Below are 115,343 nucleotides of genomic sequence, written 5' to 3'. Positions count from 1 at the left end.
AAGACCTGCCCATTCACCCCAGGCAGGCGGGGCCGAGAAGCGACTTGAGATCGCCGAACAGATCGGCGGACACCTTCACCGGCATCGGCACTTCGAACACCTTCGCCGTGGTTCCCCGATGCACCCTCAACACCACCTCGGTCTCGCCGTTGTGACGACGCAGCACCTCGGCGAGATCGTTCATCACCCGCTCGGTCGCGCGCTGCTCTGCAAGCACCAGGGCGAGAGGCCCTGCGGTGTCGAACGAGCCGACATCGGGCGAGAAAGCCGACTGCGCATGCAGGTTGAGTCCGTCATCGCGCCGCGACACGCGCCCGCGCACGGCGAGGATCGCGTCCTGCTGCAGCGTGTGCTGAAACTCGGTGTAGGTCTTGCCCATGAACATCACGGTGACCTCGCCGTTGAAGTCCTCGACCGTGATCATGCCGTAGGGGTTGCCGCTGGCCTTCGCCACACGATGCTGCACGCTGGTCACGAGGCCCGCCACCGTGACCTGGTCGCCGTCCTGGAGGTCTTCCGATGCGAGCAGGTTGCTGATCGAGATCGACGCGTGCTTCGCGAGCGGCACCTCGAGCCCGGCGAGCGGATGGTCCGAGACGTACAGGCCGAGCATCTCGCGTTCGAAGGCGAGCTTGTCCTTCTTGACCCATTCCGGGCGAGTGGGCACCTTCGCGGGAACGGTCTCCTCCACCGCGTCGTACAGACTGTCGAAATCGAATCCGATGGCGCCCTGCGCCTCGTTCCGCTTCTGACCGACTGCTGCCTCCACAGCATCCTCGTGGATCTCCATGAGCGCGCGACGTGTGTCGCCCATCGAGTCGAACGCGCCCGCCTTGATCAGCGATTCGACGGTCCGCTTGTTCGAGACGTGCAGCGGCACCTTCTTGAGGAAGTCGTGGAAGGAGTCGAAGCTCTCCTTCTCGCGCGCCTGGACGATGCCGTCGACGACGTTGCTGCCGACGTTGCGGACGGCGCCGAGGCCGAACCGGATGTCATCGCCGACGGCTGCGAAGAAGTTGATCGACTCACGGACGTCAGGCGGCAGCACCTTGATGCCCATACGGCGGCACTCATTGAGGTACAGCGCCATCTTGTCCTTGGAGTCGCCGACGCTGGTGAGCAGCGCCGCCATGTACTCGGCCGGATAATGCGCCTTGAGATAGGCGGTCCAGTACGAGACCACGCCGTACGCGGCGGAGTGCGCCTTGTTGAAGGCGTAGTCGGAGAACGGCAGCAGGATCTCCCAGATCGCGTTCACCGCGCCGTCCGAGTACCCGTTGGCGTGCATTCCCGACTGGAAGCCCTCGAACTGCTTGTCCAGTTCGGACTTCTTCTTCTTTCCCATCGCACGGCGGAGGATGTCCGCCTGTCCGAGGGAGAACCCGGCGACCTTCTGCGCGATCGCCATCACCTGCTCCTGGTAGATGATGAGGCCGTACGACTCGTCGAGGATGTCCTTGAGCGACTCGGTGAACTCCGGATGGATCGGGGTGATCGGCTGGAGTCCGTTCTTTCGCAGCGCATAGTTCGTGTGCGAGTTCGCGCCCATGGGGCCCGGCCGGTACAGCGCGATGAGAGCCGAGATGTCACCGAAGTTGTCAGGCTTCATCAGGCGCATGAGCGAACGCATCGGACCGCCGTCGAGCTGGAACACTCCGAGGGAGTCTCCGCGGGCGAGCAGATCGTAGGCGCCCTGATCGTCGAGCTCCAGATGCTCGAGATCGACCTCTTCGCCACGGTTGGTGCGGATGTTGTCGAGGGCGTCAGAGATGATCGTGAGGTTGCGCAACCCCAGGAAGTCCATCTTGATCAGGCCGAGGCTCTCGCACGACGGGTAGTCGAACTGCGTGACGATCTGGCCGTCCTGCTCGCGGCGCATGATCGGCACGATGTCGAGCAGCGGCTCGCTCGACATGATCACGCCTGCGGCGTGCACACCCCACTGGCGCTTCAGACCTTCGAGCCCGACGGCGCGGTCGAAGACCGTCTTCGCCTCGGGGTCGGTCTCGATCAGCGTGCGGAACTCGCCGGCTTCCTTGAATCGCGGATGCTTCGAGTCGAACATGCCGTCCAGCGGCATGTCCTTTCCCATCACGGGCGGCGGCATCGCCTTGGTCAGGCGCTCCCCCATGCTGAACGGGAAGCCGAGCACGCGTCCGGCATCCTTCAACGCCTGCTTGGACTTGATCGTGCCGTACGTGACGATCTGCGCGACGCGCTCAGAGCCGTACTTCTCGGTGACGTAGTCGATGACCTCGCCGCGTCGACGATCATCGAAGTCGACGTCGAAGTCGGGCATCGAGACGCGGTCGGGGTTGAGGAACCGCTCGAAGATGAGGCCGTGCTCGATCGGATCGAGGTCGGTGATCTTCATCGCATAGGCGACCATGGATCCTGCGCCGGAGCCACGGCCCGGACCGACGCGGATGCCGTTGTCCTTGGCCCAGTTGATGAAGTCGGCGACCACGAGGAAGTAGCCGGGGAAACCCATCTGCAGGATGATGCCGGTCTCGTACTCGGCGCGCTTGCGCACCTTTTCGGGGATGCCCGCCGGGTAGCGGTAGTGCAGGCCGGCCTCGACCTCTTTGATGAGCCAACTGTCTTCGGACTCACCGTCCGGTACCGGGAAGCGCGGCATGTAGTTGGCCGAGGTGTTGAAGTCGACCTGGCAGCGCTCGGCGATGAGCAGCGTGTTGTCGCATGCCTCCGGGTTGTCGCGGAAGAGCTGGCGCATCTCCTGCGCGGTCTTGATGTAGTAGCCGTCGCCGTCGAACTTGAAACGGTTGGGGTCGTCCATCGTCGACCCGGACTGCACGCACAGCAGCGCCGCGTGGGCATCGGCCTCGTGCTGGTGGGTGTAGTGCGAGTCGTTGGTCCCGACCAGGGGAATGCCGAGGTCCTTGGCCAGGCGCAGCAGATCGGTCATGATCCGGCGCTCGATCGAGAGACCGTGATCCATGATCTCGGCGAAGTAGTTCTCCTTGCCGAAGATGTCCTGGAACTCGGCGGCGGCGGCGCGCGCTGCGTCGTACTGCCCGAGGCGCAGGCGGGTCTGGATCTCGCCGGACGGGCATCCGGTGGTCGCTATGAGGCCCTTGCCGTACGTCTGCAGCAGCTCGCGGTCCATGCGGGGCTTGAAGTACTGCCCCTCGAGGCTGGACAGAGAGCTCAGCCGGAAGAGGTTGTGCATGCCCTCGGTGCTCTGGCTCCACATGGTCATGTGGGTGTACGCACCGGAGCCGGAGACGTCGTCTCGCTTCTGGTCAGGAGAGCCCCAGGCCACGCGTGTCTTGTCGCTGCGGTGCGTTCCGGGGGTGACGTACGCCTCGAGGCCGATGATCGGTTTCACGCCCGCGTTGTTGGCCGCGTTGTAGAACTCGAACGCTGCGAATGTGTTGCCGTGATCTGTGACGGCGATGGCCGGCATGCCGTAATCGGCAGCCGCCTGCGTCATCGAGTTGATCTTGGCAGCACCATCCAGCATCGAGTACTCGCTGTGCACGTGCAGGTGTACGAAGGAGTCGGATGCCACGTCTTCGAGTCTACGTCGGGGCGCAGACGTCGGCATTTTGATATGGCGATCTCCGCGACCGACGGGACTACTCGGCCGCGACGATCCGCTGGTCGGTGTTCGTGTAGTGGATCGAGTCCGCCGTGCTGCCGACGAGACCCATCGTCACGTCCAGCAGGCCGGGAGAGACATCGTCCAGGGGCGGCGGCGTGTCCGTGCCGATGGTCAGCGGCGCTCCGCCCATCGACGATGCCGACACGGAGCCGAGATACACGGACACGTTGCCTGCCAGCTCCATGGTGTCGGCGTTGGTGACGAGCCCGTCTTGATCCGGTGGTCGAACGGTCAGCGAGAAACCCGTGATGGTGATGGAGTCCGCGCTGATCTTGAGCGCGCGCACCGATCCGCCATCCGCCGTGGGGACGCCGACGATGCTGATCCCCTGCAGCCCGGTGAAGGACAGCCCGCCTGCGCGCATGGCCGCCGGCGTGCCGGTGAAGATCGGAGCCGCGGCATCGACGGGCGCAGGCACCGGCTCGGTTGATGCGGGGGGCTGTGTCTCAGGATCCACCGGAATCTCGGCATCCGGATCGATCGGATCAGGTGCCGACGGCTCAGGCGCCGTCGGGTCTGCGGGCGCGGTCGGGTCGACCGGGTCGGTCGGTTCCGTCGACTGTGTCGGGGTCGGCTTCGGACACAGGAACGACATGAAGGAATCGCAGAAACCGGTATGGCGCGGCGACGGCGCAGCACCCGCGAGAAGGGGCGCAGCCACGACGAGGGCAGCGAGCACCCCGACGACTCGCAGTCGCCGAGAGATCACGCGCTCTCCCCCGCTGCGGATTCCGCACGCTGCACATCGTCATCGCTCATGAGCACCATCCGCTCCTTCGCCCGCGCACGTGCCTCCGGCGTCATCCACGCGACCACGAGCACTCCGCCGATGCACGCGAGGATCGTGCCGATCAGGAAACCACCCAGATTCACGCCGACGATCGCATAGACCCCGACCGCGAGTGCGATCACTCCGTAGAAGATGTGATGCGCCGGCATCATGATGGCCAGAACTCCGAGAAGCACGAGCATCACTGGGATCACCGTCGCCTGCAGCCCCTCGATGCCCATCTGCACGTGCAGGCGCCCGATGTCGAGCTGGCCGGAGAAGAACATCTCGACACCGGCGATCGCGATCAGGACGCCACCGACGAAAGGCCGTTCCTTCCGCCATGCCCGGAAGCGGCGTTGGCTCGGCTGCGCGGACGCATCTCTGCGTGTACGCGCAGGCTCGCCCGCCCGCGTCTCGTCCTTTCGCCTCGCGCTCAGAAGCATGCCTCGGATCCGTCCGTCAACTCGAGCGACATGCCCGTCAACGTGAACACCGAAGCCTGTGTGCTCCACGCCGTCTGCTGCAGGTTGCTGATCGACACGGTGTCGGAGTCCTGGGCGAAGTCGCCCGCCGAGCCCTTTGCCTCGGAGTTGACCGTCGACGCATCGACGCCGATGCGGATGTTGCCGAACGTGGCGTCGCCCTTGAGCCCGGTCATGCCGATTTGGAGGTCGGAGGCTGATGCGGGATTACCGCCTCCGCCCGCCTTGATGAGCACTCCGACCGTGCCGAGTGGAGTCTCGGTGATCACCGACTGGCACAGGTCCGACAGCGTCGCGCTCTTGATGTTCGCGATGGCGACTGTGTGCTCGCCGCCTTCGGAGTCTGTCGCGACGCCCGCGTACTGGGAGAACCCCGTGCCCTCGAGCTGGCTCGCGCCGATCTGGAACTGACTGCCGGAAACGGCGAATGACACGGGAACGGCGCCCTGCGCGACGCCGCCGAGAAGGACGGCTGCGACGATTCCGACGGGAACCGCTGCGAGAGTGACCCGGCCGGCGTGGGACTTGGTGAGAGATGGGAACTTCATCGATCCTCCGTTTCGGAGCCGTCACCTTCGACGACATCCGTTCGAGCATAACGCCCATTGACTACGAGTCAATACTGACGATCCCATGTCACCGCCGGATAGGCTGACGCCATGCCCGACGATCGACGCAGCCGACTCACGCCAGACGAACGTCGCGCTCAGCTGATCGCCCTGGGCGTGAACTTCCTCGCCGACCACCCGTTGGACGAACTCACGATCGATGAATTGGCTCGTCGTGCCGGCGTGTCACGGGCGCTCCTGTTCCACTATTTCGAGACGCGGCAGGGCATGCGTCGTGCCGTCGTGCTCACCGCGCGAGATGCCATGCTGCAGGCGACGGCGCCTCGCCCCGAGCTGCCTCCGCGCGAGCGCATCGACGACACTCTCCTGCGATTCGCGGTGTTCGTACGCGAGCATCGCGGCACCTTCATCTCGCTCGTGCGCGGCGTCGCCAGTGGTGACCAGACAGTGCGGGAGGTCGTCGACGAATCCCGCGAGATCAACGCCGCGCACCTCCGCGATGCGCTCTCGGAGATCGGTGTTCCAGCGACGCGCGCTCTGACGGTCGCGCTGCGTGCGTGGGTGGCGTTCACGGAAGAGGTGCTCGTCACCCTGGCCACGCAGGAGCGCGCGGACGATGCCGAACTCGTCGCGTTCCTCGGCCGCACCCTCGACGGAGTCGTCGATGCAGCGCGCGCAAGCACTCTCTGACCCGCACGAGGCCGGACGAGGTGCGGCCATCCCAGGTCAATCTCCGCGCAGGATCTCCAGCGCATGGACGAAATCAGCGGGATAGGGCGATTCGAACTGCACCCACTCCCCTGTCGCCGGATGCGTGAACCCGAGCCGGTGCGCGTGCAGCCACTGCCGGGTCAGTCCCAGCCGCGCGGAGATGGTCGGGTCCGCCCCGTAGAGCGGATCGCCGACGCATGGATGCCGGTGAGCGGCCATGTGCACGCGGATCTGGTGCGTGCGCCCCGTCTCCAGATGGATCTCGAGCAGCGAGGCTCCTGGAAAGGCCTCGAGCGTCTCGTAGTGCGTGACCGAGTCCTTACCCGTCGGCGTGACGGCGAACTTCCACGAGTGGTTCGGATGCCGTCCGATCGGTGCATCGATCGTCCCGGCGAGCGGGTCTGGGTGCCCCTGCACGACCGCGTGGTAGACCTTCTCGACGGTGCGCTCTTTGAAGGCGTGCTTCAGCGCCGTGTAGGCGGATTCGGTCTTCGCGACCACCATCAGTCCGCTCGTGCCGACATCCAGGCGATGAACTATGCCGGCGCGTTCCGCCGCCCCGCTGGTGGCGATCCGGAATCCGGCGCCCGCGAGCGCCCCGAGCACAGTCGGACCGTCCCACCCCTGTGACGGGTGAGCAGCGACGCCCGATGGCTTGTCCACCACGACGATGTCGTCATCGTCGTGGATGATCCCCAGATCGGGCACCACGACCGGAACGATCTTCGGTTCCTCCTTGGGCTGCCACTCCACGCTGAGCCACCCGCCGGCATGAAGCCGATCGGACTTCCCGAGCGTCACGCCGTCGAGGCTCACCCCACCCGCTTCGGCGACCTCCGCGGCGAACGTGCGCGAGAAGCCGAGCATCTTCGCGAGGGCAGCGTCGACGCGCGCACCCTCCAGTCCGTCCGGCACCGGCAGCGAGCGTGACTGCATCCTCAGCCGGCCTGTTCGGGCTCGGCGTCGATCGGTGCGGATGTCTTCGCGGCGTCCGCACCGCCCCCTGAATCGGTCGCGTCCGCGTCAGCATCAGCGTCCGGTGCGACGTCGTCCTTCTCCCGAGTACCGTCGAAACGCATACCGAGCACGACGAGCAGCGCGACGGCGATCATGCCGCACACGATGAAGATGTCGGCGAGGTTGAAGATCGCGGGTATCATCCACGGCATCGAGATCATGTCGACGACTTGTCCGACGGCGAAGCCCGGCTCACGCAGCAGCCGGTCGGTGAGGTTGCCGAGCACACCGCCCAGCAGCAGTCCCAGTGCCACCGCCCACAGCCGTGAACGAAGACCGAACGACTTCCAGATGATGATCCCGGCGACGACGGTGAGCGCGATCGTGAAGATCCACGTCACTTCGCTGCCGAGCGAGAACGCGGCACCCGAGTTGCGAATGTAGTACAGCTGAAGGAACTCGCCGAGAACCGGGACCACCTCGTGCAGAGGAAGGTTCTCGATCGTGAGTTGCTTCACAAGCTGATCGGCGGCCAGCACCAGGGCCGCGAGAACCGCGACGATGATGCCGGCCGCCGACCGACTGAGTGGACGACGTCCTGGCAAAGGGATGACCTAGAGCCCGATGGCGGAGACCGGGGTCGAGTCCGTCGAAGCCGACTTCTCGTCGAGATCGCGGAGCTGTCCCTCGATGTAGCCGCGCAGCTGAGTGCGGTAGTCGCGCTCGAAGTTGCGCAGCTCGGTGATGCGCGCTTCGAGAGTGTTGCGCTCGCGCTCGAGGCGGGCGGACTCTTCGCGTTCCTTCGCCTGAGCGTCGGCACGGATGCGGTCGACCTCTGTCTGCGCCTCCGAGATCAGCTGGCTCTTCTTGGCCTCGCCTTCGGCGACGTGCTCGTCGTGCAGGCGCTGGGCCAGCTCGATGATGCCCGCGGTGGCCGTGGTCGAACCCGCGGCGACTGCGGCGGGCTCCGACACCGCGACGGCGGGAGCGGGGGTCGCAGCCACGGGGGCGGGAACCTCGTCCACGACGGCTGGAGCCTCATCGGCTGCCTCGGCTGCCGGAGCCGCCGGGGTCTCACCGGACTCGTAGGCTGCGAGCTTCGTCTTCAGCTCTGCGTTCTCTTCGAGGGCCTTGCGCCACTCGACGACGATCTCGTCGAGGAAGTCGTCGACCTCGTCCGGGTCGAAGCCGTCCTTGAAACGGACGTGCTGGAACTGCTTGGTGACGACGTCATCCGGGGTCAGTGCCATTTTCTCGGCTCCTCTTTCGATGAGTTCTGTTGCCAGGGACTGAAGTGTGGCTCGGTATTGATCCGGCGCGTACCCGGGGCGCGCACCTCGAGCAAGCATAGTCCTCGCTCGCGGAGGATGCGATATGAGGGGTGGGCAGCGGTGCCAGCGACCAGCTTCGCGACTCAGATGAAGGCGCGCACGATCGCCATCAGGATCAGCACGGCGAGCATGGTGAACGTGAAGCCGAAATCCAACGAGAGCGACCCGATGCGCAGCGGAGGGATGAAGCGCCGGAACAGCCGGATCGGAGGGTCCGTGACCGTGTACACGAGTTCTGCCGCGATCAGACCGCCGCCCTTGGGACGCCACTCACGATTGAACAGCGGAATGTAGTCGAGGATCAGCCTTGCGAAGAGCACGAAGATGTAGATCAGCAGGACCAGATGAATGATCGATGCGATCACCGAGACCAGTGCGGTCACGGCTCAGGACTGGTCGAAGCCCGCAGACTCCGGATCTGCGCTCGCGATACCACCATGACCCGACACCGCGATGTTCTCCGGCGACAGCAGGAACACCTTGCTGGTGACGCGCTCGATGCGGCCGTACAGGCCGAGCGAGAGGCCACTGGCGAAGTCGATCAGACGACGCGCGTCGGCGTCACTCATCTGCGACAGGTTGATGATGACCGGCACGCCCTCGCGGAAGTTCTCGGCGATCAGCTGCGCATCGCGGTACTGCTTCGGGTGCACGGTGAGGATCTCGTTGACCGTGCCGGCTGCAGGCTGGCGCACTGCCACCGGGCGACGCAGCGGTGTCACCGGTGCAGGAGCGGCTTCTTCATGGTCGCGATCACGATCACGATCACGATCACGATGTGCGCGAGCAGACGCCGGGGCGAGCTGCTCTTCGTAGGCCTCTTCCTCATCGGCGAGTCCCAGGTACACCATGGTCTTCTTGAGCGGGTTTCCCATCGTGTCCTCCGTGTTCGACGTGGGCTGATCTGTTTCGAGGTTAACCCCGGTCGGGCCGGGGTCCTGTGATTGCGGAGCCGATCCGCAGGTGTGTCGCACCTGCGGCGATCGCCTCGGCGAAGTCGCCGGTCATGCCGGCAGAGATCCATGTGGCACTCGCATCGAGCGAGCGGATGCCGTCTGCGACGCCGCGCAGCCGAGCGAATGCGGATGCCGGCGCCTCATCGAGCGGGGCGACGCCCATGACCCCGCGCAGGCGCAGGGACGGCAGGGCGAGGATGTGCTCTGCGAGGCGCTGCGCGTCGTCGGGCGCGACGCCCCCACGACCGAGGTCATCGGTCAGGTTGATCTGCACGAGCACGTCGAGCACGTCCTGGTGCGCGTCACCGGCGGCTCTGTGCAGTGAATCGGCGAGCTTGATGCGGTCGACCGAGTGAACGGCATCCGCGTTTCGCCGGATGGAGGCGGCCTTGTTCGTCTGCGCCTGCCCGATGAAGTGCCAGCGCAGCCCTTCGAGCGCCGGCTCGTCCTGCGACGAGTCGCTCTGCAGCTCCGCCCTCTTCGCCTCGAGCTCCTGCTGACGGTTCTCACCGACGTCGCGCACGCCGAGCGCATGCAGCTCGCGCACGAGGGACGCCGGGTGGAACTTCGTCACCACGATACGTGTGATGTCCGCCGCATCCCGGCCTGCGGTGCGCGCGGCGTCCGCGATCTGGGAATCGATCGCGGACAGCCGCGCGGCAAGGTCGGACAAGAGGGCCCTACTTCAGGAACTCGGGGATGTCGATGTCGTCGTCGGCGAACGCCGGCTCCAGGCTCGTCGCCGCGATGCGCGGCGCGGGCTGCTGAGGTGCCTCGTTCTGCTTCTGCTCGACGGCGGGGGCTGCCGAGTCATCCGAGAGCGACACCTCCGGCAGCGTCTCCGCCGCGGGCCGCGAGACCACCATCGGGTCGAGACGCAGCGACGGCTCTCCGCCGTCGAAGCCGGCGGCGATGACAGTGACGCGCACCTCGTCGCCGAGGGTGTCGTCGATGACCGTACCGAAGATGATGTTCGCCTCGGGGTGTGCGGCCTCCTTGACGAGATCTGCGGCGTCGTGGATCTCGAAGATTCCGAGGTTCGACCCGCCCTGGATCGACAGCAGCACACCGTGGGCGCCTTCGATCGACGCTTCGAGCAGCGGGGATTCGACGGCGAGTTCGGCAGCCTTGATCGCACGGTCGGCGCCGCGTGCGGAGCCGATGCCCATCAGCGCAGAGCCGGCGCCCTGCATGACCGACTTCACGTCGGCGAAGTCGAGGTTGATGAGACCCGGCGTGGTGATGAGGTCGGTGATTCCCTGCACACCGGCGAGGAGCACCTGATCGGCCGTGGCGAACGCCTCGATCATCGAGATGCCGCGGTCGCTGATCTCCAGCAACCGGTCGTTCGGCACGACGATGAGGGTGTCGACCTCTTCCTTCAGCTTGGAGACACCGGCCTCTGCCTGGCTCTGACGACGGCGGCCTTCGAACGAGAACGGCTTGGTGACGACACCGATGGTCAGTGCACCGATCGACTTCGCGATGCGCGCGACGACCGGAGCACCGCCGGTGCCGGTGCCGCCGCCCTCGCCTGCGGTGACGAAGACCATGTCGGCGCCAGTGAGGGCCTGTTCGATCTCCTCTGCGTGATCCTCAGCGGCACGGCGACCGACCTCGGGATCGGCACCGGCGCCCAGACCGCGGGTGAGCTCACGGCCCACGTCGAGCTTGACGTCGGCGTCGCTCATGAGCAGCGCCTGCGCGTCGGTGTTGACAGCGATGAACTCGACCCCGCGCAGGCCGAGATCGATCATGCGGTTCACGGCGTTGACGCCGCCACCGCCGACGCCGACGACCTTGATCACGGCGAGGTAGTTCTGGTTCTGGCTCATGGCCGGCCTCCGATGTGTCGAGCCTGGAAACGAATGTGAACTTTAAACCTCAACTAGAGGTGTAAAGTATTTCCCGGTATTGCGTTCTCTTGATCGAAGGTATGCGCCCGCGCGCCGCGCACGCGCAACGACACGGGCGTGTCGCCGCTTTGGCGCGCAGAATGCGGCGCAGGCGCGATTCGCACGGCTCAGCCGGCGACGACGACGTCGGGAGAGGACACGTCGATCTCGCGCGCGGCGGGGTTGGCCACCATCGTCGACGCCAGAACCCTGGCCTTGTACGCGGAATCCTCAGCGCTCCCCCACACCACGACGAGACCGCTCGCGAGCGTCAGCGTCACATCGTCGAGCGTGGTGGCGGAGACATCGGTGACGACGGCGCGAACGTCGGCGGGCAGCGACCTCACGACGAGTCCGACCGACTCGAACGCGTCGGATTCGATGCCGCCGTCGACGGCGATCACCGGCTGCCCGTCCGGGCGGTCCTCCGTCGTCGAGAGCGCCACCCCTGCAGCATCCACGAGCGTGAACCCGGCGCCTGATTCGATCACGCCGATCGGTGTGCGCTCCACGATCCTCACCACGAGATCATGGGGCGGCCTCGCCTCCAGCGCGTACGTCTCGATCAGCGGGAAGGCGATGAGCGCCGCCTTGACGTCGCTCTCACTGACCAGAGCCAGAGGCGTGCCGAGCTGATCGCCCAGCGCCGCCTCCACGGCTGCGGCGTTCAGAGTGGACGCGCCGGCGACCGTGATCTTCTCGACGGCGAACAGCGGACTGTACGCGGCTGCGACGCTTCCGCCGATCAGCAGCACCAGGGCCCCCAGGGCGCACAACCAGATCAGTCGCCTGCGCCGCGAACGCCGGGTGAAGCGCCGGATCTCCGCCCGCAGTGCTTTGCGGCGGGCGCGCGCGGCGCGCCAGACATCGCCCGCGGTGAGTGCCTCCGATGTCTCGGGCGGCTCATCCGCGGCATCCGCTCGTGCGCCTCCTGGACCCGTGGCCGCGACGATCGGCCGCCCCTCGCCGGTCGGGTCTGCATCCTCACGTCCGCGACGGGAGGAGCGTGCGGGTGCCGGCTTCGTCTCCTGTTCCGGCGGAGTCGGAAGCGGGGGCGGGCGACGCATCGATCAGGCTCCGGTCGTCCGCCGCAGCGATTCGAGCACCTGCGGGATCATCAGATAGACGTTTCCGCACCCGAGCGTGATGACGTAGTCGCCCTCGCGTGCGACGGTCGCCGTGTAGTCGGCGGCCTCCTGCCAGGAGGCCACGTAGTGAACGCGCTCCTGGTCGATGAACGCGTCGCTGACGAGTTCGCCGGTGACCCCGGGAACCGGGTCCTCCCGCGCGCCGTAGACGTCGAGCATCACCGTGTGGTCGGCGTAGGTCTCGAGCACCTCCGCGAACTCGCGGTACATGTGCTGAGTACGCGAATACGTGTGCGGCTGCTGGATGGCGATGATCCGCCCGTCGCCGACGACGCTGCGCGCCGCCTCGAGCGCGGCCCTGACCTCGGTGGGGTGATGCGCGTAGTCGTCGAACACGCTCACACCGCGCTCGACGCCGTGCAGCTCGAATCGGCGCACCGTGCCGGCGAAGCCCTCTACCGCGCGCACCGCATCGGCGAGATCATGACCGAGAGTCAGGAGCACGGCCACTGCACCCGCGGCGTTGATCACGTTGTGCTCGCCGGGAACAACGAGCTGCAGGCGCACGCTGCGCGCATCGTGCGTGATGGTCGCGGCCACGGGTCCTGCGACGGAGATGTCCGTCAGCCGGACGTCGGCATCGGGTGCGACGCCGAAGCTGATCACGTTCGGATGAGAGAGCCCGGCCTTCACGCGCAGCGCGCCAGGGTCGTCACTGGAGATCACGACCGCCTCGCTCGCACGGTCGGCGAAGCGGACGAATGCGTCGTGGAACGCGTCATCCGACCCGTAGTGGTCGAGGTGGTCGGGGTCGACGTTCGTTATCAGGGCGATCGCGGTGTCGTACAGCAGGAAGGTGCCGTCGGATTCATCGGCCTCGACGACGAAGAGGTCATCGGCGCCCGACGCGCTGGATGTGCCCAACTGCTCGATCACGCCGCCGTTGACGAAGTTCGCATCCGTGCCCAGCGCCTGCAGCGCCGTGACGATCATCCCGGTCGAGGTCGTCTTGCCGTGCGCGCCGGCGACGGAGACCAGCCGGCGCCCGCCGATGAGCCAGTGCAGCGCCTGCGAGCGGTGGATCACGTGCAGACCGCGCTCCTTGGCGGTGACGAACTCGGGATTCTCCGGCCAGATCGCGCCGGTGTGCACGACGGTGTCGGCATCGCCGATGTGGGACGCGTCGTGGCCGACGTGCACGGTGGCGCCGGCGACTGCGAGCGAGCGCAGCGCGTCGCTGTCGGCCCGATCGGATCCGGACACGCGGATGCCGGCATCCAGGAACATCTTCGCCAGGCCGCTCATCCCGGATCCGCCGATCCCGATGAAGTGGGCGGCGGTGATGGTCTCGGGGATCGGAAGGGAGAGGTCAGGTCTGATCATGTCCTGTCCATCCTAATTCGCGGCACTGAGGGCGCGGTCGATCATCGCGACGACGTTCTCGGTGCCGGTGCGCGTGCCGACATGCTCTGCCGCGCGCGCCATCCGGTCGATGCGCTCGCGATCCGCCATCAGCGGCACGACGGTGTCGCGCACTGTGTCACCCGTGAAGCTGCCGTCCTCCAGCAGGATCGCGGCTCCCGCGGCGACGGCGGAGGCGGCGTTGAGCCGCTGCTCTCCGTTTCCGACCGCGTACGGCACGTACACGGCAGGGATGCCGAGCGCGCTGACCTCGCTCACAGTGGCTGAGCCGGCGCGGGAGACGATCAGATCGGACAGGGCGAACGCCAGATCCATCCGGTCGACGTAGCGGCGCATGACGTAGCCGGGTGCATGCGGATCGACGAGGTCGCTGCGCTCCCCCGTCACGTGCAGCAGCTGCCACCCCTCTGCGAGCACATCGCGCCAGGAGTCGGCGAACGCCTCGTTCAGACGCAGCGCGCCGAGCGAGCCTCCGAAGACCAGCAGCACCGGCTGCGCCGCATCCATCCCGAAATGCTCCGCGGCTTCGGTGCGCATCGCCGCACGGTCGAGATCGACGATCTCGTGACGCAAGGGCATGCCGACCACTTGGCTGCGCTTCAGCGGAGTGCCTTCGAATGCGACACCGATTCCGGCCGCCCACCGCGCGCCGAGCACGTTCGCCAGCCCCGGCCTGGCATTGGCCTCGTGCACGACGAACGGCACCTTCTCACGGCGTGCGGCGATGTACGCGGGCGCCGAGGCATAGCCGCCGAAGCCGACGACGACATCGGCCCGGTGTTCACGGATGTGCGCGCGCACCTGCGCGATCGCCTTCACGAACCGGGCGGGGAACGCTGCAGCCTGCCTGTTGGGTCGACGGGGGAACGGCACCTTGTCGACGATCAGCAGTTCGTAGCCGCGTTCCGGGACGAGTCGCGCCTCCAGCCCCTCCTTCGTACCGAGCACGAGCACGAGCGACTCGGGTTCGCGCTCACGCAGTGAATCGGCGACGGCGAGCAGCGGATTGACGTGGCCGGCGGTGCCGCCGCCGCCGAGGAGGTACGTGGTCACCTGGTGACTTTATCCCGCGGAGATGCGGGGATCGTGCGAGCGAAGGCCAGCAGCACACCGCAGGCCAGCAGCACAGCGAGAAGCGCGGTGCCGCCCTGCGACATGAACGGGAGAGGCACGCCCATGACGGGGAAGACACCGATCACGACGCCGATGTTGATCAGCGCCTGACCGAGCACCCACACCGTGATGCCGCCGGCTGCGACGCGGATGAACGGGTCTGTCGTCTTGCGGATGATGTGGAACGCGCCGACTGCGAAGAACGTGAACAGTCCGAGGACGACGAGGCACCCGATGAGTCCGAGTTCTTCTCCGACGATCGCGAAGATGAAGTCGTTCGCGGCAGCCGGAAGCCATCCGTACTTCTCCTGCGAGTTGCCGAGGCCGAGACCGAAGATCCCGCCGTTCGCCATGCCCCAGACGGCATGGATCGACTGGTAGCAGTCGTTCTCGTAGTTGCTCATGTCGGTGCACACGGCTGTGATTCGCCGCATGCGGTCAGGGCTCAGGACGGCCAGGGCGATCACCCCGACGACGCCGAGCAGCACGGGGATGATGAACAGCCGCAGCTTGACGCCAGCGAAGAAAAGGCAGCCGAGCAGGATGAGCACGAGCACCATCGCGGTGCCGAGGTCGCGCCCGGCCATCACCGTGCCGATCACGAGCACAGCGACCGGGATCACGGGGATGAAGACGTGCTGCCAGATGCCGAGTAGCGCACGTTTGCGCAGCAGCACGTATGCGACCCACAGCGCGAGCGCGAGCTTGAGGAATTCCGAGGGCTGCATCGAGAATCCGGCGATGCGGATCCAGTTCTGGTTGCCGTCGCTGTTCACACCGATGCCGGGGATGAACACCAGCAGCTGCACCATGGTGGAGAGGATGAGCGCAGGCCAGGCCATCCGCTTGAGAAAACGGATCGGGAGGCGGCTGACCAGGAACATCAGCGGGATCCCGATGGCAGCGAACATCGCCTGCTTGATCGCCGTGTCCATGACGCCGGTCTCCGTGGCGCTCGTGGCCGAGATCACCATGATGATCCCGAACACGGTCAGCAGGAGCGCCGTGGATGCGATGAGAAGGAATTCGTTCGACGGCGGTGTGAAGATGCGCCCCAGGGAGACACGCGCCGCCAGTCCCCTGCCGGGCTGCCCCGCGTCAGCGCGCCGCGGGCGGGCCACCTGCGTCATCGGCGCTCCCCCGGTCGATCCACTTGCGCACCGCGTCGGCGAAACGGTGGCCGCGATCCGCGTAGCTCGTGAACTGGTCGAAGGATGCCGCGGCAGGAGCCAGTAGAACCGTTCCCCCGTCATCGGCGATCCCTGCGGCGAGTTCCACCACACGGGTCATGACATCTTCAGTCTCGCCAGTAACCACCTCGATCACCGGCACCGCGGGCGCGTGTCGCCCGAATGCCGCGACGACCTCACCGCGGTCGACGCCGATCACGAGCGCCGCGCCGGCGGTCCTGCCGGCATCCGCGACGAGCTCCGACAGATCCACGCCCTTGAGATCACCGCCGACGACCCAGATCGCGCCGGGGTATGCACGCAGCGAAGAGGCCGCAGCATGCGGGTTGGTCGCCTTGGAGTCGTCGACCCAGGTGATGCCGGCATGGCGGGCGATGACCTGGATGCGATGCTCGTCGAGACGGAACGTCTGCAGAGCGCGCTTGATCGCCTCCGGAGCAGTGCCGAGCGACCGGGCGAGTGCGCTGGCTGCCAGGATGTTCTGCACGATATGGGGCGCAGCGAGCCCTGCGTCGGCGAGGTCTTCGACCGTGGTGAGCTCGAGGGCGCTGTGTGCGCGGTCCTCGTGGAATGCGCGGTCGGCCAGGATGCCGTCGACCACGCCGAGATCGCTCGGACCAGGCACCCCGAGGTCGAATCCGATCGCCCTCGCCCCTTCGATGACCTCTGCGTCCTCGACCATGATGCGCGTCGCCTCATCGGCCTTGTTGTACACGCAGGCTACTCGGGTGTTCCGGTAGACGTGGGCCTTCGCGTCGCGATAGGCCGTTGCGCTACCGTGCCACACGAGATGATCGTCTGCGAGGTTCAGGCAGACGGACGCGTACGGCACGAGGGCACCCGCGCCGCTGCTCTGACCGATGTACCAGAGCTGGTGGCTGGAGAGTTCGACCACGAGGACGTCGAAGCCCGCAGGGTCGCGGACGGCATCCAGCACCGGGATGCCGATGTTGCCGCACGGAGCGGCGCGCAGGCCGCCCTCGACGAGCATCGTCGCGGTGAGCTGAGTGGTCGTGGTCTTGCCGTTCGTGCCGGTGATCAGCACCCACTGCGCCGGGGTCCCATCGGCGCGCACGACTTTGTCGCGGACCCGCCAGGCGAGCTCGATGTCGCCCCACACAGCGATGCCGGCATCCTGTGCCCAGCGGATGATCGGATGCGACGGCGAGAAGCCGGGAGAGGCGACGATGACCTCTGGATCGAAGTCGCGCAGAGACTGCGGCACCTCGTCGAGTGCGCCGAGTTCGAGACGGGCGCCGATCACGGGGATGAGGCGTTCGTACTCCTCTGCGGCGGATTCCGAGAGCACGAGCACCTCGGCACCGAGCTCGGCGAGTGTGTCGGCTGCCGAGAATCCCGTCACCGACAGGCCGAGCACCGCGACGCGCAGCCCCTTCCAATCGGCATGCCAGCTGGTCAGCGCATCAAGACGAGCGGTGCTCATCCGTCGACTCCGGTGAGCCACTCGACGTAGAACAGACCGACCGCGGATACCGCGAGCAGGCCGGCGATGATCCACAAACGTACGACGATCGTCGTCTCCGACCAGCCGCGCATCTCGAGGTGATGGTGGAACGGGCTCATCAGGAACAGTCGCTTGCCTCGCGTGATCTTGAAGTACAGCCGCTGGAGGATGACGGATCCTGACGACAGGACGAACACGCCGGCGATCACGAACAGCAGCAGCTCGGTGCGGGTGAGGATCGCCATCGCGGTGATGACGCCGCCGATCGCCATCGAGCCGACGTCGCCCATGAAGACCTTGGCCTTGGGCGCGTTCCACCAGAGGAATCCGATGAGCCCGGCTGCGAACGACGCGGAGACGATCGCGAGGCTGAACGGATCTCGCACCTCGTAGCAGGCGTCGAGCGCGCCGGGGTCGACTCCTATGCTCGCGCAGGACTGCTTGAACTGCCAGAAGGCGATCAGGCTGTATGCGCCGACGACGAACACGCCGGCACCGGATGCGAGACCGTCGAGACCGTCGGTGAGGTTCACGCTGTTGGACGTGGCGATGCCGATCACGGCGATCCAGATCAGGTAGACGATCCAGCCGATGATGACACCGAAGCCGAACAGGTTCAGCCAGGTGATGTCGCGGAACAGCGAGACGTAGCCGCTCGCGGGCGTCTGGCCGAACTGGTTGGGGAAGTTCAGTGCGACCACCCCGAACGGGATCATCACGACGAGCTGGCCGATCACCTTGCGCCAGCCCGAGAGGCCGAGACTGCGCTGGGACTTCACCTTCATGTAGTCGTCGATGAAGCCGACGGCGCCGAAGCCGATCATGAGCCAGAGCACGAGGATCGCGGAAAGCGCGGGCTCGCTGCCACCGGCGTAGACCCCGACGAAGTAGCCGACGATCGTGCCGACGATGAAGATGAGACCGCCCATGGTCGGCGTGCCGCGTTTGGCGCTGTGGCTCGGATTCGCGATGTCTTCCGGTGTGCGGATCACCTGTCCCCAGCCCCACCGGCGGAACAGCCGGAGGAAGACGGGAGTCAGGAACAGGGTGAAGGCGAGCGAAATCGCAGCCGCCATGAGGAGTGATCTCACGAGAACAATTCTCCCAGACGATCGCCGAGATGCCGAAGGCCCACGGAATTGGATGATTTCACGAGCACACGGTCTCCGTCGCGGAGCTCTGTGCGCAGGTATTCGTAGGCGGCATCCTGGTCGGGAAGGTGCACGGCTTCGCTGTCCCAGGACCCCTCGCCGACGACGGAGAGGTAGAGGCGGCGCGCCTCAGGTCCGACCACGACGATGCGTCGGATGTTCAGGCGCACGGCGAGCAGTCCGATCCTGTCGTGCTCCTCCCCTGCGCTCTCGCCGAGTTCGCTCATCGCGCCGAGCACGGCGACGGTGCGCTCGTCGGGGCCGGTGATCTGCGCGAGAGTGCGCAGGGCTGCGGCCATGGAGTCGGGGCTGGCGTTGTAGGCGTCGTTGATGATGCGCACCCGGTCGTTGCCGAGCGGCTGCATGCGCCACCGCTCCGCGACCTGGACGGTCTCGATCCTGGCGATCGCATCGGCGAGGGGCACCCCGAGAACGCCCGCGGCCGCGATCGCCGCGAGTGCGTTGGTGATGTGGTGCGCGCCGAGCACCTTCAGGTGCAGAGGCAGAGTCGCGTCTGCCGTGGTGATCACCGCTCTGGTGCCGTCGGCGGCGACCTGCACGTCACTCGCGCGCACGTCTGCCGAGCCGTCCTGCCCGAAGCCGACGATGTGCATGTCGTGCGCCGTGGCGGCATCGCGCATGGCTGCGACTCGGGAGTCGTCGATGTTCAGCACGGCAGTGCCGCCGGGGCGCGAGGCTGCGATGAGCTCGGCCTTGGCCCTGGCCGTCTCCTCGATGCCGCCGAAACCGCCGGCATGCGCCATGCCGACCATGAGCACGATGGCGATGTCGGGCTCGACGAGACCCGCGAGGTGGGCGATGCTGCCCGGGCCGGCGGCGCCGAACTCGCTGACGAGGTAACGGGTGCTGTCCGTGACGCGGAGCATCGTGACCGGGGCACCGACCTCGTTGTTGTACGAGTTGATCGGAGAGATCGTCTCGCCTTCGTCCTCGAGGATGCGGGCGAGCAGGTTCTTGGTGGTCGTCTTGCCGTTCGACCCGGTGATGCCGACGATCTTCAGCTGTCCTTCGGCGCGCACGCGCGCGACGACGGCGCGTGCGAGGTCGGCGAGAGCGGTGACGGCATCCTTCACGACCACTTGCGACACCTGGGCGTCGACGATGTGCTCGACGACCGCCACCGACGCTCCGCCTGTCACGGCCGCGGCGACGAAGCGATGCCCGTCGGTCTCTGCTCCGGGCTTGGCGATGAAGACACCGCCCGGGGTCATGTTCCTCGAGTCGGTGTCGACGACACCGGACACAGTGGTCTCCGAGATGTCGGGGTCTACGAGACGCAAGTCGCCATCGGTGATTGCGGCGATCTCGGCAAGCGTCAGGGCGATCATGAAATCTCCATGCGCGGCTCAGTGCCGGCTATTCGAATTTGGGAAGCAGCTCGTCCATCGGGACGGTCGAGGGCGAGACACGGTAGGTCTTCAGCACCTGCGTCATCGACTGCTGGAAGGCGGATGCCGTGGCTGCGGACGATACAACCTTAGTCGGCTCATCGAGCGTGACCACCACCACGTACTGGGGATCGTCGACGGGCGCGAAGCCGACCATGCTGGTGAAGTACTTCCCGGCGATGTACCCACCAGCATCCGCCTTCTGCGCGGTACCGGTCTTGCTCGCGACACGGTAGCCGGGAACCTCGATCTGCTGGCTCAGCCCACCCTGCACCGAGACGTTCTCGAGTATGCGCGACACCTCGGCCGCGGTCTGTTCGGAGACGACCTGCTCGCGCTTGGGCGCTTCCGGATCCACCACGGTGCCGTCGTCCAGAGTGCAGGACTCGATCAGCGACAGATCGATCTTCTCGCCGCCGTTGGCGATCGCCTGATAGGCACCGGCGACCTGAGGTGCGGTGACCGTGAGCGCCTGGCCGAAGGTGGTCGTGTAGAGCGTCTGGCTGTCCCACGCGTTCGCGGGATGCACGAGACCGGGGTTCTCTCGAGGGAATCCGATGGTCTCCTGCCCGAATCCGAACTTCTGTATGTAGTCGTATCGCGTCTGTGCGTCGATCAACGTGCCGAACTTCGACAGCGCGACGTTCGACGAGTCGATCAATGCCCCGGCGAGCCGGTACTGGTAGGTGTCGTGCCGGAACGGGTCATTGATGACCGCGCCGTTCGGGAATGTTTCGCGCCCGTTCGCTGAGACGGTTGTGTTCAAGTCGGCAGCGCCGGCGTCGAGCACTGCAGCGGCCGTGACGGCTTTGAACGTCGAACCGGGCTCGAACCAAGATCCGAAGACTCGCGTGCCCCAGTCCTCGGGTGAGGAGGAGTTGAGGTCGTTCGGATCCATGGCGGGCCATTCGGCTGCCGCCCGGATCTTGCCCGTCTTCACCTCCACCACGGTGACGGTGCCTGCCTTCGCGCCCATCTTCTGCGCTTCTTCCGAGATCATCTGCGTCAGGTACCACTGCAGGTCGCTGTTGATCGTCAGCTGCACCGATCCGCCGTTCTCTGCCGCGACCGTCCGATCACTGCCGGGGATGATGTTGCCGTCCTTGCCGCGAAGATACGTGCGCTCGCCGTTCACCGGCGAGAGGCACTGCTTCTCGAGCTGCTCCACGCCCGACTGGCCGACGCCGGCGCTGTCGACGTATCCGATGATGTTTCCGGCGACCGCGCCGTTCGGATACACGCGCGTCTCGCGCGGCAGCATGTCGAGGTAGACCAGACCGAGATCGCGCAGTTCGAGGAACTTCTCGGTGCTGAGCCCCTTCTTCAGCGGCAGGTAGCGCGACGCAGGATCGCTCTCGAGTGTGGCTGCGACACCGGCACGCAGATCGTCTGCATCCTGCCCGGTGATCGCCGCGATCATGTCAGCCGCCTCGCTCCAGGACGTCTTCGGCGGGTCGTCCTCATCGTCCTCGAGCGACGCGATCAGCATCGGGTCGAGCTGCGCGTCGTACACGGTGACACTGGATGCCAGCACCGTGCCGTTCGCATCGACGATCGAACCGCGGTTGCCCGGCAGTGTCACCGTCGAGCCGAGCTTCCCGACTTGCAGGGAGTCCTCGACGTGCTCGTTCGCACTGACGACCTGGATGTCGACGAGGCGGACGACGAATGCCGAGAGCACGGCGAGTATGACCGCCAGGGCGACGACGGTGCGGCGCCGGGGGCCGCGGGTGGCTCGTGTCGTCATGTCGCTCTCTCAGTCGAAGTTCAGCGTGTCGTGGGGCTCGGAAGTCCGTCGGTGATGGGCGGGGGCAGATTCGGATCGACGGCATCAGCTGTGTCGTTCGCTGACGCCTCGGCGTCATTCGCTGCAGCGGCGGCGTCCGCCTTCTGGTTCAGCAGTGCGTTGTACACCGCGCCGCTTCCATTCGGATCGATCGTGGACTTGCCATCGGCACCGGTGTTCGGACCGAGCACGGTCGAATCGCTCAGGCGCAGGTAGGAGGCGGATCCGGCCACGACCATGCCGAGCTCGGAGGCCTTGGTCGCGAGCAGCTGGGGCGAGCTCGTCCCGGCGAGGTCATCCTGCAACGCACTCGCCTGCAGGTCGAGTTCACGCTGCTGCGAAGTGAGGTCTGCGAGGACGAAGGAGTCCTGGGTGATCGCCAGTGACAGGCCGATCTGGGCGATCCCGATCGCCGCTGCCCCGCCGAGTGCGATGAGCGCATACGCCAGCTTCGGCTTGGCCCGCCGAGCGGGCGCCGTCACCGGCTTCAACCGACGGGGGGCGCCGGGCGCGGGAGCGATCGGCTCCGGCAGCAGTGCTGCGGCTGTCGCCGCCTGACGGCTCATGCGGCCTCCCTGATCCGCTCGGCGGCGCGCAGGCGCACCGGAATGGCGCGCGGATTGCGTGCCTTCTCTTCTTCGCCCGCCATCTCCGCGCCCTTCGTGATGGTGCGGAAGCGCGGAGCGTGCTGTGGAAGTTCGACGGGAAGCCCCGCGGGCGCCGTGGAGGCGGATGCCGCGGCGAAGGCCTGCTTCACAAGGCGGTCCTCGAGCGACTGGTAGCTCATGACGACGATGCGCCCGCCGACGGTCAAAGCGTCCATCGCGGCGGGGATCGCGTCGGCGAGGACGCTGAGTTCGGAGTTCACTTCGATGCGCAGCGCCTGAAACACTCGCTTGGCCGGGTGGCCGGCACGCTGTGCGGCGGCCGGGGTCGCTGCCTGCAACAGGTCGACGAGGTCCTGCGACCGCACGAGCGGCTTCTCCTCACGGGAGCGCACGATGAATCGGGCGTAGCGTGCGGCGAGCTTCTCCTCGCCGTAGCGCTCGAAGATGCGACGGAGGTTGCCCTCGCTGTATGTCGCGAGGACATCGGCGGCGGTCGTGCCCTTCGTCTGGTCCATGCGCATGTCCAGCGGAGCATCCTTCGAATACGCGAAGCCGCGCTCGGCCTCATCGAGCTGCAGCGACGAGACGCCCAGATCCATGAGGATGCCGGAGGCACCGTGAGCGTGGAGCCCGATCTCGTCGTAGACGGTGTGCACGAGCGTGACGCGGTCGGCGAAGCGCTCGAGCCGCTGACCGGCGATGCGCAGCGCGTCGGTGTCCCGGTCGAGCCCGATCAAGCGGATGTTGCTGAAACGCTCGAGCAGCGCCTCGGAGTGCCCGCCCATGCCGAGTGTGGCGTCGACCAGCACCGCGCCGTCATGCTGCAGTGCAGGTGCGAGCAGCTCGACGCAGCGTTCGAGGAGCACCGGGGTGTGGATGTCGCGAAGATTCATGATCGTTTCGGGTGACCTTCGACTCTGATCCCCCTCCGCTTCTCGACCCGGCACCGGGGAAGTGTGTCGGGGTGGGAGCGGCGGGGCATCACAGTCGAGGTCAGAACAGTCCCGGAATCACCTCCTGTTCGAGTTCTGAGTAGTTGTCCTCGCCGGCGGCGAGGTAGTCGTTCCAGGCCGCGGCATCCCAGATCTCGGCGTGCGCGCCGACGCCGGTGACGACGAGCTCCTTCTCGAGCCCCGCGTACTGACGGAGATGGGCGGGGATGGTGATGCGGTTCTGGCTGTCCGGCATCTCCGCGCTCGCTCCGGAGAGGAACATGCGCAGGAAGTCGCGCGCCTGCTTGTTGCTGAGCGGTGCTTGCCGGATCCGCTCGTGCATCGCCTCGAACTCGGCCGTGCTGAACACGTACAGGCATCGCTCTTGACCACGGGTGACGACGATGCCGCCGCCGAGGTCCTCACGGAACTTCGCCGGCAGGATGACTCGACCTTTGTCGTCGAGCTTCGGTGAATGCGTTCCCAGCAACATCGGCCATCACCCCCTCTGTGTCCGGCCAACTTCGAGGTGTCCCCCACTTTACTCCACTTTGCTCCACTTGCATATGAGCAAACCAGCACAGCATGGCATATTCGGTGATGCCAGATCACCGCTCCCCTGTGATTCCGCGCCAGAACGCGGCACAGCGCACAGTGGAGGACCGTGGAGGGAAAGTGGAGGATCTCAACGCGCCGAGGCGTTCAGGAGCCGCGTGATCCCCCGAGACGCAGAAAAGCCCGGATGCTCAATGCATCCGGGCTCTGGTGAGTGAAGAGGTCAGCGACCGTCTTGGCGACGATCCCAACGATCGTTCATCCGGTCCATGAAGGAGGCCGAAGTCTGCGGCGGCTTGGACGCCCCGCCGTCTCGGACCCGCGGCGTGCCGCCGACACGGCGCACGGGAGTCGCCGCGAGGATGACGCCGGCGACCATCGCCGCGAATCCGATCACGCCGACGATGATGCTGGCGACAGCGCCGAGCTGGCCGCCGAGCGCGACGCCCGCGACGAGCGCGCCGATTCCGACGAGAAGAAGAACGGCACCGTAGACGAGATTGCGGTAGCTGAGCGTTCGATCGCCGGAGGGCGCGGTTACGATGTCTGCGTCGTTGTGGAGGAGATGGCGTTCCATCTCGTCGAGCAGACGCTGCTCCTGTTCAGACAGTGGCATGACGCCCCCCCTTGGTTCAGTGTCTTTCATTCTACGCTCGCAGAACCGCCGAGGCTAGTTATCGGCTGAGAACCTAAGCTGATTATCGTGCCCTCATCCATACCTGTCCAGGACGCCGTCTCCGACCGTCTGGATCGCTTCATGACCGCGCTCGGATCCGAGACGCGATCGTATGGACCGGATGCTGCGATGTTCATCGCGTCCGCCGAGGCCACACTGCGGGGCGGCAAGCGTCTGCGCGCACGGTTCTGCCACGCCGGATGGCGCGCGGTCGCGCGCTTCTCCGCCCGCGACGCCATCGAGACGGATGCACTGTGGGATCTCTGCGCCGCGCTGGAGATCTTCCAATCCGCCGCGCTCGTGCATGACGACCTGATCGACAACTCGGACACGAGACGGGGCGTTCCGGCGGCGCACCGCTCCCTCGAGCAACAGCATCGGACGCTGTCGTGGTCCGGGGACGCCGAGCCGTTCGGGCGAGCCGCCGCGATCCTTCTCGGCGATCTGCTCGTCGCCTGGAGCGATGATCTGCTCGAGCAGGCCCTGACCGGGCTCGCGCAGGCGCCCGACGTGCGCCGGGAGTACGCGCGGATGCGTCGCGATGTCACCACCGGCCAGTTCCTCGACATCGCCGAGGAATCGGCCTGGCTGGTCAATCCCATCTCCGAGCACGCTGATCGCGCGCTGCGCGTGGTCTCTCTGAAGTCGGCGAGGTACAGCATCGAGCAGCCGCTGCTGCTGGGCGCCCTGCTCGCCGGGGCAGACGAGTCACAGCAGAGCGCGCTGCGCAGCTTCGGTCATCCGATCGGCATGGCGTTCCAGCTGCGCGACGACGTGCTCGGCGTGTTCGGCGATCAGTCGGTCACCGGCAAACCGGCCGGAGACGATCTTCGCGAGGGCAAGCGCACCGTGCTCATCGCGTTCACGCGGGAGCAGCTGGATGCGTCGGCCAGGCGACTGCTCGATGAGCTGCTGGGCGATCCGACGCTCACCGCGGATCAGGTGTCGGCGATTCAGGCCACGATCGCCGAATCCGGCGCACTGGCACGGGTGGAGGAGCTCATCGTCTCGTATGCACAGGAGGCCGACCGCGCGCTCTCGGGTGCGCGACTGGACAACGCAGCCGTCGGCGAGCTGCGAGACCTCGCGCGCGCTGCGACCGTGCGTTCCGCCTGAGGCGCGTCAGGCGAGTGTGCGGGCGACGCGGCGCACGGCGCTCTTGTGACCGTCGAGAAGCGCGGCGATCGGCGTGCGGCCGAGCTCGTCGTCTTCGCTGAACAGCCAGTCGATCACCTCGTCATCGGTGAATCCGGCGTCGGTGAGGACGATGATCGTGCCGCGCAGGGACGAGAGAGGATGCCCGTCGACGATGAACTGCGACGGCACACCGAAGACACCGTTCCGGGTCGATCCGACCAGGTACTGCTCGGAGATCATCCGACGCACGCGCCCGAGTGGCTCGTCGAGCCTCTCGACGAGATCGGGCATCGTCAGCCATTCGATGGCGGTGGGTTCGGGGGAAGTCTCAGACACGTTTCGACTATCTCATCTTCAGAGCGGCATCGCATATCGACACTTCTTTCACTCACGTCACTTCCGTCACTTTGGTTGACATCCGTTTACATGCGTGTCAGCGTTTCAGGGTCAGCAAAGGGGGGAAACCTTGACAGCGAACATCCTGAGCCCTCGTGCCGGATATATCCGGCTCGGCGTTCCAGCGGCCGTCCTCGGCGTGCTGGCGAGCGCCATGAGCACCGCTCCCGCGAGCGCCGCAGCACCGATCGAGCAGCAGTCGGAGAGTCGACTCACGGCGCTCCCCCGCATTCTGCCCGCGACGACGACTCCCACGAGCTACACCGTTCAAGACGGCGATACCGTCTTCTCGATCGCGCAGCGCTTCGGGCTGCGCACCGTCGACGTTCTCACCTGGAACGGGCTCGGCTGGCGCTCCGTGATCTATCCGGGGCAGACCCTCACCGTGGCGGCGCCCGCTTCGGCCCCCGCTCCTGCTGCACCAGCACCGGCGACACCTCCCGCTCCCGCCGCCACCAGCACGCACACCGTGGTCGCAGGCGACACGGTCTTCGCCATCGCACAGAAGTACGGTACATCCGTCGACGCGATCTTCGCGGCCAACGGCCTGAGCGCCTCATCGATCATCTATCCGGGACAGGCCATCGTCGTCGCGGCGGCCGCGCGTGCTGCTCCTACTCCCGCTCCAGCGCCCGCTCCCGCTCCAGCGCCCGCTCCCGCAGCGTCCGGACCGGCACCCGCCCAGACCGCGACGCTCAACGAACCGCAGGCGGAGAACGCCACCATGATCATCCGGATCGGGAGAGAGCTCGGCGTCTCCGATCGTGGCATCGCGATCGCGCTGGCCACCTCCATGGTCGAATCCTGGCTGCGCAACCTCGATTGGGGCGACCGCGATTCACTCGGCCTGTTCCAGCAGCGGCCCAGCACCGGCTGGGGCACTGTCGATCAGATCATGGATCGCGATCGCAGCATCCGGGTCTTCTACGGCGGCGCATCGGACCCGAACGGCACCACGTCGCGAGGTCTTCTCGACATCGCCGGCTGGGAAGGCATGGCGTTCAAGGACGCCGCGCAGGCCGTGCAGATCTCGGCGTACCCGGATCGTTACGGCCAGTGGGAGGCCCAGGCCTACCAGTGGATCGCCCTGTATGGCTGAAAATCGGCCGATCCTGTCGCCCAAAGGGGTGAGCCGCTCCGCGGTCTGTCAGCCAGTTCTTCATAGACTCTGTACGTGACGACCAATCAGCAGGCCGACCCCCTCATCGGGCGGCTTGTCGACGGCCGCTACCGCGTGCGCGCCCGGATCGCGCGCGGCGGGATGGCGACGGTGTACGTCGCCACCGACCTTCGCCTGGAGCGCCGGATCGCGCTGAAGGTCATGCACGGCCATCTCAGCGACGACTCGGTGTTCCAGAGCCGGTTCATCCAGGAGGCCCGAGCCGCGGCCCGCCTCGCCGATCCGCACGTGGTCAACGTGTTCGATCAGGGCCAGGACGGCGAACTCGCCTATCTCGTGATGGAGTACCTTCCCGGAATCACGCTGCGCGAGCTGATGCGCGAACAGCGCCGTCTCACGATCCCGCAGACGATAACGATCATGGATGCGATCCTCGCCGGACTCGCGGCGGCCCACAAGGCGGGCATCGTGCATCGTGACGTGAAGCCCGAGAACGTACTGCTCGCCGAGGACGGCCGCATCAAGATCGGTGACTTCGGCCTCGCCCGCGCCACCACGGCGAACACCGCCACCGGACAGCAACTGCTCGGCACCATCGCCTACCTCGCCCCTGAGCTCGTCACCCGCGGCACGGCCGATGCTCGCAGCGACATCTATGCGCTCGGCATCATGCTCTACGAGATGCTCGTCGGCGAGCAGCCGTACAAGGGCGAGCAGCCGATGCAGATCGCCTTCCAGCATGCGACGGAGTCGGTGCCGCGACCGAGCGTGCGCAACCCAGGAGTCCCTGAACAGCTCGACGAGCTCGTGCTGTGGTCGACCGAGAAGTCGCCCGATGAGCGCCCGAACGACGCACAGGAGATGCTCGACCGCCTTCGCGAGATCGAGCGCTCACTCGGCGTCGCCCCCACGGCCGTCGCCGCGACGACGACGCCGATCCGTGCGCAGAGCGATTCGGGCGATCTGACGAAGGTCATGCCGTCGACGATGGTCATCGACGATGTCGCGGCGCCGGCGTCGCAGCCCGTCGACAACGCGACCCTGCTCAGGCGGCGCACGTCCAAGCGCCGCGCCCGTGGCGCGTTCTTGCTGTCCCTCGTGCTTCTGCTCGCCGTCGTCGCAGGAGGCGTCGGCTGGTGGTTCGGGTCAGGTCCCGGCTCACTCGTGGCCGTACCCTCCGTCGCGGGCAAGAGCTACGAGGAGGCCGCGACGATCCTCTCCGAGGAGGGGTTCGTCCCCGTGGCCGCGGAGGAGAGCTCCGTCGACATCGAGCCCGGCCTCGCGATCCGCACCGACCCCGCCGAAGGCGAACGACTCGACGGGGGCGCCGAGGTCAGCGTCTTCGTCTCCACAGGTCCCGCTCCGCGCGCGATCGAGACGTTGAACGGCAAGACCGCCGATGAGGCCCGCGCCTACCTCAAGGATCTCGGACTCACCGTCTCCGACGATGACCTCCTCCTGTACTCGAACGGAGGAGCCCCGGAGGGTGTCGTGATCAACGCCAGCGTCACTCCGCGTGCCGGTGGCGACGATGTCGAATGCGGTGAGGGATGCAGCGTCTTCGAGGCCGACACCGCGAACCTCGTCGTGTCGCTGGGCAGCGTGCCGGATGTCGTCGGGATGACGGTGTCAGAGGCGACATCTGCTCTCAGCGACAAGGACATCGGCACGACCACGACCGAGGAGTTCAGCGACGACGTCGAAGAGGGTCGCGTCATCCGCATCTCCGGTCGCGACGACGGTTCGAATTGGCGACCCGGCGACACGATGACTCTCGTCGTTTCGAAGGGGCCACAGCTGTTCGAGGTGCCTGATGTGACCGGTCAGAACCGCGACACCGCCGCCAAGACACTCCGCGATGCGGGATTCGAGCCCACGTGGAATCCGCTGTGGACCCCGTTCCCGAACGGACTGACCGAGGTCACCGGTACCGACCCTTCGGCAGGGACCCTGCGCAGAGCAGGCAGCCAAGTGACCTTGCTCATCCGCAGCGCCCTCTGACCGGCATCCGCTGCACGAAGTGGCATCCGCTGCATCGATCGACGCCGCGAATGCCACCGGATGGCGCGCAGAGTCAGCGCTTCTCGAGCTCCTCGGCGACGAGGAATGCGAGTTCGAGGCTCTGCATGTGGTTCAGCCGCGGGTCGCAGAGCGACTCGTAGCGCGTCGCCAGTGCGGCCTCGTCGATGTGCTCCGACCCGCCGAGGCACTCGGTGACGTCGTCGCCGGTGAGCTCGACGTGGATGCCGCCGGGGAACGTGCCGACCGCGCGGTGCGCCTCGAAGAAGCCACGCACCTCGTCGACCACGTCGTCGAAGCGACGCGTCTTGTATCCGGTCGGGGTGGTGATGCCGTTGCCGTGCATCGGGTCGGTCACCCACAGCGGCTGGGCGCCCGATTCACGAACGGCTTCGAGCAGCGGCGGCAGTGCGTCGCGGATCTTGCCCGCACCCATGCGCGTGATGAATGTGAGGCGTCCCGGCTCGCGGTTCGGGTCGAGCTTGTCGATCAGTGCCAGCGCCGTCTCGGGCGTGGTGGTGGGGCCGAGCTTCACGCCGATGGGGTTTCGGATCTTCGAGAAGTAGTCGACGTGCGCACCGTCGAGGTCGCGGGTGCGCTCTCCGATCCAGAGGAAATGCGCTGAGGTGTTGTACGGGGTGTCCGTGCGGGAATCGATCCGCGTCATCGGGCTCTCGTAGTCCATCAACAGGCCTTCGTGGCCGGTGAAGAACTCGACGCGCTTGAGCTCGTCGAAGTCCGCACCCGCGGCCTCCATGAACTTGATCGCACGGTCGATCTCGGATGCCATGCGCTCGTACCGCTGGTTGGCGGGGTTCGATGCGAAGCCCTTGTTCCAGGAGTGCACCTCACGGAGGTCGGCGAAGCCACCCTGCGTGAACGCACGGATCAGGTTCAACGTGGATGCGGCCGTGTGATAACCCTGAAGCAGACGCCCGGGATCGGCCCGGCGCGAGCCCTCGGTGAAGTCGTAGCCGTTGACGATGTCGCCGCGGTAGGCCGGCAGCGTGATGTCGCCGCGCGTCTCCGAGTCGCTCGAGCGCGGCTTCGCGAACTGCCCGGCCATGCGGCCCATCTTGACGATCGGCATCGACGCGCCGTATGTGAGCACGACGGCCATCTGCAGCACGGTCTTGATGCGGTTGCGGATCTGCTCCGCGGTCGCACCGGCGAACGTCTCGGCGCAGTCGCCGCCCTGCAGCAGGAATGCCTGACCGGATGCTGCGCGAGCGAGGCGATCGCGCAGATTGTCGACCTCACCGGCGAACACCAGCGGCGGAAGCCCAGCGATCTGTGCCGACACGTCGGCGACGCGATCCGCGTCGGGCCAGGTCGGCTGCTGTTTGATGGGAAGGGTGCGCCAAGCGTCCAGGGCGGCGTCGAGCTGCTGAGGCATCTCCCCAGCTTACTGGCCGTGAGCGCGCCGCCTCGCCGTCAGAACCCCGTCGTCATGACCGCGGCCGTCACGAACGCTGCGGCATCCGATCCCGCACCGACGAGGCGTAGACGTCGTCGTACTGCTGCTCACCCAGACGCTGCAGGGCGACCATGATCTCGTCTGTGACCGAGCGCAGGATGTAGCGATCGTTCTCCATGCCCTCGTAGCGGGAGAAGTCCAGCGGTTCGCCGATGACGATCCCCACGCGGACGATCCGTGGCACCGTGCGGCCGATGGGCATGGCGGTGTCTGTGTCGACCATGACCACGGGGATCACTGGAACCCTCGCCTCGAGCGCCATCCGCGCGATACCGGTGCGCCCGCGATACAGCTTGCCGTCAGGGCTGCGCGTTCCCTCGGGATAGATGCCGAGCACGTCACCTCGTCCGAGCACCTGAAGACCCGTGTTCAGCGAGGCCTCTGAGGCCTTTCCGCCTGAGCGGTCGATGGGTATCTGCCCGGTGGCCTTCATGAAGTACTTCGTCGCCCACCCCTTGAGCCCTCGCCCGGTGAAGTAGTCGCTCTTCGCGAGGAACGACATCGGCCGATCGATCAGCAACGGGAGGAACACCGAGTCGGACACCGACAGGTGGTTGCTCGCCAGGATGGCAGCACCGTTCTTGGGCACGTTGCTGCGCCCCACGATCCAGGGACGGAAGATCGCCTTGACCACGGGGCCGATCACGACGTACTTCATCAGCCAGTAGAACATCGTCACGAAGTCTATCCCCGGCCCTGCCGCCGCCCGTCATGACACCCGCGAACCGATGCCGCGAGTTGCGCGACTGAGTGTCATCGATCGCGTGACTGAATTCCAGAATTGCCCGGGTTCAAGACCGGTTGTGCCCTAGACTCATGGGAAACCCGTGCCCGACCGGTACCGAAGGAGTTGCCGTGGTTCAATTCGAAGTTCCCGCGATCGTCCCTGCTGATCCCGACGCGAATGTCTCAGATCTGCTGGCCAAACGAGTCGAAGCCACTCCCGACAAGGCCTTGTTCTCGGTTCCGAACGGCGACGGATGGAGCGACATCAGCGCCGCCGACTTCCAGACGGCCGTGATCGCTCTCGCCAAGGGCTTCGTCGCCGTCGGCGTCCAGCCCGGCGAGAAGGTCGGATTCCTCGCTCGCACCACGTACGAATGGACTCTGGTCGACTTCGCACTCTTCTACGCCGGAGCGGTGATGGTGCCGATCTACGAGACCAGTTCTCCGTCGCAGATCCAGTGGATCCTCGAGGACTCCGGCGCCACGGCGCTCATCCTGGAATCCGCCGACCACTTCGCGAAGTTCGACGAGGTGCGCGGCGACCTCCCTCTGATCCGCGATGTCTGGCAGTTGCACGTCGGCGCCATCGACACGCTCACCGCCGCCGGCGTCGACGTCGAGGACGCTGAGATCGAGCGCCGCCGCAACCTCGCCGTCGGCTCCGACATCGCCACCCTCATCTACACGTCCGGCTCGACCGGACGACCCAAGGGCTGCGTGCTGACGCACAGCAACTTCGTCGAGCTGTGCCGCAATTCGGCCAAGGCGCTCAACGCGGTCGTGGAGACCCCGGGAGCGTCCACGCTGCTGTTCATCACCACGGCGCACATCTTCGCTCGCTTCATCTCGCACCTCAACATCCACGCCGGCGTGCGCACCGGGCACCAGCCGGACACGAAGCAGCTGCTTCCGGCATTGGGCTCGTTCAAGCCGACCTTCCTTCTTGCTGTGCCGCGCGTGTTCGAGAAGGTCTACAACTCTGCGGAGCAGAAGGCAGAAGCCGGCGGCAAGGGCAAGATCTTCCGCGCGGCTGCGGCAGCGGCGATCGAGCACTCGCGCCTTCTCGAAGATGGCAAGAAGATCCCGTTCGGGCTGAAGATCAAGTTCGCGCTGTTCGACAAGCTCGTCTACAGCAAGCTGCGGGCGGCCATGGGCGGCAACATCGTCTACGCCGTCTCCGGATCCGCTCCCCTCGGCCCCCGCCTCGGTCACTTCTTCCACAGCCTCGGCGTCGTGATCCTGGAGGGCTACGGCCTCACCGAGACCACCGCCCCCGCCACCGTGAACCTCGCCGACAAGTCGAAGATCGGGACAGTCGGTCCTGCGCTTCCCGGCGTCGGCGTCCGCCTCGCTGAGGACGGCGAGATCGAGGTCAAGGGCATCAACGTCTTCAAGGAGTACTGGAACAACCCCGAAGCGACGGCGGAATCCTTCCACGACGGCTGGTTCCGCACCGGAGACATCGGCAGCTTCGACTCGGAGGGGTTCCTCACGGTCACCGGCCGCAAGAAGGAGATCATCGTCACGGCCGGCGGCAAGAACGTCGCGCCGGCTGCACTGGAGGATCCCATCCGCGCGAACCCGATCGTCGGTCAGGTCGTGGTCGTCGGCGATCAGAAGCCGTTCATCTCGGCCCTGATCACGCTCGACCCCGAGATGCTTCCCACCTGGCTCGGCAACAACGGCCTCTCCGCCGGGATGTCACTCGCCGAGGCGTCGAAGAACGAAGCGGTACGCACCGAGATCCAGCGCGCGGTCGACGTCGCCAACGGCAATGTGTCCCGCGCGGAGTCGATCCGCAAGTTCACGATCCTCGACTCGGAGTGGACAGAGGACAGCGGCCATCTCACGCCGAAGATGTCGATCAAGCGCAACGTGATCATGAAGGACTTCGCCGCTGAGGTCGCGGCGATCTACGACGAGCCGGTCAACACGACCAACGTCGCGATCGGCGGATGAGCTCAACGAGACCCCGCCTTATCACCCAGACCCCGCCTTGCGTACGCCAGCACGGCGGGGTCTCGGCGCGAAGATGGGGTCTCGGGGGTGAAGGTGTTAGAACCAGTCGCTCTCGCGGACCTCGCGCATCGCGGTCTTGCGGTCCTCCGGCGCGAGCCTCGTGAGGTAGAGCTTGCCGTCGAGGTGGTCGGTCTCGTGCTGCAGCGCCTGCGCGAGCAGGCCCTCGCCCTCGAGCACCACCGGTTCGCCGTCGAGGTCGATCCCCTCGACCCGCGCCCATGGGTGGCGGAGAGCGTCATGCCAGAGTCCTGGGACCGAGAGACAGCCTTCGCCGGTGGGCGCGGGCTCGCCTCGCACCTCAGTCAGCACCGGATTGAGCACATAGCCGATGTCACCGTCGATGTTGTAGCTGAAGGCGCGTGCCGCCACGCCGATCTGCGGCGCTGCGACGCCGGCTCTGCCTGGCAGTTCGACGGTCTCGATGAGGTCGGCGACGAGCGCTCGCACGCCGTCGTCGATCTCTCCGATCGGCTCGCACACGGTGCGCAGCACAGGGTCGCCGAAGATGCGGATCTCGCGAACAGTCATCAGGCTGCGCTCGCGCGGAGACCCTCGACGAGGGATGCCGCCAGCTCACGAGCCGCCTGACGGGTCTCGGGCTGCAGGTTGGCGAACACGATGGCTCCGCCACCGGCGATCTGCGAGTCGTACGGCATGCGCACCACGCTCTTCGCACGCGTCGCGAAGTGCGCCTCGAGCTCATTCAGGCGCACGAGCGGGCTGCCAGGGGTCGACTGGTTAAGGACGACGATCGATCGTCGGGCCAGCTCTGCGTAGCCGTTCGTCTCGAGCCACGTCAGAGTCTCAGAGGCGAGACGCGCCTCGTCGACGCTGAGGCCGGAGACGATGATGAGCTGATCCGCCAGGTCGAGAGTCGCCCCCATGACGGAGTGCACGATACCGGTGCCGGTGTCGGTCAGCACGAGCGAGTAGTAGTGGGCCGCGACGTTCGCGACGTCGCGGTAGTCATCGTCGCTGAACGCTTCGGCGATGCGCGGATCGGCATCGGATGCGAGCACGTCGAGCCTCGTGGAGTCGCGCGCGACGATCGACGAGACGTCGTGATATCCCTTGATCTCGTCATGGGCGCGCACGAGGTCGCGCACAGATTTGCTGTGCGTGCGCACGATGCGGTCGGCCAGTGTGCCACGGTCGGGATTCGCATCCACTGCGATCACCCGATCGTCTCGGGCGTCCGCCAGCGCCATGCCCAGCAGTGCGGTGATCGTCGTCTTGCCGACACCGCCCTTGCGCGAGAGCACCGGCACGAACCGCGCACCGCCCGCGAGGGGTGCGGCGATACGCGAGGTGAGAGCCTTGCGCTCGCGGGCGCGCCTGCCGTCGCCGATGTTGATGCGTCGCCCGGATGCCGCATACAGCAAGTGGCTCCACGCGCCTTCCGGCTCGGGCTTCGTCACCTGGTGAGGATCGAGCAGCCGGTCGGCTGTGAGCAGATCCGCCGACTCACGCGTCGCCTGACCCAACTGGTCGCCGAGCCGCTTCGAAGTCAGGGCGACCTCGGGTCGGGCCGCGGCCGGACGCTGTGCGATCGTCGTCTCCGCGGGCTTCCCGTCCGGCTTCGGAGTCTCTTCGGGGTTCGTCACGGTCTCGCTCTTCGCTTTCTCTGCCGGAACGGATGCCGCGGATGCAGGAGTCGCGGATGCTGGTGCCGCAGACGCGGGCGTCGCGGTTGCTGCGGCGTCCTGCTTCAGCGTGGCGGCGATCCACGCAGCTGTCGCGCTCTCGGGTCGCGGCGGCGTAGCGGCTCTGGCCGCCGGCCCGGGCTCGGGTGCGATCACGGGCTCGGGTGCGGTCACGGGCTCAGGTGCGGCCACGGGCTCAGGTGAAGATACGGGCTCAGCCGCCGGTGCGGGCTCAGCAGCCGCCACGCGCGCAGGTGGCTTCTTCTTCGTCTGGGGCTTTGCCTTCGGCGCCGTTCGTGCGGGGGCAGCAGGTGCAGCGACGACGGCGGCGCTCACCGTCTCGTCAGCGGACGCCGACGAGCGGTCGATCTGCTCGTCAGCGACCTGCACTTCAGCGTCAGCATCCCCAACCTGCTCGCCGTCGTGAGCCGACACGATCTCAGAATGCGCCTCCGGCACCGGATCCGGCTCGACGACAGCCTCCACGATCACCTCGTCCGACCCGTCTGCGGGTGCCGGCTCCGCGGCGACAGCTCCGACATCCTCCGCCGGCAGTTCGATGACGATGCCGATCCTGTCCTCATGGATGCGGCCGACCTCGCTCGCGGCCACCGCGGCGGCCTCGACGGGCGGGTCGATGATGAGTTCCGAGTGGATCTCACCATCGAGCACCGCGTCGTCGACGAGGTCGTCGTCCTCGTCCTGCGGAAGGGCGACGCTCACCTGAGCGGTCTGTCCGAGGATGCCGATCGCCGTCGTGTCCAACGATGCGGCGTCGTCGAGTACGCCGCGGGTTTCGTCCTCCGCGGAGTCGGATGGGTTCTTCGGTGTCACTGTGTCACTCCAAGCTTGTGCGAGCGTATCGCTCGCACAAGATTACTGGGCAGGACGTATGACGACCAAAAGGTCACCGGCGTCCACCTGCTGAGTGACGCCGATCGCGAGCCGATCGATGACGCCGTCCACGGGTGCGGTGATGGCCGCCTCCATCTTCATCGCCTCGATGGATGCCACCGGCTCACCGGCGCGCACGGTGTCGCCGACGTCGACTTTGAGCGAGACCACGCCGGAGAACGGCGCCGCCACCTGTCCCGGCTTCGATGTGTCGGCCTTCTCGACCTCGTGCGCGTCGACCGCGATCGACCGATCCCGCACGAACACCGGACGCAACTGCCCGTTCAGGGTCGTCATGACGGTGCGCATGCCCCGCTCGTCGGCTTCGCCGATGGCTTCGAGACCGACGTACAACTGCACGCCGCGGTCGATCTCGACGAGGTGCTCCTGCCCCTGCACCAGCCCGTACAGGTAATCGCTGGTGTCGAGCACCGACAGATCTCCGAAGAGTTCACGCCGTTGCGCGAACTCGCGGGTCGGCGCCGGGAACAGCAGCATGTTCAGCCGCTCGCGCCGCTGCTGGCTGGTACCGGCCAGTGCCTTCTCGTCCTCGGCGGAGATCTCCGTGAGACCCGTGCGAACCTCACGCCCGGCGAGCACCTTCGTGCGGAACGGCTCGGGCCATCCGCCGGGCAGTTCGCCCAGCTCTCCGGCCATGAAGCCGACCACCGAGTCCGGGATGTCGTACTTCTCCGGGTTCGCCTCGAAGTCCGCAGGATCGGCGCGCACCGCCGCGAGATGCAGCGCGAGGTCGCCGACGACCTTCGACGAGGGCGTCACCTTGGGAACGCGTCCGAGGATGCGGTCGGCCGCGGCGTACATGTCCTCGATGAGCTCGAAGTGCTCAGCGAGACCCAGTGCCTTGGCCTGCTGGCGCAGGTTCGACAGCTGACCGCCCGGGATCTCGTGGTGGTACACGCGACCGGTGGGGCCGGGCAGGCCCGACTCGAACGGCGCGTACTGGTTGCGCACCGCCTCCCAGTAGGGCTCGAGATCGGAGACGGCATCCAGATCGACGCCGCTGTCGCGGTCGGTGTGCACCAGCGCCGCGACGAGCGATGACAGCGACGGCTGGCTCGTCGTACCGGACAGCGGGGCGGATGCCGCATCCACCGCGTCGACGCCGGCGTTGCTGGCTGCGAGAAGCGTCGCGAGCTGTCCGCCGGGGGTGTCATGGGTGTGCAGGTGCACCGGCAGATCGAAGCGCTCGCGCAGCGCCGTGACGAGCTTCGCCGCGGCAGCGGGACGCAGCAGTCCTGCCATGTCCTTGATGGCGAGCACATGCGCCCCGGCAGCCACGATCTGCTCGGCGAGGCGGAGGTAGTAATCCAGCGTGTACAGATCTTCGGCCGGGTTCAGCAGATCCCCGGTGTAGCACAGCGCGACCTCGGCGATCGAGGTACCGGTGGCGCGCACGGCATCGATGGCCGGCCGCATCTGGGAGGCGTCGTTGAGTGCGTCGAAGATGCGGAAGATGTCGACACCGCTCGCGGCGGCCTCGGCGACGAACGCCTCGGTGACCGCCGTCGGGTAGGGTGTGTATCCGACGGTGTTGCGCCCGCGCAGCAGCATCTGGATGTTGATGTTCGGCAGAGCCGCCCGCAGCTTGTCGAGCCGCTCCCAGGGATCTTCGCCGAGGAAGCGGAGCGCGACGTCATACGTCGCGCCTCCCCAGGCCTCGACCGACAGCAGCTCGGGCGTGAGCCGCGCAAGGTACGGGGCTGCGGCGACGAGATCGCGTGTGCGCACGCGGGTGGCGAGCAGCGACTGATGCGCATCCCGGAACGTCGTGTCGGTGATCGCGAGTGCGCTCTGCTCGCGCAGACTCTTCGCGAAGGCGTCCGGTCCGAGCTCGAGCAGGCGCTGGCGAGATCCGGGAACCGGCTCGGCGTTGAGGTCGATGTTCGGCAGCTTCGTCACGGGGTCCGCCACGCCGGGGTGGGCGCCGTTCGGCTTGTTGACCGTGACATCGACGAGCCAGTTCAGCAGCCTCGTGCCGCGGTCCTTCGATGCGCGACCGCGCAGCAGCTCAGGACGCTCGTCGATGAACGACGTGCTGACATCGCCGGCGATGAAGTCCTCGTCCTCGAGCAGCGCCTGCAGGAAGGGGATGTTCGTGGAGACGCCTCGGATGCGGAACTCCGCCAGCGCACGGCGTGCGCGACCGACAGCGGCTTCGAAGTCACGGCCACGGCAGGTGAGCTTGGAGAGCATCGAATCGAAGTGAGGGCTGATCTGCGCGCCCTGGTGCACCGTGCCGCCGTCGAGGCGGATGCCGGCACCGCCCGGGGAGCGGTAGGTCGTGATCTTGCCCGTGTCTGGACGGAAGCCCTGCGTGGGGTCCTCCGTCGTGATGCGGCACTGCAGTGCTGCGCCGCGCAGGCGGATGTCGCCCTGCTGTAGGCCGAGCGCGGCGAGCGTCTCACCGGCGGCGATGCGCATCTGCGACTGCACGAGGTCGACATCGGTGACCTCTTCGGTCACCGTGTGCTCCACCTGGATGCGCGGGTTCATCTCGATGAAGACGACCTCGCCGGTGCGCTCCCCCGCCGTCTCGAGCAGGAACTCCACTGTGCCGGCGTTCTCGTAGCCGATCGATCGGGCGAACGCGATCGCGTAGCCGTGCAGAGCGGTGCGGATGCTGTCATCCAGGTTCGGCGCAGGGGCGATCTCGACGACCTTCTGATGACGGCGCTGCACGGAGCAGTCCCGCTCGAACAGGTGCACCGTCTCGCCGCTCTTGTCGGCGAGGATCTGCACCTCGATGTGGCGAGGCCGGACGACGGCCTGCTCGAGGAACATCCTGGCGTCGCCGAAGGCGCTCTCTGCTTCGCGCATGGCCTCTGACAGCGCAGGGGCGAGGTCTCCCTTGGTCTCGACGCGGCGCATGCCGCGGCCGCCGCCGCCCGCGACGGCTTTGGCGAACAGCGGGAATCCGATGTCGTCGGCCTGCGCGAGGAGTTCGTCGACGTCGGATGACGCCTCGGTGGACTTCAGAACCGGAACGCCGGCCTCGATCGCATGATGCTTCGCCTCGACCTTGTTACCCGCCATCTCGAGCACCTTCGAGGGCGGACCGATGAAGACGATGCCGTTCTCTGCAGCGCGCTCGGCGAGATCAGGGTTCTCGGACAAGAAGCCGTATCCGGGGTAGATCGCGTCAGCACCCGACTCGAGTGCGACACGGATGATCTCGTCGACGTCGAGGTACGCACGCACTGGATGGCCGCGCTCGCCGATCTCATAGGCCTCATCGGCCTTGAGCCGGTGCTGAGAGCCGCGGTCCTCATACGGGAACACCGCGACGGTGCGTGCCCCCACCTCGAACGCAGCTCTGAACGCGCGGATCGCGATCTCACCGCGGTTTGCCACAAGAATCTTCTGGAACATGCACACCTCTGATGGCTCGTTGTACGCCGTATTCGACGTTCACGGGGCGGGGCTGAGTGTCTTCCAAGCCTAGGGGAAGGTAACGTGGTGTCCGTGCACGTACTCAGCGTCAGCTCTCTCAAGGGAGGCGTCGGCAAGACGACCGTGACTCTCGGACTGGCCTCAGCGGCCTTCGCCCGAGGCGTCCGGACCCTCGTCGTCGACCTCGACCCGCAATCCGACGTGTCCACCGGCATGGACATCCAGGTCGCCGGCCGGCTCAACATCGCCGACGTCCTGGCGAATCCCAAGGAGAAGGTCGTCCGTCAGGCGATCACCTCCAGCGGTTGGGCGAAGGTGCACCCCGGCACGATCGATGTCCTGATCGGCAGCCCGTCCGCCATCAACTTCGACGGTCCCCACCCGAGCGTGCGCGACGTCTGGAAGCTCGAAGAGGCACTCGCCTCCGTCGAGAGCGACTACGACCTCGTCCTCGTCGACTGCGCGCCTTCGCTGAACGCGCTCACGCGCACAGCCTGGGCCGCCAGCGACCGCGTCATCGTCGTCACCGAACCCGGTCTGTTCTCGGTTGCCGCCGCCGACCGCGCCCTGCGCGCGATCGAGGAGATCCGTCGCGGCCTCTCCCCTCGTCTCCAGCCGCTCGGCATCGTCGTGAACCGCGTGCGCCCTCAGTCGATCGAGCACCAGTTCCGCATCAAGGAGCTGCGTGACATGTTCGGCCCGCTGGTGCTCTCGCCTCAGTTGCCTGAACGCACCTCGCTGCAGCAGGCCCAGGGCGCGGCCAAGCCGCTGCACATCTGGCCTGGGGACTCCGCTCAGGAGCTCGCAGCCGACTTCGACCTGCTGCTGGATCGGATCATCCGCACCGGCCGCGTGCCTGTCCCGGAGACCGGCGCCGCTTCCTGAGAGCCGTCGCTTCGACTCGTCGCTGCGCTCCTCGCTCACCCCGTTTCGTCTCGCTCCGCTCGCTCAACGACCCGCAGTGGCTGCGCCGGCCTGACCAGAACGTCACCTCGGCGGGGCGTTGAGCGACGAGGTCGCCGGCCTGACAGAATGTCACCTCGGCGGGGCGTTGAGCGACGAGCTCGCCGGCCTGACAGAAGGTCACCTCGGCGGGGCGTTGAGCGACGAGCGAAGCGAGGAGACGAAACGGGTTGAGCGAGCCGCAGGCGAGTCGAAGCCTTCTCAGGCCGTGCGCTTGGACCGACGGGCAGACAGCTCGTCGACGGGGTCGGGAGCAGTGGGGTCGAACTCGACGAGCGTCGACTCGACCTCGCGCAGGACTTTGCCCACGGCGATGCCGAACACGCCCTGACCCCGGCTGACGAGGTCGATGACCTCATCGTTCGACGTGCAGAGGTAGACGGATGCGCCGTCGCTCATGAGCGTGGTTCCGGCGAGATCACGGATGCCGGCGGCACGCAGCTGCTCGACCGCGATGCGGATCTGCTGCAAGGAGATGCCGGTGTCGAGCAGACGCTTCACGAGCTTGAGCACGAGGATGTCGCGGAAGCCGTACATGCGCTGCGAGCCGGAGCCGCTGGCGCCGCGAACGGTGGGCTCGACGAGCTCGGTGCGCGCCCAGTAGTCGAGTTGACGGTAGGTGATGCCGGCTGCACGGGCCGCGACCGCACCGCGGTAGCCGACCTCGTCGTCCATCGCGGGCAGACCGTCCGTGAAGAGGAGTTCCGTCACGAACTGCGGGTCGCCTGCACGCTCATCCGCATTCATACTGAATTCCTCCCTGAAGCATTTGTCTCAACGCTAGAGCAGTGCCCCGGCGCCGGCAATGACATCCGCCCATCGGCGAAGGTGTGTCGCAACCAGTTCGTTACGAAAGCACTCGGGTGAGCGCTTCCTTGACGAAGAGCGAACGCACTTCGTCGATCTTCGTGGCCAGTTCCGGAGCCATCTCACGCGCTTTTCCGCGGGAGGTGGCATCCGTTCGCCGAAGGAGTGCCGACATCGCGGATTCGATCAGCGAGACCTCGCGCTCCGCGCTCTGGCGCAGGGTGCGCAGGTGCCGCGGTTCGATTCCGTGGCGGTCGAGCGCGACGAGACTGCGCAGCAGGGTGACCGTCGCCTCCGGGTAGTTCTCCGCCGCCACGATAATGCCGGTGCTGATGGCGTCGTTCAGGATCTGAGGTCCTGCGCCGGCTGCCGAGAGCAACTCATCGCGTCGGTAGCGCCGGGGCGCAGGGGTGATGGACGGCGGCGGCGTGAACGCCGTCGCCGCGTCGCCGCTTGCCTCTGCCTCATCCAGCTGCTCGCGGATCACGCTCAACGGCAGGTAGTGGTCGCGCTGCAGTGTGAGTCCGAGCCGGAGTCGATCGATGTCCGCCTGCGAGAACTTGCGATAGCCCGACTCTGTGCGCGACGGGCTGACGATGCCCTGCACCTCGAGGAAGCGCAGCTTGCTGGAGGAGAGATCGGGGAACTCGGGCGTGAGGCGGGCGAGTACCTGACCGATACTCAGAAGACCCGCGGACGCAGAGCGATCGCGGGCGTGAAGTGCCACCATCAGTCGTTCGCCGCCGGGAGGTCGGCGGTCGAGGCGAAGAAGTTCAGTCGGAACTTGCCGACGCGCAGCTCATAGCCGTTCGCGAGCGTGCTGCGGTCGACGCGCTCACCGTTGACGTATGTGCCGTTGAGCGAACGCTGATCGATGATCTCGAACTGGCTGCCTGACCGGGTGATCTCCGCGTGACGGCGTGAGACGGTGACATCGTCGAAGAAGATGTCGGCCTCAGGGTGACGCCCGATCGTGGTGACATCGGTGTCGAGGAGGTAGCGAGCACCTGCCAGCGCGCCAGAGCGGACCAGCAGCAATGCTGACCCGGCAGGAAGCGCGCCGATCGCTGCCTGCTCGACATCGGTGAGCTCTGCGCCGAAGGGCACGAAGGACAGGTCGGAGTCGTGTCCGAATGTCTGTGTGGCGTCGTGCCTCTGCTCGCCGTCGCGGTGAATGGCTGCGTCGCCTGCCGATCGGCTGTTGTTGTCTGTCACGGTTGCCCTCCTCGCTGTCCAGACTAACTGATCCCGCGCCGCCGCCGGGAGGGTCTGTACGAGACAGCGCCCGCACATCGACGTTTCCTATGCTGAGACTGTACGCACCCTCACAGTTCGACGATCCCGCCCCGATCGCTCCGACCTCAGCGGGGATCTACGCCCCCGGCCGGTTCCGACGACCCTGCGGAGCGATAGGCTTTGGACATGCCACATTTCGACGTCGTCATCCTCGGCGCGGGCCCCGGCGGGTATGTCGCCGCAGTCCGCAGCGCACAGCTCGGTCTGAAGACCGCGATCATCGAAGAGAAGTACTGGGGTGGGATCTGCCTGAACGTCGGCTGCATCCCTTCCAAGGCGCTTCTGAAGAATGCAGAACTCGCCCACACCCTGAACCACAAGGCCGAATTCTTCGGCATCTCCGGTGAGTTCACGATCGACTTCGGCAAGGCGTTCGATCGCTCGCGCGAGGTCGCCAACGGCCGGGTCAAGGGCATCCACTTCCTGATGAAGAAGAACAAGGTGACCGAGTACGACGGTCGCGGAACCTTCACCGGCCCGAAGGCTATTTCGGTCGCCAAGGCCGACGGTGACGTCGAAGAGGTCACGTTCGACAACGTCATCATCGCTACGGGTTCCAAGGTCCGTCTGCTGCCTGGTGTCGAGCTCAGCGAGAACGTCGTCACCTTCGAGGAGCAGATCCTCACCCGCGAGCTTCCAGAGTCGATCGTCATCGTCGGCGCCGGTGCCATCGGCATGGAGTTCGCATACGTCCTGACGAACTACGGCGTCAAGGTCACGATCATCGAGTTCCTCGACCGCGCCCTCCCCAATGAGGATGCCGACGTGTCGAAGGAGATCACGAAGCAGTACAAGAACTACGGCGTCGACATCCTCACCTCCACCAAGGTCGAGAAGGTCGTCGACAACGGCTCGTCCGTCACGGTCACCTACACGGGCAAGGACGGCCAGCAGGCATCGATCGAGGCCGCCAAGGTGCTGATGTCGGTCGGCTTCGCGCCGAACGTCGAGGGCTTCGGACTCGAGGCGACCGGCGTGAAGCTCACCGAGCGCGGCGCGATCGACATCGATGACCACATGAAGACGAACGTCGACGGCATCTACGCCATCGGCGACGTCACGATGAAGCTGCAGCTCGCGCACGTCGCCGAGGCGCAGGGCGTCGTCGCAGCCGAGACCATCGGCGGAGCCGAGACGCAGACGCTGGGCGATTACCGCATGATGCCGCGCGCGACGTTCTGCTCGCCGCAGGTCGCCTCGTTCGGCCTCACCGAGCAGCAGGCCAAGGACGAGGGCCGCGAGATCAAGGTCTCGACGTTCCCCTTCATGGCGAACGGCAAGGCGCACGGTCTCGGCGAGCCGGTCGGCTTCGTCAAGCTGATCGCGGATGCCGAGCACCTCGAGCTCATCGGCGCGCACATGATCGGCCCCGACGTCTCCGAGCTTCTCCCCGAGCTGACGCTCGCGCAGAAGTGGGACCTCACGGCTCTCGAGCTGGCGCGCAACGTGCACACGCACCCGACGCTGTCGGAGGCGCTGCAGGAGGGCTTCCACGGCCTCGCAGGTCACATGATCAACTTTTGAGTCGAGGGGACTCAATGCTGCGAAGCAGCGTTGAGTCCCCTTCGGCTCAAGATTGAGCGAGCCCGCCGAAGGCGCGCGAGTCGAAATCCCTACTGAGGTCGCAGAGCTGCCAGCGTCTCGGCGACGACTTCGGATACGACGCCGGCGGCGGCCGCCCGGTCCTCCGGGACGAGTCCGATACGGGTGCGGCGGTCGAGGACATCGTCTGCGTCGAGCGCCCCTTCCGCGCGCACAGCGAAGGCCACCTCCGCACGGATGACCTGGATACCGTCAGCCACGCGTTCGGCGCCGCCGGAGCCGCTGGCGGCGAGAACCGCTGCCGCCTCCGCGCCATACCGCGAGCGGAGCGTGGCCGACGAACGACGCGAGGCGACAGGGTCAGCGATCGGCACCGGCGAGCCGGGGGCTCCGACGAGCGGAAGACGATCGGTACGGCATCCGGGGTCGTCGAGTCCCGCATGCCTGCAGGCGAGGTCGACGGCATCCTTCGCCATGGCGCGGTAGGTCGTCAGCTTGCCGCCGAGGATGCTGACAGAGCCGTTCGACGACACCTCGACGCGGTGGCGACGGGAGATGTCCGCAGTCGAATCGTCCGCACCGGACTCGACGAGCGGGCGCAGCCCGGCAAAGGAGCCGCGGACGTCGCTGCGGCTCAGCGGACGCTCGAGCGCCCGCGACAGCGTGGCAAGCAGGAAGTCGATCTCGTCACCGGTGGGAGACGGCACATCCGGAATCAGGCCGGGGGCATCGACGTCGGTGAGGCCGACGATGACGCGTCCGAGCTGGGTGGGCAGCGCGAACACGTAACGGCTGATCGATCCGGGGTGCGGCACGGTGAGCGCGGCGGTCGGATTTCCCAGCGCCGCTGCATCGAGGACGATGTGCGTTCCCCTGCTGGGTCGGAGGCGGATGTCGGTGTCGAGCTGCCCTGCCCACACACCCGCGGCGTTCACGACGACCCTGGCGCGCACGCGCACCGAGCCGCCGCCGAGCGCGTCCTCGAGAGTGGCACCGTCTCCGCCGACATCCGTCACGCGCGTCCGGGTGAGGATCGTCGCACCGTGAGCGGCTGCGGTACGGGCGATCGCCGTGACGAGTCGTGCGTCGTCGATCAGCTGGCCGTCGGCTGCGACCATCCCGCCGCGCAGGCCGCTGCGACTCACCGCGGGGAACATGGCGACGGCCTCCCCCGCCGACGCTCGATGCGGACGAGGCAGAACGGCACCGGGCGTCCCGGCGATGCGGCGCAGCCCGTCGCCGAGCAAGAAGCCGATACTCCCGATCGTGCGCTGCCTGAACGAGACACCCTCCACGAAGGGAAGCAGCTGCGGCAGCGGCCGGACGAGATGCGGCGCGATGCGCGTCATCAGCAGGTGGCGCTCGACCGCGCTCTCCCGGGCAACCGCCAGGTCGCCTGAGGCGAGGTAGCGCAGCCCGCCGTGGACGAGCTTCGAGCTCCAGCGACTCGTGCCGAAGGCGAGATCGTGCGCCTCGGCGAGCACGACGGAGAGTCCGCGGCTGGCCGCATCCAGTGCCACTCCGACGCCGGTCACACCGCCGCCGATCACCAGCAGATCGATCTCACCGCCTTCTGCGAGCGTCTCCAGCTCCCGCATCCGTCGGCGCGTGTTCAACATCGACGAGGCCCTGACGCCGGCCCCGGGGGCCTCTCCTGCATTTCCGGTGGTCATGGCAGCAGATACCCCTCCACGGCGCGAGTGAGCTCACGATGCCATTCCGACGCGCCGATCAGCGAGGAGACAGCTTGGCGGGAGAGAACGGCGGACTGCACGATGAGCAGCAGCATCACCGACATGTCGCCCGGGCTGCCCTCGCGCACGGTACCGTCGGCCTGTCCCCGTGCGATCGCATGCTCCAGCCAGCGCAGCATGGCGCGCTGGCTCGAGCCGATCCGCTCGAGGCTGTACTGGGTGAACACCTCCGGTTCGCGATCCAGCAGCCGCCCGAAGACCCGATCGTCGCGGAAGAGCCCGGAGAAGCGCATCACTTCTGCGACGAGCTCGTGTCCGGTACGCACATCGGACGACATCCTCTCGATGATCGACACCGTCTGCCTGAGCAGGGCAGCGCGCACCACCTCATCCGTCCCCGCCCACCGGCGGTAGATGGTCGGCCTGCTCACTCGCGCGTCACGGGCCAGCTCCGCGATGGTGAATCCACCGGTGCCGCGAGAGGCGATGAGATCGGATGCCACGTCGAGCAGCCGTGCGTCGACCTCATCCCAGACGGGGATTGTGGATTCGCTCACTGACACCGCGAGCGCTTGACGATCTTCCATGATCTGTCACACTGTAACGCATGACGACGGAGACTACACCGGCCTCGACGACGAGCTGGAACGGCTGGGGCGACCCGGCACTGGCCAAGGATCTTCCGCTGGCCGTGCGCGCTCTGCTTCCCAGGATCCTCGGGCGCATCCGCCGACCTGAGCCGCCCGCCGCGCTCTCCGACGCGATCGTTGCCCCCTCCGCTCTCACCGACGAGGATCGGTCGGGCTTGGCCGCGATGATCGGCGAGGACGCCGTCCACACGGATGACGAGAGCCGCATCCGGCATTCAGGTGGCCGGTCCACGCCCGATCTCCTGCGCCTGCGTACTGCACATCAGGCCACCCCCGACGCAGTCGTCTCGCCACGCGATCACGATGAAGTCGTCCGGGTGCTCGGCTTCGCGTCAGAGCACGACATCGCCGTCGTCCCCTTCGGCGGCGGGACGAGCGTCGTCGGCGCTCTCGCGCCGGAACGCGGTGCGCACCGGGCTGTCATATCCCTGGACCTGCGAGGTCTGAGCGGCCTGCTGCACTTCGACGAGGTCAGCGGTGAAGCCCGCTTCCTCGCAGGGACGACCGGGCCGGAGGCCGAGCGTCTGCTCACGGCGCACGGGTTCGAACTCGGGCATTTTCCGCAGAGCTTCCTCTACGCGACCCTCGGCGGCTTCGCGTCGGCCCGCTCGTCCGGCCAGAACTCCGCCGGCAACGGTCGCTTCGACGCGATGGTCACCGCGCTGCGCGTCGCGACGCCGACCGGTGAGGTCAGCCTCGGCGGATCGCCCGGATCCGCGGCCGGCCCCGACCTGATGCGCCTCTTCCTCGGAGCGGAGGGCACGCTCGGCGTCATCACCGAGTTGACCGTCCGCGTGCATCGGCTGCCCGAAGCGCGCCGATACGAGGGATGGACGTTCCCCGATTTCGCGACCGGCACAGATGCGCTCCGCCGCGTCGCGCAGCTCGGCACAGGGCCCACTGTCATCCGTCTGTCGGATGAGGCCGAGACCGGTATCGGACTCGCGCAGCACGGCCGCGTCGGCAAGGCGCTGTCGAAGGGATGCGGCGCGATCACCGTCTTCGAAGGCGACGCTGCGGTCGTCGCCGCGCGTCAGGAGCTCACGGCACGGGTGCTCACCGAGGCCGGCGGACGCTCGACCGGTCCCGCGCCGGCGGAGGAATGGGCTCGCGGACGGTTCGGTGCCCCCTACCTGCGCGACGCGCTGCTCGATCATGGCGCCTTCTGCGAGACGCTGGAGACTGCGACGACCTGGGCCGATCTCCCCGGGCTGAAGGCCGCTGTCACCGAAGCCATCCGTTCCGGCTTCGCCGCACAGGACTCGAAGTCACTCGTCATGTGCCACATCTCCCACATCTACCCCACCGGCGCGGCGCTGTACTTCACGATCATCGGCAATCTGCGCGGCGACGTGCTCGAACAATGGGCTCTGATCAAATCACGTGTGAACGACGCGATCCTCGCCCACAGCGGCACGATCAGTCACCACCACGGCGTGGGCAGGGACCACGCGCCCTGGTTCGCACGTGAGGTCGGTGACGGCGGCATCCGGATGCTGCGCGCCGTGAAGGACGAGCTCGACCCGTCCGGGATCATGAACCCCGGCGCGCTGCTGCCGACGCCCGCCTCGGACAAGAGGAGCTGACGTGAAGCACGTCTTCGTTCTCGCCAATCCCGAGGCGGGGCGTGGCAGGGGCGCCTCGGCCCGCGACGCTGCCATCGCCCGTCTGCGTGAACTCGACGTCCGCGTGACCGTGCGCACCGGCTCATCGACGGCCGAGACCCGTCTCTTCGCGAGCGAGGCCGTCGCCACGCGGCCGGACGTCCTCGTCATCGTCGGCGGCGACGGCACTCTGGCCATCGTCCTGGACGTGCTCGTCGGCACCGGGATTCCGCTCGTGCTGGTACCGGCCGGCACCGGCAACGACCTCGCGCGGGCTCTCGGCATACCGTTCGGGTCGGCCGAGTCCGCAGCGGTCGCAGTCTCGGCCGCCGCCCATGGCGTTCCCCGAGCCCTCGACGTCGGAGAGGCGGTCTGCCCTGACGGCACCGCGCTGTTCCTCACTGTCGCCGCGCTCGGCTTCGACGCCAAGGTCAGCGAACGCACCAACACGCTCCGCTGGCCGCGCGGGCGCGCCCGCTACTACCTGGCGATGATCATCGAGCTGATCCGTCTGAAGCCCATGGCATTCGCCCTGCGCGCCGAGGGCGTCGATAGCCCGCTCTCGCACGGCACGCTGATCGCTGTCGGCAACACCCGCAGTTACGGCGGCGGGATGCCGGTCTGTCCGCTGGCAGACCCGCACGACGGCGTGTTCGACGTCGTGCACATCGCGCCGGTGGGCAGGATGAAGCTCATCCGCCTTCTCCCCCGGCTGCTGCGCGGCACGCACGTGCAGCTGCCGGAGGTGACGACCCTGCGCGCCGCCGAGGTCGAGGTGTCCGCCCCCGGACTCGTCGTGTACGCCGACGGCGAGCGCGTCGGCTCGGAGAGCGTGCGCATCGTTACGCTTTCAGGAGCTCTGCAGATCCTGCTTCCCCCGATCGACGACGATCAGGCGGATTCCGCCACGCGAAAGGCACATCGATGAATGAACGCTTCGATCACGACGTCGTGATCATCGGCTCCGGCTTCGGAGGCTCTGTGGCCGCCCTGCGATCGGTCGAGAAGGGGTATCGGGTGCACGTGTACGAGGCGGGTCGCCGCTTCGCCGACGATGACTTCGCGAAGACGGCGTGGGATGTCAGGCGCTATCTGTGGGCTCCCGTCCTCGGATGCTTCGGGGTGCAGCGCATCCACAAACTGCCGCACGTCATGATCCTCGCCGGGGCCGGCGTCGGCGGTGGATCACTCAACTACGCCAACACCCTCTACCGGCCGGGCGAGGAATTCTTCGTCGACGGGCACTGGCCGGGCGGGTTCGACTGGGAAACGGAGCTCGATCCGCACTATGCGACGGCTCGGCGGATGCTGGGCGTCGTGGAGCGCTACCCGCACACCGGACCGGTCGAGCGGATCATGGCCGGGGCGGCCGAGGATCTCGGTGTGGGCGACACCTTCCGTCATGCGCCGGTCGGCGTCTACTTCGGCAAGCCGGGCGTGACCGCACCCGACCCCTACTTCTCGGGCGAAGGGCCGGCCCGCACCGGCTGCACGCTCTGCGGCAACTGCATGGTGGGCTGCCGGGTGGGCGCGAAGAACACGCTCGCCAAGAACTACCTCGCGCTCGCGGAGAAGCGCGGCGCGGTGATCGAACCACTGCGCACGGTCGTCGACGTGAAGCCTCTCGACGGCGGCGGCTACGCCGTGACGACGGTGCGCAGCGGAGCCTGGATCCGGCGCCCGAGAACCGTGACCGCCGAGCAGGTCGTCTTCGCCGGCGGCACCTGGGGCACGCAGTCCCTTCTGCACCGGATGAAGGCGACCGGCTCGCTCCCCCGTCTGTCCGAATCCCTCGGTCACCTCACCCGGACGAACTCCGAGGCGCTGGACGGCGCCATCTCGGTCGCCGTCCCGGAGGAGGTCGGCCTCGCCCACGGTGTCGCGATCACGACCTCGTTCCACGTCGACGAGCGCACTCACGTCGAGAACGTGCGATACGGTCCAGGCTCGAACCTGATGGGGATGCTGGCCACCGGGCTCGTCGACGGTGGCCGTCCTCTCATCTCGCGGCTCGGGGCGCTCATCGTGCAGACGCTCCGGGCTCCCCTCACCACCCTCCGACTCGGCTCACTGCGCCGCTGGAGCGAGCGGGGCATCATCGCGCTCGTCATGCAGACCGCCGACAATTCACTCACGCTCTCCGTGAAGCGGCGCTTCGGCCGGTACCGGCTGACGAGTGCGCAGGGCGAGGGAGAACCGAACCCGTCCTACCTGCCAGGGGCCCACCGCGCCGCTCGTGCGATCGCGGCGCGACTCGAGAAGGAGGGCGGCGTGCGCGCCGAAGCCCGCGGCTCCTGGCCAGAGGTCTTCGGCATCCCGCTGACAGCGCACTTCCTCGGCGGCGCGATCGTCTCCGACTCCACCGAACGTGGCGTCGTCGATCCGTACCACCGCATCTGGGGATACCCGGGGCTGCATGTCGTCGACGGCGCCGCGGTTCCGGCCAACCCCGGTGTGAATCCCTCCCTGACCATCACGGCGATGGCGGAGCGGGCGATGGCCCGCTGGCCGCGTCATGGCGAGCAGGATGCCCGGCCGCCGCAGCCGGACTGACGGCCGGTCGATCACGGGCGCGCTCACAGGCCGCGCATCGTGATCAGATCTGCAGCGCCGCGGCGCAGCGGCGGCGAGCCGAGTGCTCTGATCACCATGTTGCGGGCCCCCAGAGCGGCACCGTGCGCCGGCTGTCCCATCCTCATGTAGAACGATGAACGTCGCTGGGCCCGCGCGGCAGAGCGCAGCGTGCGTCGTTCGTACGCGCTGAAATCGGGGACCTCGCCGCGCAGCGACCTCTCGATGGCTGCCGCCAGTTGTCGCGCGCCGCTCCAGCCGAGGTTCATGCCCTGTCCGCCGATTGGGCTGGTCTCGTGCAGTGAATCGCCGAGCAGCACCACACGGCCCGCGGCTGCGCGCGTCGCCCTGTGCTGCTGCGCGCGAAACGCAGTGGGCACGACCTCCGTCGTCCGATCGATTCGGATGCCGGTGCGCTCCTCCACCTCCTGCGCGAACGCGGCTCCATCGTGCAGTCGTTCGTGCGGATCCGCCACGACCCATCGCCTTCGTCCCTCCGGCAGCGGGAAGGACTCCACGATTCCGCGCGGCTCGCAGTACAGGTGCACTCTCGTGCTCGGCTCCTCATCGGCGATGTCCGTCATCGCGTACGAGCCGCTTCCCGGCCGTTCACGCCAGGGGATGCCCAGGCTGCGACGAATCGTGCTGCGCACCCCGTCCGCCGCGACGACGATGGATGCGGTGGCCTCGCGGGCCACCCCACCGGCCTCGACCACGAGGCGCACGGCCTCTCCCTCATCTCGAACGTCGCTCACGACGTGGCCGAGGCGCACGGCATCCGATCGCACGTCGGCGAGCCGCGCCGAGAGCAGCGCATGCGTGCGGTGCTGCGGGAGGATGAGCACCCGCTGGCGCTCCGTGAACGAGACCGACGCGAGCACTCGACCGCCGCTGAGCACGTCGCCCCCGTCCAGCGCCACCGCGTGGCGTCTGGCTTCCTCACCCACACCCACCGCGTCGAGGGCCGCGCCGCCCGGAGGATGGATCCCGATCGCCCTGGAGCGGTCATCTCCTGCCTCCCGTTGCTCGTACACGGAGACATCGATCCCGTCCTGAGCCAGCAGACACGCCAGCAGCAGACCGACCGGGCCGGCGCCCACGATCACGACGTCATGATCCGGCATCTGCCACCTCGTACCGCAACTCGATCCGCGCGGGAAGGGCGGTCCGCACCTGCCATCCGCTGGGGACGACGGCGGAGAGCTCAGCGGGCGTGTACGCGCGACGGATGCTGGTGAGTCCGTCGGCGCGGATGAAGGAGTCGGAGAGCAGATTCCCCGCGAACGGCAGAGTGCCAGTGGCGAAGGCCAGATACGCGAGTGTGCTGCGGGCGATGTCGCGATGGATGACGAGACCGCCGTGGGATATGAGCGCGGCAGAATCCCGCATCAGCGCCGTCAGCTCTGCACCGCTCAGATGGTGCAGCAGATGGTTCGAGATCACGACGTCGTACGTCTCACCGGCATCCACGAGTTCGCTCGTGTACGCGCATCGGTACTCCACATGGCCTCCACGACCGCGTGCCCACCGAATGGCTCTCGCGTCGGCATCCAGTGCGGTGATCTCGACAGCCAGTCCGTCTCTGCGTGACCAGCCGGCGAGTGAGCGTGACACGTCCCCGCCGCCGGCGCCGACGTCGAGAACCCTGATCGACCGCTGTCGTGCCAACGGACGGATGTCACGTCGGTACACGGTCCGCCACCGCGAGACGACCGCGTTGATCAGCGGGAAGCGCTCGTAGGTGCGCTCCAGCATCCGAGCATCCGCATCCGGATCGTCCATCAGCTCACGTGCATCGACGGCGCGCACCGAGAGGTCAGCTCTCATGACTCCCCGGTGCGACCACGGTCATCAGCGCGCATTCGGCCGTGAGCCCCGGCCCGAATGCCATCGCCGCGACGCGTTCCCCGTCCTGCGCCCCCTCGTCCAGGATCCGGCGCATGACGAACAGCACCGTCGCGCTGGACATGTTGCCGTACTCCCGCAGCACTTCTCTGGCCGGCACCATCTGAGCATCTGAGAGGAGCAGCTTCTCCTGCACCCGATCCACGATGCTGCGTCCGCCGGGATGGATCGCCCAGTGCGCGATGCGCTCGCCGATCGAGTCGTCCGCGAACGCCTCGGCCAACGCCTCCTCCGGCGCGTACAGCGGCCTGAGCGCGTCGTGGATGTGATCGCCGATGAGCTGCGGAACAGCCGTCGACAGGACCATCTCGAACCCGTGGTCGCCGATCGTCCACGCCATGTCCTTCTTGCCCTCCGGGATGATGCCGGTGTGGAAGCGGTCGAGAGCGAAGCCGGCGACCTCGGACTCGAAGCTCCGAGACGTGACGAGTCCGGCTGCCGCGCCGTCCGCGAACAGCGAGGTCGCGACGATCATGTCCGGGTCGTCGGTGGAGCGCAGGTGCAGCGTGCACAGTTCGACACTGACCACCAGAACCACGGCATCCGGATCCCCGGCGCAGAACTCGCTCGCAGCTCGCAGCGCAGGCATCGACGCGTAGCAGCCCATGAAGCCGAAGTGCTGGCGGCGCACACCGTCTCGCAGCCCGAGAGCGCGGGCGATCTCGTAGTCGGGACCCGGCGCGTAGAACCCGGTGCACGAGACCGTGATGACGTGCGTGACATCGGCGGCGGTGATGTCGGGGTCGGCCTCGAGCGTGCGTCTGGCGGCCTCGACGAACAGCCGCCCCGCCTCGCGGATGTACACCTCGTTGCGCGCCTTCGTTCCCGGCTCGAGCAGCAGGCCGCTGTCACGGTCGAAGAACTGGGGCGTGGCGACATCAGCGGAGAAGGACAGCTCCTCCAGCACGGTGTGCCTGGTGTCGATGCCCGATCCGTTGAACGATGCCGAGACGATGCGCTTGGCCAGGCGACTGAGCTCCGGCTGCGCGGCGAAGACATCTCGCACCTGCTCCTGCACCAGCACCGTCTCCGGCACGATCGTCTGGATGGAGCGCAGCACAGCGGATGGCGTCATGTGTGTCACTCAAGCACGACACTGCCTTCACAGGGAAGGGGCTTGATCTCAGAAGCCGAGTGCGCGAGCGAGCTTCGATCCGGATGCCGCGTGCCTGCCGCCTGCGGCGAAGATCGCAGTTTCGACGGCTGTGAAGAACGCCTCACGTCCTGCGGCGTCCGCAGGCGCGGCAGGTCCGAGCTCCATCTCCCATTCGCGCCATTCGCGCTCGGTCCCCGAGCGGAGGTCCGTGGCGCGCACGTGATCGTCGACGAACTCGGCGACGATGCCGCCAGGGCCGGTGAGCAGATAGGCCGTGCGATCGTTGCGGATGCGCGCGAGCGGGGTGAGCGGGTCGGTCGTCCATCGCGAGATCGCGGTGGTGACGAGATCCGGCACGGCCTCCGACTCGCCCAGCGGCCACCCCAGCTCGAGCCGTCCGTCGCCCTCGCGCGGACCTTTGATGTGCCAGCCCTCGTCCGGCCCTCCGGTGCGGCGGCGCAGTGCCACGCCGGAGCGCGACAGCGCAGCATCCGCCGTGTCGAAGTAGCGGGCGTCGAGCGCGCGATGCTCGCCGGATGTCACCGCATCAACGCCCGGCGCAGCCTGCCAGACCGGCAGGGGCGTAGCGGTGTCGACGTCGTACTTGCGCTCGACCTCGACCGTGCGCGACGGCTCGGTCGTCACTGTCTTAATCGTCGCTGGGCGAGATGTCGTCGCTGGATTCGACGAACCAGAACCCCACCTCTGTGGGTCCGTCGCTCGCGCCGGTGTTTGATGCTTCGGCGGCGCCTCGCCGGTAGATGACCTGGGTCGCGCCGTACGGTGCGATCAGTCTGTCCTGCTCGAGGTCTTCGAGCGGAAGGATCTGCCCGTCGAGCGGGCCGTCGTGAAGTCGTGCGATTGCCATGTGCTCACCATAGTCCTGAGTGCGCGGCATAGTCCTGAGCACGCGGCGTGGTGCTCAAGCCGCGACGACGCCGAGGACCGCGCCGATGATCATCCAGGGCCCGAACGCGATGCGGGTGGAGCGGTCCGCCCGGCGCAGCGCCATGAGAACGAGGGCGTAGAGCGCCCCGAGCACGAAGGCTGATGCCGCGCCGACGGCGAGCGCCTGCCAGCCGTGCCAGCCCAGTACCAGACCGATCACCGCCGCGAGCTTCACGTCGCCCCCGCCGATCCCGCCTCTGCTCGTGGCGCGCAGCACGGCGTAGATGCCGCCGAGCACCAGCATTCCGATCACACCGCCGATCAGCGGGCCGCTCTGCCCTGTCACGAGTGCGTCGATGCCCACCAGCGCCAGCGCTGCCGCCAGCGTCGGCAGCACGATCCGGTTCGGCAGCCGGTGGGTGCGCGCGTCGATCACGAGCAGCCAGATGCCGATACCGATCAGTGCGATGTGCACGAGCACGACGATCACGTCGTACGGCGTCACGGCTGAGGGCATGCCCGAAGGTTACGAGAACGACGGATGCCGTGGGTGGGGGCTGTGGATAACCTGCGTCCAGCGGCGCACTCCAGCGTCTCAGAGATCGATGATGTCGAGATCGACCGTGAGCATGTCGCCCTCTTCGATGCCCTGCGCGTCGCGGATCGCCTTCTTCAGCGGCAGTACGAACGCGTTGTCGCTGAAGAAGATCGATGTCCGCCAGATGGACGCGCCGATCCTGGCCTGCACGCGCAATGAGCCGAAGCCCCGCTTCGGCGCCGGCAGTTCGCGGAGCTCCAGCGAGAGCTCTTCAGGCAGGGTCGCGAAGTACCACGACTCCACGCGCTTGTCCCAGCGCGTGACCGGACTCTCGAACTCGATCTGCATGCGTCAAAGGTAGCGCGAAACCCGGTGTCGGATGTGCGAACTAGCATGAGAGCCTCACTTGCTTTATTCGTATATAAGTTCGAGGATGGATGCATGGGCACAGCACTCTTCGCCCCCTCCGCTTTCTCCCGCGAGGGCGATGGCTCTCGCGAGAGCACAGCCTCCCGCGCGCAGGAGGTGCACCGCCTGCGCGGCGAGATCGCCCGCATGCAGCGGCGACGAAGCGATGTGCCCTTCCTTCCCCTCGATCCCGCGCTGGAGGGCCTCCTGCCCGATCCAGGGCTGCGGGTCGGCTCCTCCTACTCCCTCTCCCCTTCGCCGAGTCTTCTGGGTGCTCTGCTCGCCGCTCCTTCGCAGAAGGGGGCGTGGTGCGCGATCATCGGCATGCCCACGATCGGGGTCGAGGCGATGGCCGGCTTCGGCGTCGAGCTGGAACGTCTCGTCCTCGTGCCCGATCCGGGCCCCCGCTGGCTCACGGTCGCCACTGCACTCTCCGAGGTGATCCCTCTCATCGCGGTGCATCCGCGCAGCAGGGTCGCCGATGCAGACATCGCCCGGCTGAACGCGCGCCTGCGCGATCGCGGCTGCACACTGCTGGTCACGGCGCCCTGGCCGCAGAGCGAGGCGACGATCCGCGTGGAGGAGACCGAGTGGCACGGCCTGGGCTCCGGCTGGGGGCTCCTCGCCGATCGCACCGTGACCCTGCGCGCATCGGGGCGGCGGCATGAGGCTCCGAGTCGGGTGCGGGTGCGGATGCCGACTTCCCTCGGCCGTGTGGATGCCGCGCCGGCACCGCTGCGTCCGGTGGCGCCGCTGCTCGCGCCCGTCCCTCAGACGGTCGATGCCGAATCCGATCAGTGGGCGGTGGCCGGATGAGCATGCCTCCTCGTCATCTCGTGCTGTGGCTGCCGGATTGGCCGGTGCGCGCAGCGCTCGGAGCGCCACCCGCAGAAGAGCCGGTCGCCGTCGTGCAATCGAACATCGTGATCGCATGCTCGGCATCAGCCAGGGCGCAGGGTGTGCGGCGCGGCCAGCGCCGCCGACTCGCGCAGACCCGCTCCCCTGCGCTGCGACTCATCCCCGCAGACCCCCGCCGTGATGAGCGGGCCTTCCTGCCGGTGCTGCGGCTGCTGGAAGAGCTGGTGCCCGGCGTTCAGCCGCTGCGCCCTGGCCTTGCCGCGCTGCGTGCCCGCGGAGCCGCCCGATACTACGGCGGAGAGGAGCAGGCGGCCCTGCGCCTCATTGAAGCCCTCGCCGAGCACGACCACCCTGGCACTCGCGCGGCCATCGCCGATGGGCTCTTCACGGCAGAGCAGGCCGCCCGCCTCGCGGCGCCTGCCCTCGTCGTGGCCCCCGGTGGCTCGCGGGAGTTCCTCGCCCCTCTCCCCGTGCAGGCGCTGGGAGACGAGGAGGTCACCGCGCTGCTCGAACGGTTGGGCATCCGCACCCTTGCGGAGTTCGCCGCCCTCGCCGAGACCGACATCCGCGACAGACTGGGTGAACGAGGGGCGAGATTGCATGCCTTGGCATCCGGTGCCGATTCCAGGCCACTGGTGCCGCAGCATCCCGAGCCCGAGCTCGCACGCGAGATCGTGTTCGAGACGCCCCTCGAGCAGGCAGATCAGGTGGCGTTCGCAGTGCGCCAGACAGCGGATGCCGTGACCGCGGCTCTCGCCGAGCTCTCGCAGGTGTGCACCGAAGTGCGGATCGATCTGACCGACGACGACGGGGCGATCTCGTCGCGGGTGTGGCTGCACCCCACCTCCTTCGAGGCGAGCGATCTGGTCGATCGGGTGCGCTGGCAGCTGGAGTCGCTCTCCACCCCCGCGAAATCCGAATCTGCGCAATCCGACCCTGCGCAATCTGATCGCGCGCCGGCCGGCATCGCCGAGGTGCGGATCGTGCCGACCAGGGTCGATGACAGCGCCCACCATCAGCCAGGACTCTTCGGGCAGGGTCCCCAGCAGCGGCTGCACCATGCCGTCTCCCGAGTGCAGGCGATGCTGGGTCATCTCGGCGTCGTCACCCCCGTGATCGTCGGCGGACGCCGGCTGTCCGACCGGCAGCTGCTTCAACCCTGGGGAGACAAGGTGCCACCGGAACGCGATGCCGCGCTGCCGTGGCCGGGAAGCCTGCCTCCGCCGTATCCGTCCGAGGTGTTCAGCCCGCCGTTGCCGGCACGGGTGACTGCGGCAGACGGCACGCCGCCGCGGGTGGACGAGCGTGGCACGCTCTCCTCCGCCCCCGCATGGATCGAAGAGACAGCGGTCTCGAGCTGGGCGGGCCCATGGCCGCTGCGCGAGCGCGCCTGGGACAAGGACCAGGCCCGCCTCGCCCAGCGCCTGCAGATCGTCGACGAGTCGCAGCGCGCCTGGCTGGTGCTCTGGGAGGACGACTCCTGGTGGGTCGAAGGGAGGTATCGCTGATGGGCTGGCACAATCCTCCACGGACGTGGAAGGAGCTCGAGCAGACGCTCAGCGGGCGAGCACCCTCCTCCGAGCCGGCAGAGCCTCGTCCACGGCCCGACCCTGGGCCGGTCAGCCGTCGCCGGGTCACTGCACCTCCGCCGACGGTCGAGCCGCCCGAAGACGCCGTTCCCTACGCCGAGCTGCACGCCCACACGTCGTATTCATTCCTCGACGGCGCCTCATCCGCCGAGGATCTGCTCGCCGAGGCCACGCGGCTCGGGCTCACGGCTCTCGCCATCACCGACCACGACGGCTTCTACGGGGCCGCCAGGTTCGCAGAGGTCGCCGACCTGATGAAGACCAGGGTTGAGGCCGAAGGGCAGCGCGGAGCGCAGACCGGCCTGCAGACCGTCTTCGGCGCCGAGCTGTCACTCGGGCTCCCCGGTCCGCAGGGCGGCGTTCCCGACCCCGCGGGCGAGCATCTTCTGGTGCTGGCTCGCGGACTCGAGGGTTATCACCGCCTCTCCGGAGTGATCACCAGGGCGCAGCTGCGCGGCGGAGAGAAGGGGCGCCCGGTCTACGACCTCGATGATCTGGCGGCGAGCGCGGACGGGAACTGGACGATCCTCACCGGGTGCCGCAAGGGTGGTGTGCGCCGAGGGCTCGCGGCAGGCGACGCCGCGACGCCGTTGCGTCGCCTCGCCGATCTGTTCGGCCGCGACAGCATCGCCGTCGAACTCTTCGACCACGGCGATCCGCAGGACAATCGCCGCAATGACGCCCTCGCCGAGCTCGCCGGCTCCCACCGGCTCCCCGTGGTGGCGACGAACAACGTGCACTACGCGACTCCGCAGCGCGCCGGGCTCGCAGAAGCCATGTCGGCGATACGAGCGGTGCGCAGCATGGACGACCTGGACGGCTGGCTCCCCTCTCATGGCGCAGCGCATCTGCGCAGCGGCGCCGAGATGACCGCACAGTTCCAGCGCTACCCCGGTGCGATCTCACACGGGCTCCTCATCGCCGAGGAGTCCGCCTTCCCGCTGCGCCGCGCCCGCCCTGATCTGCCGAAGCAGAAGGTTCCTGAAGGCCATACGCCGATGAGCTGGCTGCGACTGTTGGTGTGGGATGCCGTCCCCGCCAGGTATCCACGACTCGATGACGACGGACGGGCCAGGATCGAGCGCGAACTGAACGTGATCGAGGAGAAGGACTTCCCCGGCTACTTCCTCATCGTGCACGGCATCGTCACCGAGGCGAAGCGTCGCGGCATCCTCTGCCAGGGGCGAGGCTCTGCTGCGGCGAGCGCCGTCTGCTACCTGCTCGGCATCACCGCCGTCGACCCGATCCTCTATGGACTGCCTTTCGAGCGTTTCCTCGCCAGCACCCGCACGGAAGAGCCCGACATCGATGTGGACTTCGATTCCGGCCGGCGCGAGGAGATCATCCAGTGGGTCTACGGCGAATACGGCCGCGAGTGCGCCGCCCAGGTGGCCAACGTCATCCAGTATCGTCCGAAGAACGCCGTGCGCGACATGGCGAGGGCGCTGGGCTACTCCCCCGGCCAGCAGGATGCCTGGTCTCGTCAGGTCGACGGCTGGGGCGCCGACCTCATGCCGGTGGACGGCCATGACATCCCCGAGACGGTGCTGGAGTACGCCGGTGAGGTGCTGAAGGCACCCCGGCACCTCGGCATCCACTCCGGCGGCATGGTGCTCACCGCACGCCCGGTCGGAGAGGTCGTGCCCGTCGAGCATGCTCGGATGGAGAATCGCACGGTCATCCAGTGGGACAAGGACGACGCCGCCTGGATGGGGCTGGTGAAGTTCGACCTGCTGGGGCTGGGGATGCTCGCCGCATTGCAGAACTGCTTCGAGATCATCGCCGCCACCACCGGAGAGCGCTGGACCCTGGAGACCATCCCCAAGGAAGAGCCGGCGGTCTACGACATGCTCTGCCGTGCCGATTCGATCGGGGTGTTCCAGGTGGAGTCCCGCGCGCAGATCGGTCTGCTCCCCCGGCTGCAGCCCCGCTGCTTCTACGATCTCGCCATCCAGATCGCTCTCATCCGTCCCGGTCCCATCCAGGGCGGCGCCGTGCACCCGTTCGTGCGGCGAAAGATGGAGAAGGACCGCATCGATGAGGAGAATCGCCGACGGGCAGCCCGCGGCGAGGCTCCGATGCCGCCGATGGACATTCCCTACCCGCACCCGGTTCTCAAGTCAGCGCTGGAGCGCACCCTGGGCATCCCCATCTTCCAGGAGCAGCTCATCCAGATGGCCACGACGATCGGCGATTGCACGGCCGACGAGGCTGACACCCTCCGGCGCGCCATGGGGTCCAAGCGCGGTCTGGAGCGGATCGACAGCATCCGCGACAAGCTGTACGCCGGCATGGCGCGGCACGGGCTTTCCGATGAACAGTCCGATCGCATCTACGAGCAGATCCAGGCGTTCTCGAACTTCGGCTTCGCGGAGTCGCACTCGCTGTCGTTCGCGCTGCTCGTCTACGCCAGCTCCTGGCTGAAGCTGCACTACCCCGCCGCGTTCCTCGCCGGGCTCCTGCGCTCTCAGCCGATGGGCTTCTATTCGGCGTCGACGCTCACCGCCGATGCCAGGCGGCACGGCGTGGAGGTGCGTCGACCCGACCTGCACGCTTCGGCGGCGACCGATTCTCTGGAGCTCCTGACGGATTCCCCCGCGGCGACAGGCCGAGACTCCTGCCGCACGTACGAGCAGCCGGCGGCACCCCGTTTCGACCGGGATGCGCCGGATGAGTCGGCAGCGCACCGTCGCGACGGCGCGTTCGCCGTGCGTCTGGGGCTCAGCGAGGTGCGCGGGATCGGCAAGCCGATGGCCGAGCGGATCGCCGGCGAACGCGAGGCGAACGGCCCCTATCGCGACCTGCACGATCTGGTGCGGCGCACGGATGCCACTTCCGTACAATTGGAAGCCCTGGCCACAGCGGGCGCCTTCGAATGCCTCGGACTGAAGCGGCGGGAGGCGATCTGGCTCGCCGGCGCCGCCGCCGAAGATCGTGCCCGTTTCCTGCCAGGCACGACCGTGTCCGTACAGCCCCCGCTGTTCACCGACCAGACGAGCTACGAGCAGCTCGCCGCCGATCTCTCCGCCACCGGCGTCTCCACGGATGACCATCCGATGGCGCATTTCCGCTCCGCGCTGATCGAGCGGGGCGTGCTCACCGCCGCACAGCTGCGCGAGCATGAGGTGGGCCGGCGCATCGAGGTCGCCGGTCTCGTCACCCACCGACAGCGTCCGGCGACGGCGGCCGGTGTCACGTTCCTCAACCTCGAGGACGAGCACGGTCTCGTCAACGTGGTCTGCTCCACCGGGGTCTGGAATCGCTATCGACGGGTCGCGCGAGACTCACCGGCGCTGATCATACGAGGAATGCTGGAGCGCTCTCCCGAGGGCGTCATCAACGTGCTGGCCGACGGGTTCCAGGATCTGCGCACCGGCATCGAACATCGGTCCCGCGACTTCCGCTGAGCGCAGAAGCGCGGACTCACCAGAAGCGCGGCGGCTCCGGCGCGGGGACGGTGTCTCCTCCGCCCCAGCGCAGCGCCTCGATCCTGGCGGCATCGGCTGCGGCATCCGCCCCGCGCAGCGCGACGTCGGCCTCCGCCGAGCCGGGGCCGGTCGGATCGACCACGAGCATGGTCTTCACCCCACCTCTCGTCGGGGCGATGACGCATTCGATGACGCGGCCCGTCCAGGTCACGGCATCCGAAGCATGCGATGATTCCTGCCGATAGTGGATGCGGGTCTCCAGGTCGGTCACCACGACGACGGATCGCGACCCCGCATCGTCGATCCGCTCGACCACCTCGATGCGGTGCCCGTGGGGAATCGGTGCCGGCACCGCGATCGTGATCGTCCTGTCCATGGCTCCAGCCTATGAACTTACGGCCCGCAGGCAAGAGCAGGATCGGGCAGCGACGGAGTGGATCCTGTTCGGACCGTTCGCGATCCGTCTGGCGCCGGCTGCGTCCACGTCGACGCATGTGGCGCGCACGACGGGGCAGGTGGTCGTGTTCTGGGGGCTGTTCCTCACGGTCTTCCCCGTGATCATCGCCGTCATCGAACGTCGTTGGAATCTGCATGTGCCGTTTCCGGATGCCGTGCGATGGGCGGGCCTGGTGCTGTTCCTCGCGGCGAGCGCGCTGGGGATCTGGTCGGCGGTGGCGATGTCGACACGCGGAGAGGGCACTCGCTGCCGTCGGCGACCGCGAGACGGCTGGTGATCGCCGGGCCGTATCGGTTCGTGCGCAATCCGATGGCGGTGGCCGGCATCACTCACTGAGCGGTTCGGCGCTGCGTACGCCGAGTATGCCGACGCCGTACGATGCTGGGTGCCGCGGACCACGCCCTTCGTGCCAGCACGTGAACATCCCGTGACTCAGCGGAGATCCTCAGGCGCCGTCTCCTAATCTGGTGAGCATGGATGCCGGAGCCGAGAATCTGAACACGATCGCCGCATGGGCGGTCGCCCTCATGGAGGCCCTCGGCGGTTTCGGCGCCGGGCTCGCCATCGCCCTCGAGAATCTGTTCCCTCCTCTGCCGAGCGAGGTCATCCTGCCGCTCGCGGGCTTTGCCGCAGCGCAGGGCACGCTCGGACTCGTCGAGGTGCTGATCTGGACGACTGCGGGTTCGGTCGTCGGGGCACTCGCCCTGTACGGCATCGGCGCGTGGCTCGGCCGACGACGCATGTACGCGATCGCCGAGCGGATGCCGCTGATCAAGGTCGCAGACGTGGAACGCACGGAGGCATGGTTCGGCCGCCACGGATCGAAGGCGGTCTTCTTCGGCCGTATGATCCCGATCTTCCGCAGTCTGATCTCGATACCCGCGGGCATCGAACGGATGCCGTTGCTGCGGTTCACGCTCCTCACGACAGCCGGCAGCGCGATCTGGAACACCATCTTCGTGCTCGCAGGGTACTTCCTCGGCGCGAACTGGCACGTCGTCGAGGACTACGCTGGCGTGTTCCAGAAGGTCGTCATCGCCGTCGTCGTGGTGGCTGTTGCAGTCTGGATCACGGTGCGGATCCGTCAGGTGCGTCGCAACAGACTTTCTGTCGACTGATGCGTTGACGCGGCTCAGCTTCCAGCATGAGACGCCTCGCGCCGAGCGCCTCGCGTCGAACGCCGTACGATGACAACGTGGGGAGCGAAGAGCGCACGATCCAGACCCTCGGCATCATCGGCGCCGGTCGCCTCGGCACGGTGCTCGCCCGGCTCGCGGCATCCGCCGGCTATCAGGTCATCGTCGCAGGCTCCGGCGCTCCCGCTCTCATCGCCCCGGCGATGAGAGCGATCGGCGCGTCCGCGGGGACGATCTCGATGATCGCCGCCGAGGCGGATGCTGTGATCCTGGCTCTGCCGCTCGGCAGGTATCGGATGCTCCCGGCGGAGCAGTTGCACGGCGCTGTGGTGATCGATGCCATGAACTACTGGTGGGGCTCCGACGGCATCCGCGACGATCTGAGTGATCCGCGCACTTCGACGAGCGAGCTCGTGCAGGCACATCTCGTGGGAGCGCGCGTCATCAAGGCACTGAGCCACATGGGCTATCAGGACCTCGAAGATGAAGCGCGCCCCGTCGGGAGTGCCGGCCGCAAAGCGATCGCGATCGCCGGCGATGACCCGGTTGACGTCGCCCTCGTCGCGGCTCTCGTGAACGATCTCGGCTTCGATCCCGTGATGGCCGGGCCGCTTTCGGCCGGCATCATGCTGGAGCCAGGGGCCGAAGCGTTCGGAGCCGATGTCGACGAAGCTCAGTTGCGGGAGATGCTCGAACGCTTCCCGACCTCACAACGGGGCATCATCGTTGCGCGGGCGCGTGGCGAGCTGCCGCTCTGATCCGTCAGGCGGCCTCAGGTGAGCGCACCAGGATGCGCCCGTCATCCACGCTGACTGCCCAGATCGGCTCGGACACGCTCGCTGGACCTCGTTCGATGCCGCCGTCCTCGAGGCGGAATCGGCTGCCGTGCCAGGGGCACGTGACGCAGCCGTCGGCATCCAGTGTTCCTTCATCCAGTGGACCGCCCGCGTGGGTGCACACCGCCGAGATCGCGTGCAGCCGGCCCGCCTGCCGCGTGAGCAGGACCGGTACGCCGTCGACGACGACCCTGGTGAGCGTGCCGTCGAGGATCTCGCTGTCGGCGGCGACGTCCGTCCACGACGAAGTCTGCCTCTGGAACGCCGTCCGATTGACGCCGATGCCGCGTACGAACGACAGGTGCCCTCCGAGATACGCCGATGACAGTGTGAGTCCGAGGCCAAGGGCGCTGAGGGCGATTCCCGCACGGCGATGGCCGCTGCGCCGTGCCAGCCACGATCCGGCCTGCAGCGTCGATGCGGACGCGTTCATGAGCGCATGCACGAACCCGATCCGCTTGTCGGCGCCCCTGGTACTCGACCAGTCCGATGCGCCCGACAACGCTGCCGGGGCGGAGGCGATGAGGCCGAGTCCGACGAGGCGACGTGCGGCATCGGCGCTCTGCTCTCCACCGGTGAGGTCCAGAGCGACGGCGGCTCCCCACGCACCGATCGGCAGGTCGGTGAGGACGGGGTGAAGTTGATGTCCGAGCCACGAGCCCGACAGCGCGTTCTTTATCCACGTGGGATGCGTCACGGCATCCACCCAGCCGCTGACCGTCTTCGCAGCGGTGTCCAGACCCTTCGCCCGACCGAGACTGCGGATGATCGAACTCGTCATGCTTGTCGAATCGCTCATCGGTGCCACTCCTCACGATCATGACGGCGCCTTGCCGGTCGTTTCTGTCTACTCCCGCGATGCCTCCGGGTCAACGGCCTGGAGTTGCGCCCTGGGTACGTGGGATATGGGCGGCACGTTGATTCCGAGGATGCGCGCGCGTCCCGGCCAATCCGACTCTCCCTCGTACGGGAAGTCGAGCTCGAGCAGCGCCGAGTTGTCGAGCGCGGGAAAGATGTCGCGATACCAGTCGGGGTCGAGTCCGACCAGCTCGCAGAGCAAGAGGCGCATCAGCGTCGCATGCCCGACCACGAGCACCCGGCCATCGGGAAACTCCGCGGCGAGTTCATCGAGCACCGGCATGGCGCGTGCGATGCCGGCACGTCCGGATTCTCCACCGGGTAACGGATGCTGCGCCGGCTGCCGCTCGAACCCTGCCCAGTCCTCGGGGAACGCCGCCTCGAGCTCTGCCGGCGACATGCCCTCGCCGCGTCCGAAGTCGATCTCCACCAGACGCGGGTCGATGCGCAGCGGGAGTCCTGAGGCTTCTGCGGCGGGTTCCGCCGTCAGGCGCGCCCGGCTCAGGGGCGAGGCGATGATCGCGCTCAGCCCGGTAGTGCTCGCCCACGTCGCGAGACCGGCTGCCTGCGCGATGGCGTCGGGCACGAGGGCCACATCGGACGAACCGGCGTAGCGATGCTCTGCATGCCACTCGGTCTCGCCATGTCGGGCGAAGTACAGCGTCGTCATGTGCGCTCCGATCGGTTTCTCTGATCGTAGGTGCAAGACCCCGACCTGCGGGACCGTCTGAGCAGCAGGGAGTGGGACGTGTCGTTCGCCCAGGCGACGGTGACGTGTGTCACGCCTTCCGGTGACACCTCGACACTTCTGGAGAGGCGGCCGACCGAGTGCGATAGGAGTATGACAACCGAATCCGCGCCTATCGCGCGCACCGCCCCTGCACCGTTCTGGCGACGGCCCTTCCGGATCGTCCGCGAGAACAGGCGCGCCTACCTCATCATCAACGTGGCCGCATACGGCCTTGCCCTCGTCGGATTCATGATCGGACTCGTCTTTCCCAACCTCAACGCCGCACAAGCCGCGGGACTGGAAGAGGACGGCACCGGTGAGCTGGTGCGCTGGCTGGTGAACATCCCGCCGCTGTTCGCGCTCACGATCCTGGGAGTCAACGTCTTCCGACTCAGTCTGCTGACCATCGGGCTGCCGTCGCTCATCGTGCCGTTCGCAGGCCTCGCGTTCTTCGGATACTGGGCGGTCGAGACGGGCATCACGCTCGTCCCCGCCTCCCCCGAGGGCTGGGTGGCGCTCATCCCCCACTCGCTGACCTTCGTCATCGAGCTCCAGGCCTACATCCTGCTCCTTCTGGGCGCGTATCTGCTGGGCAGGTCCTGGCTGCTCCCGCGCACCATCGGCGCGAAGAACCATCGTCAGGGTTACTTCCGCGGCCTGCAGCGGATCGGGCTGCTCGCACTTCCGGCACTGGCACTGCTCATCATCGGGGCCGTCTGGGAGGCGTACTCGCTGCGGTACTTCGTACACCCTCTGAGTCAACTGGTCCTGTGACCGGGACCATCTCGCGGACCGGCTGCTTCGGGGCCCGGGCCTCGCTCGTCAGCACCATGGCCACGCCTGCACCGCCTGACTTCTCAGGCGCCGCTGCGAGGTCAGCCGCAGAAGGCCGAGGCCGAGGCCTTGAGCTGATCGATCGCTTCGATGGTCTCCGGCGCCTGCAGGTCGGTCATCCCGCCGATCTGCTGTGCACCCGAGCTGATGAGATCTCCGAGCTGTCCGTCGACATCCGTCGCCAGTGTGTCCAGCGTCGTCACGAGTTCGTCACGGGCTGCGTCGATCTGCTCCGCCGAGGCCCCACCCTGATCGAGCAGAGTCTGATACTGCGCGTAGGCATCGTCGATCGTCGTGCATGCGGCCTCGACGTCGACGCCCATCGCGTCACCCGCGACCTGCGCCACTTGGGAGCATCCTGCGAGGAGACCGGCGGCGAGCAGCAGAGGAACGATGACGATGCGGCGCATGGTCCGAGGGTAACGACCCGTCCTGTGGGAAGAGCTGAGCGTCGTGTCACCAGCGCGTTCCTCAGCCCGGGCCATTCGGATTGGCGAGGAGGCACGCGCGGAGATCCTCTGAGCGACGACCATGCGCCACGCGTCGACGACGAACTCGCGTGCCTGGCTCGGCTCCAGCGCTGCATGATCGCCGTGAACCCAGTTGAAGCGCATCTCCGACTCCGATGGCATCTGGAACTTGCGCGGATCGCCACCGAGCACCAAGACGTCCTCGATCACCGCCGTGGTGAAGACCTTACTCAGTCGGTTGAGCGTTGAGCGCGCCGGCGGTCGTTGGAGTGGGTACTGGTGCCCCTGCGACCCGCGGATGCTACTTCTCGGTCGTGAGCTCTTCGCGAAGGATGTCGGCACCAGCGCTGAGCGCACGCAACTTCGCCCGCGCGACGTCACGAGGCAGCGGCGCCAGGCCGCAGTTCGTGCTCGGGATGAGCTTGTCGGCGTCGACGAACCGGAGCGCGTTGCGGAGTGTGTCCGCCACTTCCTGCGGGGTTTCGATCGTGTGGCTCGCCACGTCGATGGCTCCGAGCATGATCTTCTTGCCCCGGATGAGCTCGATGAGGTCCAGCGGGACGTGAGAGTGGTGGCTCTCCAGGGAAATGGTGTCGATGCTCGATCGCTGCAGAAGCGGGAACGACTTCTCGTACTGGCGCCACTCCGCCCCGAGAGTCGCCTTCCAGTCAGTGTTCGCCTTGATCCCGTACCCGTAGCAGATGTGCACCACGGTCTCCGCGCGCAGCCCTTCAGCCGCCCTCTCCAGCGCTGCCACCCCCCAGTCCTGCACGTCATCGAAGAAGACGTTGAAAGACGGCTCATCGAACTGGATGATGTCGACTCCGGCCGCCTCGAGCTCCTTCGCCTCCTGATTGAGGATCGTCGCGAACTCCCAGGCCAGCTTCTCGCGGCTCTTGTAGTGGCGATCGTAGAGCGTGTCGATCATCGTCATCGGCCCGGGCAGCGCCCATTTGATCGGCTGATCGGTCTGCTGACGAAGGAACTTCGCGTCTTCGACGAACACGGGCGTCTCACGGCTCACTGCGCCGACGACCGTCGGCACGCTCGCGTCGTACCGGTCGCGGATCCGGACCGTCTCGCGCTGGTCGAAATCGACGCCGGAAAGATGCTCGATGAACGTCGTGACGAAGTGCTGGCGCGTCTGCTCCCCGTCGCTGATGATGTCGATGCCCGCGTGCCGCTGCTCCTGGACGGCGATGCGCAGCGCATCCTGCGTGCCCTCGACCAGCGCATCACCCTCCAGCTTCCAGGGAGACCAGAGGGTCTCGGGCTGGGCGAGCCAGGAAGGCTTCGGCAGGCTGCCGACGATGGATGCAGGAAGAAGCGTGTTCATGGTCGGTGATTCTCCGGTGGTCATCCGACAGGAACGAGGGAGTTGGCGGCCCACTGCTCGAGAAGGTCGCCGTGTGGCTTCATGAGGTGTTCGTGCGCATACTTCCCCTGCTCAGTCGCGAGCCGGCTGCGCTCGTCGCGATCGTAGGCGATCTTCGTCACCGAGTAATCCTGCTGCTCGAGGCTCGGCTGATAGACCTTCGCTGCAGCCGAGTTCGCGTTGTAGATCTCCGGTCGGTAGATCTTCTGGAACGTCTCCATCGTGCTGATGGTGCCGATGAGCTGGAGGTTCGTGTAGTCGCCGAGCAGATCACCGCGGAAGTAGAACGCGAGCGGTGCGACGCTGCCGCGCGGCATGAAGTACCGGACGGAGAGCCCCATCTTGCCGAAGTACTCGTCGGTCAGCGAGGGATCCTTCTGCTCGTACTCGACGCCGAGGATCGGGTGGTGATTCTCGGTGCGGCGGTACGTCTTGCTCGTCGAGACGCTGATGCAGATCACCGGCGACACCGTGAAGCGCTCGCGGTAGGCCTCCGAGTCGAGGAAGTGCTGGAAGAGCTTGCCGTGCAGATCTCCGAAGTCGGATGGAACGGCGAACCCGCCTGCCGCTTCGCTGGCCGCCGGCAGCCGCACGCTGAAGTCGAAGTCGCGGACGTACGACGAGAAGTTGTTGCCCACGATCCCCCGGCTGCGCTTTCCGGTGAGCCGGTCGAGGATGCTGATGTCCAGAACCTCGAGCAGCGGGAACTCCTGGTCCGCACCCTCCGCGGCGAACTGCACCGCGACGGAGACGATCTCGAGATCGAGGGTGTAGCGATCCCCGTTCGGGTTGTCCCAGTCAGTCAGGTCGTTGAATCGGCGGTCGATCATCGTCAACGCGTTGCGGAGATTCTGCTGACGGTGCTCGCCCCGCGCCAGGTTGGCGAAGTTCGTGGTGATCCGGGAATCGTCCGACGGAGAGTAGTCCTCGTCGAAGCGGGTCTTCGTGATGCGGAACGTGAATTCGTGCGCCATGGAGGTGCCAATCGGTGGGCTGATCGGCCGGGCTCGGCCTCGCAAAAAAAGGGTCTCTCAATGGTGGCGGCTGCGCGTCCCATCGAGAAATGTGCTGCGACTATGCCATGACATAGTCTGAGGCTATGGCTAAGCGCTCGAGCGGTATCACTCTGCAGCAACTCACCTACTACATCGAGGTCGCCGCGGAGGGCTCGATCAGCGCCGCCGCCGACCTGCTCTACGTCGCCCAGCCCACGATGTCGGCGGCGATGAAGGATCTGGAGAGCAGAGTGGGGCGCGTCCTGCTCCTCCGCTCCGCCCGGGGCGTGACGCTCACCACCGACGGTGCGGAGTTCCTGGGGTACGCCAGGCAGGTCGTCGAGCAGGTGGCGCTCCTCGAACAGCGATACCTCGGGCGCCCTCCGTCACGGCGCCTGCTCGGGGTGTCGACGCAGCACTACTCGTTCGCCGTCGACGCGCTGGTACGGATGGTGAAGGCGACCTCAGCGGCCGAGTACGAGTTCTCACTGCGGGAGACGCGCACGTGGGACATCATCGAAGACGTCCGCACCCTCCGCAGCGAGCTGGGAATCCTCTACCGGAACGACTTCAACCGCAACGTCATCGACAAGCTGCTGCGGGACTCGGGGCTCGCTTTCCATCCGCTCTTCGTCGCCGAGCCGCACATCTTCATCTCCCGCAAGAACCCGCTCGCCTCTCGTGATCGCGTCACCCTCGCCGACCTCGCCGATGTGCCGCGGCTCACGTTCGACCAGGGCGCGAACAACTCGTTCTACTTCGCCGAGGAGATCCTCTCCACCCTCTCTAGCCCGCAGGAGATCCGAGTCTCCGACCGTGCGACCATCTTCAACCTCATGATCGGTCTCGACGGGTACACCATCTCGACAGGCATCATCAGCGACGACCTCGACCCTGAGATCGTCGCCATCCCGCTCGATGTCGACGAGCGAATCGAGATCGGCTGGATCGGTCACTCGGCGATCCCCCTCACCGAGCAGGCGCAGCGCTTTCTCGCCGAGCTGCGGACTGTCGTCTCGGGGTTCGGGGTGGCCTTGCTCGGCTGACTCTGTCCTCCGGTCGGTCCGATACGCGAGCATCAGTCGATCGGTTGAATGCGCACCTAGGTCGTGCACAGCTTGAGGCCTTGGCGATTCCGGGCACAGAGAAAACCCCGGAATCTTCTCACAGACCTCGGCCCATGCGCTGAGATTGCCGAACGGGCTGCTGGTGTTGTTGATGAGCCCTTCGTTCATTCCCCGGGCTTGTTTGCTTGGACCACTTCTAGTGACCAAGAGAGGAACAGGACTGACGCCACGACGCGCGGAGCACCCTAGGCCGAATCCTCCTGCAACTGCCAACTTCTCCTGCAGATGGAACGCAGCGCTGACTTCAAGCTATGACCTCGGGCGACGCCTCAGGCCACGCCCTCAGGCGTCGAGGTGGTCACCGTAGACGATGGCATCCTCCGCGACCTCTTCGGCTTCGGCGCCCTCTTCGGGTGATTCCGACCCGGCCTGGGCGGCAGTGTCGTCAGTCTGCTTCTGCGGATCCTTCGGATCACTCATGATTTCTCCTTCGTCGAATCCGACGACCGTACGCGCACGTCAACACCTCGAGCGAGGGCCTTGACGGATGCCGTCGCACCAGACTCACCGCGGATCCGCGGACGCCTGAGGTCGATCAGGTGCCCGTCCCCACCGAATATTACTATCGCGGCGGCGCTCGTGAGCGACGTGGGCAGGGTGGGATCTTCAACACAGCCATCCCAGAACAGCATCTTCGCGATCCGAGCGCTTTTGCGTCGACCTGGTCACGGTCGGCATGTACAACCTGAGCGAAGACGACGTGGCACTCCTGCGACGGGTGTTCCCGTAGTCAAGCCCCGCGGCTGTCGTCGGGCCCGCTTGTACGCTCGACCAATGCCGTACGGCCCCTCCTCTTCCCTCGCGACTCCCGCTGACCCCGCGGTCGCGCAGCGGCGTCAGCCCCTGCTCGCGCACGCGGCAGAGAACGCCCGGCCCCTGGCGCTGGTCTACCGGATCATCGCGTTCGCGCTCATCCTGGCGGGGGTCGTCCGCAACTCCGGGGTGTTGTCCGGGGCCCCGGACTGGTCGACCCTGCTGTTCTACACGATGATCAGCAACCTCCTCTGCCTCGGGTGGATGCTGCTGCTGATCATCCGCACCGCGCGGGATCTGCGTCGACTTGGCACCTCCGGTACCTCGACTCCGAGCGCGAGAGGAAGCGGGGCGGTGATGATGGCGATCTCCGTGACCATGCTCATCTATCTGATCGTGCTGGTGCCGACTCGGTTCCAGCAGGGCGACGCCGACATCTTCTCCCTCACCGACAATCTCATCCACATCATCACGCCGTGCCTGGTGATCGGCGACTGGCTGCTCTTCGTCCCGAAGGGCACGTTCCGCTGGATCGATCCTCTGCGCTGGACACTGATCCCCTACGCCTACCTGGTGTTCGGCTTCATCTACGGTGCGCTGGGCGGAGAGTTCACGCCCGGACAGACCTATCCATACCCGTTCATGAACACCGAGAAGCTGGGTCTGGGCGGCGTCGCCCTGTGGATCGTCGCCCTGTCTGCCACGCTCGTCGCCGTCGGCTTCCTCTTCGTCGCCATCGACCGGATGCTCGGCGCTGCCGGTCGTCACATCGCTCTCTGAGGCCAGGGGCGAATCCTCCTGCATCTGGCTGACACCTGACGCATGCACCGCCCCCTCACCTCGCCCCCAGGGCCCCACGGATACACTCGACCGGTGCCCGAAACCCCGAACGACCCGACCGATGCGTTCGTCCGCGTTCGCGGTGCCAACGAGAACAACCTCAGGAACGTCGACGTCGATGTGCCGCGCGACAGGATCGTCGCGTTCACCGGCGTCTCCGGATCGGGCAAGTCCTCCCTGGCGTTCGGCACCATCTTCACCGAGGCCCAGCGCCGCTACCTGGAGTCCGTCGCCCCGTATGCACGGCGCCTCATCCAGCAGGGACATGATCCGCACGTCGAGTCGATCTCGGGCCTGCCGCCGGCCGTCGCGCTGCAGCAGCGCCGCGGCGCCCCCAGCTCGCGATCGAGCGTCGGCACCGTCACCACGCTGTCGAACTCGCTTCGGATGCTGTTCTCCCGCGCCGGCACCTTCCCCGAAGGGTTCACGACGCGCCTCGATTCTGACGCGTTCTCGCCGAACACCGCAGCGGGCGCCTGTCCCGAGTGCCATGGCATCGGCGTCTCGCACACCGTCAGCGAGGACTCGCTGGTGCCCGATCCCTCGCTGAGCATTCGCGATGGTGCCATCGCCGCCTGGCCGGGTGCGTGGCAGGCGAAGAACCTGCGAGACATCACCATCGCGCTCGGGTACGACGTCGATCGACCATGGCGCGACCTCGATCAGGCCGACCGCGACTGGCTGCTCTTCACCGACGAGCAGCCGATCGTGCAGATCACCCCGCAGCGCGACCGCGTGGCGAAGCCCTACAACGGCATGTTCTGGAGCGCGAAGAAGTACGTCTTCCACACGCTGGCCGACTCGAAGAGCCAGATGATGCGCACGAAGGTGCTGCAGTTCGTGCGGTCCGGACCGTGCCCGCTCTGCCACGGCACGGGTCTTCGCCGCGAAGCACTGGCCGTCACGTTCGCCGGGCGCACGATCGCCGAGCTCAACGCCCTCCCGCTGACCGAGCTCGCCGACGTGCTGCGCCCGACCACGCAGCTCACGGACCCTGAGCACGCGCTGCCGACCACGCTCTCCGGCGAGCGCACAGATGTCGCCGTCGCAATCACGACCGATCTCCTGGAGCGCATCACCGTGCTCACCGATCTCGGCCTCGGGTACCTCGGGCTCGGACGGGTGACGACCACGCTCTCCCCCGGCGAGATGCAGCGGCTGCGGCTCGCCACCCAGCTGCGGTCGGGGCTCTTCGGCGTCATCTACGTGCTCGACGAGCCGTCGGCCGCACTGCATCCCGCCGATGCGGAGCCGTTGCTCGACGTCTTGGAGCAGCTCAAGCGCTCGGGCAACTCCGTCTTCGTGGTCGAGCACAACATGGATGTGGTCCGCCGCGCCGACTGGATCGTCGACGTCGGCCCCGGAGCGGGCGAGGGCGGCGGTGACGTGCTCTACAGCGGAGCGGTCGACGGACTCGGAGCGGTCGAGGCATCCGTCACGCGGCCGTTCCTCTTCCCCAATCAGGACACCACGGCGGCAGATCGTCGCGACGTGCGCGAGCCCGCGAACTGGCTCACCGTGGAGGGCATCACGCTGCACAACCTCGCCGGCGTCGACGCGGCCATTCCGCTCGGAACCTTCGTCGCGGTCACCGGCGTCTCAGGGTCGGGAAAGTCGACGCTCGTGAGCCGCGTGCTGCGTGATGTCGTTCGTGAGCATCTGCGCTCCGGCCAGGGCGACGGTATCGATGATCCGGACGATGACGCGACGACCACCGACCCCGCAGGCGATGACGCGGGGCTCACCGAAGCGACGGTCCCGGATGCGCGCGCCGACACACTGACGGTGCGCCGTGCCACGGGGCTCGAGCACATCGACCGGCTCGTGCGCGTGGATCAGAAGCCGATCGGACGCACCCCTCGGTCGAACCTGGCGACGTACACAGGCCTGTTCGATGCGGTCCGGACGACCTTCGCCAAGACCGACCTCGCTCGGGAGCGCGGGTACACCGCAGGACGCTTCTCGTTCAACGTCGCCGGTGGGCGCTGCGAGACCTGCCTCGGCGAGGGGTTCGTGTCGGTGGAGCTCCTCTTCCTGCCCGGCAGCTATGGGCGCTGCCCGACCTGTCACGGCGCCCGGTACAACGCCGAGACTCTCGAGGTCACCTACAAGGGCAAGACGATCGCCGACGTGCTGGCACTGACGGTCGAGCAGGCATCCGACTTCCTCGCGCCGGTGCTGCCGGCTGCGCGCAGCCTGCAGGCCCTCCTCGACGTCGGGCTCGGCTACCTGCGACTCGGTCAGCCCGCGACCGAGCTGTCGGGCGGCGAGGCACAACGCATCAAGCTGGCGACCGAGCTGCAGCGCGTGCGCCGCGGCCACACCCTCTACCTGCTCGATGAGCCGACGACGGGTCTGCATCCCGCCGATGTGCGGCGGCTGCTCGCGCAGCTGCACGCGCTGGTCGACTCTGGAGACACGGTCGTGGTGGTCGAGCACGACATGGATGTCGTCGCCGCCGCGGACTGGGTCATCGACCTCGGGCCATCGGGCGGGGATGCGGGCGGGCGCATCGTCGCGACGGGAACACCGGATGCCGTGGCGAAAGACCCAGCGAGCCGTACGGCCCCGTATCTCGCGGAGCGCCTCAGCCGTTGACCCGACCCGGGTGACTCTGCCCGCCCACGCCAAGCGAGCACCGGTCGGACCGTCCCCCCGACCCATACCGCAGAAGACGAGAAGGACACCGGCGGGAAGCCGGTGCCCTTCTCGTTCTCGACCGTCTCCACGATCAGTCCTGCCACAGCCCTTTCGCTCGGGCTGACACGTCAGCGCCCGTCAGCGGGAGGCGAGTTCCAGCACGCCGTCGACGCGGCGCGGAACATCGACGGGGCCGTCGCGCAATTCTTCCGGCAACACCTCGGCCGGGGCATCCTGCCAGGCGAGCGGACGCAGGAAGCGTCGGATCGCGGTCACACCCACCGAGGTGTGCAGCGTGTTCGTCGCCGGCCACGGGCCACCGTGATGCATCGCCCAGGAGACCCGCACGCCTGTCGGGTAACCGTTGTAGACGATGCGCCCGACGCGGCCGCTGACCACGTCGGTGACCTCGGCGCGCACCTCGGTCTCTCCTGGTTCGCTGTGGATGGTCGCCGTCAGCGAATCGGGGACGGCGTCGAGCGCGCGCGCGATCTCGGCGACGTCGCTGTAGCGCACTACCACGACGAGCGGCCCGAAGGCCTCCTCGGTCACCTCAGCCGTGACATCGGTGGCGTCGATCTCGAGCACGGCGGGAGTCAGCGAGTACCCCTGCTCCCCCGGCGCCGGGTCGACCAGACTGCGGGCGCCACCCTCGGCGATCAGCCGAGAGCGGATCTCGTCGAAAGCCGAATGGATGCGGGAGTTCAACATCGTCTGCGGCGCGGCATCCTGCGCGCGGCTGACGATGTCTGCGACAAGCGCATCGCCGGCGTCCCCCTTGGGTACGAATGCGACGCCGGGCTTGGTGCAGAGCTGACCGGCGGAGCTGGTGACCGACCCGAACAGCCCCTCGGCGATCTGCGCGGTCCGCGCCACCGCGGCTTCCGGGGTGACGACGAGCGGGTTCACGCTCGACAGTTCACCATAGAAGGGGATCGGCGTGTCGCGACCGTCGATGATGCGCTGCAGGATCTGACCGGTGTGCAGCGACCCGGTGAAGCCGACGGCGGCGATGCGCGGGTCGGCGACGAGCACCGAGCCCGGCTGCTGACCGTAGACGATGCCGAACGTGCCCGCCGGTGCGCCGTAGTCGGTGGCAGCCTTCACCAGCGACTCGTACGAGCGCTGGGAAGTGAGCAGGTGAGAGCCGTGCGCCTTCACGACGACCGGGTTGCCGGCCGCGAGCGCGGAGGCGGTGTCACCGCCGAGCACCGAGAAGGCGAAGGGGAAGTTGCTCGCGCCGAACACGGCGACCGGGCCGATGGGAACGAGCATGCGGCGCACGTCGGGGCCGGCGCCGAGCGGGGTGTCGCCGGCGTGGTCGATGATGGCCTCGAGAAAGCCGCCGTCCTCGACGGCGTCTGCGAAGAGACGGAACTGGAAGACACTGCGACTGAGCTCTCCGTTCAGACGCGCCTCAGCGAGCCCTGTCTCGGCAACCGCTGCCGCGACGAGTTCGGTGCGGTCGACGTCCAGTCTGTCGGCGATCGCGCGCAGCAGGCCGGCGCGCCAGGCCCGCGGACGGACGCGCAGCTCCGAGAACGCCTGCTGAGCGCGCTCGGTGATCGCAGCGACTTCGGCATCCTCGGTCGCCTGGATCGCAGTGGCACTCTCTGTGCCGGTACGGGGATCAGTGCTGAACAAGGTGGTCATGCGTTACTCCTTCCGAGCAGGCCGCGGTCGGCCAGGTTGCGGATGAGAGCGCCGATGCCGAAGCTCCACGGGGGGAGCTTCTCGCAGTGACGCACTCGGTTGACGAGGGCACCGAGACGAGGAGAGGCGATGCGCACGATGTCATCCTCATGATGGGTGAATCCGCGTCCCTCCTCGCCGCGGTCGTCGGTGGGCGCGAACATCGTGCCGAGGTACAGCACGAATCCGTCCGGATAGGCGTGGTGCGCACCGGACGCCTGCCGCACGAGATCGGCGGGGTCGCGGCTGATCTGCGTCATGTGCGAGCGGCCGGTCATCCGGAAGCCGTCGGTACCGGTCACCTGAAGTTCGACGGTCTCGTCACGCACGTCGTCGAGGCAGTAGCTCTCGTCGAAGAGACGGATGAAAGGGCCGGCGGATGCCGAGGCGTTGTTGTCTTTCGCACGGCCGAGGAGAAGCGCCGAGCGCCCCTCGATGTCGCGCAGGTTGACGTCGTTGCCGAGCGTCGCTCCCACGATCTCACCGGCCGACGACACCACCAAGACGATCTCGGGCTCGGGATTGTTCCACTCCGACTCGGCGAGCACGCCGACGTCGGATCCGGCGCCGACCGACGACAGTACGGCCGCCTTGGTGAAGATCTCGGCGTCCGGCCCGATGCCGACCTCCAGGTACTGGCTCCACAGGCCTTCCTCGATGAGCACGGCCTTGAGCTTCATCGCAGCCGGCGATCCTGGCACGAGATCGCGGATGTCGCCCCCGAGCGCGCCGACGATCGTCTCGCGGATACTGCGGGCCGAGTCCGCGTCGCCGCGGGCTCGTTCCTCGATGACGCGCTCGAGCATCGACACGGGGAAGGTGACGCCCGACGCCTTGACGACCTGTAGGTCGATCGGCGACAGCAGCCACGGCTTCGTCTCGTCTCGAGAATCGGGCAAGGTGTTCGCCCATACGCTCTCCAGCGAGCCGATCGATGCACCATCGGCGATCCGCACGACCTCGGCCGGGACGGGGTGCTCCGTCAGCTCCCGCATGGTCGGGAACGTGCGGCTGAGGTCGATCAGCTCGCCCTCGCGCAGTGCCACGACGGCGGGACCGTTCGCTTCGGGCAGCCACACGCGGCCGACCAACAGCGCGCGGTCGGCATCGTCGGGAAGGATGTCGCGGGCAGCGCCGTACGACTCGGATGTCATCATTTCTCCAACTTCACTGTGCATAGGCGCGGATGCGCTCGTGTGCGTTCTGGACGTGTGTGCGCATCGCCTCGGCTGCGCGGTCGGGGTCGGCGGCCGCGATCGCGTCGATGATGTCGTCGTGCTCCTGGATGGCGTGATAGCCGTCGAGGGGCGCGAAGCGCATGCGCAGCATCCGGGTGTGGACGTGCGCCTGCGCGAGTGCTTTGCTCGCCTGACGGTTGCCCGCGATGTCGAGGACGAGCTCATGGAAGCACTGGTCGTGGTTGCGGAAGGTCGCCATCGAGGTGTAATCATCATCGAGCAGGCGGACCGGCCGGATGCTCGCGAGCTCACGGCGGAGCCGATCGATGTCGTCCGCATTCGCCCTCTCCGCCGCGCGTGAGGCGGCGTACACTTCGAGCAGCAGACGAAACTCCCACAGGTCGTCGAACTCCTCGCCGCTCATGATCGGACTGACGAAATAGCCTCGCATGGGCTCCTTGGTGACCAGCTCCTGAGTCTCCAACCGCGCCAGCGCCTCGCGCACCGGGGTCGTCGACACCCCGAGTTCGACGGCGATCTTGTCGATGTTCAGCCGTGAACCGGGGGCGATGTCGTTCGACATGACCATCCGGAACAGTTTCTGATACACGTGCGCGGAGACGCCGCCTTCCGGCGTCTCGGTGGAGTTCTCGCTCATCCCTCTAGCCTGCCGCCTATCGGGCTGTTCGTGTCGCGGCGCGCAGTCCCCGGCGCTCGAGCTCCTGCCAGCCCGGACCGTCGGGGAAGGTCCACGTGGCGACGGAATCGGGCAGCATCTCCGCACCGTTGCCGGGCTGCTGCGGCGCGCGGTAGCGACCGCCCGTCACCACAACCGGTTCGGCGAAGTGCTCGTGGAGGTGGTCGACGAACTCGATGTAGCGGTCATCCTGCGTGCCGGCCACGGCGGCGTAGTCGAAGAACGAGAAATGCTGTACGAGCTCGCACAGCCCGACGCCACCGGCGTGCGGGCACACCGGCACACCGAACTTCGCCGCGAGCAGGATGTTGCCGAGGTTCTCGTTCACGCCCGCGACGCGCACCGAGTCGATCTGCATGACGTCGATGGCCTGAGCCTGCAGCAGCTGCTTGAAGATGATGCGACTCTGGACGGCCTCACCGGTCGCGACGCGCATCGGCGCGATGGCCTTGCGGATCGTGGCGTGGCCGAGCACGTCGTCCGTGCTGGTGGCCTCTTCGATCCAGAACGGCTCGAACCGCTTGAGCGGCTCGAGCCACGCGATGGCGTCTTCGACATCCCAGCGCTGGTTCGCGTCGATCGCCACAGGGAAGTCGGGGCCGACCTCCGCGCGCACGAGCTCGAAGCGACGGATGTCGTCCTCAAGGCTGCCCCCGACCTTCAATTTGATGAGCTCGAAGCCGTCGGCGACCGCTTCGCGGGTGAGGCGCAACATCTTCTCGTCGGTGTAGCCGAGCCATCCTGGCGAGGTCGTATACGCGCGGAAGCCGTTCTGCTCCAGCTCGGCGATGCGCTCGGCCTTGCCCTGCTCGCCTCGGCGCAGGATCTCAAGTGCCTCGTCGGGCGTGAGCGCGTCGGAGATGTGCGTGAAGTCGATCGCGGCGACGACCTGCTCGGGCGTCAGGTCCGCGAGGTAGCGCCACAGCGGCTTGCCCTCACGGCGCGCGGCGACGTCCCACAACGCATTGATGATCGCGCCCGCCGCCATGTGCGAGACGCCCTTCTCGGGCCCCAGCCAGCGAAGCTGCGAGTCGTGCACGAGTTGTTTCGCCGCGGCGCCGAGGTCGCCGACGAGGTCATCGAGCTCTTCGCCGACGATCAGCTGACCGTAGGACTCGATCGCCTTGACCACGATCTCGTTGCCGCGCCCGCCGGTGAAGACGAGCGCGTACCCCGCCTCGCCGTCTTCGGCGATGATCCGCACATACGCGGCTGAGTAGTCGGGATCGACGTTGACGGCGTCCGATCCGTCGAGTTCCAGCGACGTCGGGAACCGCACGTCGCTCGTCTCGATCGACATGATTTTCGACATCTGATTGTCCTTTCCAGACGTGTGACGGCGTCAGCCGCCCATTCCGAGCAGCCCGGGCAGCCAGGTTGCGAGGAACGGGAAGTAGGTGATGAGGACGAGTGCGCCCAGTAGCGGTATGAAGAACGGCAGCACACCCTTCGTGACCTGCTGCACCGAGACGCCGGTGACGCTCGAGAGCACGAAGAGCACGAGACCGACAGGTGGTGTCAGAAGGCCGATGAGCAGGTTGAAGATGATCACGATGCCCAGATGGATCGGCGAGAGACCGTAGTCGCCGGCCATCGGCGCGATCAGCGGCACCAGGATCAGGATGGCCGGGGTGACGTCCATGAACGCACCGACGATGAGCAGCAGGATGTTCAGCAGAAGCAGGAACACGACGGGATTGGTCGTGATGCTCAGCATCGCCTCGGCGACCAGTTGCGGCGCACGCTCACGGGTCAGCACCCACCCGAACAGCGCGGATGCCGCGACGATGAGCATCACGACGCCGGATGTCTCAGCCGTCGAGCGCAGCATCGTCTTGATGTTCTTCCAGGTCAGCGCCCGGTAGAACGCTGACAGCACGAGCATGTACGCCACACCGATGCCAGCCGCCTCTGTCGGGGTGAACGCGCCACCGAGGATGCCACCGAGCACGATGACAGCGGCACCCATCGGCGGGAGGGCCTTCAGCACGGGGATCCAGCGCTCCGAGCCGTGCACGGGCTCGAGCCGCAGATCATCGCGCTTGCGCATCATCCACCAGACCGTCACCGTGAGCAGCGTGACCAGCACCAGTGCCGGCACGATACCCGCAACGAAGAGCGCGCCCACCGAAACCCCGCCGACCACGCCGTAGATGATCGCCGGCAGCGAGGGCGGAAGGATCGGAGCGATGAGCGATGCGGACGCCGTGATGCCGGTGGCGAAACTCGAGGAGTACCCGCGCTTGGTCATCGCCGGCACCTGCACACGCCCGAGAGCTGCGGCATCGGAGATCGCAGCTCCGCTCATCCACGAGAAGCCGAAGCTGCTCGCGATCGAGACGTATCCGAGGCTGCCACGCACACGGCCGAAGAGGGCGGTGGCTGCGTCGAAGAGCTTGTCGGACACACCGCTGACGTTCGCGATGTTGCCGAGCAGGATGAACATCGGAACAGCCAGCAGCGGGAAGCTGTCGACGCCCGAGATCGTCTGCTGCGCCGCGACTCCCCACTTCGCGCCGGGGTCGAGGGCGATGTAGAGCAGCGACGGTACGAACAGCGCCACCACCACGGGCACACGGATTGCGAGGAGGATGAGCAGCAGTCCGATCATCCACGTGAGAGTCCACATCAGTCGATTGCCTCCACCTCGACGTGGCGCTCACGGTACTGCGACGGGTACCTGAGAGCGATGACGCCATTGACCACGGAATGAACGGTCAGCAGCGCGAAACCGAGCGCGGCGGACAGATAGAGAAGGGGGTACGGGATACCGGTGGCAGGCATGGCCAACTGTGCCGCCCGCCCGGTCGAGAGTTCGATGGACGCATAGCAGAGCAGGCCGTTGACGACGGCGCCGACGAGCGCGGCGAACCCCTCCATGAGAGAGATGATCCGGCCGGTGCTCCTCGCCTGGACGATCTCCACGACGATTCCCCGTCGTTGCGCGGTGACAAAGGTCGCCCCCACGAACACGAACCAGACGAACACGAAGCGTCCGAGCTCCTCGGTCCAGATCAGCGGCGAGTTCAACACGAAGCGGGTGAACACCTGAAGGATGATCAGGGCGAACAGCGCGACGAGCAGCGCAGCGGCGACGGTGATCTCCGCGCGCACGAGCACACGGTAGAGCTTTGATCTGCGCTCCGGGAACTCGGGGTGCCAGGGGGCGACCTCTGTCATCGGATCAGCCCTCCTGCAGCTGCTTGTAGAAGTCCGCGAACTCCGGGAAGTTCTTCGGCACGATCTCGCTCGCGCGCTCGCGGAAGCTGTCGACGTCGACGTCCTCGTTCACAGTGACCTCGCCATCGGCCGTCCACTCCTCGAGGAAGTCGGCCTCCTGCGTCTCGACGCATTCGCGCACCGCCGCCTGTGCGTCCTTACCCGCCCTGCGCAGAGCCTCCTGCTGCTCTGCCGACAGCGCCTCGATCGACGACGCGTTGCCCAGCAGCATGACGCCCTGGATCATGTGGCCGGTGAGGTTGATGTACGACTGCACCTCATAGAGCTTCTGCGATGCGATGGTCGGGATCGGGTTCTCCTGGGCGTCGATCGTGCCCTGCTGCAACGCGAGGTACACCTCGTCGAGCGCCATCGGCGTCGCAGCGCCTCCCATGATCTCCGCCATGGTCAGGTACATCGGGGCGTTCGCGGCGCGCAGCTTCTGCCCCTTCAGGTCCTCATATGTGTTGACAGGGTTGTTGCTGGTGACCTGGCGAGTGCCGTAGTACCAGGCTCCGAGCACCTCGAGGTCGCCGTTCTCGCGGAGGCTGTCCCAGAGTTCCTGGCCGACCTCGCCGTCGAGCACTCTTTCGAACTGGTCGACGTCCGCGAACGCGTATGGCGCGTCGAGCATCGCGACCTTCGGCTCGTAGAGACCGAGGAACGACGGACCTCCGATGGCGAGATCCAGGCTGCCGTCGGCGACCTGCTGGATGCTCTCCTCCTCGTTGCCGAGCTGGCCGGCGGGGTACCCCTCGACCTGGAGACCGGAGCCGGAGAGCGACTCGTTCAGCGCGGGGATGCCGCACGCACCGACGGGGTGGGTCTCGTCGTACTGGTAGGCGAGGCGGAGCACGGTGGCGTCGCTGTCCGCGCCGCCCGCGGCGTCGCCCTTTGCCGCCGGCGCCTCGGTGCCGACGCAGCCACTCAGTGCGAGCAGGCCGACGGCGGCGGTCGCCACCAGGGGCAGGGTCTTCTTCTTCATCATGATTCTCCTTCGAATGGGTGATGCAGGGTATGCGATTACGGGTCTCGTCACGCGGTCGCGACGCAGAGGTCGTCGAGCCGGTCGTCGTCCCAGTCGATGCCGAGCCCAGGGGTCGTGGGTGCGCGGAGCGTGGCGGCGGTGAGCTCGACCTCGTTCCTGGTGACGGCGCGCAGTTGCGGGATGTACTCCGCGTAGCGGCCGTTGCGCACGCCGGCTGTGAGGCTCACGTGCAGTTCCATGAGGAAGTGCGGGCAGACGGGCAGGTTGGCGGCCTCGGCGAGGTGCGCGACTTTCAACCAAGGCGTGATGCCGCCGATGCGGGCGACGTCGACCTGGATGATGGAAGCCGCTTCGGCGTCGACGTAGGTCTGGAACTGCCCGACCGAGTACAGCGTCTCACCGACGGCGATCGGCACTGCGCTGTGCTGTGCGAGCTGGCGGTGCCCGGCGACGTCATCGGCGGGCAGTGGTTCTTCGAACCAGCCGATGCCGAGATCGGCATAGGCGCGCGACCGGCGGATGGCCTCGGGGACGGTGAAGGACTGGTTGGCGTCGACGAAGATCTCGAAGTCGTCACCGACGGCGTCGCGAACGGCGCTCAGCCGGCGCACGTCCTCAGCGAGCGTGGGCGCACCGACTTTGACCTTGGCTGCACGCATACCGCCGTCGCGCACCGCGGTGATGCCGTCGACGAGCTCCTGCTCCGACAGGTGCAGCCACCCGTGCTCGGTGTCGTACACGGGGACCTCGTCGCGCGCACCGCCGACCGCGATGGAGAGCGGGTCGCCGAGGCGCTTGGCGTTCGCATCCCATACGGCCGTGTCGACCGCGGCCAGCGCGAGAGCGGTGATGGCGCCAGGAGCGGTCGAGCGGGTCGAGGCGAACAGATCGAACCAGATGCGCTCGTAGCGGCGGATGTCATGCCCGATCAGGCGCGGGAGGAAGACATCGCGCAGCAGCGCGAGCACGGCGGTGCCGCCGGTTCCGATCGTGTAGCTGTAGCCGCGGCCCGAGATACCGGCATCCGTTGTGAGGTCCACGATCAGGGTCTCCTGCGACTGGAAACTCTGTACGGCGTCCGATCGGGCGGCTTCGACTGGGATGTCGACGAGGCGCGCGGTGGCGTTGGTGATGATGCTCATGATCTCCGTTGATCTCGGGTTGTGAGACGCCCTGTCGTGACAGGTATCGACGTCTGTGGCGAGACTAGGGAGATCGTGCACGATTTGTCAACCCAAACGCCGTGCAACCCTGGAACGACCGAATAAATCATGTAGGATCCTTCGCATCCCCGCTTCGACTCCAGAGACGCATGTCGCAAGGAAGGCAACGATGCCCGAAATATCTCTTGCTCCGAAAGATCTGCAGCGCGCATCGGCAGCGGCGCTCGTCGCCGTCAACGTGCCGGAAGGCGACGCCGAGCTCGTCGCTCGCACGCTCATCGCCGCCGATCAGCGCGGTATCTACTCGCACGGGCTGCTGCGCCTGCCGCTGTACGTCGCCGCGGTCGAAGCCGGCGGCATCAATCCCCGCCCCGACCTCCGCTGGCGCTCGGGTGCCGACGCCGTCGCGATCCTCGACGCCGACAGCGCGTTCGGTCAGGTCGCCGCACATGCTGCAGCGGAGAAATCGATCGATCTCGCCCGCGCACACGGCGTCAGCACCGTGGCCGTCGAAGGGAGCACGCACTTCGGCGCGGGCGGCTGGTGGTCTCAGATGCTCGCCGACGCCGGAATGATCGGCATCGTCACCTCGACCACCGGTCCGACTGTTGCGCCCTACGGCGGCGCGGAGGCCGTCCTCGGCACGAACCCGCTCTCGATCAGCATCCCGAGCAGCGAGGACCACGCGTTGACCGCCGACATGGCCACCAGCGCCGGCGCATACGGAAAGGTGCTTGCCGCGAACCGTGCCGGATCCGAGATCCCCGAGGGGTGGGCGATCGACCCGTCAGGCGCTCCGACCACGGATCCCGCCCAGGCGATGGCGGGCGCCCTGCTGCCGTTCGGCGGTCATAAGGGCTCCGCCGTCTCCGTACTGCTCGAAGGTCTGGCGGCATCGCTGACGAACGCCCACTACGCGTTCCAGACCACCGACATCTGGTCTACTCCGTCCCACCGGATGAACACCGGCCACCTGCTCATCGCGATCGACACCGCGGCCTTCAGTGGCGCGCAGCACACCGCCGATCGTGCCGCCGATCTGCAGGCGCGCGTGCGCTCGACCGGAGAGAGCGTGCTCGCCCCCGGAGACCCTGAGCACCACAGGTGCCGCGCCGCAGCATCCGCCGTCGCGCTTGCACCGACGACCGTCGACGCGCTGCAGCAGCTGTTCGCACGCCTCGGGGTCGCGCCCGTCAGCCCACTCTGATCCCCACGCCCCACAGGAGCCGCCTCCATGCTCACCGCCGCCTACACCGGAAACAAGACCATCGAACTGCAGCGCCGCGACGCGCAGCCGTCGCCCGGCCAGGACGAAGTGCAGATCTCCGTCGCATACACAGGGCTGTGCGGCACCGACCTGCACATCTTCCACGGCGACATGGACGCCCGTGTCGCCACCCCGCTCGCCTTCGGCCATGAGATGAGCGGCGAGATCACGGCCGTCGGCTCCTCCGTAGAAGACTGGGCCGTTGGCGACCGCGTCACCGTCATGCCGCTCGACTGGGACGGCACCTGTCCTGCCTGCCGGGCCGGCAACCAGCACATCTGTCACAATCTGAACTTCGTCGGCATCGACTCCCCCGGCGCCCTGCAGCAGCGTTGGAACGTGCGAACCGACCTGCTCGTCCGCCTCCCCGAGGGACTCGACCTGCGCACCGCCGCGCTCGTCGAACCCACCGCCGTCGCCGTGCACGACGTGCGGCGCTCGCGGTTGACCGAAGGGTCCAAGGCCGCAGTCATCGGCGGTGGCCCCATCGGAGTGCTCATCGCCACAGTGGCCCGCGCCTTCGGCGCCGACGTCGCCGTGCTCGAAGTCGACCCGACTCGTCGCGGGCAGGTCGAGGAACTCGGCTTCATCACCGTCGACCCCACCGCGGTCGATCAGAAGGCCTGGATCGAGGAGTGGACCGGCGGCGTCGGCGCCGATGTCGTCTTCGAGGTGTCCGGTGCGGCCGCCGCCGTGCTGGGCGCCACGGACCTCGCCAGGGTGCGCGGCACGATCGTCGTCGTCGCGATTCACCCGACCCCGCGCCCCATCGATCTACAGCGCGTCTTCTGGCGAGAGCTGGAGATCCTCGGCGCCCGCGTCTACGAGCGCACCGACTTCGAGAAGGCCGTCGAGCTACTCGCCGAGGGCACGATCCCGAGCGAGGCACTGATCACCAAGGTCGTCGCTCTCGACGCCGTCGAAGAGGCTTTCCACGACCTCGAGGCCGGCCGCGCGATGAAGATCCTCGTCGACGTGCAGGGCGACGAGGCACCCGTCACCACAGGAGCAACACGATGACCTTCGACCCGGCCACCGCCTTCGACCTCTCCGGAAAGCTCGCCGTCGTCACCGGCGCGAAGCGCGGAATCGGCTTCGCGATGGCGGAAGCCCTCGCGGCCGCCGGCGCCGACATCATCGGCGTGAGCGCGACGCTGGAGGCATCCGGCAGCGACATCGAGGCGGCCGTCTCCGCCCTCGGCCGCTCATTCGAGGCGCACACCGTCGACTTCTCCGACCGTGCCGCCGTCACGGCGTTCGCCGGGGAGCTCACCGGACGACGGGTCGACATCCTCGTCAACAACGCCGGCACCATCAAGCGCGCCCCCGCCGCCGAGCACCCGCTCGAGTGGTGGGATGAGGTACTCGAGGTCGATCTTTCCGCGCCGTATGTGCTCTCCCGTGCTGTCGGGCAGGGCATGCTCGGACGCGGCGCCGGCAAGATCATCTTCACGGCGAGCCTGTTGAGCTTTCAGGGCGGCATCAACGTCCCCGGCTACGCCGCAGCGAAGTCGGGCGTCGCCGGTCTCGTGAAGGCCCTGTCGAACGAGTGGGCAGGTCGCGGTGTGCAGGTCAACGGCATCGCCCCCGGCTACATCGCCACCGACAACACACAGGCTCTGCAGGACGATCCGGAGCGCTCGCAGGCGATCCTCGACCGCATACCGGCGGGACGCTGGGGACGATCCGACGATCTCGCGGGCGCGACGGTCTTCCTCGCCTCTGCAGCATCCGACTACGTCTCCGGGGCCGTCCTCCCCGTCGACGGAGGGTGGTTGGGACGATGACTGATCTCGCCTCTCTCTCACTGTCGCTGCGCGACGGCGACGACGTGCGCATCGTCCGCGACAGCCTGGCCGCAGGCGCGTACACCCTCGACGGCGCGACGCTCACGGTACCCGCCGACATCCCGCGCGGTCACAAGGTGGCTGTGCGCCGCATCGAGCAGGATGCTCCGATCCACAAGTACGGGCAGGTGATCGGCTTCGCCACTCGCGTGATCGAGCCCGGTGAGCACGCGCACGTGCACAATGTCGAGTTCCGCGAGTTCGACCGCGTGGGCGTGGCCGGTACTGCGCTGCGCGAGACCGTCATGGTGCCCGAGGCCGAACGCCGCACGTTCTCGGGCTACCGCCGCGCCGATGGCAAGGTGGGCACCCGTAACTACATCGGGATCATCACCTCTGTGAACTGCTCGGCCACCGCCGCACAGCAGATCGCGATGCGGGTGGAGATGAGCGGGATCCTCGACGACTATCCGAACGTCGACGGCGTCATGGCACTCACGCACGACACCGGATGCGGCACCGGCGGTGCCGGCAATTACGGCTTCGGCGTCCTGCGCCGCACCCTGCACGGATACGCCAGCCACCCGAACTTCGGCGCAGTCATCGCCGTCGGCCTCGGCTGTGAGGTGAATCAGATCCGCGACATGACGCAGAGCTGGAAGAACGTCCCCACAGACCGCAAGGTGTCGTCGATGACGATCCAAGCGCTCGGCGGTACGCGCGCCACGGTCGAGAAGGGCATCCGCCGCGTCACAGCGCTGCTCCCCGAGGTGAACAAGGCAGAGCGCGAGCCCGTCCCGGTCTCGGAGCTCGTGCTGGCGATGGAGTGCGGCGGATCGGACGCGTTCTCGGGCATCACCGCAAACCCTGCACTCGGAGCCGCGGCCGACATCCTCATCCGACACGGCGGCACAGCGGTGTTCGGCGAGACGACGGAGATCTACGGCGCGGAGCACCTGCTCACCAGCCGAGCGGTCAGCGACGAAGTCGCCGACAAGCTCAACGAGCGCATCCGCTGGTGGGAGGACCACGTCACCGCCGACGGCACCTCGATCAACAACAACCCCTCCCCCGGCAACAAGGCGGGCGGGCTCACCACCATCCTCGAGAAGTCACTCGGCGCCGCCGCCAAGGGCGGCTCGACGAACCTCGTCGACGTGGTCGAGTACGCCGAGCCGGTCACAGCCAAGGGACTCGTGTTCATGGACACCCCCGGCTACGACCCGGTGAACGCGACCGGTCTCGTCGCCGGTGGCGCACAGGTACTCGCGTTCACGACGGGTCGCGGCTCGGCGTTCGGGTGCAAGCCGGCTCCGAGCTTCAAGCTCGCCACGAACACGCCGCTGTACGAGCGGATGACCGAGGACATGGACATCAACTGCGGGTCGGTCGTCGACGGCGAGAAGACGATCGAGCAGATGGGCGAGGAGATATTCGAGTTCATCATCCGGATCGCCTCGGGCGAGAAGACCAAGAGCGAGGAGCTCGGCTACGGCGACAACGAATTCGTCCCCTGGCAGCTCTCTACCGTGGTCTGACCCTCGGGCCCCGGATATGAGGGGGCAGAAAATGAGAAGGGCACCGGCTCGAAGCCAGTGCCCTTCCCGTTTCTCGACCGCTCTGCAATCAGTATTGCCAACAACCCATCGGTCGGGCTGACAGGATTTGAACCTGCGACCCCTTGACCCCCAGGCGTCCAAACGGCCCAAATCGGGCCAAGAACCGCGTAGTTCCGCGGATCAGATCATGCAGGACACGTCATGCAATGCATGGTTTGCATGATTCTGGTCCCCTTTTGGTCCCCGCTTTCGACCGCCGAGCTCTCAGGGCTCAGGGCTCAGGGCTCAGGGCTCAGCCCGAGGGTTGCTTAACGGCTAAGCAACCAGCAGCGGGAGCTGGCTCTCCACGCCTCCAGTCAGAAAGATGATCCGGTTTTGTCCGAAGGTGGAAGCCACTGATGGAGCATGAGCGTCCGGCGTCCGGTACTCCGCATCCATCGCCCAAAGCAATCCGCCAAGTGTGTCCTCGTCTTGGCCGATGTGGCGACGCGGGTAAGGGTCGATCACGACGATGCGACGGGACGGTGACAACGAAGCCCAGCGGCGGATCGCCGCATCCACATGTTGATCGCGGAAGGAGTAGCCGACGACGGCCAGCAGCTCTGATTCCTCAAGCCAGTCGTGGAACTGACGAGTCAACGCTGGGAAGGCCGAGAAGGGAGTGGTTTTCGAACCCGACCCGAAGATCACGGTCGGGGTCAGGAGTCGATTCGGCGCCGCCTCGTTGAGACCATTCGTTTCATAGAAGCCCACAGCCGGGACGAGGTTCCCGCTTTCGTGGTTGGTGGATCGAGAGCCGCGCCAGGTCATGGAGCCATGCAGCTTCAGGAGAGGCACGGCTGCTGTCTCGAATTGCCACTGGAAGCCTCCAGCCCACAGCTCGGCCCCTGTGGAGACTTCGACACCGAACCTCTCACCAGCCCGCTCAATGAGCTGGTCGTAGTTGAGCGTGACGATGCCAGTCTTGTCGGCACGAAGCAGCGGCTCGAAGTGGTCGAGAGGAGCGTTCGCCTGAGCAGCATCAAGCGCACCAAGCGCATGCCCCTGGATCATGTCGAGAATCCACTGCGCGTCTCGAGCCAGCGCTGCGGTGTCACCGCCATAGGTAGGGAACTCCATGAAACCGTTCACCCAGAACCGCGTTGGGTCGGAGTCCTGATAGGTCAACGTCTCGACGGCTTGATAGAGATCCTCGATGTTTGAGCCCATCGATAAGACCACCGGACGAATATCCCGCCAGAGCTCCGGGACTCGCGATTCAGCGGCGAAGTTGGTTGTCGCCTCATCGATGCTCGTGAGCACGATGTCAGTGAGCTCAGCGGAGACCGGAAGCGCAGGTTTAGAAGCACCCGCGCCCAAGAGAAAGAGGACTCGGCCGCCCGCCTGCGCCACCCACTCACGGGCCGTATTGAGATTCGTCTGCACGATATCAGCATGGCAGCGGCGACCCGTCCCTCACCAGCGACGCGGGGCAGGCACGAAAAGTGCCCACGCCTCCGGGCGGATGGCATCGGCCCTGGAGGCCGGCTCTTTCGCCGCATGAGATGCGGGCCAGTGACGGGGTGTCCCCCACGTTTGGCGTCGGGACTTGGTTCAGGAGTGCGCTCTAGCGCCCCTCGTAGGATGGAGTCGACGGGTTCGTCCCCTAGTTCAGGGCGCGATCGGGGCTGGGCGAGGCGGGAGTTTTTTTGTGGCTGACTGGAAACCTCTGTCGCTGGCTTCATCGCTTTACGCGCCGGCGTCGGTCACCACCCCGGCTCCGGTGATCGGCAAGCTCGAGGAGCTTCCATTCACCTCCCTTTCTTGGGAGAACTTCGAGCGCCTTCAACTACGGATGATGCGAGACGTCGAAGGACTTCGCGAAGCACAGCTCTACGGAGACCGCGGGCAGGCCCAACTCGGACTCGACATCGTTGCACTGGCGCCGGATGGTGCGGGCGTCGCTCTCCAGAGCAAGAACTACAAGCAGTTCGGAAAATCTCAACTCACCGCCGCGATCAAGAAGTTCCGCAATGTGGAGCAGCCGTTCACGGTTCAGCGCCTGATCCTAGGCGTGGCATGCGCCGTCAAGAGCACCGGCGCAGTCGAGGAACTCGCTGTTCAGCGCAAGGAGCTTCACCCAATCGTTCTCGACCTTTGGGATGCGCAGGAACTCTCGGCGCTCCTGCGTAAGCGGCCAGAGATCGTGATCGAGTACTTCGGTATGCCCACCGCCGAGGCCTTCTGTCACGAGTTCAAGATCGACGTCACCCAAGTCCCCACCGCCGATGCTGCCGGGGTGCGCGAGGCAATCGCACGCACCCCAGAGGTCTCCACGGGCGCCCAGGAGCTCTTCGACAAGGCGGCTGAAACGACCGATCCCGAACAGGCGCTTGCGCTCATCGAGAAGGGGCAGGCTGCCCTGCAAAATGCAGGGTTCAAGCCTCATGCGGCGTCTCACGACAAGGAGCGCGTGCGCCTCTTGGCTCTCAACGGACGAGCCGAGGAGGCGGCACGCCACACTCTCGATGAGTTCTGGTCGGCACTCGAGCAAGGCCTCGCGGCAACCGCCCAGATAACGCAGTCACGTCTCGCGGAGCTAACAACTCAGGCCGACATTGCCCCAACAGTAGATGCCTGCCGCAAGGTCACCGAAAGCGCGATCAACCTCTATATGAATCCGCTCGGCTACCTTCCGGACATCAAGGAGCTGCGGCTTGGGGAGCCCGAGGACCAGGTGCGCCTCGCGCTCCTTGCGGGCGAAACAGCTATTGCTAACGACCGCTCCGACTGGCTGAGCAGCGCCGTCCCCACCCTGGCCGAGCTGTCCCGTCTTCCTGGTCTCGATCAAATACGACGCACTCGCCTTCGCCTGATCATCGCCGAGTCGACGCAGGACTGGGCAGAGCTTCTTGCCGATGCTCGAAAGATCACCCACGGATATAGCGTCTCCGGGCTCATCGCCGCTCGCCACGCACGCAGCCTCGCTCGATACGAGAAGTTCAAGGAAGCCGACCTGGCCTGGGATGAGGCCTCCGGCTTTGCGTCGCTTGCCTCGCAGTGGGGCGAAGCATCGACGTGGATCTTCAGCAGGCGTTCCTTCCGCTCACGCTGGAACCCGTTCACAAGCAACGAGCTACTCCCTCTGCAAACCGCTGTCCGGGAAATGGGCACCTCAAGGCCAATCGTGCCGACGGCCCATGACGCCTACGTCGACGCGCTATCAGGACTGAACGAGGGCACCCTGCGATCTGCGGCGATCTCCGCGCAGCGCGCGCTGCGCGATGCGGTCGCGACTAGCGACTTGGTAGAAGAAGAACGCGCGCGGCGCGTGCTTGCCTCGATCCTGATCGATTCTGACGAACCTACCCTCGCCGCTCATCACCTCGCGCAGGTCGGTGCGACAAAACAGATCGACTCACTGGGCAAGTCACTGCCGCTTCAATTCCTTGACATCACGGAAAATCTGGACGCGCCGAACTACTGGACGGTCGGCGCCACCTACCGCCTCATCGCTTCCCAGGCGGATCTCGTGCCGGACACCCTCGTGGACTTCATCGCGGAGCATATCGTTGCGGAGCTCGCAGCAGCCGAGGAAGGTACCCGACCCGATCTGCGCTCCTTTGCCACCTCGCGCTATAACAACGCGATCAAAGCATTGGCGGGTATTGCCGGCCGCATCGCTCTCGAACCGGCGACCGCCGCGTTGGAGCACTTTGAGCGGCAACCGGAGGTGCAGGAAAACCACTACCGGTTCCACGATGACGATGAAGCGCTTGCTGTGGCGAGAATCGCGCTCAGCCATCCGAACCTCGCTCCACGGGCCATCGCCCATCTTGTGCCGCTTCTGGGCAGAGCGCAGGGCGCGCGAAGTGAGACTGCCCACGATGCGATCAGCAAGTACGAGACGCTCGCACGCGACGGACTCACCGTACTCGCCGCAGCACGCAACCACTGGGCACAGGAAACGCTGGCACTCGCCAACCCGACCGACATCGATCCGGCCGTCGCGACCGATGCTTTGGCGCGGCTCACCACACCGCTTGCCCACGTCGCCGGCGTCTACAGCGTCGGCACGAATGCGATCGGCGACTCACTTCTCATCCGTCATCTGCCCTCAGACTCAATCAACACCGCGGTTACCGAACTACTGATTCGCGCAGATGATCCGCACCTTGGCTCGAGCGATCGCGCGGACTATCTAAACGCGGCAGGCAATCTCACACGTCATCTCAATAAAGCCCACCGTTCAAGTCATTTTGAGACTGCCATGCGACTCGCAACCTCGCCCACTCCGTCGAAGTACGACGAACTCAACGGCCAGTACACCCACAAGCTCGGCGGCTTCCGCATGAACGGGATGCCCCAGGGAAGTAGCGGGCAGGCGCTAGCGCTTGCCGCCAGCCTCGCAGGCAACGATAACCAGCGAAGAGAAGTCCGACGCGTGGTCTACGCGCTACTCGGCGAAAAGGCCGATTACTGGCCGACCATCGCGCTGCAACGTCTCGGTGACACGGTGAAAGACGACCTTGCGTTTCTCTCGATGCAAGGATGGGCTATCCGAAGTCTGGTGGCGCTGAAGTGGGTTGAGCACGGCGAACCTGAACACCTCGGCATCCGCTTGGCGCGGGACCCCGACGCGCGCGTCCGTCGAGCACTCGCACGCGCACTCGCGGACCAAGCCAATGGGAATCATGCAGATGTGCGCGCTGTCTTGGCCGACGACCCCGCGTACAGCGTCCGCACGGCCCTCAGCGGCGCAGAGGCCCCCTAGATCCGACACACCGACGCAACCGAGGACCGCCTCGCCCTCATGTCGGCGCCCCCTGCCACTATGGGCAGATGAGCGACGAGCCGACTGACTGGACCGAAGAAGACGACGCGATGGTGACCTACGAGTCGCGCCCCGATTGGCATCCATCACTCTTCGTCGATGTATTTCGTACCGGCCTCGAGATGGAACAAGCGAACGCTGGAGAACTGTTAGGCGGCGCATTCGTCACTCCCGAATCGCTTGGCACCTGGGAAGACTTCTCCCGAGCTCGATCCGTCTTCTCATCAGGTCTCAAGATCAGCACCACAGCGTTATTCGGTATCGGGGCACCGGACGTCGCCTACGTGCGCCTCGTCGAAACCGATGCGCATCTCAACGATGACATCGCCGCCGTCCCCGCAACAATGCACGTGACACTCGTGTGGCGCCCAGAGATCGCGGTCGTGCCAATCAGCAGCTGGCGCATCCACCACCTCGGTGAGGCGATCGAGCCCACTCTCGTGCCGCGCACTGCGGCTGGCTTCGATCCGCGAACGCAGGCCTAGCCTGCAGCACGCTGCGAGCTTGGCGAACTGATTTTGGAACCTGTAGCGGGAGGCTGGGCTACCCGCGACCGCCGCCCATGCTTGCTCCACGTCGGCCCAGTCGTCACCCACAAGCGACTTTGCGTCAGCATCGTTACGCCCGAGTGCGCTGGCCAACTTTGATCGCGTGGCGACGTCGGTGTCCAGAGCATCCCACAGGAGGGTGGTCAGGCCTCGGGTGGCGGGGAATCGACTACTGATCGATAGCCCAGCAACAACAACCCCACCTACAGCTAGCGACGCATCCGCGCTCGCGATCCGCGCTGTTAGGTCGACTGAAATAGCTCCAGCAATGCTTAGGTTCCCTCACCGTTCCGTGAGGTCGCTGTGTCCAGCCGACGATGGATCATGGACAGCGTTCCCAGAACGTCAAGTGCGTCCAGCTCGCTCATCGTCCAGTACAGCTTGGGCTCGTGAGCCACGGGGTTCCGGAAGGCGCTGAACAGACCTTTCGCGAGGTTGGCTATGCCGAGTTGCTCGTCCCGTTCGGTTCGGGTTAGCCCTTCGTTGATCCGGAGTAATGGGCTTGAGCCGGCCATCGACTTCTCGATGAGGCCGTATCCATCGGCATCAACACCGGTCTGAGAACGAATTCGTGCCCCCAGACCCTTGATGGCCTCAAAGACCACTTCGTAGTAATCCTTGCGGAGGAGATCTTCGCGGCAGTACGCAAGCACTTCAGCATGTGCTCCGCGTTGTTCGAGAATCTTGTAGAGCCGCTCAGAGCGAGCCAGCGCCTCAGTGTCAGTAGACGCCCTCTTTGCCGTCGCTACTCGTCCGTCAGCGAGCACTTTGAGGCTCACCAGCGATAGCACCTGATTGAGTTCATCGCGTGCGATGTCTGCGCGGGACTTGCGATCGAGTGTGCGTTCCGGCCGCATTGCCGCCCGCACGAGAGCTACCAGCGCATTCCCATTACCGATCTTTGCTTGATTGCTGGAGACAGCGTGGGCGAGTCGACGCCATTTGGTGTGTCCTTCGCCCGGGTCAGAGCGAAGCGGCACCTCGGCGATGATGCGTGTGAGTTCGGTGCCACTGTAAAGGTCACCGACGATCTTGGCGACACCCTCAATAGTCCCGAGGGGAAAGGCGCTGATCGAGTTGGTCATGTGTGGTTCACGCCCATTTGGCACGAGCCCTTTGCATGACTTTGCGCGCTCCGCTGTGGTTCATTCGCCAGCGGGCAACCGCAAGACTCACGTCGAACACCTGAGCTGCACGCTCATCTGTGGCGTTGGCTCGGGCCAGCCGGAAGGCGCCGTCGTGGGGAATGAGCATCTCGCCAGAGAGCCAGTTGGCTTCCTCCTCCTGCTGGCCGCCGAGCCCGCACTTCCGTTCGTCGGACAGCGAGACACCAAATGAGTGCTCAAGAACAACGTGTGCAAGTTCGTGACACATTGTGGTCCGCCTCCGTGTGAGCGGTTGCGCATCGTTCTCCAGAATCACAGCTCCTGTGCCGTCTGGGATCAACGCGCCTGACAGCGCGCTCCCCTGTTCTTTCAGGAAATGCTCGCGGGCTGCTCCGTCGAGTTCGCTGAGTCGAACGACAGCGATTCCGTACTCCAACGCGAAGGCATACGGGTCGAAGGGCGCGTGCGCGCCGAGGCCTATTTCAGTCCGAAGCTCCAGTGCAAGGCGCTTCGCCTCGGTCTTGAATCCGCGACGCACAGATCATCCCTTCGCCCGAGCGCGTTCAACGGTGAGGCCGATTACTTGCTGTAGGTAGTTGATATCCGTCTCGCTTAGATCCTTGCGGGCCCGGAGAAGGGGCGCGAGCTGCGCCATGAGATCTGGTTCACGCGCGTCGTCGGCATTGCTCTCGCCATCGCGCTCAAAGAAGCCCTCGGCAGGGAGCCTGAGCCATGCAATGATCGTTGCGAATCCGTCGGTGTCAGGTTTCAGTCCGTTGCCGAGCCTTGAGAGCAGCGACGGGCTCACACCGATCTCACCTGCCAGCGTTCGCCACGAGAGCTGGCGTTCTTGGCGGGCAGCGTCGAGCGCCGAGTAGAGCGCGGCCGTGTTGATCGTTGTTTTGGCCATACTCGAGTGTCTCACATGTGCAACACCAAGTCACTCTCGACACGGCTGTGTTAGAATTGAAACACAACATCGAATTTGGAACACGAGGGGGTGAGAGCAATGGCAGGTAAGCGAGGGCGTAGCGCCATCACCGGGCGCTTTGTGAAGCAGTCAACCGTGAAGAGTCACCCCAAGACGACGACCAACGAGAGCACTGGCAAGAGCGGCAAGAAGAAGTAGCCCCCATTCCGAGTCTTCCTCGCACTGTCGGGTGGTGTGAGGAAGACTCGGAACACCGACCCCCTACAATCCGAATCGGAGGAGCCGATGGCTCACCTCAAACAGCAGTTCAAGGATGCGCTGAGTTCCATCGAGCCCAGCGATGACAAGACCAACGCGCCAGAAGCGCATCGGCTGGTCCGCGATGCCCTCGAGGCGGACGCCAAGCTCACCGAGTACGGCGTCTCCCCCGTGTTGATCGGTTCATACAAGCGCAACGTGTCGATCAAACGCATCAAAGATGTCGACGTATTCGTGCGCCTCCCTGACATGCCGAGCGACGTCACATCGAAGGACATCCTCGATAGGTTCTTTGCCGTGTTGCACGCGGAATTCGGCACTGACTCCGACGGGCACCGACGTACCAAGCGTCAAGACCGCAGCCTCCAGGTCTCTTTCCCCGAGTACGACCTCTACGTCGATGCCGTCCCAGCTCGTCCCCATTGGGACGGAGAGACATGGGAGATCCCGCAGAAGGGTGACGAGAACGAGTGGGTACGCACTAACCCTGAGGGACTAACCTCACTGTCCAGCGAGATGAACGCAGCTCACGATGGCTACTACGTACCGACGGTCAAGTTGCTCCGCCAGACCCGGCGCGCCCAACTCGGCAAAAAGAAGCCTGGGGGCTTCTTTTTCGAACTGGCGACCTACCAGGCCTTCGCGTCGGGCGCCGTGTCTGGGAGCGACCAAGCGGAGTATTACGTGTCCGCACTGACCAAGGTAAGCAAGATCATCGAGAATTTCGTGACGTACGGGATCGGTGTGAACGACCCCACCCTGGCTGGTGCGACGATTCACATACGTGCCTCGGACGAGGAACTTGAGGCGGCGCGAACTCGGTTCGCGGATGCAGCCATCTCAGCGGATGATGCCCTGGCAGAGGAGGATGAGGGCAAGGCGGCGCTTGCCTTCCAGAAACTCCTTGGCAAGAACGGCGACGACAAGATGGTGTTCCCGATGCCGCCCGGCTTCAACGAAGACGGCAGCAAGCGCGCGTCCGCAATCCTTGCTGGTGCCCGGGTGGTGCCCGCTGGTACAAGGACTTTCGGGTGAGCCTCACGGTGTACGACGATTACATCGCCTACTCGCGGCAACACTTTGAAGAGGGTCTCATCCGTGGCGGCTTCACCGAAAGCGACGCCGGATGGAGGGGACCCATCTCGCACTCCGGTAGAGCTACGGAGGTGCTCATCACGCTGCGGTCGCGGTTCCCGTTCCAGCCGCCGCGTGTCGTCCCGGTTGAGCTCGATCTTGTGCCCTGGTCCTGGCACCGGGAGCTCAACGGCTCACTGTGCCTGATCGCCGAGGACGATCATGACGGACTGTGGTGGACCGAGGCCAGCGAGTTCGTCGAGCACATCACGGCCTGGTTCGAGCGAGCAGACGCCGGTTGGCCAGACGATCGTCTCGATCTCGACCTCGACCGGTACTTCGACCTGTCCGAGGACGCTCGTGTCTATCTGTACGATGATCTCGAGCAGCACCGAAACGGCTTTGTGCGCTTCCGTCCCGCGAAGAACGACGTCATGCGAATCGGAACAGGCACGCGACCAGCGAAGGTCTCGAAACACAGCAAGGACCGGTTCGGATACGTTGCCGACCTTGGAGAGGTGGTCGCCCCTCCCCGAACGTGGGACGACATTGCGGCGCTGATCGATCCCACAGTAGATCTGGAACGCCGGATTCGCGACCACACAGTTGCCGTTCTCGTTCTTGTTTATCGACGTGGCGCTCACGACGGCGCGATCGCTCTAGACGTCTGGCCGACGACCGCCGGCGGGATCGCCGTCAGACGCCTTCGTTCAGGAGCAGATACCAACGCGGCCAGACAGGCTCGGGCAGGCGTCCTTGCCCTCGCGCTCAGTGATCGCCGTGTCGCTGTCGTTGGTGTCGGCGCACTGGGCTCCTTCGTGGCAGACACGCTCGTGCGATCCGGTGTCCGCCATCTGACTCTTGTTGATGGAGACGTCGTGATGCCGGGCAACCTCGTTCGCCATCTCGTTGGCCCCGAAGCCGTCGGGCTGACGAAGGGCAAAGCTGTAAAGGGTCACCTTGTGGCTCGCGCCGACATCCAGGGTTCCGACATCGAAGTCGTTGATGACAACATCAGTTCCGGCGACGCAGCCGTCGAGCTTCTTCAGAATCACGATCTTGTTGTCAATGCGACTGCTGACTTCGCGACCACGGCACTCCTCCATGTCGCGGCCAAGTCGCTTGGAACACGCGTTCTCTCGGCTGCGCTTCAGAACGATGGTGCCACGTACCGCATCGACGTGTTACCGCCACTCGACGGCGCCACTCCTCACCCGCCCTCGGCGCTCGATGCCGAGCGTTCCACAGCGGATGTGTTCGAAGCCGGATGCGGAAGCCCAATCTCACCAACTCCGCCGTACGCGGTGATTGAAGCGGCTGCAGCAACGGTACGACATGCGCTCGGACTACTGACGAACAGCCCGCTCCATCCGGCGGGAGAGGTGCGAACCATCGCATCAAGCCCACAAGGAGGTGAACTGTGACGCGCTTGCCTGCTCGCATCGAGCTGAGCGGCAATGCTCACGAGACGATCGCCTCCGAGAATGCAAAGCAGCTTCCGCTCGAAACGGGCGGGGTCCTTCTCGGGTACAGGGAGGGACGCAACATCGTTGTTACCCACGCCCTGACTGTCGACGGGCAGGCCGGCACTAATCGCTACGTTCGAGACGACGTCCGGGCGAACGAGCTCCTTGAAGAATTCCTCGCTGGACGAGCAGATGACGATCCGACAGGCTATATCGGCGAATGGCACAGTCATCCCGCCCCCTCGGGGCCGAGTCCGACGGACGTCGCCGCCATGCGTGCAATCGCGAAAAGCAGCGATGGCCCAGTAGCGCTGCTGGTCTATGCGCCTGGCCGAACCGATCCGTTCATCGGACTGGTCGCCCAACGGCACCGCTTGGGTCGCATCACCAGTACCAAAGCGGACGTTTCCTTCCCAGCGTCGAGGTTCGCGCCCTTGGGCCCCTTGCCCGATGGAGCCGTGCGCGGAGACGGTCCGGTCTTCATCTCGTACCGACAGTCAGACGGAACGCCCCATGCCGAATCTCTCGAGGGCCTCCTGAGAGCCGCGGGGCTTGTCGTGTGGAGAGATAACAGCGATCTGCGAGCCGGGACGACTATCGACCGGCTCGAACAGGCGCTCACCAAAGGGCTCTCGGCTGGTGTTCTCGTCGTGACCCCGGAGATCGTCTACAGCGAAATCGTTCGCGAACGCGAGTTGCCTCGCCTACTCGAACTCGACAACGATTCGGCATTCAGCCTGTGTATCGCAAATGCGATTCCCCGGGTTGGGAACGGATCGAAGTGCGACTACGACGGACCCGACCGCCTCCTACGACTCTCACCCGCGCGAACGCTCGCAGACAAGAAGCAAAGCAACATGCTGGCTCCGACCGGTGAAGTAGAAATCGTGCGTGATCTACTCATGCACCGGGTCGAGCAGCGACGACCGAAAATCCGCGAGGAGGGGCGGCCGTTCAGCATCCGTGTCCAGACCCGCCCCACGCCGTTTGCCCTCGAAGCCGACGAAGACGACCTACACATCCGCATCAAGTCATCCGACAACGGACGTTTTCCTTCCCGCGATGGGCTTGAACACCTCAAGACGACTCTCCCGCTCACTGGAGACGCCGTGTACGCCTCCGGCGCGAAAACTGCACGGATCTCCGGCGGGGCACACCTCTCGGTTGCCCTTGCTATCGGAGCAGCCCTTCCTGAAACCAAGATCGGCAACGTCGAGGTGCTCGATGCTCGCGATCAGATCTGGACATCTGTCACCCCCGAAGACGATCCGATGATCACCCAAGTCCACAGCACGCGTCTCACTCTTCCGGGACCCCGTCAACCTGAGGTCCCAGATCGTGCCGCGATCTTCATCAGTCTGACGCCCGCTCCCGACGAGACAGCCTTTGAACGTCTCTTGCATGATTCAACCGAACCGTTCACGACAGCAGCCGTGATCTCAGTTACCGGTTCAGATCGGATCGATTCTAGAGAGGCAGGACGGCTCAGCGCTGCCATCGCGCGGCAGATCAAACAACTAGCCGCCGCCAACGGTCGTGCAGAGGTGCATCTTGCGTTCCACGGTCCTTATCCGATGGCCATCCTCATCGGGCGTTATCTCAACACCCTCCGCACGGTGGTCTATGAGTGGGAGAACAGCGATACGAGTGATTCACGCTATTCGCCAGCCCTGATCCTCGAACCTGGCATCGCCGGAGGGCCAATCACAGACGTAGTCGTCTTAGAAGAACAAAGCGAGTGCTGAGTCAAGAGCATCCCAACTTTCCCAGTCTCGTCTCGGGCTCCTGACACACCCGTCACAAAATCATGGTGCAGATCGCGGCGCTAGAGCTTGTATATGGGGATGAAGGCCGCGAGCGGCTTGGGGTCACGATTGACGTCGTACGCACGGAGAAGTTCAATGTACGGCTTCTTGTCGATCGACCAGTTGTACATCTCGACGTCCTCTGACTCCTGAGCAGCGAGGAACGTCAGATCTGCATACAGGCGGGTGCTCCGGCCGTTCCCATCAGTGAATGGGTGGATCCGCACGCACTCAGCATGCACAGCGACACCGAGTTCGCGCGGTGTCCAGTCCTCGGTGTGATCCCATCGATACCGGATGGTTTCGATAGAGGTCCGTAACTCGAGCGCGATGTAGGCAGGGTCGACTCCGAGATTGAAGAGATGACGCCGGTGCGTCCCTGCCCAGATCCAGATATCCCCGTACAGTCTCTGGTGCAGTTCTCGCAGGAAGCGATCTGAGAGCAGTTCGTCAAGCCCGAGTCGGTCTTCGAGGACGTCGGTGATGAGCTGCTCCGTCACCTCGGCTTCAACGGCCTGTTCGAGGTCGTAGACGGCCGCTTTCGTGATCGGTTCTTCAAGGGCTTCGCGAGCCGCCGGAGTCAGGGCATCCAGCTCATCGAACGGGAGCGGAGTCTCGCCGTAACCCGGATCGAGCGTCACTTCTGCGTGCTACGGGCCACGACAAAGCGTCCGATCTTTGCCGACCGAACATAGTTTGCCGGCACGGTTCGTCGTTCCAGCGACGCTGACTCACGTGTGGAGCGTACGGCGGCACGCTTAACAGCGGCCTGGTCGATCGCCTTGCGCTTCATCGCCGTCCTCCTTCATGCATTTCGTATGCCAGCACTCAACTTTACCGCACCATTCTGGGGCCTTCTAGGCAAACCGACAGGCGGGAATCGGTCAGGAATCCACCGATGGCAGTGCGCCTCCCAACTCATTACATGTGGCAGGTATCTGTCACAAGCTGGGAGGCTGAGGTTGCACGGCCGATCAAACAATCGATCACGCCCGCACGATCAGCTCGCCTCGCTGAGCCCCTGCTCCGCCGCGAGGGGGTTCACCGTCTCGTTGCGGCAGATGTGGTGCTCGCGGATGACGACTGGGTCAGCGTGTTCGAGGAGTTCCGAGGCAAGTTGGAGTCCGCCGACCTCGTTGATCGCTGTGGCGGCTGCATGACAGTGTCTCGTACAGAAGGACGGGGAATACTTACATTGATGAGGCGAGATCCTTGATCGGATGATCACTCGCCCACCCGCTCTCCCGCCGCCCGGAACTCGCCTCCACCTCGACACGCTGAAACGCGGATCTCGATTTCGTGCCAGAGTCCGCTGGACTGCCCCGTCATCGCGCGAGCGCCGGAGTCGCTCGGTCACGGTTGACGATGAGGTCGGCGCCCGGGAGTTCTTCGAACTCATGCGAGCGAGTTCGATTCATAAGATCGATCCGTTCATCAGTTTGAGCGACTACGCACTCTCGATCGGAGGCCGGTTCCTCCGCGGCGTCGACCCGACCTCGACCGCTGCCGGATATCGTGCCGGGCTCCATCTCCGGGTCCTGCCTGCCCTCGGGCATCTGCGCATTCACGACATCACGACCGGGCTCGTAGATCGAACCATCGACCTTTGGGAGAGCGAGCACTCTCGCTCCACGCTCAAGGGCACGATCGCCGCGCTGACACGAATGCTCGATGAAGCGGTGCGCGATAATCTCATCGCTCGCAATCCCATGCGCGACCGCGCCGACAGACGCTACCACCAGAACACGGAGCTTCAGCGTGCAAGTCCCGTTCCCTCGCCCGATGAGGTTGCATGGATCGCTGAGGCCTGCGCTGCGATCCACCAGAGCTACGGCGACCACGTCATGCTCAGTGCATTCCTTGCCGCACGCACGTCAGAAGTCGCCGGGCTCGTTGTTGGCGACGTCGATTGGACGAGCAAGCTAGTCACAATCGAGCGCCAGTGCTTTCCCGGCGCCGGCGGCCTCAGCATCAAGCCGCCAAAGGGGCGTCGAGTTCGCCGCGTTCCGATCATCGAGCCACTCGAGCCAGTGCTGCGCAGGCTCACGGCGCAACGGGCGCGCAACCTGCCGCTGTTGCGTGGACCGCGCGGCGGCGTCATCACCACCGCAGCGTTGCGTGATGCAACCGGCTGGGATCAGATGATTGCATCACTCGGGTTTCCGGGATTGCGCCGTCACGACCTTCGGCACGCGGGTGCAACCTGGTTCGCAAACGCGGGGATCCCGATCCACGTCGTGAGCGACATCCTCGGGCATGCATCGGTCGAGACGACTCGTGCGTACCTGCACACTGACAACACAGCGTTGCAGAACGCTGCGGCACGGATGAATGAGCGCCTTCGGGAGGCGGGATGAGCAGCTAGGTGCGCGGGTCAGAATCGGGTGGCGTGGCGCGCGGCGTTGACTCTGGCATCGCGCGCTGACGGTCGCGAACGGGAACGGGCGGGCCGTTGCGGTGTGAGAGCGTGCGGGATCGCACGGCGAGGGGCTCGTGGCGACTGTCGGTGCGTGCTGTGACGCCCAGGGACCCCTGGGGAGGCCTATGCGGGCGCCAGCCCGGCGGCTGTAGCGACGCGGAGCTTGCGGAGGTTGTGGCAGATCGTGTGGAGTAGCCATTCGCCTTGGGCGCCGGCGAGTCCGCGTAGCCGGAGCTGTCCGGCGTTTTGCCGGGTCTTCATCTGCCCGAACGCGGGTTCAACGATGGCTTTGCGGCGCGCGTAGTCGGTGCGGCCCTGCTCGGTGCGCAGCGCGTGCGCCATCCGCTCCCGCCGGCTCGCGTCCTCTGGGGCCGGGTCCGGGGCGCCGGCGGTAGGGAAGCTCTCGCCGTGACGTTGCCGTCCCGTCGCGATCAACACCTGTGCGTCCAGATCGTCGGCGGCTTCGAGGTTAGCTTCCGAGCAGTAGCCCGCGTCAGCGAGGACGACCTCTGGGGAACGCTCGATTCCTGCCGCATCGAGGTTCCGTAGGGTCTGCTCGGCCATCGGGACGAACTGCTGGATATCGGTGGCCTGCTGGGTGACCTCGGCGCTCAGCACGATCTGGTGGCCCTCATCGACCACGGCCTGCGCGTTGAACGCGTAATCGAAGCCGCGGACCGTCTTCATCATCCGCGCCTCAGGATCGGTGAAATTGCGTTGCGCTTTCGGCTTCGGCGCCGCCGTGTCCACTGCAGTCGCGACGGCCGCGTCGGCCTGCTCAGGGGGCTGACCGGCGGCGTCGGCCTTCTTCCGCGCTACGGCTGCCGCCTTCTCGGCGGCGTCGGCCTCGATCGCGTCCTTCGCGGCACGTAGTTTTACCAGGCGCCCCTCACGGCGGGCCAGCTCCGGGGCGACCTCGTCCCCGCGCCGGTCCTGGCCGAACTGCTGATCCTCGGCCTCATCGACCGCCTCCGCCTCGGCGAGCAGCGCAGCGACCTCGGCTTGGAGCTGATCGATCTTCGGCACGATCCGGTCATAGCTCATCGCCTTATGCCGCGACGCGTTCGCAGCCAGCTTCGTGCCATCCAGCGCGACCCGCCCCAACCGCACCAGCCCCGCCTCCGCGCAGACCCGCAGCACCTGCAGGAACAACCCCGGCAGGGCATCCAGGTGACGCCGACGAAACCGGGCCAGCGACCGGTAGTCGGGCGCCTGGTTGCCCGACAGCCACCGGAAGGCGATATCGCGCTTGCAGCGCCGCTCCAACTCACGAGACGAGGTCACGCCCGTCGCGTACGCGAACAGCAGCAGCTTCAACATCATCCGCGGGTCATACGGAGGCGCACCCGAGGCGGACGCGTACGACGCGTAGACCGGCGTCAGATCCAAGAGCTCTTCGACGACCTCGGAGATGAACCGGGCCTCATCATCCTCGTCCAGCCAGTCATCCAGACTCGGCGGGAGCAGGAAACACTGCCCCTGGTCATACCCACGGAACTTCTTGCCCCCCCCCGCCGGTGCAGCCGATCCCGGCGCCCGCGCCTCACCCGGCTCGACCTCGAACAGACCCTCCAGGCTGGCAGTCACCGTCATGAATCGATTCTCCCAGCACCCCGCGCTATCCACCGGATTCACCCCGGCGCGTTAACGGAAGGATCTGACCCACGCACCTAGAAACGCCTGAACCCCTTGACTATGTCGAGTCAAGGGGTTCAGTGGGTACGATCTTGGGTACAAGACCGGCGCGAACGCCGATCTTACGACCTCTTGAAAATACCTTCTGATCGGGCATTTCTCTCTGGTCGGGCTGACAGGATTTGAACCTGCGACCCCTTGACCCCCAGGCGTCCAAACTAATCGGTCCGGACCGCTTTCCGCATGACTCCGGTTGCTAGATCATGCGGAGCACATCACGAGATGCATGATTTGCATGATTCTGGTCCCCTTTTGGTCCCCGAAACCTCCTCAGGCTCTCGTTCGTGCCTTCGCACGAGCAAGTACCCGCAGCTGGGCCGCGATCTCGTCGTACAGCGTGTTGTGAGTCTCGACCTTGGTCTCCATGGGCACAACTAGATGTACGGGTCTGCTGTCGGGCGCCACCGGGACACCCTGGGCGAGTTATATCTTGCTTGCTGGCTGGCGCGACTGGGTCAAGCACGCCGGCGAATCCTGTCACGCCAATGGGTGCCGATCACCGTTCAGCCGACCAGTAGCCGATTGCGGCTTTACGGTCGGGTTTTGATCTGCGAGTGTTGGGATGGGTCTTGCTCTCGTTCGCGCCGCTGGCGCCGAGGAAGTGCGCCACTCCTCGGAAGGCAGCAGCAATGAATCAGAGCACGAGACTGCGGGGCCATGGGTCGGGCTGGGTGAGTTGCGCTGACCAATCAGTGCTCGCTCGAGGATCAGCATGATGCTGCTCGCACGACGCCAAGGCCTCGGGCACGGGCGGACTTCGAGTGGTCGATGGCAATGACAGCTGGTGCGGGCGATGCCCGAGGGCTGAACCGGCGACCGTCGCCGCTGCGAATGTTGTGGATCACCGCGGCACTGAGCGTCTGCTTCCTCGGTATCCAGTGGGGGTTGCGGGACGCGCCGCTGTTGTGGTTTGCCGCGCTGCGGGCGCTTCTCGGCGGCGGTGCGCTAGCGGTCGTCGCCGTCTTTCAGCGGCGACCCTGGCCTACTTCAGTCGGAGCTTGGGGAAAGATCACTCTACTCGGGGTGGTCAACGTGAGCCTGGCCTTCGCCGCAATGTTTGCCGGAGTTGCCGGGTTGGCCACCGGGATCGCAGCGGTGCTATCTAATGCCCAGCCGTTGCTGATCCTGTTGCCCGCGTGGTTACTGTTCGGAGAACGAATTACTGCACGAACCGGTGTGGCACTGGGGGTCGGTTTTATCGGGCTGCTGGTTGTGTCGGTACCCGGCGGCGGCGGCTCAGGGGCCCTACTTTCGCTACTCGCCGCCGCCGCGGTCACGGCGGGCACACTCATGGTGCGGAGCATGACTGGATTCGATGTCGTCGTGCTCAGTGCCGCCCACTTCCTGATCGGCGGTCTCCTGCTGGCCGGTGCAGCCCTGATACTCGAAGGACCGCCGACGATCGACTGGACACCCCGATTCGTGATCGTGCTCGGGTTTCTGGGTCTGGTGGCAACCGCGGCGACCACGCTGGCCTGGTTCGTGGAGGCGCAACGGACACCGCTGGCCTCCCTGACCGTGTGGATGTTCCTGATCCCCATCTTCGGGCTGCTGATCGGCGTGATCCTGCTCGGCGAGCGACCTGCCGGTTGGACCTGGCTAGGTGTCTCATTGGTGCTGGTAAGCACGTGGGTCGCCGTGACCAAGCAGCGAATACCCGGCGCTGGCCCGCCTGGACACCTCTCAGCAGGACCCCCACCAGACATACCTTCCGACGGCAGCACATAGTCCAGAACACCGCATTGAAGTGCACACAACTTGGGCGGAGCATTCACCATGAACCCGCTACGTCGGAGACGAAGGGGCGCACTCGCACGGCGGCGCCGGGTGAAGGTCGGGTGCGTGGTGTGGCTGGGATGGACGAGGAGCATATGCACGGCATCGGCATTCTGGCTCAGGTCTCACCGGTGCACCGCGTCGCACCACAGCCGCCTCATGCACTTCGTGCCCGAAGCGGCTGAATAGCATGGCCGGGTTGCGGAGTACGAGCCGCGTGAGGCAAGCACGGCGAAATCAGGATTGGTTCGGGCCTATGGTGAAGTCCTCCCCGCGCCGTCGATCGCTGCGCCCGGTCTTGCAGATCAACCCGACGCTTCGCCGGAGATTTATGTTCACCCCGCCTCACCCCCTGGTCGAGTTCGGACACGAATCGTTGTGTGCCCTTTTTGTGACCGAACTAGAAATTACCGGTGCATCGATTTCGGTGTCGGGTCGGCATGGTCGTCAATCTACGGTCTGCGCAAGCGGGCCACTGGCCGCGCGATTAGATGCCCTTCACTTCGAGTTGGGGGAAGGCCCTCGGTGGGAGGTGCTCGCTTCGCGGACAGCTGTCCTCTATCCCGATTTAGCCTGCGTGACTGACTGCCGCTGTCCGATCTTCCTGGGGGCAGCTCGCGGACTTGGCGTCGAATCTATGTTCTCCCTCCCCATGCTGATGGGTGCAGCTTTGGTGGGTGTTGTCGACCTCTATAGCACCTCACCTCGCACGGCCGATCGAGAATTCATCTCCCACGGGACACGGCTGACAGCGTTCGTGGCCGGGTCGGCGGTGCAGAATGCCCTCCATTCCGCTGAGAACCACAGCTCCCTCGAATCCATCCTGTCTCCCGCCCTTCGCCGTGAGGTCCATCAAGCGACTGGGATGATTATTTCTCAACTAGGTGTCACTGCTACGGAGGCCTTCGCCCGGCTCCAGGCACACGCGTTTAGCAGTGGGAAGACGATCCAAGAAGTCGCGCACTACGTCGTCGCTCGGGCGCTCGTGCTCCCTGACGACTCAGAGTAGCGTTCAACTAACAGAAGGCAGGACCAGATGGACGGTACCTCTCGAGAAACACAGATCAACAACGCTTTCGTGACTGTCGCGGACACTCTCACGTCCGACTATGACATGGTCGATCTGCTTCACACCCTTGTCCAACAGTGCACTGAGATCCTGCAGATGGAGGCTGGCGGGCTCATGCTCGTTGACGGAGCGGACGAACTGCAATTGATGACCTCAACCAGCGAAGCAGCAGAACTCGTCGAAGTCATGCAACTCGCCGCGGCTGCTGGCCCATGCATCGACTGTTTCCGAACCGGCGCCTCCGTCTCTGTCAAGAACATCTCCGAATCCAAACCCTGGCCAGCGTTTCGAAAGGCAGCCCTCGAACAGGGTTTCCGCTCCGCTCTTGCAACACCAATGAAACTGCGCGGCAAGGTTATCGGGACGATGAATCTCTTCGGTGCAAGATCCGAAGAAGTCAGCGCTCGCGACGCTGCAGTGGCTCAAGCGCTCGCCGATGTGGCAACGATCGGCATCCTTCAAGAGCGCGTGATTCAGACGGGCCACCTGATGGAGGAGCAGCTACACCGCGCCCTCGACAGTCGGATACTCATCGAGCAGGCAAAGGGTGTGATCGCCAACGAGTTGTCGCTCAGCATGAATGAAGCCTTCGCGCTGCTCAGAAAATACGCTCGAGACCGCAATCTGACGATCAGGGCCGTTTCCGGGCGGGTCAGCAATCGCGAAGTGACGGTCCATCAGATCGCCGCCAGCGCAGGAAGATGATATGTCGCAGCACTCCTTTTCGGTTCCGCTAGGAGAACCACCCCAACAGGGTTACAGTTTCAGATAGTTGCTCTAATCCTTGGCAGCGGATATCTTTCCGCTTTCGACTAAGGATCGCGATGAACTTCATCGGAAGTACACCCGTAGGTTGTGGTGTTGAAAGCTACGGCCTCATCAACGTCTTTGACTTCGAGCCGGTACCGCACGCCGGTCGGACTCAAGCCCGGACTCGCATCCGACGGCGTCCCATGAACGACCTGCCTGACGGGCTTGACCTCTCCGACACCAGCTCAGGCGGCATCGCTTCGTCGTTGACCTCCACAGGGTTCCTGTCATTCCATCAACAGCCGAGCACCACCAGAAACGAGACACCGCCCATGACGACAGCGACCAATCCGCGCACCTTCATCGGAGTCACTTCGCGCTTGGCTGTTCCCAAACAGAATTCGCTATCTCCCAAGATTGGGCCGGCCAACTGATGAGTTTCCTCAACGACCTCTTCACAGCCCAGCCACTGCTGGCTCTCTTCATCACGATCGCTCTGGGCTACCTGATAGGCAAAATCAGGATCGGCAGCTTCGTTCTCGGTGGGATTGCTGGGACGCTGCTGATAGGTGTTGTGATCGGCCAGATCGGAGTGACGATCGATCCCGGCATCAAGACGATATTTTTCGCCCTGTTTATCTATGCTGTCGGTTTTCAGGGAGGACCTCAGTTCTTCCACGCTCTGAATCGTCGCTCCCTCAACCAACTGGTATCGGCGTTCGTGATGACCTTTGTCGGGCTCATCACCGTGCTGCTGGGGGCGTGGGCGTTCGGACTTGACCGAGGGATGGCGGCGGGGCTCGCCAGCGGCGGGCTGACGCAGTCAGCTATCCTCGGCACCGCTGGCGACGCGATAGCGAACCTCGGGTTGTCTGACGCAGTGACCAAAACGATGCAGACAAACGTTGCCGTCGGATACGCCGTCACCTACATCTTCGGGTCGCTCGGCCCCATCATTCTCGTGACCTGGTTTCTTCCGGCGATCAAGCGGTGGGATGTCCGCGCTGAAGCCGTCAAGCTGGCCGCAACAATGTCCGGCGGCAACGCCGAACTAGACCCGGGACAGTTCAATGCCGTACGGCCCGTGGTGACGCGATTCTTCGTCATGGATACAGCACGAGGATCGAACGGTATGAGTGTGCTGAAACTGGATGGCGCACTATCGGATGCCGCTGTTGAAGCCGTCGTCCGCGCAGGCAAATCTCTGTCTTTCAGCGGTGACACTACGCTGCGGAGCGAGGACGTAATTGCCGTCTCCGGAACACCAGAAGCGATAGTTGCGGGCGCGACCCTACTCGGAACCGAAGTGCCAGCGCCTGCCGGATTCCGGTTAGTCGAGGAGTCCCGAGAGATCATCCTGACAAATAAGGCGCTGACGTCCCGACCTCTTAGCGAAATACATGAGCACGTCAGTGTGGATACTCGTCATGGGGTCTACCTGACCAACGCGAAGCGCATGGGCATCGACCTACCGCTACTCGGCGATCTCACCTTCAATCGAGGCGACGAGCTTCACTTCGTCGGCCGCCCTACCGATCTTGATCGGGTGCAGTCGAAGATTGGTTACAAGATCGGGGCTGCCGCAGTCGCCGACTTCGTTTTCTTCGGTATCGGCTTGACGATTGGTCTGCTGATTGGCCTGATCTCCTTCAGGCTGTGGGGCGTGCCCATCTCGCTGGGAAGTGGCGTCGGAGCGCTCATTTCTGGCCTCCTGTTCGGATGGTTGCGCAGCGTACACCCGCGCTACGCCGCCCTCCCCCTCGGAGCATCCAACTTCCTGCGAGACTTCGGTCTCGCCGTGTTCGTGGGAGTTGTGGGACTCACCGCTGGGCCACAGGCTCTCGTGGCAATCCAGCAAAACGGGATTACGTTATTCCTGCTCGGGGTTGGAGTCACCCTCATTCCGCCGATCCTGACCTTCTTCTTCTCCTATTACGTGCTTCGAATCCGCAATCCAATCGAAGCTTTGGCAACTGTCGCCGGAGGTCGCAGCTCGAACCCAGCCTTTGCCGCTCTCCTGGAGAAGGCCGGAAACTCCACCCCGGTGGTCTCCTTCACGATCACATACGCCGTTGCCAACGTGTTCCTCACTCTCTGGGGCCCCGTAATCGTTGGCCTCGTCACCACAAATGCCACCGCATAATCAGTCATAGAAGAGGATCACGATGTCCACGCAGGACTATTCCAGCTTCACCAATCTCAGCCCGTTCGAATTGAAAGACAAACTCATCGCGGTCGCCTCCTCTGATCCCCAACGACTAATGCTCAACGCGGGCCGAGGCAATCCCAACTTCCTGGCCACCCTTCCTCGATGGGCATTCCTCACGCTGGGCGAGTTCGCCATGCGCGAATCTGAAAGGTCGTACTCCTACCTCGACAGCGGCTTCGGCGGGCTGCCCGAAGTGGAAGGCATCGTGCAACGCTTCGAGGCATTCGCAGCCCACCAAGATCACAGCCAGGGGATCACGTTCTTACGATCCGCACTCTCATATGTAAAGGACCAGCTCGGACTCGACCGCGACGAATTTCTGTTCGAGATGGTTGGAGCCTTTCTGGGCTGCACCTACCCAACTCCACCGCGGATGCTACGCCACGTTGAGCACATCGTCGGGGCATATCTGGCTCAGGAGATGTTCGGACCGATCACGTCAGCTGGAGAATTCTCCGTCTTCGCCACCGAGGGCGGAACAGCAGCGATGGCCTACATCTTCCACAGCCTCTCGGTCAATCGGCTCATCCATCCTGGGGAAAAAATCGCCATCGCCACGCCGATCTTCTCCCCATACCTGGAGATTCCGGTTCTGGCGGAATATGGCCTCGATATTGTCGACATCCGAATGGATCGAACCGACGACTGGCAACTTCCACAAAGCGAGATCGACAAGCTCCTCGACCCCGCGGTCACGGTGTTCTGTATCGTGAACCCGAGCAACCCACCGTCGGCAAAGCTCTCCACGGCCGTGCTCGATCAACTCACAGAGCTCGTGACGAACCAGCGGCCTGATCTCATCATCGTCACAGACGACGTGTACGGCACCTTTGCCGATGACTTTGTCTCGCTGTTTGCCGTCTTGCCTCGCAATACCCTCCTCGTATATTCGTTCTCTAAGTTCTTTGGTGCCACCGGTTGGCGGCTGGGTGTCATCGCTTTGCACAACGAGAACGTCATCGACGAACGACTGGCGGCCTACGAAGAAAGCGAGAAGGCTGCTCTGGATGCTCGGTATTCGTCGTTGACGGAAGAGCCCCGAGCACTAGCGTTCGTCGATCGCCTCGTCGCAGACAGTCGGGCTGTCGCCCTCAACCACACCGCAGGACTGTCCACGCCACAGCAATCCCAGATGGCCCTTTTAGCCCTGAACGGCCTGATGGACAGGCTCGGCCACTACAAAACTGCGGCCAAGCAGCTCATTCGTCAGCGGTTCCAGACGCTCTACCGCAGCATGGGTGTAACCGCAGAGTTCGAGCCTAACGATGTGAACTACTACAGTCTGATCGATCTGCAGGAGCTCGGAGGAAAACTCTACGGCGCCGACTTCGAGGCCTGGTTTATCAGCCAGGATCTGGGAACCGAGTTTCTCTTCCGCCTTGCCGACGAGACCGGAGTCGTGCTGCTTCCCGGGAAAGGATTCGAAGTAGTGGATACCTCCGCTCGAGTCTCACTTGCCAACCTCACCGAGTTCGAATATCGCGCAATCGGCGCAGCTACGCGACGTATCGTGGACGAGTATCACGATGCTTTTATTGGCGGGACCACTGCACGGCTGTAACCACACTGTCCGCCCTCCCCTCTCCGTCCCGGAAGGGAAAAATGCCGACGATCGGCTCGGTACCGATCGGTTCGAGGACGCCAAAATAGGTACCTTTGACGACGCGTCCGACGCCAAAATTGCCCCGACGCGGGGCCCCAGGGCCCAGTCACCCGGTGTGCGTGGCTATTCGTTGGCCTGTCCGCTCACAGGATCGTGCCCATGATCGGCTGCGTATGCCGCCAGTAAATCGGACATGATGGGAGCCGTATGCGGGAAGCGGTCCTTTAGCACCTCGGTGAAGCCCTCCAATGCGAACATCAGCAGTTTTGCAGCGAAACGCGTATCGGAGCGCGGTGCGGCAGCTCCGATGCTGGCCAGTTCTGCCGCGTAGGGCAGCATTGCTGCGAGCGAGCAGTTCGGGTCCTCGTCTCTGAAATAGTACGTTTCCGAGTATTCGCTGAGATCGATCCGAGCCTGGATGATATCGGTCGACAAACGCTCCAGAACCGCGGCGATGAGGGTCGCTTCGGCGTCTCGTAGCGCGGTTGTGCTCATGGTGCGCCGCAACGACGAAAGGCGGATCGCCAGCACCCGGCGTCTAGCCAAGGCCGGGTAGACCTGCAGCACCCAAGAAACCGCGACAGTGAGCAACGCAAACCCGAATAGTGCCTCAAGCGGGGTGACGACGCGCAGCCAACCAGGAGCTGGCACCACGTCGCCGAACCCCAGGGTCGATATCGTGGACATCGAGATGTACAGGGCGTCCAATACAACGTTCGTCACGTCCGTTTCGGACCCGGAGGCATATACGAAACCGGTGGGAACGGAGGGCAAGTACACGAGCGCCCACCCCAGTATCGCCAGTGTGCCCCACACCATGATTACGGTTATCAATGCGACCGGGCCAGCGAGGCGAGCAAGCCTTCCTCGCTTGCCGCGAAACGTCGAGAGCCGCCATATCGTGCTCAGCACGAAACGACTCAGAGTGCCGTGTCCTTCGGGATGACCCAACGTGTGGAAGATGTCGCGGAGCACATACAGGATGGTGACGGCTCCCACCGCGCGCGCCAACCAATCCATCCGTCCTCCGATCAGACCGCAATATGGTGCCTGCACACCCGAGTCTACGGGCCGCCTCCCAAGGCCGAGGATGGATTCCGATAACCAACCCAGACTTCAATTATTGCGTCAATGAACATCCCATTTGCCGCGATCGCTGCAGCCTCAGGGAGACCCCGCGCGGATAGTGGTTGACGAGGGTTGTGTCCCCTCAAGTGTGCACTCCGACGCTCAGCGGATCGCAAGCTGGGTGATGACGAGGAGTGTGCCACCCAGGATCGCAAACGTGAGGACAGTCATCGCGGCCTTGACGCGGATACCGGGCTGGACGGGTGGTGGCCCAGCGGGCATTGGTGTGACCGGTTCGCGTCCGTTCAGTGCTGACACGGCTTCCTTGCGAACGGTGAACATCCCGTGCTTCATGTGGTTGGCAACCAGCCACCAATTGATCGGGTACGCGAACGCGAAGCCCACGATTAGTGCCATCGACATGATAAACCAGAACTCGGGACGAGTAGGGTCATCCCCTCCCTCGACTGCCCGCATCGAAAATCGAGTTGTGAGCAGCATCCCACTCATCAGCAGATTCATCGACAACAACTCGGGCAGGAACGTCATCCGCAGCGACTTCCGGTACGATCCGCCCGCCATGAACCGCATAGCGAACGCTTGGAAATAGGTCCACCCAAATCCGAACCCCAAGGTGTACTCAAGGAGAAAATCGGGCCAAAAGTTTAGGGCCAGTCCCGCACCGACGGCCGCACCGACGATGATCCCGATGCCGTCGCCCGCGGCGCAGTGCATCGTGGATCCCATCACCTGGCGCCACCGGACCGAGACATACTCTTCGTGGACTCCGTAGAGCGGTTCTCGGCAACCGAGCACATAGAAAAACGCACCGATCGGGCCGGTGAAGGCGACGAGGATGATGAAAGCCCACTTGATCACTGTTGCTGCTGGCGTGCGCTGGACGTCTATGGCGACGAAAAGAAAAGATGGCACGGTGAGAATCCACCATAAGAGCATCACGCCGTCGATTAGCCTCACAGTGTGACTGCCTTCGCGGATGCTGAGATTGTCAAGACTTGTCCCCGTTTCGTGAAAGCAACGTCGCGATAGCCACCGATACGCGCCACAACCCGCACGACGCACCGGGTTCGCGTTCCAGGCCAACTCGTCGAGCAAACGGCAATCGTTCGTGCCGCTCGACCGGCATTACCTACACTGCCCAAAACAGGGTTTCCTTGGTGGCGACACCTTCCGTGATGTCCAAAAAACGGCTGAGGGGGAAGATCGCCACTGAAGGACAAACAACGCTCGTCTGGTCGAAAGAAATTCGGACTAAAGAAGCTCCTTAACGCGGACAAGCTCGCACCGGCGGAGGGGGTCAGACGACCCAAATCCACTATCGACATGCACGCTCCAAAGATCACTAGTGACTAAGCGACCGAGGTTTGGAGTTGCCTTCCGAAAGGCTACGCGCCGAAGTGCGCTAATTCAACAGGTCGACACCCTCTCGTGCTGAAATTGGATCTGCCGCGCGCGGTAGTGACATCTGAGCTGGCTTGCCCCGGTGGGCAGCTGGCCCAACAAAGGCAAGAACAACGGCGAGCCACAGGCCCGCCCGGACGTGAGGCGCATCGGCAGTTCCCACCGCCGTAGATCTCTCAGATTGAAGCGCCCCGGCTATCCATCTGGGGACAGTGTGAATGACGCGAACGCTCGCATGAAGCGCGCAACGGTCGGCAACCCACGCTGCAGTGCCACCGAGGTGGGCCTGGAAGATGGTCAGCACCGATCGCGCCAGCCGACCTCGAATCCAACATCCTTCTGCGGACACACTCCCGTTATGCAGCCGACGCTGCTGCCCGATCCGGGTGCACGCCCCGCGGCGGCCACCATCGGCGTCACGCGACTCGATCACGAGCCGGACAGCTCGCTCCTTCAACTCCGTCGGATACTTCTTCAGTGCTGGCATTGCTCCTCATCCTTTCGGGACGATCGGAGTCTCCATCAAACCAGGGGCGGAACAACCTATCGTCCCTATCCGAGTGGATTGAATACCGCGGGCGGGTAGACCCGGATCTTATGGCGAGCTGTTGTCTTTGACGGGTCATACCCATGGTCGATCGCATATGCCGCAAGCAAGTCGGACATCGTAGGAGTGGTGCGTGGGAACCAACCCTTGAGGACCCCGGCGAACTCCTCCAGCGCACCGGTCAGTAGGTGTGCAGCGATGCGCATGTCAGACTGACGTGACTCATTCCCCAATTTCGGCGAGGGCTACGGCATAGGGCAGCGTTGCCGCCAGCGACGAGTTGGGGTCGGTGTCTCGAAAATAGTAGGTTTCGGAGTATTCACTGAGGTCGATCCTGGCCTGGATGATGGCGGTCGCAACCATCCCGGGGCCGGGACGACGTCCCCGAAACCGAGTGTCGAAATCGTGACCATCGAGATGTACAGTGCGTCAAGGGGAGCGTTCGCGCTGTCCGTGGCCGCACCGGGACTATAGATGAATCCTTCGGGCACCGAGGGTAGGTAGAGCAGCGCCCAACCGACGACCGCGAGCGTGCCCCCTGCGACAATGACGGTCAACATCCCCAAGGGTCCGCTGAGCTGTCCCAGCCGTCCGCGCCCCCGGCGGTACTGTGACATCCGCCAGATTGCCCCTAGCACAAGTCGACTGAGGCGGCCCTGCCCCTCCGGGTGGCCCAAAGTGTGAAACATGTCGCGGAGTACTAGGAAAACGACCACTGCTCCCGCCGTGCGCACCAACCATTCCATTCGTCCTCCGATAATGCAGCTCTCACCGGTCTGCGCTTCGCTACGGCATGAACCGCCGGAACCCC

101 protein-coding genes are annotated in these 115,343 nt (G+C 65.8%); 36 read left to right on the top strand and 65 right to left on the bottom strand.

Annotated features, from left to right (window positions below; genetic code table 11):
- Positions 1 to 13 precede the first annotated feature (13 nt).
- The 4 genes from dnaE to JF52_RS0115515 all read right to left on the bottom strand — a co-directional run bounded on the left by dnaE (position 14) and on the right by JF52_RS0115515 (position 5,427).
- The gene (gene dnaE, locus JF52_RS0115530) at positions 14 to 3,484 is read right to left on the bottom strand and encodes a DNA polymerase III subunit alpha (RefSeq protein ID WP_052167138.1); all 3,471 of its coding nucleotides are present in this window, start codon (positions 3,482 to 3,484) and stop codon (positions 14 to 16) included.
- A 115-nt stretch (positions 3,485 to 3,599) separates the two neighbouring features.
- Positions 3,600 to 4,334 carry a hypothetical protein gene (locus JF52_RS0115525; RefSeq protein WP_033107498.1) on the bottom strand — a complete coding sequence of 245 codons (735 nt, stop codon included), beginning with the start codon at positions 4,332 to 4,334 and terminating at the stop codon, positions 3,600 to 3,602.
- Complete coding sequence (locus JF52_RS0115520; protein WP_235272484.1) at positions 4,331 to 4,840, bottom strand: DUF6114 domain-containing protein; 510 nt, start codon at positions 4,838 to 4,840, stop codon at positions 4,331 to 4,333. The genes JF52_RS0115525 and JF52_RS0115520 overlap by 4 nt, the downstream gene beginning before the upstream one ends.
- Positions 4,831 to 5,427, bottom strand: coding sequence for a DUF6230 family protein (locus tag JF52_RS0115515; RefSeq protein ID WP_033107497.1), 597 nt, complete (start codon positions 5,425 to 5,427; stop codon positions 4,831 to 4,833). Before JF52_RS0115515 ends, JF52_RS0115520 begins: the two co-directional genes overlap by 10 nt.
- Before the next feature lie 111 nt (positions 5,428 to 5,538).
- On the opposite strand from JF52_RS0115515, the gene JF52_RS0115510 reads away from it, so the two are divergent.
- Positions 5,539 to 6,138, top strand: a complete 600-nt coding sequence (locus tag JF52_RS0115510; RefSeq protein ID WP_033107496.1) for a TetR/AcrR family transcriptional regulator — start codon at positions 5,539 to 5,541, stop codon at positions 6,136 to 6,138.
- Positions 6,139 to 6,174: 36 nt separating this feature from the next.
- Here the strand turns inward: JF52_RS0115510 and JF52_RS0115505 are convergent, their stop codons facing one another.
- From JF52_RS0115505 to JF52_RS0115415, 19 genes are all read right to left on the bottom strand, one after another.
- A complete protein-coding gene (locus tag JF52_RS0115505) occupies positions 6,175 to 7,095 on the bottom strand; it encodes an RluA family pseudouridine synthase (protein WP_033107495.1) in 921 nt (306 codons plus the stop codon).
- Positions 7,096 to 7,097: 2 nt separating this feature from the next.
- Entirely contained in the window at positions 7,098 to 7,721 is a 624-nt protein-coding gene (lspA, locus tag JF52_RS0115500) for a signal peptidase II (protein WP_084595905.1), read from the bottom strand.
- 9 nt (positions 7,722 to 7,730) lie between these two features.
- Positions 7,731 to 8,366: a DivIVA domain-containing protein gene (locus tag JF52_RS0115495; protein ID WP_033107493.1), complete on the bottom strand. Its 636-nt coding sequence runs from the start codon at positions 8,364 to 8,366 to the stop codon at positions 7,731 to 7,733.
- A gap of 164 nt (positions 8,367 to 8,530) precedes the next feature.
- Entirely contained in the window at positions 8,531 to 8,830 is a 300-nt protein-coding gene (locus tag JF52_RS0115490; RefSeq protein WP_033107492.1) for a YggT family protein, read from the bottom strand.
- A 3-nt stretch (positions 8,831 to 8,833) separates the two neighbouring features.
- Positions 8,834 to 9,322: a cell division protein SepF gene (locus tag JF52_RS0115485; RefSeq protein WP_033107491.1), complete on the bottom strand. Its 489-nt coding sequence runs from the start codon at positions 9,320 to 9,322 to the stop codon at positions 8,834 to 8,836.
- Between the two features lie 40 nt (positions 9,323 to 9,362).
- Positions 9,363 to 10,076: a YggS family pyridoxal phosphate-dependent enzyme gene (locus JF52_RS0115480; RefSeq protein ID WP_033107490.1), complete on the bottom strand. Its 714-nt coding sequence runs from the start codon at positions 10,074 to 10,076 to the stop codon at positions 9,363 to 9,365.
- Between the two features lie 7 nt (positions 10,077 to 10,083).
- Positions 10,084 to 11,238, bottom strand: coding sequence for a cell division protein FtsZ (gene ftsZ / locus JF52_RS0115475; RefSeq protein WP_033107489.1), 1,155 nt, complete (start codon positions 11,236 to 11,238; stop codon positions 10,084 to 10,086).
- A 188-nt stretch (positions 11,239 to 11,426) separates the two neighbouring features.
- Complete coding sequence (locus JF52_RS0115470) at positions 11,427 to 12,365, bottom strand: FtsQ-type POTRA domain-containing protein (protein ID WP_033107488.1); 939 nt, start codon at positions 12,363 to 12,365, stop codon at positions 11,427 to 11,429.
- A 3-nt stretch (positions 12,366 to 12,368) separates the two neighbouring features.
- Positions 12,369 to 13,769 carry a UDP-N-acetylmuramate--L-alanine ligase gene (gene murC / locus JF52_RS0115465; RefSeq protein ID WP_033107487.1) on the bottom strand — a complete coding sequence of 467 codons (1,401 nt, stop codon included), beginning with the start codon at positions 13,767 to 13,769 and terminating at the stop codon, positions 12,369 to 12,371.
- 12 nt (positions 13,770 to 13,781) lie between these two features.
- Complete coding sequence (locus JF52_RS0115460; RefSeq protein WP_033107486.1) at positions 13,782 to 14,861, bottom strand: UDP-N-acetylglucosamine--N-acetylmuramyl-(pentapeptide) pyrophosphoryl-undecaprenol N-acetylglucosamine transferase; 1,080 nt, start codon at positions 14,859 to 14,861, stop codon at positions 13,782 to 13,784.
- On the bottom strand, positions 14,858 to 16,051 hold the full coding sequence (ftsW, locus tag JF52_RS0115455; protein WP_033107485.1) for a putative lipid II flippase FtsW: 1,194 nt from the start codon (positions 16,049 to 16,051) through the stop codon (positions 14,858 to 14,860). The genes JF52_RS0115460 and ftsW overlap by 4 nt, the downstream gene beginning before the upstream one ends.
- Entirely contained in the window at positions 16,020 to 17,555 is a 1,536-nt protein-coding gene (murD, locus tag JF52_RS0115450; RefSeq protein ID WP_033107484.1) for a UDP-N-acetylmuramoyl-L-alanine--D-glutamate ligase, read from the bottom strand. Before murD ends, ftsW begins: the two co-directional genes overlap by 32 nt.
- On the bottom strand, positions 17,552 to 18,667 hold the full coding sequence (gene mraY, locus JF52_RS0115445) for a phospho-N-acetylmuramoyl-pentapeptide-transferase (RefSeq protein WP_033107483.1): 1,116 nt from the start codon (positions 18,665 to 18,667) through the stop codon (positions 17,552 to 17,554). Before mraY ends, murD begins: the two co-directional genes overlap by 4 nt.
- Positions 18,664 to 20,076 carry a UDP-N-acetylmuramoyl-tripeptide--D-alanyl-D-alanine ligase gene (locus JF52_RS0115440; protein ID WP_033107482.1) on the bottom strand — a complete coding sequence of 471 codons (1,413 nt, stop codon included), beginning with the start codon at positions 20,074 to 20,076 and terminating at the stop codon, positions 18,664 to 18,666. Before JF52_RS0115440 ends, mraY begins: the two co-directional genes overlap by 4 nt.
- A gap of 28 nt (positions 20,077 to 20,104) precedes the next feature.
- A complete protein-coding gene (locus JF52_RS0115435) occupies positions 20,105 to 21,883 on the bottom strand; it encodes a peptidoglycan D,D-transpeptidase FtsI family protein (RefSeq protein WP_033107481.1) in 1,779 nt (592 codons plus the stop codon).
- Between the two features lie 20 nt (positions 21,884 to 21,903).
- Complete coding sequence (locus JF52_RS0115430; RefSeq protein ID WP_033107480.1) at positions 21,904 to 22,488, bottom strand: hypothetical protein; 585 nt, start codon at positions 22,486 to 22,488, stop codon at positions 21,904 to 21,906.
- Complete coding sequence (gene rsmH, locus JF52_RS0115425) at positions 22,485 to 23,423, bottom strand: 16S rRNA (cytosine(1402)-N(4))-methyltransferase RsmH (protein ID WP_052167114.1); 939 nt, start codon at positions 23,421 to 23,423, stop codon at positions 22,485 to 22,487. Before rsmH ends, JF52_RS0115430 begins: the two co-directional genes overlap by 4 nt.
- A 100-nt stretch (positions 23,424 to 23,523) precedes the next feature.
- A complete protein-coding gene (gene mraZ / locus JF52_RS0115420; RefSeq protein WP_033107479.1) occupies positions 23,524 to 23,955 on the bottom strand; it encodes a division/cell wall cluster transcriptional repressor MraZ in 432 nt (143 codons plus the stop codon).
- A 285-nt stretch (positions 23,956 to 24,240) separates the two neighbouring features.
- On the bottom strand, positions 24,241 to 24,633 hold the full coding sequence (locus JF52_RS0115415; RefSeq protein ID WP_033107478.1) for a DUF3040 domain-containing protein: 393 nt from the start codon (positions 24,631 to 24,633) through the stop codon (positions 24,241 to 24,243).
- An 87-nt stretch (positions 24,634 to 24,720) separates the two neighbouring features.
- Between JF52_RS0115415 and JF52_RS0115410 the strand changes: the two genes are divergently transcribed.
- A complete protein-coding gene (locus JF52_RS0115410; protein WP_033107477.1) occupies positions 24,721 to 25,809 on the top strand; it encodes a polyprenyl synthetase family protein in 1,089 nt (362 codons plus the stop codon).
- A gap of 6 nt (positions 25,810 to 25,815) precedes the next feature.
- Here JF52_RS0115410 and JF52_RS0115405 read toward each other — a convergent pair whose 3' ends face one another.
- Positions 25,816 to 26,166, bottom strand: a complete 351-nt coding sequence (locus tag JF52_RS0115405; RefSeq protein ID WP_033107476.1) for an Rv2175c family DNA-binding protein — start codon at positions 26,164 to 26,166, stop codon at positions 25,816 to 25,818.
- A 130-nt stretch (positions 26,167 to 26,296) separates the two neighbouring features.
- Between JF52_RS0115405 and JF52_RS0115400 the strand changes: the two genes are divergently transcribed.
- A complete protein-coding gene (locus tag JF52_RS0115400) occupies positions 26,297 to 27,325 on the top strand; it encodes a LysM peptidoglycan-binding domain-containing protein (RefSeq protein WP_052167112.1) in 1,029 nt (342 codons plus the stop codon).
- 75 nt (positions 27,326 to 27,400) lie between these two features.
- The gene (gene pknB / locus JF52_RS0115395; RefSeq protein WP_033107475.1) at positions 27,401 to 29,347 is read left to right on the top strand and encodes a Stk1 family PASTA domain-containing Ser/Thr kinase; all 1,947 of its coding nucleotides are present in this window, start codon (positions 27,401 to 27,403) and stop codon (positions 29,345 to 29,347) included.
- A 73-nt stretch (positions 29,348 to 29,420) separates the two neighbouring features.
- Here pknB and JF52_RS0115390 read toward each other — a convergent pair whose 3' ends face one another.
- Together JF52_RS0115390 and JF52_RS0115385 are read right to left on the bottom strand one after the other, a co-directional pair.
- On the bottom strand, positions 29,421 to 30,761 hold the full coding sequence (locus tag JF52_RS0115390) for a class II 3-deoxy-7-phosphoheptulonate synthase (protein ID WP_033107474.1): 1,341 nt from the start codon (positions 30,759 to 30,761) through the stop codon (positions 29,421 to 29,423).
- Positions 30,762 to 30,828: 67 nt separating this feature from the next.
- A complete protein-coding gene (locus JF52_RS0115385; RefSeq protein WP_052167136.1) occupies positions 30,829 to 31,515 on the bottom strand; it encodes a lysophospholipid acyltransferase family protein in 687 nt (228 codons plus the stop codon).
- Positions 31,516 to 31,697: 182 nt separating this feature from the next.
- On the opposite strand from JF52_RS0115385, the gene JF52_RS0115380 reads away from it, so the two are divergent.
- A complete protein-coding gene (locus JF52_RS0115380) occupies positions 31,698 to 33,527 on the top strand; it encodes an AMP-dependent synthetase/ligase (RefSeq protein ID WP_033107473.1) in 1,830 nt (609 codons plus the stop codon).
- Positions 33,528 to 33,623: 96 nt separating this feature from the next.
- On the opposite strand, the gene def is transcribed toward JF52_RS0115380, so the two are convergent.
- The 3 genes from def to JF52_RS0115365 are packed head-to-tail and all read right to left on the bottom strand — an operon-like array spanning position 33,624 to position 39,514.
- Complete coding sequence (def, locus tag JF52_RS0115375; RefSeq protein ID WP_033107472.1) at positions 33,624 to 34,115, bottom strand: peptide deformylase; 492 nt, start codon at positions 34,113 to 34,115, stop codon at positions 33,624 to 33,626.
- Entirely contained in the window at positions 34,115 to 36,064 is a 1,950-nt protein-coding gene (locus JF52_RS0115370) for a MinD/ParA family ATP-binding protein (protein WP_033107471.1), read from the bottom strand. Before JF52_RS0115370 ends, def begins: the two co-directional genes overlap by 1 nt.
- Positions 36,065 to 36,106: 42 nt before the next feature.
- Positions 36,107 to 39,514 carry a pyruvate carboxylase gene (locus tag JF52_RS0115365; protein WP_033107470.1) on the bottom strand — a complete coding sequence of 1,136 codons (3,408 nt, stop codon included), beginning with the start codon at positions 39,512 to 39,514 and terminating at the stop codon, positions 36,107 to 36,109.
- 93 nt (positions 39,515 to 39,607) lie between these two features.
- On the opposite strand from JF52_RS0115365, the gene JF52_RS0115360 reads away from it, so the two are divergent.
- Positions 39,608 to 40,420, top strand: a complete 813-nt coding sequence (locus tag JF52_RS0115360) for a ParA family protein (protein ID WP_033107611.1) — start codon at positions 39,608 to 39,610, stop codon at positions 40,418 to 40,420.
- A 279-nt stretch (positions 40,421 to 40,699) separates the two neighbouring features.
- On the opposite strand, the gene JF52_RS0115355 is transcribed toward JF52_RS0115360, so the two are convergent.
- From JF52_RS0115355 to JF52_RS0115345, 3 genes are all read right to left on the bottom strand, one after another.
- Complete coding sequence (locus JF52_RS0115355) at positions 40,700 to 41,245, bottom strand: MerR family transcriptional regulator (protein ID WP_033107469.1); 546 nt, start codon at positions 41,243 to 41,245, stop codon at positions 40,700 to 40,702.
- A gap of 100 nt (positions 41,246 to 41,345) precedes the next feature.
- Entirely contained in the window at positions 41,346 to 42,035 is a 690-nt protein-coding gene (ftsR, locus tag JF52_RS0115350; RefSeq protein ID WP_033107468.1) for a transcriptional regulator FtsR, read from the bottom strand.
- Positions 42,035 to 42,520, bottom strand: coding sequence for an FHA domain-containing protein (locus JF52_RS0115345; RefSeq protein WP_033107467.1), 486 nt, complete (start codon positions 42,518 to 42,520; stop codon positions 42,035 to 42,037). Before JF52_RS0115345 ends, ftsR begins: the two co-directional genes overlap by 1 nt.
- Positions 42,521 to 42,727: 207 nt before the next feature.
- On the opposite strand from JF52_RS0115345, the gene lpdA reads away from it, so the two are divergent.
- Positions 42,728 to 44,125 (top strand): dihydrolipoyl dehydrogenase, encoded by a 1,398-nt coding sequence (gene lpdA, locus JF52_RS0115340; RefSeq protein ID WP_033107466.1) that lies wholly within the window; start codon positions 42,728 to 42,730, stop codon positions 44,123 to 44,125.
- An 89-nt stretch (positions 44,126 to 44,214) separates the two neighbouring features.
- On the opposite strand, the gene JF52_RS0115335 is transcribed toward lpdA, so the two are convergent.
- Positions 44,215 to 45,816, bottom strand: coding sequence for a glycerol-3-phosphate dehydrogenase/oxidase (locus JF52_RS0115335; protein WP_052167110.1), 1,602 nt, complete (start codon positions 45,814 to 45,816; stop codon positions 44,215 to 44,217).
- The gene (locus JF52_RS0115330) at positions 45,813 to 46,424 is read right to left on the bottom strand and encodes a TetR/AcrR family transcriptional regulator (RefSeq protein WP_033107465.1); all 612 of its coding nucleotides are present in this window, start codon (positions 46,422 to 46,424) and stop codon (positions 45,813 to 45,815) included. Before JF52_RS0115330 ends, JF52_RS0115335 begins: the two co-directional genes overlap by 4 nt.
- A 20-nt stretch (positions 46,425 to 46,444) precedes the next feature.
- Here JF52_RS0115330 and JF52_RS0115325 point away from each other — a divergent pair, with 20 nt between their 5' ends.
- Genes JF52_RS0115325 through JF52_RS0115315 form a run of 3 tightly spaced genes read left to right on the top strand, consistent with a single transcriptional unit; the run spans position 46,445 to position 50,644 of the window.
- Entirely contained in the window at positions 46,445 to 48,073 is a 1,629-nt protein-coding gene (locus JF52_RS0115325) for an FAD-binding oxidoreductase (protein WP_052167109.1), read from the top strand.
- Position 48,074: 1 nt separating this feature from the next.
- Positions 48,075 to 49,019, top strand: coding sequence for a YegS/Rv2252/BmrU family lipid kinase (locus tag JF52_RS0115320; protein WP_052167108.1), 945 nt, complete (start codon positions 48,075 to 48,077; stop codon positions 49,017 to 49,019).
- Positions 49,016 to 50,644, top strand: coding sequence for a GMC oxidoreductase (locus tag JF52_RS0115315; RefSeq protein WP_033107464.1), 1,629 nt, complete (start codon positions 49,016 to 49,018; stop codon positions 50,642 to 50,644). The genes JF52_RS0115320 and JF52_RS0115315 overlap by 4 nt, the downstream gene beginning before the upstream one ends.
- 23 nt (positions 50,645 to 50,667) lie before the next feature.
- Here the strand turns inward: JF52_RS0115315 and JF52_RS0115310 are convergent, their stop codons facing one another.
- From JF52_RS0115310 to JF52_RS0115280, 7 genes are all read right to left on the bottom strand, one after another.
- A complete protein-coding gene (locus JF52_RS0115310; protein WP_052167107.1) occupies positions 50,668 to 51,786 on the bottom strand; it encodes an FAD-dependent oxidoreductase in 1,119 nt (372 codons plus the stop codon).
- Positions 51,773 to 52,489 carry a methyltransferase domain-containing protein gene (locus JF52_RS0115305; RefSeq protein ID WP_033107463.1) on the bottom strand — a complete coding sequence of 239 codons (717 nt, stop codon included), beginning with the start codon at positions 52,487 to 52,489 and terminating at the stop codon, positions 51,773 to 51,775. The genes JF52_RS0115310 and JF52_RS0115305 overlap by 14 nt, the downstream gene beginning before the upstream one ends.
- Positions 52,479 to 53,642 (bottom strand): type III polyketide synthase, encoded by a 1,164-nt coding sequence (locus JF52_RS0115300; protein ID WP_033107462.1) that lies wholly within the window; start codon positions 53,640 to 53,642, stop codon positions 52,479 to 52,481. Before JF52_RS0115300 ends, JF52_RS0115305 begins: the two co-directional genes overlap by 11 nt.
- 48 nt (positions 53,643 to 53,690) lie before the next feature.
- Positions 53,691 to 54,308, bottom strand: a complete 618-nt coding sequence (locus JF52_RS0115295) for a CYTH domain-containing protein (RefSeq protein ID WP_033107461.1) — start codon at positions 54,306 to 54,308, stop codon at positions 53,691 to 53,693.
- Between the two features lie 4 nt (positions 54,309 to 54,312).
- The gene (locus tag JF52_RS0115290) at positions 54,313 to 54,531 is read right to left on the bottom strand and encodes a hypothetical protein (protein WP_033107606.1); all 219 of its coding nucleotides are present in this window, start codon (positions 54,529 to 54,531) and stop codon (positions 54,313 to 54,315) included.
- Positions 54,532 to 54,585: 54 nt separating this feature from the next.
- Complete coding sequence (locus JF52_RS0115285; RefSeq protein ID WP_033107460.1) at positions 54,586 to 55,068, bottom strand: prepilin peptidase; 483 nt, start codon at positions 55,066 to 55,068, stop codon at positions 54,586 to 54,588.
- Between the two features lie 78 nt (positions 55,069 to 55,146).
- Positions 55,147 to 55,437 (bottom strand): DUF1905 domain-containing protein, encoded by a 291-nt coding sequence (locus tag JF52_RS0115280; protein ID WP_033107459.1) that lies wholly within the window; start codon positions 55,435 to 55,437, stop codon positions 55,147 to 55,149.
- A gap of 93 nt (positions 55,438 to 55,530) precedes the next feature.
- Between JF52_RS0115280 and JF52_RS0115275 the strand changes: the two genes are divergently transcribed.
- The 3 genes from JF52_RS0115275 to JF52_RS0115265 are packed head-to-tail and all read left to right on the top strand — an operon-like array spanning position 55,531 to position 61,351.
- Positions 55,531 to 56,313, top strand: a complete 783-nt coding sequence (locus JF52_RS0115275; protein WP_152594921.1) for a hypothetical protein — start codon at positions 55,531 to 55,533, stop codon at positions 56,311 to 56,313.
- Positions 56,310 to 57,863: a DNA polymerase Y family protein gene (locus JF52_RS0115270; RefSeq protein WP_033107458.1), complete on the top strand. Its 1,554-nt coding sequence runs from the start codon at positions 56,310 to 56,312 to the stop codon at positions 57,861 to 57,863. The genes JF52_RS0115275 and JF52_RS0115270 overlap by 4 nt, the downstream gene beginning before the upstream one ends.
- Positions 57,863 to 61,351 (top strand): error-prone DNA polymerase, encoded by a 3,489-nt coding sequence (locus JF52_RS0115265; RefSeq protein ID WP_033107457.1) that lies wholly within the window; start codon positions 57,863 to 57,865, stop codon positions 61,349 to 61,351. The genes JF52_RS0115270 and JF52_RS0115265 overlap by 1 nt, the downstream gene beginning before the upstream one ends.
- Before the next feature lie 16 nt (positions 61,352 to 61,367).
- Here JF52_RS0115265 and JF52_RS0115260 read toward each other — a convergent pair whose 3' ends face one another.
- Positions 61,368 to 61,748, bottom strand: a complete 381-nt coding sequence (locus JF52_RS0115260) for a hypothetical protein (protein WP_033107456.1) — start codon at positions 61,746 to 61,748, stop codon at positions 61,368 to 61,370.
- Here JF52_RS0115260 and JF52_RS17955 point away from each other — a divergent pair.
- The 3 genes from JF52_RS17955 to JF52_RS0115245 all read left to right on the top strand — a co-directional run bounded on the left by JF52_RS17955 (position 61,747) and on the right by JF52_RS0115245 (position 63,723).
- A complete protein-coding gene (locus tag JF52_RS17955; RefSeq protein ID WP_052167106.1) occupies positions 61,747 to 62,106 on the top strand; it encodes a hypothetical protein in 360 nt (119 codons plus the stop codon). The two genes, JF52_RS0115260 and JF52_RS17955, sit on opposite strands and share 2 nt — an antisense overlap.
- A gap of 196 nt (positions 62,107 to 62,302) precedes the next feature.
- Complete coding sequence (locus tag JF52_RS0115250) at positions 62,303 to 62,947, top strand: DedA family protein (protein WP_033107455.1); 645 nt, start codon at positions 62,303 to 62,305, stop codon at positions 62,945 to 62,947.
- Positions 62,948 to 63,024: 77 nt separating this feature from the next.
- On the top strand, positions 63,025 to 63,723 hold the full coding sequence (locus tag JF52_RS0115245) for an NADPH-dependent F420 reductase (RefSeq protein WP_234001524.1): 699 nt from the start codon (positions 63,025 to 63,027) through the stop codon (positions 63,721 to 63,723).
- A gap of 4 nt (positions 63,724 to 63,727) precedes the next feature.
- On the opposite strand, the gene JF52_RS0115240 is transcribed toward JF52_RS0115245, so the two are convergent.
- Positions 63,728 to 64,600 (bottom strand): Rieske 2Fe-2S domain-containing protein, encoded by an 873-nt coding sequence (locus JF52_RS0115240; RefSeq protein ID WP_200881040.1) that lies wholly within the window; start codon positions 64,598 to 64,600, stop codon positions 63,728 to 63,730.
- Between the two features lie 48 nt (positions 64,601 to 64,648).
- Entirely contained in the window at positions 64,649 to 65,329 is a 681-nt protein-coding gene (locus JF52_RS0115235) for a histidine phosphatase family protein (RefSeq protein ID WP_052167105.1), read from the bottom strand.
- A 171-nt stretch (positions 65,330 to 65,500) separates the two neighbouring features.
- Between JF52_RS0115235 and JF52_RS0115230 the strand changes: the two genes are divergently transcribed.
- Positions 65,501 to 66,163, top strand: coding sequence for a hypothetical protein (locus JF52_RS0115230; protein ID WP_052167104.1), 663 nt, complete (start codon positions 65,501 to 65,503; stop codon positions 66,161 to 66,163).
- Positions 66,164 to 66,264: 101 nt separating this feature from the next.
- Here the strand turns inward: JF52_RS0115230 and JF52_RS0115225 are convergent, their stop codons facing one another.
- From JF52_RS0115225 to JF52_RS0115210, 3 genes are all read right to left on the bottom strand, one after another.
- Complete coding sequence (locus JF52_RS0115225) at positions 66,265 to 66,633, bottom strand: hypothetical protein (RefSeq protein WP_033107454.1); 369 nt, start codon at positions 66,631 to 66,633, stop codon at positions 66,265 to 66,267.
- Positions 66,634 to 66,994: 361 nt separating this feature from the next.
- Positions 66,995 to 68,029, bottom strand: coding sequence for a methionine synthase (locus tag JF52_RS0115215; protein WP_033107600.1), 1,035 nt, complete (start codon positions 68,027 to 68,029; stop codon positions 66,995 to 66,997).
- Between the two features lie 20 nt (positions 68,030 to 68,049).
- Positions 68,050 to 69,042 carry a DUF1852 domain-containing protein gene (locus tag JF52_RS0115210; protein WP_033107453.1) on the bottom strand — a complete coding sequence of 331 codons (993 nt, stop codon included), beginning with the start codon at positions 69,040 to 69,042 and terminating at the stop codon, positions 68,050 to 68,052.
- Positions 69,043 to 69,167: 125 nt separating this feature from the next.
- On the opposite strand from JF52_RS0115210, the gene JF52_RS0115205 reads away from it, so the two are divergent.
- Positions 69,168 to 70,109 (top strand): LysR family transcriptional regulator, encoded by a 942-nt coding sequence (locus tag JF52_RS0115205; protein WP_033107452.1) that lies wholly within the window; start codon positions 69,168 to 69,170, stop codon positions 70,107 to 70,109.
- Between the two features lie 363 nt (positions 70,110 to 70,472).
- Here the strand turns inward: JF52_RS0115205 and JF52_RS17535 are convergent, their stop codons facing one another.
- Positions 70,473 to 70,610, bottom strand: coding sequence for a hypothetical protein (locus tag JF52_RS17535; RefSeq protein WP_160175077.1), 138 nt, complete (start codon positions 70,608 to 70,610; stop codon positions 70,473 to 70,475).
- A 354-nt stretch (positions 70,611 to 70,964) separates the two neighbouring features.
- Between JF52_RS17535 and JF52_RS0115200 the strand changes: the two genes are divergently transcribed.
- Together JF52_RS0115200 and JF52_RS0115195 are read left to right on the top strand one after the other, a co-directional pair.
- Entirely contained in the window at positions 70,965 to 71,723 is a 759-nt protein-coding gene (locus tag JF52_RS0115200; RefSeq protein WP_052167103.1) for a Pr6Pr family membrane protein, read from the top strand.
- 42 nt (positions 71,724 to 71,765) lie between these two features.
- Complete coding sequence (locus JF52_RS0115195; RefSeq protein WP_160175076.1) at positions 71,766 to 74,381, top strand: excinuclease ABC subunit UvrA; 2,616 nt, start codon at positions 71,766 to 71,768, stop codon at positions 74,379 to 74,381.
- Between the two features lie 180 nt (positions 74,382 to 74,561).
- Here JF52_RS0115195 and JF52_RS0115190 read toward each other — a convergent pair whose 3' ends face one another.
- The 8 genes from JF52_RS0115190 to JF52_RS0115155 are packed head-to-tail and all read right to left on the bottom strand — an operon-like array spanning position 74,562 to position 83,339.
- Positions 74,562 to 76,076 (bottom strand): aldehyde dehydrogenase (NADP(+)), encoded by a 1,515-nt coding sequence (locus JF52_RS0115190; RefSeq protein WP_033107450.1) that lies wholly within the window; start codon positions 76,074 to 76,076, stop codon positions 74,562 to 74,564.
- Complete coding sequence (locus JF52_RS0115185) at positions 76,073 to 77,272, bottom strand: fumarylacetoacetate hydrolase family protein (protein WP_033107449.1); 1,200 nt, start codon at positions 77,270 to 77,272, stop codon at positions 76,073 to 76,075. Before JF52_RS0115185 ends, JF52_RS0115190 begins: the two co-directional genes overlap by 4 nt.
- A 10-nt stretch (positions 77,273 to 77,282) precedes the next feature.
- A complete protein-coding gene (locus tag JF52_RS0115180) occupies positions 77,283 to 77,951 on the bottom strand; it encodes a GntR family transcriptional regulator (RefSeq protein WP_033107448.1) in 669 nt (222 codons plus the stop codon).
- A gap of 16 nt (positions 77,952 to 77,967) precedes the next feature.
- Positions 77,968 to 79,302: an enolase C-terminal domain-like protein gene (locus JF52_RS0115175; protein ID WP_033107447.1), complete on the bottom strand. Its 1,335-nt coding sequence runs from the start codon at positions 79,300 to 79,302 to the stop codon at positions 77,968 to 77,970.
- A gap of 30 nt (positions 79,303 to 79,332) precedes the next feature.
- A complete protein-coding gene (locus tag JF52_RS0115170) occupies positions 79,333 to 80,619 on the bottom strand; it encodes a TRAP transporter large permease (RefSeq protein WP_033107446.1) in 1,287 nt (428 codons plus the stop codon).
- On the bottom strand, positions 80,619 to 81,170 hold the full coding sequence (locus tag JF52_RS16665; RefSeq protein ID WP_052167102.1) for a TRAP transporter small permease: 552 nt from the start codon (positions 81,168 to 81,170) through the stop codon (positions 80,619 to 80,621). Before JF52_RS16665 ends, JF52_RS0115170 begins: the two co-directional genes overlap by 1 nt.
- A 4-nt stretch (positions 81,171 to 81,174) precedes the next feature.
- Positions 81,175 to 82,194, bottom strand: coding sequence for a DctP family TRAP transporter solute-binding subunit (locus tag JF52_RS0115160; RefSeq protein ID WP_152594919.1), 1,020 nt, complete (start codon positions 82,192 to 82,194; stop codon positions 81,175 to 81,177).
- A gap of 50 nt (positions 82,195 to 82,244) precedes the next feature.
- Positions 82,245 to 83,339: a mandelate racemase/muconate lactonizing enzyme family protein gene (locus JF52_RS0115155; protein WP_033107445.1), complete on the bottom strand. Its 1,095-nt coding sequence runs from the start codon at positions 83,337 to 83,339 to the stop codon at positions 82,245 to 82,247.
- 190 nt (positions 83,340 to 83,529) lie between these two features.
- Here JF52_RS0115155 and JF52_RS0115150 point away from each other — a divergent pair, with 190 nt between their 5' ends.
- From JF52_RS0115150 to JF52_RS0115135, 4 genes are read left to right on the top strand one after another with little or no spacing between them, the layout of a single operon-like run.
- Positions 83,530 to 84,567, top strand: coding sequence for an Ldh family oxidoreductase (locus tag JF52_RS0115150; RefSeq protein ID WP_033107444.1), 1,038 nt, complete (start codon positions 83,530 to 83,532; stop codon positions 84,565 to 84,567).
- Between the two features lie 27 nt (positions 84,568 to 84,594).
- A complete protein-coding gene (locus JF52_RS0115145) occupies positions 84,595 to 85,647 on the top strand; it encodes a (R,R)-butanediol dehydrogenase (protein ID WP_033107443.1) in 1,053 nt (350 codons plus the stop codon).
- Positions 85,644 to 86,414 (top strand): SDR family oxidoreductase, encoded by a 771-nt coding sequence (locus tag JF52_RS0115140; RefSeq protein WP_033107442.1) that lies wholly within the window; start codon positions 85,644 to 85,646, stop codon positions 86,412 to 86,414. The genes JF52_RS0115145 and JF52_RS0115140 overlap by 4 nt, the downstream gene beginning before the upstream one ends.
- A complete protein-coding gene (locus JF52_RS0115135) occupies positions 86,411 to 87,952 on the top strand; it encodes a UxaA family hydrolase (RefSeq protein WP_033107441.1) in 1,542 nt (513 codons plus the stop codon). Before JF52_RS0115140 ends, JF52_RS0115135 begins: the two co-directional genes overlap by 4 nt.
- A 336-nt stretch (positions 87,953 to 88,288) precedes the next feature.
- On the opposite strand, the gene JF52_RS0115130 is transcribed toward JF52_RS0115135, so the two are convergent.
- A complete protein-coding gene (locus JF52_RS0115130; RefSeq protein WP_033107440.1) occupies positions 88,289 to 89,398 on the bottom strand; it encodes an SIR2 family protein in 1,110 nt (369 codons plus the stop codon).
- A 265-nt stretch (positions 89,399 to 89,663) separates the two neighbouring features.
- Between JF52_RS0115130 and JF52_RS0115125 the strand changes: the two genes are divergently transcribed.
- Together JF52_RS0115125 and JF52_RS0115120 are read left to right on the top strand one after the other, a co-directional pair.
- Positions 89,664 to 92,726, top strand: a complete 3,063-nt coding sequence (locus JF52_RS0115125) for a hypothetical protein (protein WP_033107439.1) — start codon at positions 89,664 to 89,666, stop codon at positions 92,724 to 92,726.
- A gap of 68 nt (positions 92,727 to 92,794) precedes the next feature.
- Positions 92,795 to 93,271, top strand: coding sequence for a hypothetical protein (locus tag JF52_RS0115120; protein WP_033107438.1), 477 nt, complete (start codon positions 92,795 to 92,797; stop codon positions 93,269 to 93,271).
- A 335-nt stretch (positions 93,272 to 93,606) separates the two neighbouring features.
- Here the strand turns inward: JF52_RS0115120 and JF52_RS0115115 are convergent, their stop codons facing one another.
- The 3 genes from JF52_RS0115115 to JF52_RS0115105 are packed head-to-tail and all read right to left on the bottom strand — an operon-like array spanning position 93,607 to position 95,350.
- Entirely contained in the window at positions 93,607 to 94,419 is an 813-nt protein-coding gene (locus JF52_RS0115115; protein WP_033107437.1) for a TIGR02391 family protein, read from the bottom strand.
- 7 nt (positions 94,420 to 94,426) lie between these two features.
- The gene (locus JF52_RS0115110) at positions 94,427 to 94,978 is read right to left on the bottom strand and encodes an ImmA/IrrE family metallo-endopeptidase (RefSeq protein ID WP_033107436.1); all 552 of its coding nucleotides are present in this window, start codon (positions 94,976 to 94,978) and stop codon (positions 94,427 to 94,429) included.
- Between the two features lie 3 nt (positions 94,979 to 94,981).
- Positions 94,982 to 95,350: a helix-turn-helix domain-containing protein gene (locus JF52_RS0115105; protein WP_033107435.1), complete on the bottom strand. Its 369-nt coding sequence runs from the start codon at positions 95,348 to 95,350 to the stop codon at positions 94,982 to 94,984.
- A gap of 306 nt (positions 95,351 to 95,656) precedes the next feature.
- On the opposite strand from JF52_RS0115105, the gene JF52_RS0115100 reads away from it, so the two are divergent.
- The 3 genes from JF52_RS0115100 to JF52_RS0115090 are packed head-to-tail and all read left to right on the top strand — an operon-like array spanning position 95,657 to position 99,914.
- Positions 95,657 to 96,664 carry a nucleotidyltransferase domain-containing protein gene (locus JF52_RS0115100; protein ID WP_033107434.1) on the top strand — a complete coding sequence of 336 codons (1,008 nt, stop codon included), beginning with the start codon at positions 95,657 to 95,659 and terminating at the stop codon, positions 96,662 to 96,664.
- Positions 96,661 to 98,127: a ThiF family adenylyltransferase gene (locus tag JF52_RS0115095; protein ID WP_033107433.1), complete on the top strand. Its 1,467-nt coding sequence runs from the start codon at positions 96,661 to 96,663 to the stop codon at positions 98,125 to 98,127. Before JF52_RS0115100 ends, JF52_RS0115095 begins: the two co-directional genes overlap by 4 nt.
- Positions 98,124 to 99,914: an SAVED domain-containing protein gene (locus JF52_RS0115090; protein WP_033107432.1), complete on the top strand. Its 1,791-nt coding sequence runs from the start codon at positions 98,124 to 98,126 to the stop codon at positions 99,912 to 99,914. The genes JF52_RS0115095 and JF52_RS0115090 overlap by 4 nt, the downstream gene beginning before the upstream one ends.
- Before the next feature lie 80 nt (positions 99,915 to 99,994).
- Here JF52_RS0115090 and JF52_RS0115085 read toward each other — a convergent pair whose 3' ends face one another.
- On the bottom strand, positions 99,995 to 100,615 hold the full coding sequence (locus JF52_RS0115085) for a Fic family protein (RefSeq protein ID WP_033107431.1): 621 nt from the start codon (positions 100,613 to 100,615) through the stop codon (positions 99,995 to 99,997).
- 1,023 nt (positions 100,616 to 101,638) lie between these two features.
- On the opposite strand from JF52_RS0115085, the gene JF52_RS17895 reads away from it, so the two are divergent.
- Positions 101,639 to 102,331, top strand: a complete 693-nt coding sequence (locus JF52_RS17895) for a tyrosine-type recombinase/integrase (protein WP_234001664.1) — start codon at positions 101,639 to 101,641, stop codon at positions 102,329 to 102,331.
- 185 nt (positions 102,332 to 102,516) lie between these two features.
- On the opposite strand, the gene JF52_RS0115075 is transcribed toward JF52_RS17895, so the two are convergent.
- Positions 102,517 to 103,986, bottom strand: a complete 1,470-nt coding sequence (locus tag JF52_RS0115075; RefSeq protein ID WP_033107429.1) for an IS1182 family transposase — start codon at positions 103,984 to 103,986, stop codon at positions 102,517 to 102,519.
- Between the two features lie 870 nt (positions 103,987 to 104,856).
- Between JF52_RS0115075 and JF52_RS0115070 the strand changes: the two genes are divergently transcribed.
- The 6 genes from JF52_RS0115070 (at position 104,857) to JF52_RS0115050 (ending at position 111,453) form a co-directional block, all read left to right on the top strand.
- Positions 104,857 to 105,816 (top strand): DMT family transporter, encoded by a 960-nt coding sequence (locus tag JF52_RS0115070; RefSeq protein WP_200881039.1) that lies wholly within the window; start codon positions 104,857 to 104,859, stop codon positions 105,814 to 105,816.
- A gap of 238 nt (positions 105,817 to 106,054) precedes the next feature.
- Positions 106,055 to 106,873, top strand: a complete 819-nt coding sequence (locus JF52_RS18055) for a GAF and ANTAR domain-containing protein (protein ID WP_084595901.1) — start codon at positions 106,055 to 106,057, stop codon at positions 106,871 to 106,873.
- 27 nt (positions 106,874 to 106,900) lie between these two features.
- A complete protein-coding gene (locus tag JF52_RS0115060) occupies positions 106,901 to 107,638 on the top strand; it encodes a GAF and ANTAR domain-containing protein (protein WP_033107428.1) in 738 nt (245 codons plus the stop codon).
- A gap of 119 nt (positions 107,639 to 107,757) precedes the next feature.
- On the top strand, positions 107,758 to 108,117 hold the full coding sequence (locus tag JF52_RS17365) for a hypothetical protein (RefSeq protein ID WP_152594918.1): 360 nt from the start codon (positions 107,758 to 107,760) through the stop codon (positions 108,115 to 108,117).
- Positions 108,117 to 109,826: an aspartate-alanine antiporter gene (aspT, locus tag JF52_RS0115055; RefSeq protein ID WP_033107427.1), complete on the top strand. Its 1,710-nt coding sequence runs from the start codon at positions 108,117 to 108,119 to the stop codon at positions 109,824 to 109,826. Before JF52_RS17365 ends, aspT begins: the two co-directional genes overlap by 1 nt.
- Positions 109,827 to 109,848: 22 nt before the next feature.
- A complete protein-coding gene (locus JF52_RS0115050) occupies positions 109,849 to 111,453 on the top strand; it encodes a bifunctional aspartate transaminase/aspartate 4-decarboxylase (protein ID WP_033107426.1) in 1,605 nt (534 codons plus the stop codon).
- Positions 111,454 to 111,618: 165 nt separating this feature from the next.
- Here the strand turns inward: JF52_RS0115050 and JF52_RS0115045 are convergent, their stop codons facing one another.
- The 3 genes from JF52_RS0115045 to JF52_RS18050 all read right to left on the bottom strand — a co-directional run bounded on the left by JF52_RS0115045 (position 111,619) and on the right by JF52_RS18050 (position 115,092).
- Entirely contained in the window at positions 111,619 to 112,515 is an 897-nt protein-coding gene (locus JF52_RS0115045) for a potassium channel family protein (protein WP_033107425.1), read from the bottom strand.
- A 210-nt stretch (positions 112,516 to 112,725) separates the two neighbouring features.
- Positions 112,726 to 113,679, bottom strand: coding sequence for a DUF4396 domain-containing protein (locus JF52_RS0115040; RefSeq protein ID WP_152594917.1), 954 nt, complete (start codon positions 113,677 to 113,679; stop codon positions 112,726 to 112,728).
- Positions 113,680 to 114,777: 1,098 nt separating this feature from the next.
- Positions 114,778 to 115,092, bottom strand: a complete 315-nt coding sequence (locus JF52_RS18050; protein ID WP_407661515.1) for an ion channel — start codon at positions 115,090 to 115,092, stop codon at positions 114,778 to 114,780.
- Positions 115,093 to 115,343 lie beyond the last annotated feature (251 nt).

It is taken from the genome of Microbacterium profundi (genome assembly GCF_000763375.1).
Lineage (GTDB): Bacteria > Actinomycetota > Actinomycetes > Actinomycetales > Microbacteriaceae > Microbacterium > Microbacterium profundi.
This window is presented reverse-complemented; position numbering and strand designations above follow the sequence as displayed.

Coding starts and splice junctions, on each gene's coding strand:
- JF52_RS0115070 (WP_200881039.1), top strand. CDS start 104,857: ATGGCAATGACAGCTGGTGCGGGCGATGCCCGAGGGCTGAACCGGCGA.
- JF52_RS0115315 (WP_033107464.1), top strand. CDS start 49,016: ATGAATGAACGCTTCGATCACGACGTCGTGATCATCGGCTCCGGCTTC.
- JF52_RS0115385 (WP_052167136.1), bottom strand. CDS start 31,515: ATGTTCTACTGGCTGATGAAGTACGTCGTGATCGGCCCCGTGGTCAAG.
- JF52_RS18050 (WP_407661515.1), bottom strand. CDS start 115,092: ATGTTGACCGTCATTGTCGCAGGGGGCACGCTCGCGGTCGTCGGTTGG.
- JF52_RS0115120 (WP_033107438.1), top strand. CDS start 92,795: ATGAGCGACGAGCCGACTGACTGGACCGAAGAAGACGACGCGATGGTG.
- JF52_RS0115285 (WP_033107460.1), bottom strand. CDS start 55,068: ATGCCCTCAGCCGTGACGCCGTACGACGTGATCGTCGTGCTCGTGCAC.
- JF52_RS0115200 (WP_052167103.1), top strand. CDS start 70,965: ATGCCGTACGGCCCCTCCTCTTCCCTCGCGACTCCCGCTGACCCCGCG.
- JF52_RS0115225 (WP_033107454.1), bottom strand. CDS start 66,633: ATGCGCCGCATCGTCATCGTTCCTCTGCTGCTCGCCGCCGGTCTCCTC.
- JF52_RS0115270 (WP_033107458.1), top strand. CDS start 56,310: ATGAGCATGCCTCCTCGTCATCTCGTGCTGTGGCTGCCGGATTGGCCG.
- JF52_RS0115515 (WP_033107497.1), bottom strand. CDS start 5,427: ATGAAGTTCCCATCTCTCACCAAGTCCCACGCCGGCCGGGTCACTCTC.
- JF52_RS0115470 (WP_033107488.1), bottom strand. CDS start 12,365: ATGCGTCGCCCGCCCCCGCTTCCGACTCCGCCGGAACAGGAGACGAAG.
- JF52_RS0115415 (WP_033107478.1), bottom strand. CDS start 24,633: ATGCCACTGTCTGAACAGGAGCAGCGTCTGCTCGACGAGATGGAACGC.
- aspT (WP_033107427.1), top strand. CDS start 108,117: ATGAGTTTCCTCAACGACCTCTTCACAGCCCAGCCACTGCTGGCTCTC.
- def (WP_033107472.1), bottom strand. CDS start 34,115: ATGACTGTTCGCGAGATCCGCATCTTCGGCGACCCTGTGCTGCGCACC.
- JF52_RS17535 (WP_160175077.1), bottom strand. CDS start 70,610: ATGAGTGATCCGAAGGATCCGCAGAAGCAGACTGACGACACTGCCGCC.
- JF52_RS0115075 (WP_033107429.1), bottom strand. CDS start 103,986: ATGACGGTGACTGCCAGCCTGGAGGGTCTGTTCGAGGTCGAGCCGGGT.
- ftsW (WP_033107485.1), bottom strand. CDS start 16,051: ATGACGCAGGTGGCCCGCCCGCGGCGCGCTGACGCGGGGCAGCCCGGC.
- JF52_RS0115115 (WP_033107437.1), bottom strand. CDS start 94,419: ATGACCAACTCGATCAGCGCCTTTCCCCTCGGGACTATTGAGGGTGTC.
- JF52_RS0115275 (WP_152594921.1), top strand. CDS start 55,531: ATGGGCACAGCACTCTTCGCCCCCTCCGCTTTCTCCCGCGAGGGCGAT.
- JF52_RS0115140 (WP_033107442.1), top strand. CDS start 85,644: ATGACCTTCGACCCGGCCACCGCCTTCGACCTCTCCGGAAAGCTCGCC.
- JF52_RS16665 (WP_052167102.1), bottom strand. CDS start 81,170: ATGACAGAGGTCGCCCCCTGGCACCCCGAGTTCCCGGAGCGCAGATCA.
- murD (WP_033107484.1), bottom strand. CDS start 17,555: ATGAGCACCGCTCGTCTTGATGCGCTGACCAGCTGGCATGCCGATTGG.
- JF52_RS0115170 (WP_033107446.1), bottom strand. CDS start 80,619: ATGTGGACTCTCACGTGGATGATCGGACTGCTGCTCATCCTCCTCGCA.
- ftsZ (WP_033107489.1), bottom strand. CDS start 11,238: ATGAGCCAGAACCAGAACTACCTCGCCGTGATCAAGGTCGTCGGCGTC.
- JF52_RS0115050 (WP_033107426.1), top strand. CDS start 109,849: ATGTCCACGCAGGACTATTCCAGCTTCACCAATCTCAGCCCGTTCGAA.
- JF52_RS0115135 (WP_033107441.1), top strand. CDS start 86,411: ATGACTGATCTCGCCTCTCTCTCACTGTCGCTGCGCGACGGCGACGAC.
- JF52_RS0115390 (WP_033107474.1), bottom strand. CDS start 30,761: ATGCCTCAGCAGCTCGACGCCGCCCTGGACGCTTGGCGCACCCTTCCC.
- JF52_RS0115430 (WP_033107480.1), bottom strand. CDS start 22,488: ATGAGCCGTCAGGCGGCGACAGCCGCAGCACTGCTGCCGGAGCCGATC.
- lpdA (WP_033107466.1), top strand. CDS start 42,728: ATGCCACATTTCGACGTCGTCATCCTCGGCGCGGGCCCCGGCGGGTAT.
- JF52_RS0115235 (WP_052167105.1), bottom strand. CDS start 65,329: ATGACGACGCTGTACTTCGCCCGACATGGCGAGACCGAGTGGCATGCA.
- JF52_RS0115440 (WP_033107482.1), bottom strand. CDS start 20,076: ATGATCGCCCTGACGCTTGCCGAGATCGCCGCAATCACCGATGGCGAC.
- JF52_RS0115205 (WP_033107452.1), top strand. CDS start 69,168: ATGGCTAAGCGCTCGAGCGGTATCACTCTGCAGCAACTCACCTACTAC.
- JF52_RS0115230 (WP_052167104.1), top strand. CDS start 65,501: ATGACAACCGAATCCGCGCCTATCGCGCGCACCGCCCCTGCACCGTTC.
- JF52_RS0115520 (WP_235272484.1), bottom strand. CDS start 4,840: ATGCTTCTGAGCGCGAGGCGAAAGGACGAGACGCGGGCGGGCGAGCCT.
- JF52_RS0115100 (WP_033107434.1), top strand. CDS start 95,657: ATGGCTCACCTCAAACAGCAGTTCAAGGATGCGCTGAGTTCCATCGAG.
- murC (WP_033107487.1), bottom strand. CDS start 13,769: ATGATCAGACCTGACCTCTCCCTTCCGATCCCCGAGACCATCACCGCC.
- JF52_RS0115435 (WP_033107481.1), bottom strand. CDS start 21,883: ATGACGACACGAGCCACCCGCGGCCCCCGGCGCCGCACCGTCGTCGCC.
- rsmH (WP_052167114.1), bottom strand. CDS start 23,423: ATGAATCTTCGCGACATCCACACCCCGGTGCTCCTCGAACGCTGCGTC.
- JF52_RS0115240 (WP_200881040.1), bottom strand. CDS start 64,600: ATGAGCGATTCGACAAGCATGACGAGTTCGATCATCCGCAGTCTCGGT.
- mraZ (WP_033107479.1), bottom strand. CDS start 23,955: ATGTTGCTGGGAACGCATTCACCGAAGCTCGACGACAAAGGTCGAGTC.
- JF52_RS0115505 (WP_033107495.1), bottom strand. CDS start 7,095: ATGCAGTCACGCTCGCTGCCGGTGCCGGACGGACTGGAGGGTGCGCGC.
- JF52_RS0115210 (WP_033107453.1), bottom strand. CDS start 69,042: ATGGCGCACGAATTCACGTTCCGCATCACGAAGACCCGCTTCGACGAG.
- JF52_RS0115265 (WP_033107457.1), top strand. CDS start 57,863: ATGGGCTGGCACAATCCTCCACGGACGTGGAAGGAGCTCGAGCAGACG.
- JF52_RS0115195 (WP_160175076.1), top strand. CDS start 71,766: ATGCACCGCCCCCTCACCTCGCCCCCAGGGCCCCACGGATACACTCGA.
- dnaE (WP_052167138.1), bottom strand. CDS start 3,484: ATGCTGGATGGTGCTGCCAAGATCAACTCGATGACGCAGGCGGCTGCC.
- ftsR (WP_033107468.1), bottom strand. CDS start 42,035: ATGGTGGCACTTCACGCCCGCGATCGCTCTGCGTCCGCGGGTCTTCTG.
- JF52_RS0115215 (WP_033107600.1), bottom strand. CDS start 68,029: ATGAACACGCTTCTTCCTGCATCCATCGTCGGCAGCCTGCCGAAGCCT.
- JF52_RS0115155 (WP_033107445.1), bottom strand. CDS start 83,339: ATGAGCATCATCACCAACGCCACCGCGCGCCTCGTCGACATCCCAGTC.
- JF52_RS0115305 (WP_033107463.1), bottom strand. CDS start 52,489: ATGAGAGCTGACCTCTCGGTGCGCGCCGTCGATGCACGTGAGCTGATG.
- JF52_RS18055 (WP_084595901.1), top strand. CDS start 106,055: ATGGCCGGGTTGCGGAGTACGAGCCGCGTGAGGCAAGCACGGCGAAAT.
- JF52_RS0115355 (WP_033107469.1), bottom strand. CDS start 41,245: ATGAATGCGGATGAGCGTGCAGGCGACCCGCAGTTCGTGACGGAACTC.
- JF52_RS0115290 (WP_033107606.1), bottom strand. CDS start 54,531: ATGGCAATCGCACGACTTCACGACGGCCCGCTCGACGGGCAGATCCTT.
- JF52_RS0115250 (WP_033107455.1), top strand. CDS start 62,303: ATGGATGCCGGAGCCGAGAATCTGAACACGATCGCCGCATGGGCGGTC.
- JF52_RS0115310 (WP_052167107.1), bottom strand. CDS start 51,786: ATGCCGGATCATGACGTCGTGATCGTGGGCGCCGGCCCGGTCGGTCTG.
- JF52_RS0115365 (WP_033107470.1), bottom strand. CDS start 39,514: ATGTTCCAGAAGATTCTTGTGGCAAACCGCGGTGAGATCGCGATCCGC.
- JF52_RS0115150 (WP_033107444.1), top strand. CDS start 83,530: ATGCCCGAAATATCTCTTGCTCCGAAAGATCTGCAGCGCGCATCGGCA.
- JF52_RS0115105 (WP_033107435.1), bottom strand. CDS start 95,350: ATGGCCAAAACAACGATCAACACGGCCGCGCTCTACTCGGCGCTCGAC.
- JF52_RS0115335 (WP_052167110.1), bottom strand. CDS start 45,816: ATGACCACCGGAAATGCAGGAGAGGCCCCCGGGGCCGGCGTCAGGGCC.
- JF52_RS0115280 (WP_033107459.1), bottom strand. CDS start 55,437: ATGCAGATCGAGTTCGAGAGTCCGGTCACGCGCTGGGACAAGCGCGTG.
- JF52_RS0115510 (WP_033107496.1), top strand. CDS start 5,539: ATGCCCGACGATCGACGCAGCCGACTCACGCCAGACGAACGTCGCGCT.
- JF52_RS0115045 (WP_033107425.1), bottom strand. CDS start 112,515: ATGGATTGGTTGGCGCGCGCGGTGGGAGCCGTCACCATCCTGTATGTG.
- JF52_RS0115175 (WP_033107447.1), bottom strand. CDS start 79,302: ATGTCGAAAATCATGTCGATCGAGACGAGCGACGTGCGGTTCCCGACG.
- JF52_RS0115330 (WP_033107465.1), bottom strand. CDS start 46,424: ATGGAAGATCGTCAAGCGCTCGCGGTGTCAGTGAGCGAATCCACAATC.
- JF52_RS17365 (WP_152594918.1), top strand. CDS start 107,758: ATGAACTTCATCGGAAGTACACCCGTAGGTTGTGGTGTTGAAAGCTAC.
- JF52_RS0115260 (WP_033107456.1), bottom strand. CDS start 61,748: ATGGACAGGACGATCACGATCGCGGTGCCGGCACCGATTCCCCACGGG.
- JF52_RS0115300 (WP_033107462.1), bottom strand. CDS start 53,642: ATGACGCCATCCGCTGTGCTGCGCTCCATCCAGACGATCGTGCCGGAG.
- JF52_RS0115190 (WP_033107450.1), bottom strand. CDS start 76,076: ATGACCACCTTGTTCAGCACTGATCCCCGTACCGGCACAGAGAGTGCC.
- JF52_RS0115180 (WP_033107448.1), bottom strand. CDS start 77,951: ATGAGCGAGAACTCCACCGAGACGCCGGAAGGCGGCGTCTCCGCGCAC.
- JF52_RS0115060 (WP_033107428.1), top strand. CDS start 106,901: ATGGACGGTACCTCTCGAGAAACACAGATCAACAACGCTTTCGTGACT.
- JF52_RS0115485 (WP_033107491.1), bottom strand. CDS start 9,322: ATGGGAAACCCGCTCAAGAAGACCATGGTGTACCTGGGACTCGCCGAT.
- JF52_RS0115325 (WP_052167109.1), top strand. CDS start 46,445: ATGACGACGGAGACTACACCGGCCTCGACGACGAGCTGGAACGGCTGG.
- JF52_RS0115160 (WP_152594919.1), bottom strand. CDS start 82,194: ATGAAGAAGAAGACCCTGCCCCTGGTGGCGACCGCCGCCGTCGGCCTG.
- JF52_RS17895 (WP_234001664.1), top strand. CDS start 101,639: ATGCTCGATGAAGCGGTGCGCGATAATCTCATCGCTCGCAATCCCATG.
- JF52_RS0115185 (WP_033107449.1), bottom strand. CDS start 77,272: ATGATGACATCCGAGTCGTACGGCGCTGCCCGCGACATCCTTCCCGAC.
- JF52_RS0115495 (WP_033107493.1), bottom strand. CDS start 8,366: ATGGCACTGACCCCGGATGACGTCGTCACCAAGCAGTTCCAGCACGTC.
- JF52_RS17955 (WP_052167106.1), top strand. CDS start 61,747: ATGGCTCCAGCCTATGAACTTACGGCCCGCAGGCAAGAGCAGGATCGG.
- JF52_RS0115145 (WP_033107443.1), top strand. CDS start 84,595: ATGCTCACCGCCGCCTACACCGGAAACAAGACCATCGAACTGCAGCGC.